107 protein-coding genes, 10 tRNA genes, 1 other RNA gene and 2 pseudogenes (2 of these 120 only partly in view) are annotated in these 112,717 nt (G+C 71.1%); 54 read left to right on the forward strand and 66 right to left on the reverse strand.

Annotation, left to right across the window (positions count from 1 at the left end; all coding sequences use genetic code 11):
* The 6 genes from ACZ69I_RS21190 to ACZ69I_RS21215 form a co-directional block, all read left to right on the forward strand.
* Positions 1-507, forward strand: the final stretch of a protein-coding gene (locus ACZ69I_RS21190) for an asparagine synthetase B family protein (RefSeq protein ID WP_470833909.1). Its footprint begins 1,233 nt before the window's first position; 507 of the gene's 1,740 nt are visible here — the last part of the coding sequence; its start codon lies off the left edge, out of view; the stop codon is at positions 505-507.
* Positions 500-1,099, forward strand: coding sequence for an alpha/beta hydrolase (locus ACZ69I_RS21195; RefSeq protein ID WP_470833911.1), 600 nt, complete (start codon positions 500-502; stop codon positions 1,097-1,099). The genes ACZ69I_RS21190 and ACZ69I_RS21195 overlap by 8 nt, the downstream gene beginning before the upstream one ends.
* 3 nt (positions 1,100-1,102) lie before the next feature.
* Entirely contained in the window at positions 1,103-1,561 is a 459-nt protein-coding gene (locus ACZ69I_RS21200; RefSeq protein ID WP_470833913.1) for an NUDIX hydrolase, read from the forward strand.
* Positions 1,562-1,680: 119 nt separating this feature from the next.
* The gene (locus tag ACZ69I_RS21205; RefSeq protein WP_470833915.1) at positions 1,681-3,573 is read left to right on the forward strand and encodes an AfsR/SARP family transcriptional regulator; all 1,893 of its coding nucleotides are present in this window, start codon (positions 1,681-1,683) and stop codon (positions 3,571-3,573) included.
* Positions 3,574-3,650: 77 nt separating this feature from the next.
* Positions 3,651-3,725 (forward strand) — tRNA-Asp (locus ACZ69I_RS21210).
* 24 nt (positions 3,726-3,749) lie between these two features.
* A tRNA-Phe gene (locus ACZ69I_RS21215) sits at positions 3,750-3,823 on the forward strand.
* A 65-nt stretch (positions 3,824-3,888) separates the two neighbouring features.
* Here the strand turns inward: ACZ69I_RS21215 and ACZ69I_RS21220 are convergent.
* The 4 genes from ACZ69I_RS21220 to ACZ69I_RS21235 all read right to left on the reverse strand — a co-directional run bounded on the left by ACZ69I_RS21220 (position 3,889) and on the right by ACZ69I_RS21235 (position 7,245).
* A complete protein-coding gene (locus tag ACZ69I_RS21220) occupies positions 3,889-5,073 on the reverse strand; it encodes an ABC transporter permease (RefSeq protein WP_470833916.1) in 1,185 nt (394 codons plus the stop codon).
* A 42-nt stretch (positions 5,074-5,115) separates the two neighbouring features.
* The gene (locus ACZ69I_RS21225; RefSeq protein ID WP_467678813.1) at positions 5,116-5,961 is read right to left on the reverse strand and encodes a cytochrome c biogenesis CcdA family protein; all 846 of its coding nucleotides are present in this window, start codon (positions 5,959-5,961) and stop codon (positions 5,116-5,118) included.
* The gene (locus tag ACZ69I_RS21230) at positions 5,958-6,782 is read right to left on the reverse strand and encodes a DsbA family protein (protein ID WP_470833918.1); all 825 of its coding nucleotides are present in this window, start codon (positions 6,780-6,782) and stop codon (positions 5,958-5,960) included. Before ACZ69I_RS21230 ends, ACZ69I_RS21225 begins: the two co-directional genes overlap by 4 nt.
* Before the next feature lie 70 nt (positions 6,783-6,852).
* Complete coding sequence (locus tag ACZ69I_RS21235; RefSeq protein WP_470833920.1) at positions 6,853-7,245, reverse strand: hypothetical protein; 393 nt, start codon at positions 7,243-7,245, stop codon at positions 6,853-6,855.
* 83 nt (positions 7,246-7,328) lie between these two features.
* Here ACZ69I_RS21235 and hrpA point away from each other — a divergent pair, with 83 nt between their 5' ends.
* The 3 genes from hrpA to ACZ69I_RS21250 all read left to right on the forward strand — a co-directional run bounded on the left by hrpA (position 7,329) and on the right by ACZ69I_RS21250 (position 11,940).
* Complete coding sequence (gene hrpA, locus ACZ69I_RS21240; protein WP_470833922.1) at positions 7,329-11,309, forward strand: ATP-dependent RNA helicase HrpA; 3,981 nt, start codon at positions 7,329-7,331, stop codon at positions 11,307-11,309.
* A 94-nt stretch (positions 11,310-11,403) separates the two neighbouring features.
* Positions 11,404-11,478, forward strand: a tRNA-Asp gene (locus ACZ69I_RS21245).
* Positions 11,479-11,673: 195 nt separating this feature from the next.
* Positions 11,674-11,940 carry a DUF6274 family protein gene (locus ACZ69I_RS21250; RefSeq protein WP_470833924.1) on the forward strand — a complete coding sequence of 89 codons (267 nt, stop codon included), beginning with the start codon at positions 11,674-11,676 and terminating at the stop codon, positions 11,938-11,940.
* A 523-nt stretch (positions 11,941-12,463) separates the two neighbouring features.
* Here ACZ69I_RS21250 and bldC read toward each other — a convergent pair.
* Together bldC and ACZ69I_RS21260 are read right to left on the reverse strand one after the other, a co-directional pair.
* Positions 12,464-12,670, reverse strand: a complete 207-nt coding sequence (gene bldC, locus ACZ69I_RS21255; protein ID WP_003949541.1) for a developmental transcriptional regulator BldC — start codon at positions 12,668-12,670, stop codon at positions 12,464-12,466.
* A 521-nt stretch (positions 12,671-13,191) separates the two neighbouring features.
* On the reverse strand, positions 13,192-14,043 hold the full coding sequence (locus ACZ69I_RS21260; RefSeq protein WP_470833925.1) for a DUF8083 family protein: 852 nt from the start codon (positions 14,041-14,043) through the stop codon (positions 13,192-13,194).
* Positions 14,044-14,264: 221 nt separating this feature from the next.
* On the opposite strand from ACZ69I_RS21260, the gene ACZ69I_RS21265 reads away from it, so the two are divergent.
* Together ACZ69I_RS21265 and ACZ69I_RS21270 are read left to right on the forward strand one after the other, a co-directional pair.
* Positions 14,265-15,341 (forward strand): Leu/Phe/Val dehydrogenase, encoded by a 1,077-nt coding sequence (locus tag ACZ69I_RS21265; RefSeq protein ID WP_467678827.1) that lies wholly within the window; start codon positions 14,265-14,267, stop codon positions 15,339-15,341.
* Between the two features lie 316 nt (positions 15,342-15,657).
* Positions 15,658-15,909, forward strand: coding sequence for a DUF3073 domain-containing protein (locus tag ACZ69I_RS21270; protein WP_055613827.1), 252 nt, complete (start codon positions 15,658-15,660; stop codon positions 15,907-15,909).
* 168 nt (positions 15,910-16,077) lie between these two features.
* On the opposite strand, the gene purM is transcribed toward ACZ69I_RS21270, so the two are convergent.
* The gene (gene purM, locus ACZ69I_RS21275; protein ID WP_470833926.1) at positions 16,078-17,151 is read right to left on the reverse strand and encodes a phosphoribosylformylglycinamidine cyclo-ligase; all 1,074 of its coding nucleotides are present in this window, start codon (positions 17,149-17,151) and stop codon (positions 16,078-16,080) included.
* A gap of 37 nt (positions 17,152-17,188) precedes the next feature.
* Entirely contained in the window at positions 17,189-18,715 is a 1,527-nt protein-coding gene (gene purF / locus ACZ69I_RS21280; protein ID WP_467678836.1) for an amidophosphoribosyltransferase, read from the reverse strand.
* A 173-nt stretch (positions 18,716-18,888) separates the two neighbouring features.
* Here purF and ACZ69I_RS21285 point away from each other — a divergent pair, with 173 nt between their 5' ends.
* Both ACZ69I_RS21285 and ACZ69I_RS21290 read left to right on the forward strand, forming a co-directional pair.
* Entirely contained in the window at positions 18,889-18,990 is a 102-nt protein-coding gene (locus tag ACZ69I_RS21285) for a putative leader peptide (RefSeq protein ID WP_467678839.1), read from the forward strand.
* Between the two features lie 40 nt (positions 18,991-19,030).
* On the forward strand, positions 19,031-20,449 hold the full coding sequence (locus tag ACZ69I_RS21290) for a sulfatase family protein (RefSeq protein ID WP_470833927.1): 1,419 nt from the start codon (positions 19,031-19,033) through the stop codon (positions 20,447-20,449).
* A gap of 48 nt (positions 20,450-20,497) precedes the next feature.
* Here the strand turns inward: ACZ69I_RS21290 and ACZ69I_RS21295 are convergent, their stop codons facing one another.
* From ACZ69I_RS21295 to purS, 8 genes are all read right to left on the reverse strand, one after another.
* Entirely contained in the window at positions 20,498-21,367 is an 870-nt protein-coding gene (locus ACZ69I_RS21295) for an META domain-containing protein (protein ID WP_470833928.1), read from the reverse strand.
* Positions 21,368-21,421: 54 nt separating this feature from the next.
* Positions 21,422-22,231, reverse strand: a complete 810-nt coding sequence (locus tag ACZ69I_RS21300; protein WP_470833930.1) for a maleylpyruvate isomerase family mycothiol-dependent enzyme — start codon at positions 22,229-22,231, stop codon at positions 21,422-21,424.
* Between the two features lie 10 nt (positions 22,232-22,241).
* Entirely contained in the window at positions 22,242-22,880 is a 639-nt protein-coding gene (locus ACZ69I_RS21305) for a TetR/AcrR family transcriptional regulator (RefSeq protein WP_467678850.1), read from the reverse strand.
* Positions 22,881-22,885: 5 nt separating this feature from the next.
* Entirely contained in the window at positions 22,886-23,725 is an 840-nt protein-coding gene (locus tag ACZ69I_RS21310; RefSeq protein ID WP_470833931.1) for a peptidoglycan DD-metalloendopeptidase family protein, read from the reverse strand.
* Positions 23,726-23,768: 43 nt separating this feature from the next.
* Positions 23,769-24,275, reverse strand: a complete 507-nt coding sequence (locus ACZ69I_RS21315; RefSeq protein WP_470833932.1) for an ArsR/SmtB family transcription factor — start codon at positions 24,273-24,275, stop codon at positions 23,769-23,771.
* A gap of 133 nt (positions 24,276-24,408) precedes the next feature.
* A complete protein-coding gene (gene purL, locus ACZ69I_RS21320; protein ID WP_470833934.1) occupies positions 24,409-26,658 on the reverse strand; it encodes a phosphoribosylformylglycinamidine synthase subunit PurL in 2,250 nt (749 codons plus the stop codon).
* Positions 26,655-27,335: a phosphoribosylformylglycinamidine synthase subunit PurQ gene (purQ, locus tag ACZ69I_RS21325; RefSeq protein WP_470833935.1), complete on the reverse strand. Its 681-nt coding sequence runs from the start codon at positions 27,333-27,335 to the stop codon at positions 26,655-26,657. Before purQ ends, purL begins: the two co-directional genes overlap by 4 nt.
* A complete protein-coding gene (purS, locus tag ACZ69I_RS21330) occupies positions 27,332-27,604 on the reverse strand; it encodes a phosphoribosylformylglycinamidine synthase subunit PurS (protein ID WP_389722744.1) in 273 nt (90 codons plus the stop codon). Before purS ends, purQ begins: the two co-directional genes overlap by 4 nt.
* A 352-nt stretch (positions 27,605-27,956) precedes the next feature.
* Here purS and ACZ69I_RS21335 point away from each other — a divergent pair, with 352 nt between their 5' ends.
* The 8 genes from ACZ69I_RS21335 (at position 27,957) to ACZ69I_RS21370 (ending at position 32,578) form a co-directional block, all read left to right on the forward strand.
* Positions 27,957-28,274 (forward strand): histone-like nucleoid-structuring protein Lsr2, encoded by a 318-nt coding sequence (locus ACZ69I_RS21335; RefSeq protein ID WP_467678859.1) that lies wholly within the window; start codon positions 27,957-27,959, stop codon positions 28,272-28,274.
* A gap of 123 nt (positions 28,275-28,397) precedes the next feature.
* Positions 28,398-28,469 (forward strand) — tRNA-Gly (locus ACZ69I_RS21340).
* A gap of 79 nt (positions 28,470-28,548) precedes the next feature.
* Positions 28,549-28,624: transfer RNA gene (locus tag ACZ69I_RS21345), tRNA-Gly, on the forward strand.
* A 133-nt stretch (positions 28,625-28,757) separates the two neighbouring features.
* On the forward strand, positions 28,758-29,732 hold the full coding sequence (locus tag ACZ69I_RS21350; protein WP_470833936.1) for an ABC transporter ATP-binding protein: 975 nt from the start codon (positions 28,758-28,760) through the stop codon (positions 29,730-29,732).
* Entirely contained in the window at positions 29,729-30,520 is a 792-nt protein-coding gene (locus ACZ69I_RS21355; RefSeq protein WP_470833938.1) for an ABC transporter permease, read from the forward strand. Before ACZ69I_RS21350 ends, ACZ69I_RS21355 begins: the two co-directional genes overlap by 4 nt.
* Position 30,521: 1 nt before the next feature.
* Complete coding sequence (locus tag ACZ69I_RS21360; protein WP_470833940.1) at positions 30,522-31,874, forward strand: sensor histidine kinase; 1,353 nt, start codon at positions 30,522-30,524, stop codon at positions 31,872-31,874.
* Positions 31,871-32,479, forward strand: coding sequence for a response regulator (locus tag ACZ69I_RS21365; RefSeq protein WP_467678867.1), 609 nt, complete (start codon positions 31,871-31,873; stop codon positions 32,477-32,479). The genes ACZ69I_RS21360 and ACZ69I_RS21365 overlap by 4 nt, the downstream gene beginning before the upstream one ends.
* 23 nt (positions 32,480-32,502) lie before the next feature.
* Positions 32,503-32,578, forward strand: a tRNA-Gly gene (locus ACZ69I_RS21370).
* Between the two features lie 59 nt (positions 32,579-32,637).
* Here the strand turns inward: ACZ69I_RS21370 and ACZ69I_RS21375 are convergent.
* The 6 genes from ACZ69I_RS21375 to ffs all read right to left on the reverse strand — a co-directional run bounded on the left by ACZ69I_RS21375 (position 32,638) and on the right by ffs (position 42,449).
* On the reverse strand, positions 32,638-33,534 hold the full coding sequence (locus ACZ69I_RS21375) for a phosphoribosylaminoimidazolesuccinocarboxamide synthase (RefSeq protein WP_467678869.1): 897 nt from the start codon (positions 33,532-33,534) through the stop codon (positions 32,638-32,640).
* Positions 33,535-33,640: 106 nt separating this feature from the next.
* A complete protein-coding gene (locus ACZ69I_RS21380; RefSeq protein WP_467678871.1) occupies positions 33,641-35,128 on the reverse strand; it encodes a N,N-dimethylformamidase beta subunit family domain-containing protein in 1,488 nt (495 codons plus the stop codon).
* A 747-nt stretch (positions 35,129-35,875) separates the two neighbouring features.
* Positions 35,876-38,050, reverse strand: coding sequence for a hypothetical protein (locus ACZ69I_RS21385; protein ID WP_470833943.1), 2,175 nt, complete (start codon positions 38,048-38,050; stop codon positions 35,876-35,878).
* Positions 38,051-38,374: 324 nt separating this feature from the next.
* A complete protein-coding gene (gene purD / locus ACZ69I_RS21390) occupies positions 38,375-39,628 on the reverse strand; it encodes a phosphoribosylamine--glycine ligase (protein WP_470833944.1) in 1,254 nt (417 codons plus the stop codon).
* A 266-nt stretch (positions 39,629-39,894) separates the two neighbouring features.
* Positions 39,895-42,306 (reverse strand): DNA polymerase III subunit gamma and tau, encoded by a 2,412-nt coding sequence (locus ACZ69I_RS21395; protein WP_470833946.1) that lies wholly within the window; start codon positions 42,304-42,306, stop codon positions 39,895-39,897.
* Positions 42,307-42,350: 44 nt separating this feature from the next.
* Positions 42,351-42,449, reverse strand: an RNA gene (ffs, locus tag ACZ69I_RS21400) — signal recognition particle sRNA small type.
* A 153-nt stretch (positions 42,450-42,602) separates the two neighbouring features.
* Between ffs and ACZ69I_RS21405 the strand changes: the two genes are divergently transcribed.
* The 5 genes and pseudogenes from ACZ69I_RS21405 to ACZ69I_RS21425 all read left to right on the forward strand — a co-directional run.
* A tRNA-Ser gene (locus ACZ69I_RS21405) sits at positions 42,603-42,687 on the forward strand.
* A gap of 337 nt (positions 42,688-43,024) precedes the next feature.
* The gene (locus ACZ69I_RS21410; protein WP_467678879.1) at positions 43,025-43,678 is read left to right on the forward strand and encodes a hypothetical protein; all 654 of its coding nucleotides are present in this window, start codon (positions 43,025-43,027) and stop codon (positions 43,676-43,678) included.
* The gene (locus ACZ69I_RS21415; protein ID WP_470833948.1) at positions 43,666-44,694 is read left to right on the forward strand and encodes a hypothetical protein; all 1,029 of its coding nucleotides are present in this window, start codon (positions 43,666-43,668) and stop codon (positions 44,692-44,694) included. Before ACZ69I_RS21410 ends, ACZ69I_RS21415 begins: the two co-directional genes overlap by 13 nt.
* Positions 44,695-44,758: 64 nt before the next feature.
* Positions 44,759-45,070, forward strand: a complete 312-nt coding sequence (locus ACZ69I_RS21420; protein WP_470833950.1) for a hypothetical protein — start codon at positions 44,759-44,761, stop codon at positions 45,068-45,070.
* Between the two features lie 7 nt (positions 45,071-45,077).
* Positions 45,078-49,130, forward strand: a pseudogene (locus ACZ69I_RS21425) (DUF6531 domain-containing protein); the annotation flags it as partial.
* A gap of 538 nt (positions 49,131-49,668) precedes the next feature.
* On the opposite strand, the gene ACZ69I_RS21430 reads toward ACZ69I_RS21425, so the two are convergent.
* On the reverse strand, positions 49,669-49,815 hold the full coding sequence (locus ACZ69I_RS21430; protein ID WP_467678887.1) for a hypothetical protein: 147 nt from the start codon (positions 49,813-49,815) through the stop codon (positions 49,669-49,671).
* 343 nt (positions 49,816-50,158) lie between these two features.
* Here ACZ69I_RS21430 and ACZ69I_RS21435 point away from each other — a divergent pair, with 343 nt between their 5' ends.
* Both ACZ69I_RS21435 and ACZ69I_RS21440 read left to right on the forward strand, forming a co-directional pair.
* Complete coding sequence (locus ACZ69I_RS21435; protein WP_470833952.1) at positions 50,159-51,997, forward strand: GmrSD restriction endonuclease domain-containing protein; 1,839 nt, start codon at positions 50,159-50,161, stop codon at positions 51,995-51,997.
* Positions 51,998-52,552: 555 nt separating this feature from the next.
* Positions 52,553-53,434, forward strand: coding sequence for a hypothetical protein (locus ACZ69I_RS21440; protein ID WP_470833954.1), 882 nt, complete (start codon positions 52,553-52,555; stop codon positions 53,432-53,434).
* 92 nt (positions 53,435-53,526) lie between these two features.
* Here ACZ69I_RS21440 and ACZ69I_RS21445 read toward each other — a convergent pair whose 3' ends face one another.
* From ACZ69I_RS21445 to ACZ69I_RS21520, 16 genes are all read right to left on the reverse strand, one after another.
* Positions 53,527-53,781, reverse strand: a complete 255-nt coding sequence (locus ACZ69I_RS21445; RefSeq protein WP_467678893.1) for a hypothetical protein — start codon at positions 53,779-53,781, stop codon at positions 53,527-53,529.
* On the reverse strand, positions 53,768-53,995 hold the full coding sequence (locus ACZ69I_RS21450) for a hypothetical protein (RefSeq protein ID WP_467678895.1): 228 nt from the start codon (positions 53,993-53,995) through the stop codon (positions 53,768-53,770). Before ACZ69I_RS21450 ends, ACZ69I_RS21445 begins: the two co-directional genes overlap by 14 nt.
* 77 nt (positions 53,996-54,072) lie before the next feature.
* Positions 54,073-54,927: a peptidoglycan-binding protein gene (locus ACZ69I_RS21455; RefSeq protein ID WP_470833956.1), complete on the reverse strand. Its 855-nt coding sequence runs from the start codon at positions 54,925-54,927 to the stop codon at positions 54,073-54,075.
* A 20-nt stretch (positions 54,928-54,947) separates the two neighbouring features.
* Positions 54,948-55,583 (reverse strand): hypothetical protein, encoded by a 636-nt coding sequence (locus ACZ69I_RS21460; RefSeq protein WP_467678899.1) that lies wholly within the window; start codon positions 55,581-55,583, stop codon positions 54,948-54,950.
* A gap of 66 nt (positions 55,584-55,649) precedes the next feature.
* Positions 55,650-55,793, reverse strand: coding sequence for a hypothetical protein (locus ACZ69I_RS21465; RefSeq protein WP_470833958.1), 144 nt, complete (start codon positions 55,791-55,793; stop codon positions 55,650-55,652).
* On the reverse strand, positions 55,790-58,174 hold the full coding sequence (locus ACZ69I_RS21470; protein WP_470833960.1) for a hypothetical protein: 2,385 nt from the start codon (positions 58,172-58,174) through the stop codon (positions 55,790-55,792). Before ACZ69I_RS21470 ends, ACZ69I_RS21465 begins: the two co-directional genes overlap by 4 nt.
* Positions 58,158-58,976, reverse strand: a complete 819-nt coding sequence (locus tag ACZ69I_RS21475; RefSeq protein ID WP_470833962.1) for a hypothetical protein — start codon at positions 58,974-58,976, stop codon at positions 58,158-58,160. Before ACZ69I_RS21475 ends, ACZ69I_RS21470 begins: the two co-directional genes overlap by 17 nt.
* Positions 58,977-59,017: 41 nt before the next feature.
* On the reverse strand, positions 59,018-60,127 hold the full coding sequence (locus tag ACZ69I_RS21480) for a hypothetical protein (protein ID WP_470833963.1): 1,110 nt from the start codon (positions 60,125-60,127) through the stop codon (positions 59,018-59,020).
* Positions 60,128-60,167: 40 nt separating this feature from the next.
* On the reverse strand, positions 60,168-60,737 hold the full coding sequence (locus tag ACZ69I_RS21485; RefSeq protein WP_470833965.1) for a hypothetical protein: 570 nt from the start codon (positions 60,735-60,737) through the stop codon (positions 60,168-60,170).
* 80 nt (positions 60,738-60,817) lie between these two features.
* The gene (locus tag ACZ69I_RS21490) at positions 60,818-61,375 is read right to left on the reverse strand and encodes a hypothetical protein (protein WP_470833967.1); all 558 of its coding nucleotides are present in this window, start codon (positions 61,373-61,375) and stop codon (positions 60,818-60,820) included.
* A gap of 67 nt (positions 61,376-61,442) precedes the next feature.
* Positions 61,443-61,835, reverse strand: a complete 393-nt coding sequence (locus tag ACZ69I_RS21495; protein WP_470833968.1) for a hypothetical protein — start codon at positions 61,833-61,835, stop codon at positions 61,443-61,445.
* Between the two features lie 8 nt (positions 61,836-61,843).
* Positions 61,844-62,134: a hypothetical protein gene (locus ACZ69I_RS21500; RefSeq protein WP_150169700.1), complete on the reverse strand. Its 291-nt coding sequence runs from the start codon at positions 62,132-62,134 to the stop codon at positions 61,844-61,846.
* 135 nt (positions 62,135-62,269) lie between these two features.
* Positions 62,270-62,878 carry a phage tail tube protein gene (locus tag ACZ69I_RS21505; RefSeq protein WP_467678917.1) on the reverse strand — a complete coding sequence of 203 codons (609 nt, stop codon included), beginning with the start codon at positions 62,876-62,878 and terminating at the stop codon, positions 62,270-62,272.
* A gap of 99 nt (positions 62,879-62,977) precedes the next feature.
* Positions 62,978-63,379: a hypothetical protein gene (locus ACZ69I_RS21510; RefSeq protein WP_467678919.1), complete on the reverse strand. Its 402-nt coding sequence runs from the start codon at positions 63,377-63,379 to the stop codon at positions 62,978-62,980.
* 243 nt (positions 63,380-63,622) lie between these two features.
* A complete protein-coding gene (locus ACZ69I_RS21515; protein WP_470833970.1) occupies positions 63,623-63,820 on the reverse strand; it encodes a helix-turn-helix domain-containing protein in 198 nt (65 codons plus the stop codon).
* Entirely contained in the window at positions 63,817-64,404 is a 588-nt protein-coding gene (locus ACZ69I_RS21520) for a hypothetical protein (protein ID WP_470833971.1), read from the reverse strand. The genes ACZ69I_RS21515 and ACZ69I_RS21520 overlap by 4 nt, the downstream gene beginning before the upstream one ends.
* A gap of 747 nt (positions 64,405-65,151) precedes the next feature.
* Between ACZ69I_RS21520 and ACZ69I_RS21525 the strand changes: the two genes are divergently transcribed.
* The 4 genes from ACZ69I_RS21525 to ACZ69I_RS21540 all read left to right on the forward strand — a co-directional run bounded on the left by ACZ69I_RS21525 (position 65,152) and on the right by ACZ69I_RS21540 (position 67,820).
* Entirely contained in the window at positions 65,152-65,508 is a 357-nt protein-coding gene (locus ACZ69I_RS21525) for a transcriptional regulator (RefSeq protein WP_389722822.1), read from the forward strand.
* A gap of 46 nt (positions 65,509-65,554) precedes the next feature.
* Entirely contained in the window at positions 65,555-66,070 is a 516-nt protein-coding gene (locus ACZ69I_RS21530) for a hypothetical protein (RefSeq protein WP_470833972.1), read from the forward strand.
* 85 nt (positions 66,071-66,155) lie between these two features.
* A complete protein-coding gene (locus ACZ69I_RS21535) occupies positions 66,156-66,938 on the forward strand; it encodes a hypothetical protein (RefSeq protein ID WP_470833974.1) in 783 nt (260 codons plus the stop codon).
* 165 nt (positions 66,939-67,103) lie between these two features.
* Positions 67,104-67,820 (forward strand): sensor domain-containing protein, encoded by a 717-nt coding sequence (locus tag ACZ69I_RS21540; protein ID WP_470833976.1) that lies wholly within the window; start codon positions 67,104-67,106, stop codon positions 67,818-67,820.
* Positions 67,821-67,832: 12 nt separating this feature from the next.
* Here the strand turns inward: ACZ69I_RS21540 and ACZ69I_RS21545 are convergent, their stop codons facing one another.
* Together ACZ69I_RS21545 and ACZ69I_RS21550 are read right to left on the reverse strand one after the other, a co-directional pair.
* Positions 67,833-68,387, reverse strand: coding sequence for a GNAT family N-acetyltransferase (locus tag ACZ69I_RS21545; protein ID WP_470833977.1), 555 nt, complete (start codon positions 68,385-68,387; stop codon positions 67,833-67,835).
* A 137-nt stretch (positions 68,388-68,524) separates the two neighbouring features.
* Entirely contained in the window at positions 68,525-70,126 is a 1,602-nt protein-coding gene (locus ACZ69I_RS21550; protein WP_470833978.1) for an ABC-F family ATP-binding cassette domain-containing protein, read from the reverse strand.
* A 195-nt stretch (positions 70,127-70,321) separates the two neighbouring features.
* On the opposite strand from ACZ69I_RS21550, the gene ACZ69I_RS21555 reads away from it, so the two are divergent.
* The 3 genes from ACZ69I_RS21555 (at position 70,322) to ACZ69I_RS21565 (ending at position 71,585) form a co-directional block, all read left to right on the forward strand.
* Entirely contained in the window at positions 70,322-70,888 is a 567-nt protein-coding gene (locus ACZ69I_RS21555) for an HhH-GPD-type base excision DNA repair protein (protein ID WP_470833980.1), read from the forward strand.
* Positions 70,889-71,004: 116 nt separating this feature from the next.
* Entirely contained in the window at positions 71,005-71,349 is a 345-nt protein-coding gene (locus ACZ69I_RS21560; protein ID WP_470833981.1) for a hypothetical protein, read from the forward strand.
* A gap of 65 nt (positions 71,350-71,414) precedes the next feature.
* Entirely contained in the window at positions 71,415-71,585 is a 171-nt protein-coding gene (locus ACZ69I_RS21565; RefSeq protein ID WP_470833983.1) for a hypothetical protein, read from the forward strand.
* Positions 71,586-71,642: 57 nt separating this feature from the next.
* Here ACZ69I_RS21565 and ACZ69I_RS21570 read toward each other — a convergent pair whose 3' ends face one another.
* Entirely contained in the window at positions 71,643-73,211 is a 1,569-nt protein-coding gene (locus ACZ69I_RS21570; protein WP_470833985.1) for a helicase HerA-like domain-containing protein, read from the reverse strand.
* Between the two features lie 240 nt (positions 73,212-73,451).
* Here ACZ69I_RS21570 and ACZ69I_RS21575 point away from each other — a divergent pair, with 240 nt between their 5' ends.
* Complete coding sequence (locus ACZ69I_RS21575; RefSeq protein ID WP_003955420.1) at positions 73,452-73,748, forward strand: type II toxin-antitoxin system VapB family antitoxin; 297 nt, start codon at positions 73,452-73,454, stop codon at positions 73,746-73,748.
* A 118-nt stretch (positions 73,749-73,866) separates the two neighbouring features.
* On the forward strand, positions 73,867-74,529 hold the full coding sequence (locus ACZ69I_RS21580; RefSeq protein ID WP_470833986.1) for a LytR C-terminal domain-containing protein: 663 nt from the start codon (positions 73,867-73,869) through the stop codon (positions 74,527-74,529).
* Positions 74,530-74,578: 49 nt separating this feature from the next.
* On the opposite strand, the gene upp is transcribed toward ACZ69I_RS21580, so the two are convergent.
* The gene (upp, locus tag ACZ69I_RS21585) at positions 74,579-75,214 is read right to left on the reverse strand and encodes a uracil phosphoribosyltransferase (protein WP_362375107.1); all 636 of its coding nucleotides are present in this window, start codon (positions 75,212-75,214) and stop codon (positions 74,579-74,581) included.
* Between upp and ACZ69I_RS21590 the strand changes: the two genes are divergently transcribed.
* From ACZ69I_RS21590 to ACZ69I_RS21630, 9 genes are all read left to right on the forward strand, one after another.
* The gene (locus ACZ69I_RS21590) at positions 75,203-75,502 is read left to right on the forward strand and encodes a hypothetical protein (RefSeq protein WP_467678949.1); all 300 of its coding nucleotides are present in this window, start codon (positions 75,203-75,205) and stop codon (positions 75,500-75,502) included. The genes upp and ACZ69I_RS21590 overlap by 12 nt on opposite strands.
* Before the next feature lie 216 nt (positions 75,503-75,718).
* Complete coding sequence (locus ACZ69I_RS21595) at positions 75,719-76,270, forward strand: tRNA adenosine deaminase-associated protein (RefSeq protein ID WP_470833989.1); 552 nt, start codon at positions 75,719-75,721, stop codon at positions 76,268-76,270.
* 135 nt (positions 76,271-76,405) lie between these two features.
* Entirely contained in the window at positions 76,406-76,837 is a 432-nt protein-coding gene (gene tadA / locus ACZ69I_RS21600; RefSeq protein ID WP_470834162.1) for a tRNA adenosine(34) deaminase TadA, read from the forward strand.
* 84 nt (positions 76,838-76,921) lie between these two features.
* Positions 76,922-77,009 (forward strand) — tRNA-Ser (locus ACZ69I_RS21605).
* Between the two features lie 448 nt (positions 77,010-77,457).
* Positions 77,458-77,637: a hypothetical protein gene (locus tag ACZ69I_RS21610; protein ID WP_365366115.1), complete on the forward strand. Its 180-nt coding sequence runs from the start codon at positions 77,458-77,460 to the stop codon at positions 77,635-77,637.
* Between the two features lie 46 nt (positions 77,638-77,683).
* Positions 77,684-77,977 (forward strand): Dabb family protein, encoded by a 294-nt coding sequence (locus ACZ69I_RS21615; protein ID WP_467678956.1) that lies wholly within the window; start codon positions 77,684-77,686, stop codon positions 77,975-77,977.
* 238 nt (positions 77,978-78,215) lie between these two features.
* Positions 78,216-79,115 carry an RNA polymerase sigma factor SigF gene (locus tag ACZ69I_RS21620; protein WP_470833991.1) on the forward strand — a complete coding sequence of 300 codons (900 nt, stop codon included), beginning with the start codon at positions 78,216-78,218 and terminating at the stop codon, positions 79,113-79,115.
* 244 nt (positions 79,116-79,359) lie between these two features.
* Complete coding sequence (locus ACZ69I_RS21625; protein WP_467678960.1) at positions 79,360-80,223, forward strand: RNA polymerase sigma factor SigF; 864 nt, start codon at positions 79,360-79,362, stop codon at positions 80,221-80,223.
* 635 nt (positions 80,224-80,858) lie between these two features.
* The gene (locus tag ACZ69I_RS21630; protein WP_470833992.1) at positions 80,859-81,101 is read left to right on the forward strand and encodes a hypothetical protein; all 243 of its coding nucleotides are present in this window, start codon (positions 80,859-80,861) and stop codon (positions 81,099-81,101) included.
* A 216-nt stretch (positions 81,102-81,317) separates the two neighbouring features.
* On the opposite strand, the gene ACZ69I_RS21635 is transcribed toward ACZ69I_RS21630, so the two are convergent.
* From ACZ69I_RS21635 to ACZ69I_RS21655, 5 genes and pseudogenes are all read right to left on the reverse strand, one after another.
* Positions 81,318-81,869 (reverse strand): hypothetical protein, encoded by a 552-nt coding sequence (locus tag ACZ69I_RS21635; protein ID WP_470833994.1) that lies wholly within the window; start codon positions 81,867-81,869, stop codon positions 81,318-81,320.
* Between the two features lie 35 nt (positions 81,870-81,904).
* A complete protein-coding gene (locus tag ACZ69I_RS21640; protein ID WP_470833995.1) occupies positions 81,905-83,125 on the reverse strand; it encodes a hypothetical protein in 1,221 nt (406 codons plus the stop codon).
* 102 nt (positions 83,126-83,227) lie between these two features.
* Positions 83,228-83,410, reverse strand: a complete 183-nt coding sequence (locus ACZ69I_RS21645; protein WP_470834170.1) for a hypothetical protein — start codon at positions 83,408-83,410, stop codon at positions 83,228-83,230.
* A 55-nt stretch (positions 83,411-83,465) separates the two neighbouring features.
* Positions 83,466-83,630 (reverse strand): annotated as a pseudogene (locus ACZ69I_RS21650) (hypothetical protein); the annotation flags it as partial.
* Between the two features lie 226 nt (positions 83,631-83,856).
* Positions 83,857-84,057: a hypothetical protein gene (locus ACZ69I_RS21655; protein ID WP_467678968.1), complete on the reverse strand. Its 201-nt coding sequence runs from the start codon at positions 84,055-84,057 to the stop codon at positions 83,857-83,859.
* 171 nt (positions 84,058-84,228) lie between these two features.
* Here ACZ69I_RS21655 and ACZ69I_RS21660 point away from each other — a divergent pair, with 171 nt between their 5' ends.
* From ACZ69I_RS21660 to ACZ69I_RS21670, 3 genes are all read left to right on the forward strand, one after another.
* A complete protein-coding gene (locus ACZ69I_RS21660; RefSeq protein ID WP_467678970.1) occupies positions 84,229-84,729 on the forward strand; it encodes a MarR family winged helix-turn-helix transcriptional regulator in 501 nt (166 codons plus the stop codon).
* A gap of 97 nt (positions 84,730-84,826) precedes the next feature.
* Positions 84,827-87,295, forward strand: a complete 2,469-nt coding sequence (locus ACZ69I_RS21665) for an MFS transporter (protein WP_470833998.1) — start codon at positions 84,827-84,829, stop codon at positions 87,293-87,295.
* A gap of 191 nt (positions 87,296-87,486) precedes the next feature.
* Positions 87,487-88,308, forward strand: coding sequence for a YceI family protein (locus ACZ69I_RS21670; protein WP_467678974.1), 822 nt, complete (start codon positions 87,487-87,489; stop codon positions 88,306-88,308).
* A 66-nt stretch (positions 88,309-88,374) separates the two neighbouring features.
* On the opposite strand, the gene ACZ69I_RS21675 is transcribed toward ACZ69I_RS21670, so the two are convergent.
* From ACZ69I_RS21675 to ACZ69I_RS21710, 8 genes are all read right to left on the reverse strand, one after another.
* On the reverse strand, positions 88,375-89,148 hold the full coding sequence (locus tag ACZ69I_RS21675) for a TetR/AcrR family transcriptional regulator (protein WP_470834000.1): 774 nt from the start codon (positions 89,146-89,148) through the stop codon (positions 88,375-88,377).
* Positions 89,149-89,256: 108 nt separating this feature from the next.
* Complete coding sequence (locus ACZ69I_RS21680; protein WP_470834001.1) at positions 89,257-90,759, reverse strand: MFS transporter; 1,503 nt, start codon at positions 90,757-90,759, stop codon at positions 89,257-89,259.
* 172 nt (positions 90,760-90,931) lie between these two features.
* A complete protein-coding gene (locus ACZ69I_RS21685) occupies positions 90,932-91,681 on the reverse strand; it encodes a response regulator transcription factor (protein WP_470834002.1) in 750 nt (249 codons plus the stop codon).
* A gap of 110 nt (positions 91,682-91,791) precedes the next feature.
* Positions 91,792-92,649 (reverse strand): amidohydrolase family protein, encoded by an 858-nt coding sequence (locus tag ACZ69I_RS21690; protein WP_467679255.1) that lies wholly within the window; start codon positions 92,647-92,649, stop codon positions 91,792-91,794.
* 79 nt (positions 92,650-92,728) lie between these two features.
* Positions 92,729-93,073: an antibiotic biosynthesis monooxygenase family protein gene (locus ACZ69I_RS21695; protein ID WP_470834004.1), complete on the reverse strand. Its 345-nt coding sequence runs from the start codon at positions 93,071-93,073 to the stop codon at positions 92,729-92,731.
* A 129-nt stretch (positions 93,074-93,202) separates the two neighbouring features.
* The gene (locus tag ACZ69I_RS21700) at positions 93,203-94,051 is read right to left on the reverse strand and encodes a DUF2797 domain-containing protein (RefSeq protein WP_470834006.1); all 849 of its coding nucleotides are present in this window, start codon (positions 94,049-94,051) and stop codon (positions 93,203-93,205) included.
* Between the two features lie 133 nt (positions 94,052-94,184).
* Positions 94,185-94,257: transfer RNA gene (locus ACZ69I_RS21705), tRNA-Arg, on the reverse strand.
* 174 nt (positions 94,258-94,431) lie between these two features.
* A tRNA-Ser gene (locus tag ACZ69I_RS21710) sits at positions 94,432-94,522 on the reverse strand.
* A gap of 211 nt (positions 94,523-94,733) precedes the next feature.
* On the opposite strand from ACZ69I_RS21710, the gene ACZ69I_RS21715 reads away from it, so the two are divergent.
* Positions 94,734-95,156 (forward strand): SSI family serine proteinase inhibitor, encoded by a 423-nt coding sequence (locus ACZ69I_RS21715; RefSeq protein WP_470834007.1) that lies wholly within the window; start codon positions 94,734-94,736, stop codon positions 95,154-95,156.
* A gap of 167 nt (positions 95,157-95,323) precedes the next feature.
* Positions 95,324-99,763, forward strand: coding sequence for a PAS domain-containing protein (locus ACZ69I_RS21720; protein WP_470834008.1), 4,440 nt, complete (start codon positions 95,324-95,326; stop codon positions 99,761-99,763).
* Positions 99,764-99,864: 101 nt separating this feature from the next.
* Here ACZ69I_RS21720 and ACZ69I_RS21725 read toward each other — a convergent pair whose 3' ends face one another.
* The 9 genes from ACZ69I_RS21725 to ACZ69I_RS21765 form a co-directional block, all read right to left on the reverse strand.
* On the reverse strand, positions 99,865-101,514 hold the full coding sequence (locus ACZ69I_RS21725) for a long-chain fatty acid--CoA ligase (protein WP_470834010.1): 1,650 nt from the start codon (positions 101,512-101,514) through the stop codon (positions 99,865-99,867).
* A 186-nt stretch (positions 101,515-101,700) separates the two neighbouring features.
* Positions 101,701-102,282 carry a SigE family RNA polymerase sigma factor gene (locus ACZ69I_RS21730; RefSeq protein WP_470834012.1) on the reverse strand — a complete coding sequence of 194 codons (582 nt, stop codon included), beginning with the start codon at positions 102,280-102,282 and terminating at the stop codon, positions 101,701-101,703.
* 196 nt (positions 102,283-102,478) lie between these two features.
* On the reverse strand, positions 102,479-103,345 hold the full coding sequence (locus tag ACZ69I_RS21735) for a DUF1906 domain-containing protein (protein WP_470834014.1): 867 nt from the start codon (positions 103,343-103,345) through the stop codon (positions 102,479-102,481).
* A 52-nt stretch (positions 103,346-103,397) separates the two neighbouring features.
* A complete protein-coding gene (locus ACZ69I_RS21740) occupies positions 103,398-104,564 on the reverse strand; it encodes a lipid-transfer protein (protein ID WP_470834015.1) in 1,167 nt (388 codons plus the stop codon).
* Positions 104,561-105,004: a MaoC family dehydratase gene (locus tag ACZ69I_RS21745; RefSeq protein ID WP_470834016.1), complete on the reverse strand. Its 444-nt coding sequence runs from the start codon at positions 105,002-105,004 to the stop codon at positions 104,561-104,563. Before ACZ69I_RS21745 ends, ACZ69I_RS21740 begins: the two co-directional genes overlap by 4 nt.
* A 44-nt stretch (positions 105,005-105,048) precedes the next feature.
* The gene (locus tag ACZ69I_RS21750) at positions 105,049-106,320 is read right to left on the reverse strand and encodes an acyl-CoA dehydrogenase family protein (RefSeq protein WP_470834017.1); all 1,272 of its coding nucleotides are present in this window, start codon (positions 106,318-106,320) and stop codon (positions 105,049-105,051) included.
* Position 106,321: 1 nt separating this feature from the next.
* Positions 106,322-107,227, reverse strand: a complete 906-nt coding sequence (locus ACZ69I_RS21755) for a bifunctional MaoC family dehydratase N-terminal/OB-fold nucleic acid binding domain-containing protein (protein WP_470834019.1) — start codon at positions 107,225-107,227, stop codon at positions 106,322-106,324.
* Entirely contained in the window at positions 107,224-108,444 is a 1,221-nt protein-coding gene (locus ACZ69I_RS21760; RefSeq protein WP_470834020.1) for an acyl-CoA dehydrogenase family protein, read from the reverse strand. Before ACZ69I_RS21760 ends, ACZ69I_RS21755 begins: the two co-directional genes overlap by 4 nt.
* Before the next feature lie 334 nt (positions 108,445-108,778).
* Positions 108,779-109,090, reverse strand: a complete 312-nt coding sequence (locus tag ACZ69I_RS21765; protein WP_467679004.1) for a hypothetical protein — start codon at positions 109,088-109,090, stop codon at positions 108,779-108,781.
* 429 nt (positions 109,091-109,519) lie between these two features.
* On the opposite strand from ACZ69I_RS21765, the gene ACZ69I_RS21770 reads away from it, so the two are divergent.
* On the forward strand, positions 109,520-110,593 hold the full coding sequence (locus ACZ69I_RS21770) for a bifunctional DNA primase/polymerase (protein WP_470834022.1): 1,074 nt from the start codon (positions 109,520-109,522) through the stop codon (positions 110,591-110,593).
* Between the two features lie 201 nt (positions 110,594-110,794).
* Positions 110,795-111,034 (forward strand): chaplin, encoded by a 240-nt coding sequence (locus tag ACZ69I_RS21775; RefSeq protein ID WP_467679009.1) that lies wholly within the window; start codon positions 110,795-110,797, stop codon positions 111,032-111,034.
* Positions 111,035-111,166: 132 nt separating this feature from the next.
* Here the strand turns inward: ACZ69I_RS21775 and ACZ69I_RS21780 are convergent, their stop codons facing one another.
* Positions 111,167-112,045, reverse strand: coding sequence for a polysaccharide deacetylase family protein (locus tag ACZ69I_RS21780; RefSeq protein ID WP_470834024.1), 879 nt, complete (start codon positions 112,043-112,045; stop codon positions 111,167-111,169).
* A 217-nt stretch (positions 112,046-112,262) separates the two neighbouring features.
* Here ACZ69I_RS21780 and ACZ69I_RS21785 point away from each other — a divergent pair, with 217 nt between their 5' ends.
* On the forward strand, positions 112,263-112,717 hold the 5' portion of the coding sequence (locus tag ACZ69I_RS21785) for a pentapeptide repeat-containing protein (RefSeq protein WP_470834025.1). The gene runs 745 nt beyond the window's last position; the window shows 455 of its 1,200 coding nt (coding positions 1-455); it begins with the start codon at positions 112,263-112,265; its stop codon lies beyond the right edge, outside the window.

The raw sequence follows: 112,717 nt of genomic DNA on the forward strand, positions 1-112,717 counted from the left end.
GAGCCCACCGTCGTCGATGTCGTACGGGAGCACGAGTACGAGCACAGCCTCGAACCGCTGCTGCGCCGCACCGACCATCTGTTGATGGCCGAGGGCATCGAGGGCAGAACGCCCTTCCTGCACGGTGGAGTCGCCGAACTCGCCAGGCGGTACCCGGCGCGTTCGCTGGTGCGTGGCAGTCAGACGAAGGCGGTGCTGCGCGAGGCGTTCGCCGACCTGCTCCCGCCGTCCTACCGGGTGCAGCCGAAGCAGCCCTTCCGCGCCCCCGTTCGCCAGTGGCTGCGGGGCGGCCTGCTGCCGCGGGTGGACCGGACGCTGGCCGACGCCACCGAGGCGCTGCACCAGCGCCTGGGTGTGCGGCCCTCCGGGATGCTGCTGCTGCGTGAGCGCCTGGCCGCCGGTGACGCGGTGGCCTGCACCCTGGCGTTCGCGCTGTTGTCCACCGTGGAGTGGCTCCACTGGCTGGACGACTCCGCGGCCAGGAGCGAGGTGCCGGTCAGTGCCTAGCCACCGCCGACTGGTCGTCGCGCTGCACGGGTACGGCGGAACGGGGGCGGAGATCGCCGGAGTCCTGGTCGCGGCCATGGGCGACGGCGAGCAGCGGGACACCCGAACGGTGATCACCGGCCCGGACGGGCCGTGCACGCCCAGGTTCGCCCGGGAGGGGCGGGCCTGGTTCGACATCTCCTCGCAGCCCTCGGTGATCGAAGAGCGGTGCCGCCTGGCCGCCCCTGCCGTGGCCGCGTACATCGCGGGGATGCAGGAGCGCCACCGGGTGCCGGCGCGGCACACCGGCGTCGTGGGGTTCTCCCAGGGAGCCTCGGTGGCCGCCATGACGGTGGCGGGCTCGTCGCTCTGCGGGCGAGCCGTGCTGGTCTGCGGCCGGATACCGGCTCCGGACACCGGGCACGCGGTGCCCGACGTCCTGGTGGTGACCGGAGGGCGCGACCGGTTCGTGCGACACGACGCGGTCCGTGCGGATCTGGACCGGGGACTCGGCCGGCTTGCCCGCCATATCGTGCTGCCGGAATTGGGACATGAGTTCACCGAAGAAGTCGCACGGATCGCCTTGTCCTACGTTACGAACACGGAGAGTTGAGCCATGGACTACATCAAGGAAATGCGCGGCCTGGTGGGAACCAGGCCTCTGCTCCTTCCCGGCGCACTTGTCATCGTGGAAAGTGACGACGGAAAGATCCTCCTCACCCGGCGCACCGACACGGGTGAGTGGAGTCTGCCCGGCGGCCACATGGAGCCTGGTGAGACCATCCAGGACACGGCACGGCGAGAGGTCCGCGAGGAGACCAACATCGAGGTCGGCGAGCTGGAACTGTTCGGCATCTTCTCCGGGAAAGATTTCTACTACAAATACCCCAACGGAGACGAAATCTTCAAAGTCACCGTCGTCTATTCGGCGCCGCTCCTGCCGAGCGAGACCCGCCTCGACAGCAGCGAGGTTCTGGAACTCTCCTATTTCGACGTCCACCGCCTGCCCGACGACCTCTTCGACCAGGAGCGCACCATTATCGAGGCCTTTGCCACGTCGCGTGCGGCAGGGTAGCGGCCTCGACGGGTCCGGCGGCGACCGTTGTATTGATTCTCGAGTCCTGATCCTGGTTCCGAGTTCAACCTCGGGCTACCTTTGCCCCAGCAACACCGCTGGGGACGGAGGTATTGCACGTGACGGGGGATCTTCGGCTTGCCGTGTTGGGGGCCGTCCGCATAGACCGACCAGACCGCAGTCTCGACCTGTCCTGCAAACTGCCGGGTTACGTGCTGCGCATCCTGGCCCTGCGGCGGGGCGAGGTCGTCCCCAAGGACCAGTTGATCGACGGGATCTACGAAGGAACTCCGCCCAGGAGCGCAGGCGCGCAGTTGCGCGCCCACGTCAGCGTGATCCGCAAGGCGCTCGAACCGGGCGCGGCGGCAGTCGACAGTGTCCACGGTGGCTACCGGCTCACGCTCTCCGCCACGGCGGCCATGGACCTCGCCGAGTTCGAGCAGAGCTGCCATGCGGGGCGCACCGAGATACGGGACGGCCGGTGGCGGGAGGGCGAACGGACGCTCAGCCGCGCCGTGGGGCTGTGGGGGGACCTCACCGTTCCCGACCCGGTGGCCGCCGGGGTCCACGGCGTCATCAACTGGCTTGAGGGGCTGCATCGCTGCGCGTTGGAGAACTGGGCCGAATCGCAGCTGCAGTTGGGGCAGGCGGCCCTGGCCATCCCCGTCATCGAGGCCGCCGTGGAGAACGATCCCCTCGCCGAGCGGCTCCGCCGCCTGCAGCTGCTCGCGCTCTACCAGGCCGGCCGAATCGACCTGGCACTCGCGGAGTTCACTCGGCTGCGTACGCTCCTGGCCGATGAGATGGGCCTGTCTCCGAGCCCCGAGCTGGAGCGACTGCACGAACAGATCCTCAACCACGATCCCGCGCTCGCCCCGGCCGCCGAGGCGCGGCCGTCCCCGGCACCCGCCCTTCGCCAGCTCCCCGCCCGGGCCTCGGGCACCGTGCGCCAGGCAGACGTCGCGGCGACGACAGCCGCACTCGCCGGAAACGGTCCGCGCGACTGTCTGCCCATCGTCGTCATGACCGGGCCGCCGAGCTTCGGGAAGTCCACCATCGCGGTGGAGGCGGCACACCGGGCAGCCGTCGACTACCCCGACGGGCAGCTCTTCGCCGCCTTCCACGCAGCCGGGGCCGGGGTGGCCACCGCGCACGAGATCCTCGGCCGGTTCCTCGGCGACCTCGGTCTCGGTGCTGCGGAGATCCCCGGCACGCCGCAGGAGCGGGCCGTCCGCTTCCGCTCGCGAACTGCCGGCAAGCGCCTGCTCATCGTCCTTGACAACGTTAGCGCCGCGAGCCAGGTCGAGTTGCTGCTTCCCTCGGAACCACGGTGCGCCGTGCTCATCACGGCCCGCACCGCCCTGTACGGGCTCCCGCAGGCGACGCGGCGGATCACCCTACGGCCACTCTCGGCCCGCGAGTCACTCTCGCTGCTCGAATCCCATGTCGGCCGCTCCCGGGTGCGGACCGAACCGGAGGAGGTGCGGCGGGTCCTGCAGGTGTGTGGAGGTTCCATGCTCGCCCTGGACACGCTCGGCGCACGGATGGCCGCCCGGCCGGACCAGCGCTTCTCCCAGGTCGCGGAGCGGCTCGCCCATGACGGCATCCGCCTCGATGAGTTCGAGGTCGGCGGACGCGGCGTGCGCGACGCCCTGGCGCTCAGGTACGTCCAACTCCCCGCCGAGGCGCGGGCCACCCTGCGCAAGCTCTGCTATCTGGGGGCCGCCGAGTTCCCGCTCCAGGCCGTCGCGGCGCTCGAGCAGCTCGGCCCGGCCGAGGCGGAAGCCCGCCTCGATCCCCTCGTCGACACGCAGTTCGTCACCATCGCTCGCGTCGCCGATGACCAAGCCTGGTTTCACGTGCACGAACTCACGCTCGCTTTCGGCCTGGAACGCGCCGCCGCCGAAGACCCCCCGTACATCCTGCAAGAGGCGGCCAGGCGCGCCTACGGCCTGGTCCCTTCGCCGAGCCGACACGCCCAGCTGCGCGGCGATGAGGAACTCGCCGGGTGAGCAGCCCCTCGCGGCCGGGCTCGCATTCCCTGGGGGCACGCATTACCGTGTGCGAGACTGGTACGCGCACTGTGCATGGTCCTGTGGAGCAGTTTGGAGTGCTCGCCACCCTGTCAAGGTGGAGGCCGCGGGTTCAAATCCCGTCAGGACCGCTTGCGATTCCACGCGGATCGCGTGGCTGGGTAGCTCAGTTGGTACGAGCGATCGCCTGAAAAGCGATAGGTCGCCGGTTCGATCCCGGCCCCAGCCACCTCTTCAGGAAGCCCCGCCCGCACCGGCGGGGCTTCCGCCGTTCTCCCCCCTCTGCCTCCCCCTCTACGCCCCCGCGTGGGCCGGCGCCGACACGCGCCCGCCCGGGTGCCGGTGGCGCCACACCCAGAACACCGCGCTGGACAGCAGTGCCCAGCCCGCGAGGACCAGGAACGGGAACGCGTGCTGGTGGCCGCCGAAGTAGACCGCCGTGTGCTGCGCGTTGACCGACGCGCCCGGGGGGAGCCACTGGCCGATGTGGCCGAGCACGGACGGGAGCAGCGGCCACGACACCGCGCCGCCGGACGACGGGTTGCCGAGGAGCACCATCAGGCCCCACGTCGGGATCATCGCCCAGCGCCCGAACAGCGTGTTGAACATCGTGAAGACCATGCCCGACGTGAACATCGTGAGCGCCAGGATCAGCCAGGACTCCACGAAGGGCAGGTCGAGCGCGCCGAGCCACCAGTCCACGACCGCCGCGATGACGAACGCGCCGAGCAGCGCGTACAGCACGGTGAACCCGATCCGTTCCGCCGGATTCAGCCCGCGCGCGTGCACGCTCAGCTGGATCGCCCCGACGAAGCCGATGATCACGGCCGCCAGGGAGATGTAGAAGATCGCGAGCCCGCGGGGGTCGCCCTTCTGGAGCGGGTTGACGTCCTTCACCGTCACGGGGACCCCGACCGCCTTGCCCACCTTCGGCGCGGTCTCCGCGAGCACCTGGGCGACGGAGGCGCCGGACGCCCCGGAGAGGTCGAGCGTCACCTTGTCCTTGCCGCCGCCGGACGGCGTCACGTCGAGGATCGCGAAGACCTTCTGTTCCTCCATGTCCTGGCGGGCCGCCGCCCGGCTGTCGTACCGGTGGACCTCCAGGGAGGCGTTCAGCGCCTTCTCCATGCCTTCGAGGAAGGCCTTGCCGCGCGCCGTGTCCGGGGCGTCGACGACCGCGGTGGGGATGCGGTGCGGGGTGGGGTTCGCCATGGAGTACGTGTACGAACCCGCGAAGAGCCCGGCCGCCGCCGCCAGGATGAACACCAGCACGAGCGCGGGCAGAAACGGCGACTGCTTGAACGCGTCCCACCGCTCGCTCCGGGTGGGCACACGCCCGTGCGCGCCGTGCGGGCCGTGCGGGCCGTGCGCCTCATGCGCCGCACCCGCCCCGTGCGGCGCATCCGCGGCGTGCGCCCCGCCCTCTCCCTGCTGGTGCTGCTCCGCTCGTGACTCCGGCTCCGGCTCATGATCAGGCATACGAATACGCTAAACCACGTAAAAGTATCCGACCCGCTCAGATCACTCCGCAGGCGACGAAACGGACCTGTCCCGCCGTCGCCACCCCCGCACCGCGAGCACCGCCCCCACCAGCACCACGACGCCGATCAGCAGCGCGGCGTCCGGCACGGCACGGCCCACGCCGCCCGCCCACTGCTCCACCGCGAACGAGTCGTCCACGTCCAGGAGGCCGGGCAGCGCCGTCGTCCCGTCGTAGACGAGGAACAGCGCCCCGAGGGCGATGAAGAAGAGGCCCGAAAGGAGCGACGTCGTGTGCAGCTCGACCCGCCCGACGCGGAACGTCCGGCCCCGCAGCCACCCGCGCCGCCCCAGGTCGAACCGCTCCCAGAGCAGCGCGAGCAGGAAGAGCGGCACGGCCATGCCCAGGGCGTAGACGGCGAGCAGCAGGCCTCCGTAGACGGGGCTGCCGCTGACCGCGGCCACCGTCAGGACGCTGCCGAGGATCGGCCCCGCGCAGAACCCGGCGAGTCCGTACACCGCCCCCAGCGCGTACACGGAGAAGGCGGTCGTCGGCCGGATCCGGCCCGAAAGCTCCGCCATCTTCCGCGAGGCGAACCCCATGCCGAGGATCTGCAGCACCCCGAGCCCGACGATCAGCCAACCGGCGACGAGGACGAGCTGGTCGCGGTGGCCGAAGAAGAACCGTCCCGCGTAGGACCCGGCGGCGCCGAGCGGCACGAGTGTCGTCGCGAGCCCGGCGTAGAAGATGCCGGTCCGCGCGACGAGGCGGGAGGCCGAGTCGATGGAGTAGGCGAAGAAGGCCGGGAGCAGCAGTGCGCTGCACGGGCTGACGAGGGCGAGCAGGCCGCCCAGGAACGCGGCGAAGTATCCGACGTCGGCGGTCACTCGGAGCCGCCCTTCGGCCCCGCGGGCTTCCCGGACTTCCCGGACTCCCCGGTCTCCCCGGACTTCCGGGGCTTCGCGTTCTCGGCCGCCGCCTCGATCGCCTGGTGGAAGACCTCGTCCGGCTGGGCGCCGGAGACGGGCCGCCCGTTGATCAGGAAGGACGGCGTCGACGCGGCCCCGAGGCCGTACGCCTCCTCCTGGTCCTTGCGCACGGCGGCCCCCGCGGCGTCGCTGTCCGCGTCCTTCGTGAACCGGCCGACGTCCTTGACCCCGGCCTCCCGTGCGATCTCCTCCAGACGGCCGTCGCCGAAGCCCTTCTCCTTGGACCCCTCGGCGTACGCGGCCTCGTGGAACTGCCAGAAGCGGCCCTGTCGCCCGGCCGCCCACGCGCCGCGCGCGGCCCGCTCGGAGTCCTTGCCGAAGATCGGGAAGTTGCGCCATTCGATGCGCAGGGTTCCCGCGTCGACGTACTTCTTCACGAGGCCCGGCTCGGTGTCGCGGGCGAACTTCCCGCAGAAGCCGCACTTGAAGTCGGCGTACTCGACCATCACGACGGGCGCGTCGGCGCGGCCCCGGGCGAGCGGGTCCCCCGCGTCGCGCCGCGCGAGCTTCTCCAGCTCGGGGTAGACGCCGTTCTGTGCGTCGGCGGAGGGCGCGGCGCCCGCGGCCTCCTCCTTCACGGTGCTGCCGGAGTCCTCCGGCTTGGTCGCCGTGTACGAGGCGACGCCGAGCAGCAGCGCGGCGACGGCGACGCCCGCGCCGATGGCGATGTTGCGGCTCTTCTTGTTGCTGTTCTGAGGCTTGCTGCCGTTCTTGGGCACGGAAGTGCTCTCTCTTGTCCTGTTGTACGTCTTGTACGTCGGTGAAGGGGCCCCTGAAGTCAGGGGCCTCCTACACGCGCAGGATCGAGAGGTCTATCGGTGAGGGCGAGGTGAGCGCGGGCGGCGCGCGGCCCGGCGCCGCCAGGAGCACGACCTGGTCGGCGCCCCACGAGCCGGACGCGGCCCGGGCGTCGTGCAGCGCGGGCAGCAGTTCGTACGCCGTTCCCGGGCGCTGCGGGGTGCCCGGCGGCTGGTCGGCGTCTCGGTCGGTGCCCTTGCCGCAGCCGGGCGAGGGCGCGTCGGCCGCCTGGGCGGCGAACGTCTCGGCGGCCGCCGTGGCCTCGGCGGCCTTGGCCATCGGCTGCTGCGCGGCGGCCGCGGGCCCGCAGAACATCCCGAGCCCGAGCACGACGAGGAAGACCACCGCGAGGGGGCTCCAGGTCGTGCGCGGGCGGGTCGGCATGCCCGGAATCGTACGTGCACGGACGGCCCGCCGGGGAAATCGGTTCGCCACCGCCGAGTCACGGGTGAGATCCTGGAACCCGTATGTCTACGCAGCCCGCCCTCACCCTCGACGCCCTCGCCCCCCGCCTCTCCGAGCTCTCGCTGCGCGACGAGCACCGGATCGGCCGGCGGCTGGAGGGTGCACGCCGGATCCGCAAGCCCGAGGCCCGCGCCGCCGTCCTCGCCGAGATCGCGGCGGACGTGGAGAAGGCCGAGGCGCGGATGGCCGAGCGCGGCTCCCGGCTGCCCGTGATCACGTATCCGGAGCAACTGCCGGTCAGCCAGAAGAAGGACGAGATCGCCGAGGCGATCCGCGACCACCAGGTCGTGATCGTCGCGGGCGAGACGGGCTCGGGCAAGACCACCCAGATCCCCAAGATCTGCATGGAGCTCGGACGCGGCGTCCGCGGCATGATCGGCCACACCCAGCCCCGCCGCATCGCGGCCCGCACGGTGGCCGAGCGCGTCGCCGAGGAGCTGAACACCCCGCTCGGCGAGGCCGTCGGCTGGAAGGTCCGCTTCACCGACCAGGTCGGCGCCGACACGTACGTGAAGCTGATGACGGACGGCATCCTGCTGGCCGAGATCCAGACGGACCGCGAGCTGCGCGCGTACGACACGATCATCATCGACGAGGCCCACGAGCGCTCGCTCAACATCGACTTCCTCCTCGGGTACCTGGCCCAGCTGCTGCCGAAGCGCCCGGACCTGAAGGTCGTGATCACCTCTGCGACCATCGACCCCGAGCGGTTCTCGCGGCACTTCGGACAGGCGCCGATCGTCGAGGTCAGCGGCCGCACGTTCCCGGTGGAGGTGCGCTACCGCCCGCTCCTGGAGGACGACTCCGAGGACTCCGACCGCGACCAGATCACCGCGATCACCGACGCCGTCGAGGAGCTGCAGGCCGAGGGCAAGGGCGACATCCTCGTCTTCCTCTCCGGAGAGCGCGAGATCCGCGACACGGCGGACGCGCTGAACAAGAAGAACTACCGGTTCACCGAGGTCCTCCCCCTTTATGCCCGGCTCTCGCACGCCGAGCAGCACCGCGTCTTCCAGCAGCACACGGGCAGACGCATCGTCCTCGCGACGAACGTCGCGGAGACCTCGCTGACCGTCCCCGGCATCAAGTACGTGATCGACCCGGGCACGGCCCGCATCTCCCGCTACAGCCACCGCACGAAGGTGCAGCGGCTGCCCATCGAGGCGATCAGCCAGGCCAGCGCCAACCAGCGCAAGGGCCGCTGCGGGCGTACGTCGGACGGCATCTGCATCCGGCTGTACAGCGAGGACGACTTCCTCTCGCGCCCCGAGTTCACGGACGCGGAGATCCTCCGTACGAACCTCGCCTCCGTCATCCTGCAGATGACCGCGGCCGGCCTCGGCGACATCGAGAAGTTCCCCTTCATCGACCCGCCGGACCACCGCAACATCCGCGACGGCGTGCAGCTCCTCCAGGAGCTGGGCGCGCTGGACCCGGGCCAGAAGGACCCCAAGAAGCGGCTCACCGAGCAGGGGCGCAAGCTCAGCCAGCTGCCCGTCGACCCGCGCCTGGCCCGCATGGTCCTGGAGGCCGACAAGAACGGCTGCGTGCGCGAGGTCATGGTGATCGCCGCGGCGCTCTCCATCCAGGACCCGCGCGAACGCCCGGCCGAGAAGCAGGCGCAGGCCGACCAGCAGCACGCCCGCTTCAAGGACGAGACGAGCGACTTCCTCGCGTACCTGAACCTCTGGCGGTACGTGCGCGAGCAGCAGAAGGAGCGCGGCTCGTCCTCCTTCCGCCGCATGTGCAAGGCGGAGTACCTGAACTTCCTGCGCATCCGTGAGTGGCAGGACATCTACACGCAGCTGCGCACGGTCGCCAAGCAGATGGGCATCCATCCGAACGAGGACGACGCCCCCGAGCAGCACGTCCACATCTCCCTCCTGGCCGGCCTCCTTTCCCACATCGGGATGAAGGACGTGAAGGAGTCGAAGGAGAGCAAGGACAAGGACCCCAAGCAGCGCGGCGGCGGGCGGAACGAGTACATCGGCGCCCGCAACGCGAAGTTCGCGGTCTTCCCCGGCTCGGCGCTCTTCAAGAAGCCCCCGCGCTTCATCATGTCGGCCGAGCTCGTCGAGACCTCCCGCCTCTGGGCCCGGGTCAACGCGCGCATCGAGCCCGAGTGGGTCGAGCCGCTCGCCCAGCACCTCCTGAAGCGCACGTACAGCGAACCACACTGGGAGAAGGACCAGGCGGCGGTCATGGCGATGGAGAAGGTGACGCTGTACGGCGTCCCGATCGTCACCGACCGCAAGGTGAACTACGGCCGCATCGACCCCGAGGTCTCCCGCGACCTGTTCATCCGCAACGCGCTCGTCGAGGGCGACTGGCGCACGCACCACAAGTTCTTCGCCGCCAACCGCAGGCTCCTCACCGAGGTCGAGGAGCTGGAGCACCGCGCGCGGCGCCGCGACATCCTCGTCGACGACGAGACGCTCTTCGACTTCTACGACCAGCGGGTGCCCGCGGACGTCGTGTCGGGTGCGCACTTCGACTCCTGGTGGAAGAAGCGGCAGCGCGAGGAGCCGGAGCTGCTCGACTTCGAGCGGTCGATGCTGATCAACGAGAAGGCGCAGGGCGTCTCCAAGGACGACTATCCCGACGCGTGGCGCCAGGGGCAGCTCAAGTTCCGGGTGACGTACCAGTTCGAGCCGGGCGCGGACGCGGACGGCGTGACGGTCCACATACCGCTCCAGGTCCTGAACCAGGTCACGGACGAGGGCTTCGACTGGCAGATCCCGGGCCTGCGCGAGGAGGTCGTGGTCGAGCTGATCCGCTCCCTGCCGAAGCCGATCCGCCGCAACTACGTCCCCGCGCCCAACTTCGCCAAGGCGTTCCTGGAGCGTGCGGTGCCGCTCCAGGAGCCGCTGCACGTCACGCTGGCGCGCGAGCTGCAGCGGATGGTGGGCGTGCCCGTCTCCCCGGACGACTTCGACCTCACCCGCGTACCGGACCACCTGAAGATCACCTTCCGGATCACCGACGAGCGGCGCAAGAAGCTCGCCGAGGACAAGGACCTGGAGGCACTGAAGGTCAGGCTGAAGCCGAAGGCCCGCAAGGCGCTCTCGCAGGCGGCCGCGGCGACGGCGGAGCGGACGGGCTCCTCGGCGGTCGAGCGGACCGGCCTGACGGACTGGACGCTCGGCACGCTCTCGCGCGTCTTCGAGACCCGCAGGGCGGGCCAGCCCGTGAAGGCGTATCCGGCGCTCGTGGACGACGGCGACACCGTCTCCGTACGCCTCTTCGACACCGAGGCGGAGCAGCAGCAGGCGATGTGGCGCGGCACCCGGCGCCTCATCCTGCGCAACATCCCCGTGAATCCCGCCAAGTTCGCCTCCGACCGGCTCAGCAACCAGCAGAAGCTCGCCCTGTCGGCCAACCCGCACGGCTCCATACAGGCGCTCTTCGACGACTGCGCGATGGCCGCGGCGGACCGGCTGATCGCGGACTTCGGCGGGCCGGTCTGGGACGAGGAGTCGTACCGCAAGCTCTTCGACAAGGTGCGCGCCGAGATCGTCGACACGACGGTGCGCGCCGTCGGCCAGGTGCAGCAGGTCCTCGCCGCCTGGCACGCCTGCGAGCGCCGCCTGAAGTCGACCAGGAGCACGGTGCTCCTCGCGAACCTCTCGGACGTGCGGGAGCAGCTGGACTCCCTCATCAAGCCGGGCTTCGTGACGGAGACGGGGCTGCGGCGGCTGCCGGACCTCATGCGGTACATGGTGGCGGCGGACCGGCGCCTGCAGCAGATGCCGACCGGCGTCCAGCGGGACACCAGCCGCATGGAGAAGGTCCACGAGATGCGCGACGAGTACCTGTGGCTGCTCGAACAGATGCCGCAGGGCAGGCCCGTCCCGCAGGAGGTCCTCGACATCCGCTGGATGATCGAGGAGCTCCGCGTCAGCTACTTCGCGCACGCGCTGGGCACGGCGTACCCCGTCTCGGACAAGCGCATCGTGAAGGCGATCGACGCGGCCGCACCGTGACGGACCGGGCGCACAGAGTGAGTTCGACCGCCGGGCCTGCACTGCTGTAGAGTCCTGTCTCGCAGCGCAACGCACCAACAAGCGCCGCGAACAAGGTCCTGTGGAGCAGTTTGGAGTGCTCGCCACCCTGTCAAGGTGGAGGCCGCGGGTTCAAATCCCGTCAGGACCGCAGCAAGGAGAACGGGCCGCATCCCTCGTGGATGCGGCCCGTTCCTGCGTTTCCGGCGCGGTCGCCCGGCGCCCACAACGGTTCACATCCCCCCGCCCGCGCGGCCCGTTGTCGCGCCCGCATCTTGACGGGGTCACATTCCCCCGGTACCCCGGACAGCAGGGAGCCGGCGGGAGGCTCCCCAGGAGGTGACGCATGTCCGCTTCTCCGGCGTCCGCGCGACACGAGACACGCGCCCTGCTGCGCGCGCACCTCGCGGCGGCCACCAGCTATCGCCACGTGACCCGGCACTGCCCGATCTGCCACCGGCTCCTGAGACTCGCCCTGGAGCCCTCTCAGCCCGCCCAGGGCGAACACCGGGCGGTCGAGGCCGCCTTCCGCGCGGAGAGCGCCGCAGAGGGCGAATCCGGGGGCACACCCGGGGACGAGGGCAGCGAGGACGAAAGTCCCCCCGACGCATGACCAAAGCTGCCTCGCGAGCCGCCCCGCCAGTGGGAGGCTGGGAGTCGAAGGCCTTCGGATGCCGCCGCGGCCCCTCTAGCGCAGGGGTGTCGCGCGCAACAAGATTCACGACGTGTGACGGGTGTCACCGAACAAGTTTCAGGAACCCCGGAACTTACACCCGCCCTACAACAGGCCAATTTAATATGTGCAATTGCACCACCTCCCGGACTGCACCCCGATCCGCCCGGCGAGACTCCCCCGAGACTCCCCAGCGCCCCTCCGGCGACTCCCCAGAGATCAACAAGGGCACTCACGGACCCGCTCACCAGCACGTCCCCGGCGCACAAAAAAGATCGCGCTGGACCCGGCGGAGTCCAGCGCGATCGAAACGACGCACCCAGGTGTCTCAGGCGTGGCTCCCGTTGGGGCGGGGGCCTTGTCGCGTGTAGCCATTTGTCGGACGTACGGCCAGGTTGGGGGACCCGGCAGCAGTGGTGCTCTTCGCCCGAGTTGTGCGAGTTACTGCTGGTAAAGCGGTACTTCAGGCCTCGCTGCGCTGCTGCGGAATACCCGCGAGCAGTGCGCGGACCTCAGCCTCGCGGTAACGGCGGTGTCCGCCGAGCGTGCGAATCGACGTGAGCTTGCCAGCCTTCGCCCAGCGCGTGACCGTCTTGGGGTCGACGCGGAACATCGTGGCGACCTCAGCCGGGGTCAGCAGCGGCTCGGCATCAGGGGTGCGAGCGGTCATGAGCGGCCTCCTCGGGAGAACCGAACCTTCTCGGTTCATTCCTCTAAATTCTGCACCTTGACCCGCGTTGCCCGAAATGGCGGACGCGAGTCGAGTCGGTTATAGGACGAACGGCTTGTCCTCGGCACTACAACTACACCATCCGTCCAGCCGCGTCGGCCAAACCGATGGAATTGCCCTCCCAGGTGTTCATCACCGACGGAAGCCGATGGACCATGCCATAGCGGACAGTCACGCCACCGTGACGATCAGTCACAGAGCGATCAGGAGTCAACAGACCCCCCATAGAGTGCAATGCCAAGCAATCCGCCCGTACTTGGGCGGAAGGAGCCCTCCCCGGACTCCTTGTCCTATTTTGGCATGAGGAGGGGTGATGGGCGCAAGGGCCCAGTAAGTGCGGTCCGTCACGCTTGAGACAAAGGCCCGGATCGGGACCTACGTCCCGGAGCAACGAGACGCGGACGTCAGACAGCGCACTTCAGACAGCGGACATCGGACAGCGGACAGCGGAGCGCAGACCTTCAGTTCGCGAACTGGAGGTCCCGGACGGCCCGCCAGCGCTCCACGAGCCTCGCATACGCCTCGCCGGCCGCCTCGCCGTCGCCGTTGCCCAGCGCCTCGATGCCCTCCGCCACGTCCGCCGCCGAGTGGTCCTCGTCGAGCTCGTCCGCGGCGACCACGTGCACGAGCCCGCCGTAGTCGAGCTCGACCAGGGAACGCGGGTGGAACTCCTCCAACCACCGGCCGACGTCCACGAGCCCGTCGATCAGCGGCCCCTCGTCCAGCGTGTCCCGCAGCGTCTTGAGCCCGCGCGCGACCCGGCGCCTGGCCTGCACCATGGGCGTGCGGTACCGAAGGCCGGGCGCACCCCCCTTCTCGCCCCTCTCGCCCTTCTCGTAGCTCCGCTCCTCGTCGGAGACGAGCACGAACCAGTGCAGCGGTACCTGCCAGGTGGACGTGCGGATCCAGGGGCGGGCGTCGGGGTTGCGGGCCAGCCACTGTTCGTAGTCCGCGGCCGTCTGGCGGCGCAGCACCGGCGGGAGCACCGCGTCCAGGACCGGCCCGGGCAGCTGTCCGGTCAGCTCCCCCATGGCCTGCCAGCCGCGCAGCCGGGTCCGCCAGGGGCAGACGCAGAGCACCCCGTCGACCTCGACGACGAACGCGTCGTCGCTCTCGTGCACCGGCACGGGCACCGGCGGCGTGGGCAGCAAGTCGGCGAGGGAGCGGCGGAGTTCGTCCTGGCAGGAGGGGAGGTCCGGGCGGCGGGCGTAGCGGGCCCAGTGGCCGCGCTCCGGCTCGGGGAAGGCGGCCAGTGGCTCGTACACACGCAGGTAGGCCGCATACGGGACCGTCACCGATGACACCTTGGGCACGGCTGCTCTCTCCCCCACGTACCGGCTGGAAAACTCCGCACAGCCTGCCATGGCCGAACTCCGCCACGCCCTCGCCCGCCCCGGCACTACTCCGGGAGAGGGGTGATCCTCGGCACCGGGCGGCCAAGCACGGTGGACAGCCTTTAGTCTCATGCCCAACGGGCCCCCGCCACCCGTACGGGACCCGCCCAACCGCCGCCACTTGACCGGGAGTCACCACAGTGACCGAAGCAGACAACGGCGTCCTGCACACCCTGTTCCACTCGGAGCAGGGGGGCCACGAGCAAGTAGTGCTCTGCCAGGACCGTGCCAGCGGCCTCAAGGCCGTCATCGCCATCCACAGCACCGCCCTGGGCCCCGCCCTCGGCGGCACCCGCTTCTACCCGTACGCGACCGAGGCGGAGGCCGTCGCCGACGTCCTGAACCTGTCGCGCGGGATGTCGTACAAGAACGCCATGGCCGGCCTCGACCACGGCGGCGGCAAGGCCGTGATCATCGGGGACCCCGAGCGGATCAAGAGCGAGGAGCTGCTGCTCGCCTTCGGCCGGTGCGTCGCCTCGCTCGGCGGCCGGTACGTGACGGCCTGCGACGTCGGCACCTATGTCGCGGACATGGACGTGGTGGCCCGCGAGTGCCGCTGGACCACCGGGCGCTCCCCCGAGAACGGCGGGGCGGGGGACTCCTCCGTGCTCACCGCCTTCGGTGTCTTCCAGGGCATGCGCGCCAGCGCCCAGCACCTGTGGGGCGACCCGACGCTGCGCGGCCGCAAGGTCGGCGTCGCGGGCGTGGGCAAGGTCGGCCACCACCTCGTGGAGCACCTGCTGCGGGACGGCGCCGAGGTCGTGATCACGGACGTCCGCGAGGAGTCGGTGAACCGGATCGTCCACAAGCACCCCTCGGTGACGGCGGTGGCGGACACCGGGGCGCTGATCCGCACGGAGGGCCTGGACATCTACGCGCCCTGCGCGCTCGGCGGCGCGCTGGACGACGACTCCGTGCCCGTGCTCACCGCGAAGGTGGTGTGCGGCGCCGCCAACAACCAGCTCGCGCACCCGGGCGTGGAGAAGGACCTGGCCGACCGGTCGATCCTGTACGCGCCGGACTACGTGGTGAACGCCGGAGGCGTGATCCAGGTCGCCGACGAGCTGCACGGCTTCGACTTCGACCGGTGCAAGGCGAAGGCGTCGAAGATCTTCGACACCACGCTCGCCATATTCGCTCGCGCAAAGGAAGACGGCATTCCGCCGGCCGCGGCGGCCGACAGGATCGCCGAGCAGCGGATGGCCGACGCGCGCTGAAACCAACTGGAACCTGACATTCCAGTCGGCCGCGACGCCCTGGCGGGCCCCCGTCGACGTGCACGAGAGAGAAGACTCACCCCCGTCGGCGGGTCGCCCGGCAAGAAGAGGTTAAAATCGCAGTTGACCAGCGAGGACGGGGCTCCTCGCGGGTTCTGCGCCGAGGCGCGTCCTGCGGGCGACGTACCGTATGGCCGCAGGAGCAGGTACCGTGGAAGCCCTACGGACCGGTCTCTCCACGGAGAGTCCGTTCCAGATCATGAACGCGTGTCAAGACTCTGGGGCCGTCGAGCCCCGTATCCGAGGGGGTCGAGCCATGGGGCGCGGCCGGGCAAAGGCCAAGCAGACGAAGGTCGCCCGCCAGCTGAAGTACAGCAGCGGCGGGACTGATCTGTCGCGTCTGGCCAATGAGCTGGGCGCTTCGACTTCGCAACAGCCGCCGAATGGCGAGCCGTTCGAGGACGACGACGAGGAAGACGACCCGTACGCCCAGTACGCGGATCTGTATAACGACGACGAGGACGAGGACGACGAGTCCGGTCCGACGTCGCAGCGCCGCGGCGCTTGACCTCGTTGCATACGCAGCATTTGTTGATTCTGTTGCCTACGCAGTATTCGCAGTTCTCATAGCAACTGCACTTCACCCGGTCCGGGGTGGTCACCACACCGGACCGGGTTTTGTGCTGCCCCGGCTCCCTGGGGAGCCGAGGCGGTGCGGGCCTACTCGGCGGCGCAGTTAGTGGGAGTACGAACCGATCAGGGCGGCGCCGCTCGCGTGGTCGCCGCGGTCCGTGATCTCACCCGCGACCCAGGCGTCGACGCCCCGGTCCGCGAGGGTGGTGAGCGCCGCGTCCGCCGACTCCTCGGGGACGATCGCGATCATGCCGACGCCCATGTTCAGCGTCTTCTCCAGCTCCAGGCGCTCGACCCGGCCGGTCCTGCCGACCACGTCGAAGACCGCGCCGGGGGTCCACGTCTCGCGGTCCACGATCGCGTGCAGGCCGTCCGGGATGACCCGGGCGAGGTTCGCCGCGAGGCCGCCGCCGGTGATGTGGCTGAAGGCGTGGACCTCCGTGGTGCGGGTGAGCGCCAGGCAGTCCAGGGAGTAGATCTTGGTGGGCTCCAGGAGCTCCTCGCCGAGCGTGCGGCCGAACTCCTCGACCTGCCGGTCCAGGGCCCAGCCCGCGCGGTCGAAGACCACATGACGGACGAGCGAGTACCCGTTCGAGTGAAGACCCGAGGACGCCATGGCGATCACCGCGTCACCCTTACGGATGCGATCGGGGCCGAGCAGCCGGTCCGCCTCGACCGCGCCCGTGCCGGCGCCCGCGACGTCGAAGTCGTCCGGGCCGAGCAGGCCCGGGTGCTCCGCGGTCTCGCCGCCGACGAGGGAGCAGCCGGCGAGGACGCAGCCCTCGGCGATGCCCTTCACGATGGCGGCGACGCGCTCCGGGTGGACCTTGCCGACGCAGATGTAGTCGGTCATGAAGAGCGGCTCGGCACCGCAGACGACGATGTCGTCCATGACCATCGCGACGAGGTCGTGGCCGATGGTGTCGTAGACGCCCATCTGGCGGGCGACGTCGACCTTCGTGCCGACGCCGTCGGTCGCGGAGGCGAGCAGGGGTCGCTCGAAACGCTTGAGGGCGGAGGCGTCGAAGAGCCCGGCGAAGCCGCCGAGGCCGCCGAGGCCCGCGACCTCGGGACGCTGGGTCTTCTTGACCCACTCCTTCATCAGCTCGACGGCGCGGTCGCCCGCCTCGATGTCGACGCCCGCGCTTGCGTAGCTGGCACCAGTGGTCTCAGACATGACGGTGAGAACTTTCGTGTCGTACTGCGTGGGGGTCTTACGGGCGACGGATCGCGTCGGCCGCTGCCGTGGACGCCGGTCCGGCGGCCAGCTCCGTCTCCAGGAGCTGCTTGCCGAGCAGTTCGGGGTCGGGCAGGTCCATCGGGTACACGCCGTCGAAGCAGGCGCGGCAGAGGTTCGGCTTGTCGATGGTCGTGGCCTCGATCATGCCGTCGATGGAGATGTACGAGAGGGAGTCGGCGCCCATGGAGGTGGCGATCTCGTCGATCGTCATTCCGTTGGCGATGAGCTCCGCGCGGGTCGCGAAGTCGATGCCGAAGAAGCAGGGCCACTTCACGGGCGGGGACGAGATCCGGATGTGGATCTCGGCCGCGCCGGCCTCGCGGAGCATCTTGACCAGGGCGCGCTGGGTGTTGCCGCGGACGATCGAGTCGTCGACGACCACCAGGCGCTTGCCCTTGATGACTTCCTTGAGGGGGTTCAGCTTGAGGCGGATGCCGAGCTGGCGGATCGTCTGCGAGGGCTGGATGAAGGTCCGGCCGACGTAGGCGTTCTTGACCAGGCCCGCGCCGAAGGGGATGCCGGAGGCTTCCGCGTACCCGATCGCGGCGGGGGTGCCGGATTCGGGCGTCGCTATGACGAGGTCGGCCTCGACGGGAGCTTCCGCCGCGAGCTTGCGGCCCATCTCGACGCGCGAGAGGTAGACGTTCCGGCCCGCGATGTCCGTGTCGGGGCGCGCCAGGTACACGTACTCGAAGACACAGCCCTTGGGCTTCGCTTCCGCGAATCGGGACGTTCGCAGTCCGTTCTCGTCGATCGCGATGAACTCGCCGGGCTCGACCTCGCGGACGAAGCTCGCACCGCAGATGTCGAGCGCCGCGGACTCCGACGCCACGACCCAGCCGCGCTCCAGGCGGCCGAGGACCAGCGGGCGGATGCCCTGCGGGTCACGGGCCGCGTACAGCGTGTGCTCGTTCATGAAGACGAGGGAGAAGGCGCCCTGCACGTCCGGGAGGACCTTGGTGGCGGCTTCCTCGATGGTCAGCGGCTTGCCGTCGTCGTCCACCTGGCCCGCGAGGAGAGCCGTCACCAGGTCGGTGTCGTTGGTCGCCGCGACCTGGGTCGCGCGGCCGTTCTCCTTGGGGAGCTCGGCGACCAGCTCGGCGAGCTGGGCCGTGTTGACGAGGTTGCCGTTGTGCCCGAGCGCGATGGAGCCGTGCGCGGTGGCACGGAACGTCGGCTGGGCGTTCTCCCACACGGAGGCTCCGGTGGTCGAGTAGCGGGCGTGACCGACCGCGATGTGACCCTGGAGCGAGCTGAGAGAGGTTTCGTCGAAGACCTGGGAAACGAGGCCCATGTCCTTGAAGACGAGGATCTGGGAGCCGTTGCTGACCGCGATTCCCGCGGATTCCTGGCCCCGATGCTGGAGGGCGTAGAGCCCGAAGTACGTGAGCTTTGCGACCTCTTCGCCCGGAGCCCAGACACCGAAGACGCCACAAGCGTCCTGGGGGCCTTTCTCGCCGGGGAGCAGATCGTGATTGAGTCGACCGTCACCACGTGGCACGTCATCGAGTGTAGGCGAGATCGACCACTGGTCCGAATTGGGGATACGGGCCCCGCACGGAGCGTAATCGCGCTCCCGGTGCGCGGCGGCGCGTACGGGGAGTACGAAGCCCGTGTGAACAGATGAGCCGGACCGTTGACGGGGGCGGCCGGACCCCGTGAAGCTCCTGGTCCATGCCCCTGCAGCCGCTCGACGACCCGACGGTCGTCCTCGTGGAGCGCCGCCACGTCGACCTGGTCCGTGTCGCGAGCGCGATCTGTCGCAGCGCTGTCTGAACCCAGCCTCCGTCTTCCGTGCCTGTTCAGGAGCGCAGCCATGCCCTCGTACGACGCATACGAAAAGTCCCCTCTGTCCCGACGTGCCTTCACCGGCGCCGTGGGTGCCGGTGCCGCCGCCGCGGTGGGGCTGCCCGCCGCCGAGGCCCGGGAGCGGCCCTTCCGCGCCGCCCCGCGCCGGAGCGGCCGACGGCCGAACATCCTCTTCATCCTGGGTGACGACCTGGGCTGGGCCGACCTGTCCTCCTACGGGTCGCCGCACATCAGGACCCCGAACCTGGACCGCCTCGCGCGCCAGGGCGTGCGGTTCACCGACGCCTACTCCGGGTCCGCGACCTGCTCGCCGACCCGCTTCAGCCTCTACACGGGGCGCTTCCCCGGGCGTACGGAGGGCGGGCTCGCGGAGCCGATCGCCGACAAGTCCGTGGGCCTGGAGCCGACGCATCCCACGCTGGCCTCACTGCTGCGGGACGCCGGGTACGCGACCGCCCTGATCGGCAAGTGGCACTGCGGCTACCTGCCGGAGTACTCGCCCACGAAGTCGGGCTGGGACGAGTTCTTCGGGAACTTCGGCGGGGCCCTGGAGTACTACTCGAAACTGGGGCTCGGCGGTGAGTACGACCTCTACGAGGGCGACGCCGAGTACAAGGACCTGCGCTACTACACGCGCATCCTGACCGAGCGCGCGAGTGAGTACGTGCGGCGGGACCACGGCGACAAGCCCTGGCTGCTCAATCTGAACTTCACCACCCCGCACTGGCCGTGGATAGCCGACGGCGACGAGGAGCAGAGCGCCGAGATCGTACGGAGGATCAAGGCGGGCGAGAAGGGTGCGCTCCGGCATCAGGACGGCGGGTCCGTCGAGAAGTACACGGAGATGGTGCAGGACCTGGACCGGTCGGTCGGCGAGGTCCTGAAGGCCCTGAAGAAGTCCGGTCAGGAGCGCGACACCCTGGTGTTCTTCGCGTCCGACAACGGCGGCGAGCGCTTCTCGTACAACTGGCCGCTGTCGGGCAACAAGGCCTCGCTCCAGGAGGGCGGCATCCGCGTGCCGACCATCGTGCGCTGGCCCGCGCGGCTGGACGGCGGGCAGGTCAGCCACGAGCCCGTCTACACGCCGGACTGGACGGCGACCCTCCTGGAGATCGGCGGGGCCCGGCCGGACCGCGCGCATCCGCTGGACGGGACCAGCCTCGCGCCCTACCTCCTGAAGGGCGAGGAGCTCGCGGAGCGTGAGCTGTTCTGGCGGGTGCGCGGGGAGCGGGCGCTGCGGCGCGGGGAGTGGAAGTACTACCGGGGCAAGGGCGGCAGGGACCAGCTCTTCCACCTCGCGGCGGATCAGCGGGAGCAGGCCGACCGGGCGCCCGGCGAGCCGGAGTTGCTCGCCGAGCTGAAGGCGGCGTGGGAGCGGACGGACAGGGAACTGCTGCCGTATCCGGGGCAGGGCGGGGCGTCTTGAGGCGGAGGTGTCCGCCGGTAGACGCTCTCGGGGCCCGACAACGCGCGGTTACTTCTTCTCCGCGCCCTCTTCGCTCTCCTCGCCCTTCCGGTCGGCGCTCGCGCTGATCACGGTGGAGTCGGCGGCGGTGAGCTTCAGCGTGTCCTTCGAGATCGCGTAACGCGCCTTGCCGTCGAAGAGCTTGAGCAGTTTGCGCTCGGTCGCCATCGCGTCGCCCGGGCACATCTTGCGGGTGGTCGCGGGCGCCCCGAACGTGATCCAGCCGTCCGCGGCCTCGGCCTTGGCCGTGACGTCGTTGCAACCGAGGTTGCCGCGGACCTTGCCGTCCGCGCCGAAGGTCAGATGGACCTTGCCGTCCAGGGCCTTCGGCAGCGGCGCGGCGGCCCGCCCGTCGCCGATGTCGTGCACCGTCCACTTGGTGCCGGTGAGCGGGGCGGCGGGCTCCGCGGGCTGCGAGGTGAAGTCCACGCGGTCTCCCTCGGCCGTGGTGAGGCTCATGCGTTCGCCGTCGACCTTCGCGGTGAACTCGCCCTCGCCGAGGGCGCGCAGGAGCTGCTTCTCGAAGTCCATGCGGCCCTCGTCCGCGCAGGCCCGCTTCGTCATCAGCGGTTCACCGAACTTCAGGGTGTCGCCCTTGACCGACACGGCGGAGCCCACGTGGTTGCAGCCGTAGCTGCCGCCGGCCCGTCCGTCCTTGCCGATCTTGAGGTACGCGCCCTCCGGGGCGGCGTGCTTCCTGCCGCCCGCGGTGAGGCTCTCGACGTGCCAGCGGACGCCGGTGATGGGCTGCCCGCCGCCCGCGGCACCGCCGGCGGAGGTGCCTTCGGAGCCGGATCCCGACTCGGTGCCGCATGCGGTGAGCAGCAGCCCGGCGGAGGCCAGCGCGGTCAGGGTGAGGGTCAGACGCTGCGTGTGCATGACGATGTGACGGGACAAGTGGGGGGACCGGTTCCCTTCGCTCCCCCCACCGGGTCAGCTCATGATCGGCAGCAGTTCCGACAGGTCGGCCCGCTCGCCGCTCGCGCTGACCTTCGCCGCGTCGAGGGCGCTCGCCCACTCCTGCCGTCCGGTCGCGAGGCGGATCCAGGTGAGCGGGTCCGTCTCGACGACGTTGGGCGGGGTGCCGCGGGTGTGCCGGGGCCCCTCCACGCACTGCACGACCGCGTACGGCGGGACGCGCACCTCGGTGGACGCGCCCGGCGCCTTCACCGCGAGGGCGTCGGCGAGCACCCGGGCGCAGGCGGCCAGGGCCTGGCGGTCGTGCGGGACGTCGAGACCCGGCACCGCGTCGTTCAAGTCGTCGGTGTGGACGGTGAGTTCGATAATCCGGGTTATCAGGAACTCGCCGAAGGGCATGGCGCCCAGGCGGGACGGCACCAGGCGCTCGTCGGACGCGGCCGCCGGGGACGCAAGCGCCTCCTCGACGTCGGTGAGCGTGCGGGTGAGCAGCTCGTCGAGGTCGGCGCCGACGCTCTTCGCGCCGGTGCGGGTGGCCTCGTCGACCATGGCGGCGGCACTGGACGTCGCGAACGGCCAGTCCACCAACGACATTTCGAGCTTCTCCGGCTCCGGGAGGCCGAGGTAGTCGTGGACGGTGGAGAGGCCCATCGCGATGTGGACCGCCAGGTCGTGCACGGTCCAGACGCCGAGCCGGGTCGGGCCTGCGAGCTGCTCGGGGGTGAGGGTGCGGACCGCCTCGCGCACATGGCCGAACTGGGCGACGACGGCGGCGCGGGTCTTGGCGGAGTCGTATGAACGCGTGCGCTTCTTGGCCGGTGGCATGGGGCTGAGCCTAAGTGCTTTCGGGGTACCCCTGAAGCCCCTTTTCAACCTGGCCGAAAACACGCTCCGCGGACGCCGCGCAGTCCTTCGCGATCTCGTCCAGCGGGTCACCGGCGAGGGTGCGCCGGTGGTTCTCCATGATGAGCGCGTTGCGGGCGCCGATCAGCTGGGCGGCGGCGACGCGCGCGAGGAGCGTGTCGCCGGTCTCCTCCGCGAGGGCGTCCGTGAGGAGCTGGACGCTGCGCATGTGGAAGATGACCATGCGGTGGGCGAGGGTCGGGGTCTCGTTGATGAGCTGGCGCACCTTGAGGGCGCGCGGGTCGCCGCTGAGGCCGATCGACGGGTCGCGCCCGGGAACCTGCTCAAGGAACTGGCGGCGCACGGCGGTGACCGCGGACTCGCCGGGCTGCCGCTCGCGGACCGCGCGGGCCGGGTCCCCGACGTGCTCCTCCATCGGGCCGACGATCACGCCTTCCTTCGTACCGAAGTAGTTGAAGACGGTCATCTTGGAGACGTCGGCCGCCTCGGCGATCTCCGCCACGGAGACGTGGTCGAAGCCCCGCTCGGAGCAGAGGTCCACGGCGACCTGCCAGATCCGCGCCGCGGTCTGCCTCTTCTTGCGCGCGCGCAGCCCCAGCTCCTCAGTCATGCAGGTCACGGTACCGGGGCGGCCTCCAGTCCCACCGTGAACGTCTCGCGGTTGCGGGGCACGCCGATGCCGCGCCAGTCGAACGGCACGCCTCGCGCGGTCTCCGGGTCGGGCCCGTCCATCAGCTGGAAGTGGACGTGCGGTTCGGTGGAGTTCCCGGAGTTGCCGCAGCCGCCGATCCGCTGCCCCGCGGTGACCTCGTCCCCCGCCCCGACCGCGAGCGAACCGCGCTGGACGTGCGCGTACAGGGCGTACGTTCCCCCGCCGAGGTCGAGCACGACGTGGTTGCCGAGGACGCGGCGGGACCCGCCGATCGTCCTGCCGACGCCCTCGACCAGCCGGAAGTACAGCACCCCGAGCAGGGAGCTGCGGCTGAGGTGATCGCGCTGGCGGTCTTCCGCGTGCACGACGGTGGCGTCGGCCACCGCGAGCAGGGGCGCCCCGAAGGCGGGGTAGGCGCGGCCGGGCCGGGCGACGGGCCAGAACCAGACGGGTGCGGGACGCGCGGGCCCCTGTGCCGGCTCGGCCGTGATGTCGATGGCGTAGGTCTGCCCGAGGTGGTGCGTGCCGTGGCTCGGGACCTTGTCGGCGGGGCTGTTGAGCGCGGACCAGCGGCCGGTGACCGGGGCCGCGATCTCCACCGGGGCCGGAGGTTCCGCCTCGATCCGCCGCCGTACGGAGCGGGACAGCCCGACGCCGATGGCGATCGCGCCGACCGCGGGCAGCCAGCTCACCCAGTAGTTGTACGGCAGGTCCACGAAGAACCCGACGACGATCTGGGCGAAGAAGACCACCCACAGCACGTGCTGGGCCGTCGCGGCGAGCTTGCGTCGTCCTTCGGACATGACTTCCCCCTGGTACGGAACGATCGGGTCGGTACGGGAACGCTCAGGTCACGGGGCGCGCGGCGGTGAGCACCACGAGCAGCGGCACCACCCGCCCGGCGGGCACCTCGTACCGGCCGCGCTCCGCGCTGTGCAGCCAGCCCGCGCCGGTCAGTTGGCGCAGGTGGTGGTAGATCTGGCCGGTCGTGCCGACGTCGTCGAGCGCGGCCAGTTCGGCGGCGGTGCGCAGGCCGCCGAGGACTTCCCGCAGCAGCCGCAGCCGTACGGGGTTGCCGAGCGCGGCGAACGACTCGGCCGCGTCGGACCAGTCGCCCTCGAGGACCGTCTCGGTCAGCAGGCCGTACTGCCAGTCGTAGCGATGCCCCGTCGGCACCCGCACCGAGCCGGTGAACAGGACCGCGCCGTCGGCGTCCGCCGTCACCGGGTGCCGCGCCTTCAGCGCGTCGAGGGCCCAGAAGTCGCCCTCTCCCACGGCGGGCGCGGCCGGGCCCGCGCTCTCCAGCTCCGCCATGCGCCGTTCGAGCTCGGCGACGCGCTCTTCCAGATCCATGAGTGCAAGATTACGTAATTACGTAATCCCGTGCAAGCCCTGGCGCCCCGGTCCGGGAACGTCGGAGAACGACGGAGAACGACGCAGCCCCCGTCCGGACCGGGTCCGAACGGGGGCTGCGCGGGAAGAACCGTCAGGCGAACAGGCCCGGGATCGTCCCCTCGTGCGCCGTGCGCAGCTCGCTCAGCGGCAGCGTGAACTCGCCCTGCACGTCGATCTCTTCACCGTCGACGACGCCGACGCGCGTGACGGGCAGACCCCGCGCCCCGCACATGTCGGTGAACCGCAGCTCCTCGCTGCGCGGCACGGAGACCACCGCGCGCCCCGCCGACTCACTGAACAGGAAGGTGAACGCGTCCAGACCGTCCGGGACGACCAGGCGCGCGCCCTTCCCGCCGCGCAGGCAGGACTCGGTGACGGCCTGCACGAGACCGCCGTCGGACAGGTCGTGCGCGGCGTCGATCATGCCGTCGCGCGAGGCGGAGATGAGGATGTCGGCGAGCAGCTTCTCGCGCGCCAGGTCGACCTTGGGCGGCAGGCCGCCGAGGTGGCCGTGGACGACCTGCGACCAGGCCGAGCCGCCGAACTCCTCGTGCGTCTCGCCGAGCAGGTAGAGGAGCTGGCCCTCTTCCCGGAAGGCCATCGGCGTGCGCCGGGCGACATCGTCGATCACGCCGAGGACGGCGACGACCGGCGTCGGGTGGATCGCCGCCTCGCCCGTCTGGTTGTACAGCGAGACGTTGCCGCCGGTGACCGGGGTGCCCAGCTCCAGGCAGCCGTCCGCGAGGCCGCGGATGGCCTCGGCGAACTGCCACATGACGTCCGGGTCCTCGGGCGAACCGAAGTTCAGGCAGTCCGAGATGGCGAGGGGCTTGGCGCCGGACGCGGCGACGTTGCGGTACGACTCGGCGAGCGCGAGCTGCGCGCCCGTGTACGGGTCGAGCTTCGCGAACCGGCCGTTGCCGTCGGTGGCGATGGCGACGCCGAGGCCCGTCTCCTCGTTGATCCGGATCATCCCGGAGTCCTCGGGCTGCGCGAGCACCGTGTTGCCCTGCACGAAACGGTCGTACTGGTCGGTGACCCAGGACTTCGCGGCCTGGTTCGGGGCGGCGACCAGCTTGAGGACCTGCTCGCGCAGCTCCTCGCCGTTCGCCGGGCGGGCCAGCTCGTTCGCGTCGTCGGCCTGGAGGGCGTCCTGCCAGGACGGGCGCGCGTACGGGCGCTCGTAGACCGGGCCGTCGTGCGCGACCGTGCGCGGGTCGACGTCGACGATCTTCTCGCCGTGCCAGAAGATCTCCAGGCGGTCGCCGTCCGTCACCTCACCGACGACGGTGGCGATGACGTCCCACTTCTCGCAGATCTCCAGGAAGCGGTCGACCTTCTCGGGCTCGACCACGGCGCACATGCGCTCCTGCGACTCACTCATGAGGATCTCCTCAGGGGTGAGCGTGGAGTCGCGAAGGGGTACGTCGTCCAGCTCGACACGCATGCCGCCGGAGCCGTTGGACGCCAGCTCGCTGGTGGCGCAGGAGAGTCCGGCGGCTCCCAGGTCCTGGATGCCGACCACGAGCTTCTCGGCGAAGGCCTCCAGGGTGCACTCGATGAGGAGCTTCTCCTGGAAGGGGTCGCCGACCTGGACGGCCGGGCGCTTGGAGGGCTTCGTGTCGTCGAAGGTCTCGCTCGCCAGGATCGAGGCGCCGCCGATGCCATCGCCGCCCGTGCGAGCGCCGTAGAGGATGACCTTGTTGCCGGGCCCCGACGCCTTCGCGAGGTGGATGTCCTCGTGCCGCATGACGCCGATCGCACCGGCGTTGACCAGCGGGTTCCCCTGGTAGCAGGCGTCGAAGACGAGCTCGCCGCCGATGTTGGGCAGGCCGAGGCAGTTGCCGTAGCCGCCGATGCCCGCGACGACTCCGGGGAGCACGCGCTTGGTGTCGGGGTGGTGGGCGTCGCCCATCCGCAGCGGGTCCACGACCGCGACCGGGCGGGCGCCCATCGCGATGATGTCGCGGACGATGCCGCCGACGCCGGTGGCCGCGCCCTGGTAGGGCTCGACGTAGGAGGGGTGGTTGTGCGACTCGACCTTGAAGGTGACCGCGTAGCCCTGGCCGACGTCGACGACACCGGCGTTCTCGCCGATGCCGACGAGCATCGCGTCGTTCTCGGGGACCTTCTCGCCGAACTGCTTCAGGTGGATCTTGCTGCTCTTGTACGAGCAGTGCTCGGACCACATGACGGAGTACATGGCGAGCTCGGCGCCGGTCGGGCGGCGGCCCAGGATCTCGCGGACGCGCTCGTACTCGTCCTCCTTCAGGCCCAGTTCGGCCCAGGGGAGCTTGACGTCGGGCGTCTCGGCCGCGTGCTTGACGGTGTCCAGAGTCATGCGTTGACCAGCTTCTTCAGGATCGAGGTGAAGAATCCGAGGCCGTCCGTGCGGCCGGTCCCGACCAGCGGCTCGACCGCGTGCTCGGGGTGCGGCATGAGGCCGACGACGTTGCCCGCCTCGTTGGTGATGCCGGCGATGTCACGGAGCGAGCCGTTGGGGTTCATGTCGAGGTAGCGGAAGGCGACGCGGCCCTCGGCCTCCAGCATGTCCAGCGTCCGCTCGTCGGCGGTGTACTGCCCGTCGATGTTCTTCAGCGGGACGGAGATCTCCTGCCCGGCCGTGTAGTCGGCGGTCCAGGCGGTCTCCGCGTTCTCGACGCGGAGCTTCTGGTCGCGGCAGATGAAGTGCAGGTGGTTGTTGCGCAGCATCGCGCCGGGCAGGAGGTGCGTCTCGGTGAGCACCTGGAAGCCGTTGCAGATGCCGAGCACCGGCATTCCGGCCTTCGCCTGCGCGATGACGGACTCCATCACCGGGGAGAAACGCGAGATGGCGCCGGCCCGCAGATAGTCGCCGTAACTGAACCCGCCGGGCAGCACCACGGCGTCGACCTGCTTGAGGTCCTTGTCCTTGTGCCACAGCGGCACGGCTTCGGCGCCGGCGACGCGGACGGCGCGCTGGGTGTCGCGGTCGTCGAGGGTTCCCGGGAAAGTGACGACTCCAATTCGAGCAGTCACTTCGCGGCCTCCTCGGCCTTCTCAGCTTCTTCGACCTTTACGACGAAGTCCTCGATCACGGTGTTGGCGAGGAAGGTTTCCGCCAACTCGTTGATACGGGCGAGGGCGGCGTCATCGACGGGCCCGTCCACCTCGAGTTCGAAGCGCTTTCCCTGACGTACGTCGGAGATGCCCTGAAAACCGAGGCGCGGCAGTGCACGCTGCACCGCCTGGCCCTGGGGGTCGAGGATCTCCGGCTTGAGCATGACGTCGACTACGACGCGTGCCACTGGCACTCCCGGTGTGTGGTGCTGGCGTGTGCTGCTTGCGAGGTGCTGAGCAGGTTCCTTCAGACTACCGGCACAAAATTTCTACTCGCGTAGATTCGTAGCAACCTACGAGATGACGGTCACGTTCCGGTACCCAAACAGGTTTCGAACCGGGAATCTTCACGATGAATCCATGAAAGATCACGCATCGTCATTGAAGCCTGACACGCGGAGGTATTAGGACAGGCTTCACAATGCATTGCCGGGCACTGTACAAAGGAAATGGCAATAGTCGATACTTTGCCCAAAACATCCGTGCAGTCGGCATCACCGCATGTCAACGCGGTAGAGCCGCGCGAAGGGACCGATATTCGTGGCGCAACGTGTCGTGGTCACTCTCTTTGACGACATCGACGGCGGGGAAGCGGCGGAAACGGTCGCGTTCGGTCTTGACGGCGCGTCGTACGAGATCGACCTCAGCCAAACCAATGCCAAGAAACTGCGGACGGCGCTGGCTCCGTACCTGGAGGCGGCCCGCAAGCACTCCAGGTCCGGTGTGGCCTTCCGGCACACCGCGGTCTCCCCCGACCCGTCGGCGGTCCGCGCCTGGGCGCGCTCCCACCGGATGAACGTGCCGCCCCGCGGCCGCATCCCCAAGAAGGTCTACGAGGCCTTCGAGGCGGCCAACTGACCTCGCGGGCCACCCGGCCCCGGGCCCCTCGCGGCAACCGACTTGCGCTGCACCCCTCCCGGTCGGCTAAAGTCTGGAGCACGCCGAGGGGCGAGGCCGAAAGGCCGGGCCTCACGGAGTCTTGCGGGTGTAGTTCAGTAGTAGAACATCCCCCTTCCAGGGGGAAGGCGCAGTGTGCAATTCCTGTCACCCGCTCTGCATCGCTCACGGACCGGTCCTCCGGTTCCGGTAAGCTGATGCACGCGCCGATCAGTGAGAGCTGGTCGGAGGCAATGCGAACGTAGCTCAGTTGGTAGAGCGCAACCTTGCCAAGGTTGAGGTCGCGAGTTCGAACCTCGTCGTTCGCTCCAGATGAGAGGCCCCGGTCGATTCGACCGGGGCCTTCTTCCTGTACCGGTACGGCCGGCCACCGCTGACATTTGTCATGCGGGCCGATGACAGCGCGCACTGCCGACGGCGCACCGGCCGGGAGACGCTCGAAGCATGACTGACCAAGCGATCGACGTGACCGGTCTCCGGCGCGTGTACGGGGGCGGTTTCGAGGCGGTACGGGGAATCTCCTTCTCCGTGGGGCAGGGCGAGCTGTTCGCGCTGCTCGGCACCAACGGGGCAGGGAAGACGTCCACCGTCGAAGTCCTCGAAGGGCTCGCGGCACCGGCCGGCGGGCGGGTGCGGGTGCTCGGGCACGACCCGTACACCGAACGGGCCGCGGTGCGGCCGCGCATCGGCGTGATGCTCCAGGAAGGCGGATTCCCCGCCGAGTTGACCGTCGCGGAGACCGTACGGATGTGGGCGGGCTGCACCAGCGGCGCCCGGCCCGCGGCGGAGGCCCTGGAGATCGTCGGGCTCGGCAAGCGCTCCGGCGTCCGCGTGAAACAGCTCTCCGGCGGCGAGAAGCGACGGCTCGACCTCGCGCTCGCGCTCATCGGCCGGCCCGAGGTGCTCTTCCTCGACGAACCCACCACCGGACTCGACGCCGAAGGGCGCCGCGAGACCTGGGAGTTGGTCCAGGGGCTGCGCGACAACGGCACCACCGTCCTGCTCACCACGCACTACCTCGAAGAGGCCGAGGCTCTGGCCGACCGGCTCGCGATCCTCCACGAGGGGCGGATCGCCGCCGAGGGACGCGTCGCCGACGTGGTGGCCGCGCAGCCCTCGCACGTCTCCTTCGAACTGCCCGACGGGTACTTCCCCGGCGACCTGCCGCCGCTCGCCGCACTCGGCGTGACCGGCCACGAGGTCACCGGCCGGCGGATCCGGCTGCGGACCGGCGAACTGCAGCGGACCGCCACGGAGCTGCTGCTCTGGGCCAGGGAGTCACAGGTCGAACTGGCCGGGCTCGACGTGCGGGCCGCCTCGCTGGAAGAGGCGTTCCTGCGGATCGCCCGCGACGCGGAGACCGGAACGGAGGGGCGCTCGGCGGGGCACCCGGCACGGCAGAGGGAGACGGCAGCATGAGCACGACGACGGTGACCACCCCCGCGACGACCCCCGCGCGGCGGATGCGGGCGCTCGCACGCGCCGAGATGACGCTGCTCGGGCGGAACAAGGGGACGCTGTTCGCGGCACTGTTCGTGCCGCTGGTGATCCCGTTCTCCATGCGGCAGGCCGCCAAGGACATGGACCTCGAAGGCACCGGGCTCGACGTCGGCACCGTCGTACTGCCGAGCGCCCTCGGCTTCTCGCTGCTCTTCGCCGTGTACTCCTCACTGACCGCCGTCTACACGGCCCGGCGCGAGGAACTCGTACTCAAGCGGCTGCGCACCGGCGAGCTGCGGGACCCCGAGATCCTGACGGGCGCCGCGCTGCCCTCGGTCCTCATCGCGGCCGTGCAGTGCCTGGTCCTCGCCACGGGCTGTGTGGCGCTCCTCGACGCCGGGGCGCCGAGGAGGCCCGACCTCGTCGTGCTCGGTCTCCTCGCGGGATACGTGATGTTCGCCGCGCTCGCGGCCGTCACCGCCGGTTTCAGCAGGTCCACCGAGTCCGCGCAGGTCATGAGCATGCCGCTGATCTTCGTGTCGATGATCGGCTCCGGGCTCTTCGTCCCGCTCGAAGTGATGCCCGACAAGATCGCGTCGGCCTGCGAGCTGCTGCCCCTCTCGCCCGTCGTCGAGCTGATCCGCGGCGGCTGGGCGGGCAGCCTCCCGGCGGGCGACGCGCTCGGCGCCGTCGCCACCGCGGTGGCCTGGACCGTGTTCGCGGTGTTTGCTGTACGGCGGTGGTTCCGCTGGGAACCCCGGCACTGAGGTGAGCACCCCGGCAGGGCGGAACCAGGAGCAGGAGAGGGAGGCGACGGACGTGGTCGGCCGCATTCGGGCCTGGCAGCGGGGCTGGCACGGGCTCAGCAAGATCGAGAAGGTCGAGATGCAGTCCACGGTCACATGGCACGCGCTGCCCTGGATCTTCTTCCTCAGCTGGGTCTCGCTGCCGCTCGGCCTGAGCCTGCGCCACGACCTCGCCCCGCGGCTCTTCGGCTGGTCGCTGACCGCGGTGGCCGCCGCACAGTGTCTGCAGGCCAACCGCTCGCTGCGCCGCTCGCTCGACCACTACCTGCGGCGGAGGCCGCTGCCGCGCCACGACCTCGCCGTGGCGGGCGTCCTCATGGGCGTCACCATGGGGTTCGCGGTGGGCCTCCAGGCGGTGGACGGCGTACCCGACGGGATGCTGGGCCTCACCGCCATGTTCACGCCGATGCCGTTCGCCCAGGCGCTCTCCTTCTCCCTCCCCGTCCGGGACTACCTGGCCCGCATGGCGCTGGTCGTCGCGGTGTCCGTCTCCGCCTTCGCCCTCGCCGGGGCGCGCGGCGGCCAGCTCGTCGCGATCGGTGTCGTCATGGCCTTCGCGACCGTCCTGGCGCTGATCTCCTCGCGCTGCGGCGCCTGGACGCTCTCCGTGATGTGGGAGGCCGACCGGGCCCGCGAGGTCGAGGCGCGCCTCGCGGTCGCCGAGGAGCGGCTGCGGTTCGGGCGTGACCTGCACGACGTGATGGGGCGCAACCTCGCCGTCATCGCGCTCAAGAGCGAACTCGCGGTGCAGCTCGCCCGCAGGGAACGCCCGGAGGCGGTGGACCAGATGGTCGAGGTGCAGCGGATCGCGCAGGAGTCGCAGCGGGAGGTCCGTGAGGTCGTACGGGGTTACCGCGAGGTCGACCTCACCGTGGAACTCGCGGGCGCACAGGGCGTGTTGGAGGCGGCCGGGATCGTGTGCCGGGTCACCGGGTCCGCGGCTTCGCTGCCGTCGTCGGTGCAGTCGGCGCTCGGGTGGGTCGTGCGGGAGGCGGCGACGAACGTGCTGCGGCACGGGGACGCGGGGCGGTGCGACATCGATCTCGTGGTGAGTGAGGGGCGGGCGACGTTGACGGTGGAGAACGACGGGGTGCCGGAGGTGGCGCCTGCTGGGCGCGGCTCCGGGCTCGCCGGGCTGCGGGAGCGGCTCGCGGCGGTGGGCGGGACGCTGGACTTCGCGTCCGGCGACGGGGTCTTCCGGCTCGCCGCGCAGGTGCCGCTGCCGCCTGCGCGGGGCCGGGATTCGTCCGGGCGGCAGGAGGAACGAGCGGGTCAGTGGAGAGATCCGGAGTGGGAGCGGGAGGCGGCGGCGTGAGCCTTCGTGTGCTGCTCGCCGACGACGAGCACCTCATCCGGGGTGCGCTCGCCGCGCTGCTCGCCCTGGAGGACGACCTGGTCGTCGTCGCCGAGGCCGCGACGGGCCCCGAGGCGCTCGCCATGGCACGGGCCCACGAACCCGACGTCGCCGTGCTCGATCTGCAGATGCCGGGCGCCGACGGTGTGAGCGTGGCCACAACCCTGCGCGACGAACTCCCGCACTGCCGGACCATGATCGTGACGAGTCACGGCAGGCCGGGACATCTGAAAAGGGCGCTCGCTGTGGGGGTGCGCGGCTTCGTGCCGAAGACCGTGAGCGCCCAGCGGCTCGCCGAGATCATCCGGACCGTACACGCCGGAAACCGTTACGTGGACCCGGAGTTGGCCGCCGACGCGATCTCCGCAGGGGACTCGCCGCTGACCGCGCGGGAGGCCGAGGTGCTCGAACTCGCCGCCGACGGCGCACCCGTCTCGGAGATCGCCGAGCGCGCCGCGCTGTCCCAGGGGACCGTGCGCAACTACCTCTCCTCCGCGGTCACCAAGATCGGTGCGGAGAACCGGCACGCGGCGGTGCGTCTCGCACGCGAGCGAGGTTGGGTATAGTTGTCCTCGCGCTTCGGCGCAACGCGGACGTAGCTCAGTTGGTAGAGCGCAACCTTGCCAAGGTTGAGGTCGCCAGTTCGAACCTGGTCGTCCGCTCCACAGAGAAGGCCCCGGTCGATGCGACCGGGGCCTTCTTCGTGCGTCGACCGCACGCCGACCTACCAGGGCGTGCCCGTCAGCCGCTCGTACGCCTCGATGTACTTGGCGCGGGTGGCGTCCACCACGTCCTGCGGCAGCGCCGGCGGCGGCTGCTCGCTCCCGCGGTCCCAGCCCGAGGCCGGCGAGGTCAGCCAGTCCCGCACGAACTGCTTGTCGTACGAGGGCTGGGCGTGGCCGGGCTCCCACTGGTCCGCGGGCCAGAAGCGGGAGGAGTCCGGGGTGAGCACCTCGTCGGCGAGGATCAGCCGCTCGCCCTCGAAGCCGAACTCGAACTTGGTGTCCGCGAGGATCAGGCCGCGCTCGCGCGCGATGTCCAGCGCCCTGCCGTAGACGGCGAGGGTCGTCTGGCGCAGCTGGGCGGCGGTCTCGGCGCCCACCTGGCGGGCGACCTCCTCGTACGACACGTTCTCGTCGTGCTCGCCGACGGCGGCCTTCGCGGCGGGCGTGAAGATCGGTGCGGGCAGCTCCGAGCCGTCGACCAGGCCCTCGGGCAGGGCGAGGCCGCAGACGGTGCGGGAGTCGTTGTACTCCAGGAGGCCGGAGCCCGTCAGATAGCCGCGGGCGACGCATTCGACCGGGACCATCTCCAGCGACTTGCACACCAGCGTGCGGCCCGCCCAGTCGGCCGGGGCGCCCGCGGGCAGGTCCGTGGAGAGCACGTGGTTCGGGACGAGGTCCGCGAGCTGGTCGAACCACCACAGGGAGAGCTGGGTGAGGACGCGGCCCTTGTCGGGGATCTCCGAGGGCAGCACCCAGTCATAGGCGGACATGCGGTCGCTGGCGACCATGACGAGCTCGCCCGCCTCGTTCCGGTACAGCTCGCGCACCTTGCCGGTGTGGAGGTGGACCAGGCCCGGAACCTCTGGGGGCTCGGGCTTTTCTACGAATCCGGACACGGTTCCCTCCCGTGGTTCTGGCCAAGTGAGGTCGATTCTCCCGCATGGGACGTGTGGTTTTGGCCAGGGGTTGAGCGGGGCGGTGCGGCGGAGCGGTACGGCGGGGTCAGTCGCGCTTGCAGATGCGGTCCAGGAGGTTGGCCGTGGCACGCTGGACGCGGGGGTCCACGTGGCCGGGCCGGTCGAGCGCCGGTGACCAGGCGAACGTGCCGGACGCGAAGACCAGGGCGCCGGACGGGGCCCGGTAGAGCGAGGACTCCTGGTGGCGCGTGACGCCCTCGGCGTCCTCGTACGGGGAGTGGGCGAGCAGGATGCGGCCCTGGTGCTCGGGGAGCGCCGTCCGCGGGAAGTACCGGTCGGCCTCGCCCGCGACCAGGCCCTCGATCTCGTCGCCGTCGTGCGCCCCGGTGGCGTCCCACAGCCAGTGGTCGGCGTTGCGGACGACGAGGGGGCGCGGCTCGGGGACGCGGCCCGCGTACTGGATGCCGAGCAGCTGCTGCTCGGCCCCCTTGCCGCCGTCCCGCTCGCGCCAGAGGGCGGGACGGCCGGGACCCCGGCGCTTGCGGCAGGTCAGGAGCCGGTCCTCGACTCCGGAGGGGGACGGACCCAGCTCCACCTGCCAGTACATGGTGTTGGCGGAGAGGAAGACCAGCGAGGTGCCGTGCTCGCGGGCGCGCTCAGTGGTGCGGCGCATGCTCGTCGACCAGTACTCGTCGTGGCCGGGGAAGACCAGGCCGCGGTACCGGGTGGGGTCGACGCGGCCGGCGTGCAGGTCGCGGGCGTCCGCGTACGCCAGGTCGTAGCCGTACCGCTCGGCCCAGCGGATGAAGTCGTAGGCGTGGCCCACGTGCAGGGGGAGGCCCGCGCCCGCGTACGGCCGGTCGAAGGAGACCGTGACCGCCGCGTCGCTCTCGCCGAGCAGGCGGCCCTGCTCGTCCCACGCGTGATAGAGGCTGGCGCCGGTGCGGCCGTCCTCCGGATAGAGGTTGTACGCCTGCCAGGTGACGTCGGGCAGGAGCAGCAGGAGGTCGGCGGGGTGGTCGTCGCGGACCGTGAAGGGGACGTGCGAGCGGTACCCGTCGACGGTGGTGAGGACCGCCACGTACGCCCCGATGCTCCAGTAGCTGGGGATCTGCAGGCGCCAGGAGAGCCACCAGTGGTGACAGGAGACCGTGCGGTCGGCGGTGAGCGGGGCGGGCTGGACGATGCCGGAGAGGCGGGGGCTCGTGGTGATCTTCGATGCCCCGTCGCCTCCGTAGTGCCCGATGCGGTAGATGTCGACGCTGAACTGCTGGGGCGGGTCGACCGTGACATGGAAGTCGATGGCCTCGCCCGGGGCGGCGGCGCCGGTGGAGGTGAACCCCTTGATCTGGCGGCGCACGTCGTCGGCGGTAAGGGGGCCGCCGGTGCGGGGCGCGGGGATGTTCGCGCCGGGGGCCGGGGCGTGGTCGACGTACCAGGGCACGACGTGGCCCGTGTCGTCGAAGTAGTGCTCGGCACCGCGCAGCCAGGGCAGCGGGCCCTGGCCGAAAGGGTCCGACACGGCATGCGCGAGTGCACCTGATTCCCAGCGGCGAATCGGCTCCGACTTCATCCCTGCCCCTCCCTAGCTCCCCCGAGCCTGCGGCGCCTGGTGGTGCGTTCGGTCCGGCGGCCGCTCCCAGCACATCACATTTCGCAGGCACACCGTCACCGTTCGTCGCGAATTGAATGGAACGGAATACGACATTCCGGGCGTCCTGGCGGGTGGGGTGGCGGTGGGGTGGCGTGGGGGGTAGCGGGGGGGGCGACGGGGGGACGGGTTCGGGGGGCGGGTCGGGGGCGGTCGGGGAAGGGGGCGGTGCGGCCAGCCAGGGGGTTTGGTGCGGCTGGGCAGGTGGTTCGGTGTGGCTGGGCAGGTGGTTCGGTGTGGGTGGGCAGGTGGTTCGGTGTGGGTGGGCAGCTGGTTCGGTGTGGGTGGGGCGTGGTGCGGCCAGCCAGGGGGTTCGGTGCGGCTGGGCAGCTGGTTGGTGTGGGCGGGCAGCTGGTTCGGTGTGGGGTGGGGCGTGGTGCGGTGTGGAAGGGGCGCGTTGTGGTGCGCGCGGGCCGGGCGGCTATTCCCGGCGGCCGCGAGATCAGCGGGGCCGGGTTTCCCCGGCGGCCGCGAGATCAGCCGGGCCGGTTTTCCCGGCCCTCGCCAGACCGGCCGGACCGGCTTCCCGACCGTCGTCGAATTAGCCGGACCGGCCTTTCCGCCCCGTCCTCAGAACAGATGGACCGGCTTTCCGGGCTGCCATCAAGCCAGCCGAACCGGCTCCTCCGGTCAGCCGTCAGACCAGCCCGACCAGCTTTCCGGGCACCGTCAGACCAGCCGAACCGGCTTTTCCGGCCGGATGCCCAGGCGGGTGAGCCAGTCCCGCAGCGGGAGCGGGTCGCCGTCCTCGACAAGGCGCAGCACGCGCGGCGTGAGATCCGCCGCGCGCTCGCCGTCGACCAGCAGGGCGGGGCCGTCGAGCCAGTCGAGTCCGGGGGCGGCCCCCGCGGTGTCCACGGCGGCGCAGCACACCATCGCCGTGACGTGGTCGGCGAGGAGCTCACGGCCCGTGCGGGGCGGCTGCAGCGGGAAGAGCGGCAGCGCGCCGTCGTCCCAGAGGGCCTCGTCCGGCCCCTGCCCGGTGGGCGCCGGGCGGGGCGGGGCGGCGGCCTCCTCGCGGGCGAGCTCGGCGGTGAGGCCCGCGGCGAGCACCCCGCTCCGGCTCCCGTCGTCGGCGTCTTCGGCCCCCTCGTCCATCGCGGGGAAGAGGGAGGCGGCGGGGTCGGGGGCGAGCGTCCGGTGCACGCCGTCCTCGCGCTCGCCGTGCGTCAGGGGGACGCCGTCCGACGCCTCACCCTCGCCGCGTATCGGGTAGGCACCGCCCGAAGCCTCGCGCTCGCCGTGCGTCAGGGGGACCCCATCCGACGCCTCCCCCTCACCGTGCGTCGGACGGACGCCATCCGACGCCTCACCCTCGTCCTGTGTCAGGGGAACGCCATCCGGCGCCTCACCCTCACCGTGCGTCGAACGGACGCCATCCGACGCCTCACCCTCGTCCTGTGTCGGGCGGACGCCATCCGACGCCTCACCCTCGCTCTGTGTCAGGCGGACGCCATCCGGCGCCTCACGCCCGCCGTGCGTCGGCCCCGTGAGGTGGTCCAGGACGCGGCCGAGGGTCGGTCCCTCCGGGTCGGGGGCCGTCGGGTCGGGGGAGCGGCTGACGCCCAGGGAGTCCAGGACGCGGTGCAGCCGGGCGGCGTCCATGCGCCATTTCCGGTCGACGACCTCGTCCGGATACTCCTGCCAGGCCACCGGCGCCCAGTCGGGCCCCGACTCCGCGGGCCCGCCGTGGAAGAGGCGGGCGGCGAGCAGCGACGCCGCCTCGTCCACCGAACCCGGCTCCTCGAGCAGGTCACAGGCGGGCCGCTCGCCCAGACGCGAGGCGAAGCCCTCCGCGAGGCGGTCCCTGCGGGACAGCTCGGTGAGCGCGGAGACCACGCCCGCGTCGAGCCGCGAGGGCCAGCGGCCCATGCGCCAGGCGGGCAGGGCGACGCGGGTGAGGAGGCGGTCCCAGCCCGCGTACGCGAGGCCGACCTGCTCCTGGGCGACGATCCGCACGCCGTAGTCCACGGTCTGGGCGCGCTCCGCGGCAGCCGCGGCGACGCCCCGCTCCATCTCGGCGGCGTGCACCCGGCAGTGCCGCAGCAGGAGCCGGGCGACCCGGCCGACACCGCCGAGTGCCACACGCGGGAGGGCGCCGCGGCCCGGGGCCGAGGCGACCGCGACGGCGGCGTCGAGCCCGCGGACGAAGCGGCGGGCCGCCGCTATGTCGGGGTGTGCGGAGGGGCCCGTCCCCGCGACGACCGGGGCGAGCACGGCGCGCAGCTCACCGACCCGCATCCACCACAGGAACGGGGAGCCGATGACGAGCACGGGAGCGACGGAGGCCGGACTCTGCGCGGTCCGTGCGCCGCGTACGCCGTCGGCCGCCGCGGCACCCTTCACCGCGTCACCCTTCACCGCGCCGCCCTTCACCGCGGCGGCGTCCGCCCGGTCGCGCCGCGCCCGGCGGTCCCGTGCGGGCGGGCCGTGCGCGGGGTGGGTGCGGTCCTCCAGCCAGCTGTCGCAGTCCGGGGTGAGCGCTATGGCCGAGGGCGCGGGCACGTCCAGGCGGTCGGCGAGGTCCCGCACCAGGCGGTACAGATCGGGGGCGGACTCCTCGGCGATCGGGACCGTGGGGCTCAGGGCAGGCCTGGCTCTCGCGACGACCAGGGCGACACCGGCCGCGCCGAGCAGGACGAGCAGGGCCGCGCCGGACACCACCCAGCGGACGACGTCCCAACTCCCGCCGCCCGCATGGCCCGTGACCCCCGCCGCGATCAGCACGACGGCGACGGCCGCGGGCAGCAGGGAGACGGCCAGCGCCCTGCTGCGCAGGCGCAGCACAGCGAGGGCCCGGGAGCGCGCGGCCTGCGCGCCCACCTCCACACCCGTACCTGACACGACCGATGGCACCCCCTGCTGCCTACTGCTCGGCCGCCGGCCCGGGCCGGCGACACACATCAACGGCGTTGGTGTTGCTCACTCCCCCACTGTGGCACCCGCCACCGACATCGCAATGCCGGTGGTCTGTTTGGCTCTGGGCGCCTTGAACGCTTTCGCCGCACCCTAGTTGGGGTGTCCCGCCCCGTCAGCCGGATGGCCCACCGGTCACTCGATGGAATGGCTTTGGCTAAAGGTGGATGCTGAGAAGGCCCCGGATCCAGTGTCGGATCCGGGGCCCGCAGTCGACGGAGAGCCGGGCGGGGGGCCGCCCGAGCCGGTGGTTCACGCCTCGGCGGCCGCCTTCGCCGCGATGTCCGTGCGGTACTGGGAGCCGTCGAGGCGGATGCGGGACAGCGCGGCGTACGCGCGCTCGCGGGCCTCGGTGAGACCGGCGCCGGTCGCCGTCACGGACAGCACCCGGCCGCCCGCGCTGACGACGGCGTCGCCGTCCCGCGCCGTCCCGGCGTGCAGGACGTACGCGTTCGGGGCATCCTGCGCCGCCACCTCGTCGAGCCCCTCGACGGGGTCGCCGGTGCGCGGTGTGCCGGGGTAGTTGTGCGAGGCGACGACCACGGTCACCGCGGCCTCGTCGCTCCAGCGCAGCGGCGGCAGGTCGGCGAGGTTGCCGGTCGCCGCGGCCAGCAGGAGCCCGGCGAGCGGGGTCCGCAGGCGGGCGAGGACGACCTGGGTCTCGGGGTCGCCGAAACGGGCGTTGAACTCGATGACCCGTACGCCGCGGCTCGTGATCGCGAGACCCGCGTACAGCAGCCCCGCGAACGGGGTGCCGCGGCGGCGCAGCTCGTCCACGGTCGGCTGGAGCACGGAGCCCATGACCTCGTCGACCAGGGCGGGATCGGCCCACGGGAGCGGCGAGTAGGCGCCCATGCCGCCCGTGTTCGGGCCCTCGTCGCCGTCGAGCGCGCGCTTGAAGTCCTGGGCGGGCTGCAGCGGGACGACGCTCTCGCCGTCGGTGATCGCGAAGAGGGAGACCTCGGGGCCGTCCAGGAACTCCTCGATGACGACGCGGCCGCAGGCCAGGGCGTGTGCGCGGGCCACGTCGACGTCGTCGGTGACGACGACGCCCTTGCCCGCCGCGAGGCCGTCGTCCTTGACGACGTACGGCGCCCCGAAGGCGTCGAGGGCCACGTCGATCTCGGCGGGGGTCGTGCAGACGTACGACCGGGCGGTCGGCACGTTCGCGCCCGCCATCACGTCCTTGGCGAACGCCTTGGAGCCCTCAAGGCGCGCGGCCTCCCCGGAGGGGCCGAAGCAGGGGATGCCCGCCGCGCGCACGGCGTCGGCGACGCCCGCGACGAGGGGGGCCTCCGGGCCCACGACGACGAGACCGGCGCCCAGCTCCTTGGCGAGGCCGGTCACGGCGGCGCCGTCGAGGGCGTCGACCCGGTGCAGCTCGGCCACCTCTGCGATGCCGGCGTTGCCGGGGGCGCAGTGCAGCTCGGAGACGTCGGGGTCGAGGGACAGAGAGCGGCACAGGGCGTGTTCGCGGGCACCACTGCCGATGACGAGGACCTTCACGGTGGTCAGCCTAGCCCGCGGCTCGGCATGCCTTCGTACGGGCTGCCAGATCTGGCTTTCCAGCCTGTTGTACGTTCCTCCAGCTCGGGTGTACCCCTCCGGGGCCCGGTCGGCCTTCCGGCTGCGGCTCCCCGTGCCTTTCGGACCCGGAAAAACCCACACCGCCGCTCCGCGGCGACCACCCCCACCCACTCACCCGTTCGCCCGGCGACGCAAGGCACGGGTAGGAGCGATCCTCCTGCTCGCTGTATCTACATCTACTTGCTCTACTCGTTCGGATACTCGTCGACCACCGTCGCGCCCAGCTCGCGCATGATCAGGTCGTGGCCGGAGAGGGCCGACTCCACCAGGTCCGGGTCGTCGTCCTCGGGGATGTCGTCCTCGGGGGACACGTGCTCCGGGGCGGGGGCCGACCGGGCCGGGGCGGGGTCCGGGGCCGGCGGGGGCGGGGTCTGGGGTGCCGGGGCCGACGAGGACGCCGAGGGTGTCGGGGGCGGCGTCGGCCGGCGCGGGGGCGCGGCCGGGCGCGGGGCCGCCGGGGCGCCGCCGCCGAAGTTGCCGGCGGCCGGCGGGGGCGCGGAGCCGCCGGACGGGTCGACGATCGCCTCGACCTTCCACTGCACGCCGAACTGCTCGGACAGCGCGGCCCGCAGCACGTCCTCGCTGCCGCTGCTGGCGAAGTTGTCCCGCGCGCCCGCGTTGACGAAGCCGATCTGGAGGGTCGTCCCGTCGAACCCGGCCACCTGGGCGTTCTGGCTCAGCAGGATCCAGGTGAAGCGGCGACGGTTCTTCACCGCCTCCAGGATGTTCGGCCACAGGGTGCGGGGGTCGGGGCCGCCCGCGGGGGCCTGGGCGGCCATCGGGGCGGGGGCTTGCGGGGCTTGGGCCTGGACCGGGGCGGGCTGCGGGGCGGCCGGAGAGTTGCTCCCCGGGCTTCCCGCGCTCGCGGCGGTGGGCCAGCCGCCCGGGCGGGGGGCCGGCTCCGGGGCGGCGGGAGGCGCGGCTGCGGGGGGCGCGGCTGCGGGTGCGGAAGCGGAGGCTGCCGGGCCGCTGCCCGGGGCGGAGGCCGTGGGCCAGCCGCCGGGCCGCCGCTCACCGGCCGGCGCGGGAGGAGGGGAGGTGGGGGCTGCGGGGGCTTCCACCGGGGGTGCCTGCGGCACGGGAGGGGCTTCGGGAGCCTGCGGGGCGGACTGCGGCGCAGACCCGCTCACGCCCGACCCGGAACCCGAGCCCGGCCCCTGACCCTGACCCGGCCCCTGACCCGGCCCCTGCGGCCCACCAGCCCCCCGCACGGCGGCACGCGCGGCGGCCGGACCACCCCCGGGCGCCACCCCCTGCCCCATATCGGCGGAACCACCAGAAAGGCCTCCCGAGGGGCCTCCCGACAGGCCACCCGGCAACCCTCCCGAGGGGGCCCCCGTAGGCATCCCGCCCCCGGCCTGCTGTACGCCCGCGTGGGCCTCGGGCCCCGGGACGTACCCCATCGTGGGGCCGGGGCCCTGGCCGCCCGGGACGAAGTTGCCGCCGCGCTCCAGGCGGTCGAGGCGGGCCATGACGGACCGCTCGTCGTCGTAGGCCGCGGGAAGCAGCACGCGCGCGCAGATCAGCTCCAGCTGGAGCCGCGGCGAGGTGGCGCCGCGCATTTCGGTGAGGCCCTCGTTGACGATGTCGGCGGCGCGGCTCAGCTCGGCGCCTCCGAAGACACCGGCCTGGGCCTGCATCCGCTCGACGACGTCGGCGGGGGCGTCGATGAGCCCCTTCTCGGCGGCGTCCGGTACGGCCGCGAGGATCACCAGGTCACGCAGCCGCTCCAGCAGGTCGGCGACGAAGCGTCGGGGGTCGTTGCCGCCCTCGATGACGTGGTCCACGACCTCGAAGGCCGCAGCGCCGTCCCCGGAGGCGAAGGCCTCGACCACGGAGTCGAGCAGCGAGCCGTCCGTGTACCCGAGGAGGGACGTGGCCATGGCGTACGTCACACCGTCGTCGCCCGCGCCGGCGAGGAGCTGGTCCATGACCGACATGGAGTCACGCACGGAACCGGCACCGGCCCGCACGACCAGCGGGTAGACGCCGTCCTCGACGGCCATGGACTCCTGTCCACAGACCTCGGCGAGGTAGTCCCTGAGGGTGCCGGGGGGCACCAGGCGGAACGGGTAGTGATGGGTGCGCGAACGGATCGTGCCGATGACCTTCTCGGGCTCGGTCGTCGCGAAGATGAACTTGAGGTGCTCCGGAGGCTCCTCGACCACCTTCAGGAGGGCGTTGAAACCCGCCGAGGTGACCATGTGGGCCTCGTCGATGATGTAGATCTTGTACCGGCTGGACGCGGGGCCGAAGAAGGCCTTCTCGCGCAGGTCGCGGGCGTCGTCGACACCACCGTGCGACGCGGCGTCGATCTCGATGACGTCGATGGAACCCGGCCCGTTCCGCGCCAGGTCGCGGCAGGACTGGCACGCGCCGCAGGGCGTGGGGGTGGGACCTTGCTCACAGTTGAGACAGCGGGCCAGAATGCGCGCGCTCGTCGTCTTGCCGCAGCCGCGCGGGCCACTGAACAGGTAGGCATGATTGACCCGGTTGTTCCGCAGCGCCTGCTGCAGCGGGTCGGTCACATGCTCCTGCCCGATGACCTCGGCGAACGACTCCGGGCGATAGCGGCGGTACAAGGCGAGAGACGACACGCCTACGAGGTTATAGGCGACCGCTGACAACCCGGACCGCCCCAACGCAAAGCGCCCCCCACGCACCCGCCAGAGCCGACCTACCCTTGCTGCCTTCCGGCCCTGGGGGAGTTCAGTCAGATAGCGCCACGTGAGGGGCTGGCCCCCACAGTAGCGGATGCCCGCCCCCGGAAGCGACGCCGCCCCCGGCCCGGACCGCCCCCGCGACCGACCCCGGGACGACATGACGACGATCACGTCGACGACCTCGGGATCGTGTTCGCGAGCACTCCCCAACGTCTTGTATTGTTTGCGGCGGAGGATTCGCCTAGTGGCCTAGGGCGCACGCTTGGAAAGCGTGTTGGGGGCAACCCCTCACGAGTTCGAATCTCGTATCCTCCGCACCCGCCCGAGAGGGCAGACGAAGGTCCCGACCGGTTCGCCGGCCGGGACCTTCGCCGTTGGGGAACAAGCTTCTCGCCGCGCCAGGGCAACGTAGACGTCCGGCCCCGTGGCGCGAGCACCTGAAGTCCGACCCGTCAGACTCGTCGCCCCCAGCGGTGGTGGCAACGGGGATGGTCTCGACCCAGTGGGTCAGCCGGACTCGACGGCCTGCGTGACGCATGAGGGAGTACGTCCCGGTACGTCTCAGCCAAAGTCCGACCACTCTCATAGTCACCAGGCAGTCACGGATAGCGTTGCTTCGCACGGGTTAACCCTCACCTCACCGGAGACAACAGTGACTCGCTCGACCCGGCTCGTGGCGGCAGCGCTCACGGCCTCCGCCGCCCTGCTGCTGAGCGCCTGCGGTGGCTCGGAAAGTGACAAGGACAACGACAAGATCGCCGGTGCGGACACCGGTGGGACGAAGCCGACGTCACCGTCGTCGTCCGCGACGACGGACGGGGTCGACCGGCCCGAGATCAAGCTGCCGTCCGACATGAAGATGGACTTCGAGGGCCGGCAGACCGGGGACGCGATGAAGAACGCGATCCTGGCGGACAACGAGCGGACCGTCAGCACGGTGTGGCAGGCGATGGCGACCGGTGACGTGAAGCACTCCGGACTCGCCTTCTACTACACGGATAACGCACTGACCGGTGCCTACAAGTACGCCACCGCCAACATCGCCAAGAACGTCAGCTGGACCGGAACCTTGCGCTACTACAACAGGCAGGTGACGACGTTCAGTAAGAAGGCCGCAGCGGTGACGTACTGCGTGGACGAAAGCCGAGCGGACCTCACGGACCGAAAGACGGGCAAACGGAAGAGCACGAAGACCACGTCGGACAGCTACGTCTACTACAACGCCGGGGTGAAGAAGAACAAGGATGGCGTGTGGCAGATCTGGGACCTCAGCGAGAACCGGGGGTCTGAGAAGTGCCAGCCGTGACACGCCGCCCCGCCGTGGCGGCCCTTGCCGCCGCGCTGTGTCTGCTCACCGCGTACCCGGCCGCGGCCGGAGGGTTCGGCGACACGGGCGAGCTGGAATCCGACACGAGCGGCGACTCCACGGGCCCGCTCCTGATGTCCAAGGTGACGTTCAAAGCGGAGGGTGGCGGGACCTCCGCAAAGCGGTCCGGAAGCCTGACTCCCACCGCATTGAACTGGAAGGCCCCTGCCTGTTGGTACGAACCGTACTGGAAGGCCAAGGACTTCAAGACGTTCATGGAAGCGAAGTGGTCGATCCACAAGTCCGCGGGCGGTAACCCCGAAGACCTGTCGGACGCCAAGGCTCGCTACAAGGGCGGACACCCCTACAAGAACTTCAACGCCGACAAGAACAGCAAGGGCATGTGGTGGGTGGCCGTCAAGAACAAAAACATGGAGGACGACCCGGCCGCTCGCGCATGTACTCGTCCACCGTTCTGGGCGGACAAGGGCAAGGCTCCGGACGTCCCCCGGGCGATCGATCCCAAGACCCTCGCTGCCCTCGCCTACCAGCAGACCAAAGTGCCGGACACCAAGGTCGAGTTGAAGCCCAAGGCTACGTCCACGGTGAACCTGCCCACGTGGGTGTGGCTGGACAAGGGCACGTTCAAGGAGGTCAGGGTCCGGGCCGAGTTGCCCGGCACCGGCCTGTTCGCGGAAACCACCGCCAAGCCGGTCAGCCTCCACCTGGAACCGGGCACCGAGGACGCGCAGACATACCCGGCATCCGGCGAGTGCACCTTCAACAAGGACGGTTCCATCGGCACCCCGTACACCAAGGGCAGCTCGAAGCAGGAACCGCCGTGCGGCATCACTTATCTGCGCGCGTCGAACGGTCAGCCGCATCAGTTGAAGGCGTCGGTCACGTGGGATACCTCGTGGCACGGCACGGGCAGTGCGAAGGGGGATCTGCCTGACGGCACCTTCGAGACGACCCAGGACGTAGACGTCCAGGAGATCCAGTCGATCAACCGCTGACCGAGGCCGTCGGCCGGTCGGTGCACCACACGCGGAACCATCTCGACCCACGGGGGCGGGCAGCATGTCGGACCTGAAGAAGGATGCGGAATCCCTGCACAAGGCGGCTTCCGCACTGGGCAAAGTGGATCATCACACCACCAAGCCCTTGCATGACTTCAAGGCCGCCTCACACGACATGTCTGCCTTCGGCGTGCTGGGTTCGCTGATGAGCGCCAAGGACGACATCCAGGACGGCATGGACACCATCGCCAAGCTCGCCAAGAACCTCCACAAGGAGTGGGAGGACGAGGCGAAGTTCCTGGGCGATGTCTCCGATGCCTTCGACCTGCTGGACATCCTGCTGAGCGCAGCGGCCCGCGCCAAGAAGGGCTGAGCCGTCCATGGGCTTCGACATCCCCGGCATCGACGCCGACGACCTCAACCCGCTGAAATGGATCAACAAGGCCAACCACGCATTCGGCGACACCCTCGCCAGCAATCTGGAGTTCCTCGGCATCACCGACCCGGCTGTCGACCCCGACGGCATCCGGGAGATAGCCAAGCAGTGGCGGGCCCTGGCCAAGGGGCTTGACGCCGCAGCTCACGCCGCCGAGACGGCACTCACGGACCTGGAGTGGGAGGGCGAAGCCGCCAAGGCCCTCCACAAGCGGGCCAAGACCGCCCGCACGCAGGCCACCGATATGGCCGAGTCGCTGCGCGACGGGGCCAAGGCGCTGGACGACTTCGCCGACGAGGCGCACGAGTTGCTGACCGAGATCGGTGTGATCCTGGCGGAGATCGCCGAGTTCGAGATCGCGAGTCTGGCGCTCTCGGTGCTGACCGGCGGCCTCTCCGTGATCGCCGGGAACCTTGCGGCCGGGGCGCGGGCCGCGAAGGTCGTGGCGCTGATCGCCCGGATCGAGAAGTCCGGTACCCGCATGGCCTCGGTCATCCGCACCGTCATGGAGGCGATCCGTGGCCTGGAGCGGGCGCTGAAGGCCCTCGGCGAGATCAAGACGATCGCGAAGGCCGGAAAGCTCGCGGGCGAGGGTATGTCGTTCGCCGCCTTCGACGCTGCCCTGCAGGATCCGGGGACCTTCAAGGACCCGGGCAAACTGGCGGAGACCCTGGCGACGGGGGCAGCGCTCGGTGTTGGTGTCGGCGGTCTGGGCAAGCTTCTCGGCAAGGGCCTGGGCAAGCTCAAGCCCAGCGAACTCGCCAAGCTCAGCAAGGCGTTGGGAGCCGATGGCTCGGGTCTGTCCCGGCTCAAGCTGCGGCCCGCGGAGTGGGAGAAGCTACCCGCCTCCATCCGGGCCGCGCTCAAGAAGTGCGACCTGGACCCGATCGATGTCGCCACCGGCGACATGCTGCTGCCGCAGACCGACGTCGCACTGCCCGGCGTGCTCTCCCTCGTGCTGGAGCGCACGCACCTGTCGTCGTACCGCTGGGGTGGCTGGTTCGGCCCCAGCTGGGCCTCGACCCTCGACCAGCGCCTCCAGATCGACGAGGGCGGGATCATCTATGCCGCGCCCGACGGCGCCCGTCTGATCTACCCCCTCCCCACTGCCGACTCCGAAGCCCCGGTCCACCCCGAAGCGGGTCCATGCCTTCCCCTGACCTGGGATACCGAGGCGGACGGGGCCCTGCGGATCACCGATCCGGACACCGGGTACGCGTGCATCTTCCACAGCCCCCGGCCCACCGACGACATCGACGCGGTCGACCTGCCCCTGCAGGCCATCGTGGACCGCAACGGTCAGCGGATCACCATTCATTACGGCGACGACGGCACCCCTACCGGGGTGACCCATTCCGGTGGCTACCGCATCGCCATCGAGCGCCACGCTGGCCTGCCCCGCATTGCGGCCCTCCGGCTCGTCTGCCCGGATCAGCCAGGAACGACCGGGACGCTCCTCGCCTCTTACGACTACAACGACGCCGGGCATCTCTCCGAGATCACCAATTCGTCGGGGCTGCCGCTGAGGTTCACCTATGACGAGGTGGGGCGCATCACCTCGTGGACCGACCGCAACGGGACCGTTTACCAGTACACCTACGACGACCTGGGCCGGGTCGTTCGCACCGAGGGCAGCGACGGTTTCCTGTCCGGCACTCTCTCCTATGACGATGAGACGCGCACGACACTCGTCACCAACGGCCTCGGCGACACGACCCGCTATGAGCACAACGAGGCATGCCGCCTCATCCGGCAAACCGACCCACTCGGACACGTCACCCGTCAGGAATGGGATGCCGACCACCGCCTCGTCGCGGTGACGGACCCACTCGACCGCACGACGCGCTACATCCACGACGAACACGGCCGGGTGGCGACCGTGATACGGCCGGATGGCCAGGAGGCCAGAGCTGAATACAACGCACTCGGCCTGCCCATAACGATCACCGAGCCAGACGGCAGTGTGTGGCGGCAGGGGTATGACGAGCGGGGCAACCGGATCACTGTCACTGATCCCGCCGGAGCCACATCGCGTTACCGCTACAACAGAGCGGGCCACCTCGTGGCGGTCACCGACGCGTTGGACCACACCATCCAGGTCAGCTGCGATGCGGCGGGGCTGCCCGCCAAGATCACCGATCCGCTCGGCGCCGTCACCTCATACGAGCGCGACGGTTTCGGCAACCCCGTTCGCATCACCGATCCGCTGGAGCATGTGACCCACCTGGAATGGACGGTGGAAGGCAAGCTGGCCCGACGCACGTACGCGGACGGGTCGAGCGAGTCCTGGGACTACGACGGTGAGGGCAACTGCACCCGTCACACCGACCCGATGGGGGCAGTCAGCCGCTTCGAGTACACACACTTCGACCAGCTCGCCGCACGTACCGGACCTGACGGTGTCCGGTACGAGTTCACGCACGACGCAGAGCTGCGCCTCACCGGTGTCACCAACTCGCAGGGAGCGACGTGGACGTACACCTTCGACCCGGCGGGCCGCCTGGTCTCCGAGACGGACTTCGACGGCCGAACCCTCACCTACGCCCACGACGCTGCCGATCAGCTCGTCGCTCGCACCACTGCCTCTGGGCAGCAGATCCGCTTCAAACGTGATGCCCTCGGCCACACCGTGGCCAAGGACGTCGAGGGCCGCGTCACCACGTATGCCTACGATGCCGCGGGCCGCCTGACCCGGGCCGTAAACGACGACACCATTCTGAGCCTGCGGCACGACGCTGCCGGACGCCTGCTTTCCGAAACGGTCGACGAGCGCTCCACCGCCTACTCCTATGACCTGCTGGGGCGCCGCACTGGTCGCACCACGCCTACCGGTGCGACCACCACGTATGCCTACGATGCCGCCGGGCACCGGACCCAGCTGACCGCTTCCGGACGCGTGCTGACCTTCGACCACGACCGGGCGGGTCGTGAGTTGTCCCGCCGCGTAGGTGGGGCCCTCACCCTCACCAGTCGCTTCGACCCTCTCGGTCGCCTTACGAGCCGGACAGCGACGGGGCCGGCTCCACGCGGAGTGATCCAGCAGCGGGACTACAGCTACCGCGCCGACGGCAACCTCGTCGCCGTCGATGACCACCTCAACGGTCTCCGTAACTTCGATCTGGACGCCGCGGGGAGGGTCACCGCAGTCCGCGCCGACCAGTGGTCCGAGAGCTACGCCTACGACGACGCCGGCAACCAGACCGACGCTGCCTGGCCTTCCGGTCACTCCGGTCAGGAAGCGACCGGCACCCGCTCGTACTCCGGTACCCGCATCATCAGGGCCGGTCAGGTCCGCTACGAACACGACGAGGCCGGACGCATCACTCTGCGCCAGAAGCCCCGTCTGTCCCGCAAGCCGGACAACTGGCACTACACGTGGGACGCCGAGGACCGTCTCACCTAGGTCGTCACTCCCGACGGCACGATCTGGCGCTACCGCTACGACCCCCTCGGCCGACGCATTACCAAGTCACGGATGGCCCACGACGGCACGACCGTGGCCGAACACACGGACTTCACCTGGGATGGCTCCACCCTGTGTGAACAGACCACCACCAGCGGGGAGTTGCCCAACGCGCTGACCCTTACCTGGGACCACCAAGGACTCCACCCCCTCACCCAGACCGAACGCGTCACAGCGGCTACCGCCCCACAAGACGAGATCGACTCCCGCTTCTACGCGATAGTCACGGACCTTACCGGCACTCCGACCGAACTCGTCGACGAGCAAGGCGACATCGCCTGGAGCGCCCGGCACAGTCTTTGGGGCACCACAGTCTGGCCGGCGGACAGCACCACCTACACACCCCTCCGCTTCCCCGGTCAGTACGACGACCCAGAAACCGGCCTTCACTACAACTACTACCGTCACTACGACCCCGAGACCGCCCGGTATACCGCCCCCGACCCCCTCGGACTCACACCGGCACCCAACCCAAACACCTACGTACACAACCCACACACCTGGACCGACCCGCTCGGTCTGTCACCGTGCCCGAACAACGTCGCGCTGGGGATCCGGAAAGAAGGATTGAGGGAATTCGCGGACAAGAATGGTTTCACTCACTATCTCGATGACTGGACGGGCTTCGAAGCGCAAGTCAGAGCCGCAGCCCATAATCCCAGTGTCCGCCTGCACATATCCATGGACGGGTTTGCAGGGGGAACCTCGGCAGAACGTTTCATGAACGCCTATAGGAGCGGGATGGGAAATAACTGGTTCGCGACCGAGCGCGAGATGTACCACGTAGGGAAGGCGGTAAGGGTGGGCGACAGGGACTGGAGTAGCATTTCCTTCTATGAGGGGGGCCAGAAAGTCACCGTCCCCAAACCGGAATCATGGCCAATGCCTGGGAGTTAACTTGCATAACATCGCATCGTGGGACCGAGAGTTCCAAGTCTGGCAGTACTCCGTCAGTCATTCCGTGCTGCTCCTACGGAGCGTCCAGCCGCGGATCCACAACACGCGCATCGATGTCGTGTTCCCGGCAGTTGAACTCATGCACGTCGGCCCAGATTTCTCAAGCCTGACGATCTCAAGGCTCGACGAAGCCGAAGGTGCCGAATTCTTGCGTGACCGCCATGCGGAACCTGGGCGTGGCACCCTGTTCCTCTTGAATGGTGGAGAGGGATACGTACGCGCCGCCGACTGCCAGTGGCATGAGGACGACGGCGATCACCACGCGCCCTCACGGTTCGGTCCGATGCGAGGCACTGAATAGGGCGGTGCCCGGGGGGCGTGTATCGAGAGTTCGCCGTCCCGGGTGGTCGTGGGCCCGAACTTGGACATCTACGGCCATGGGCCGTCGAAATCGGCCACTCCTCTCCTCGCCGCACTGGCCCGACGAGGTCCCGACCGGTTCGCCGGTCGGGACCTTCGTCGTTTCGGAGGGATGGGTGGCCGGGCCCTCCCCCTGTTCTTCCGTTCCGGCACCCGGCGACGTGACACCCAGTAGTTTTTGTGTGGCCCGAGACAGCTGAGCTCGGGCGGCCGCCTCTGGTGGTCGGTGGCCTCAAGGAGCCGATATGGCCGACGAAGCGTTCAGTATCGACAAGCGACCGCTGCGGGACCTGCTGCAGCAGGTCGAGGTCGGCAAGGCTCAACTGCCCGAGTTCCAGCGGGGCTGGGTGTGGCCGTACCCGAACATCGCCGGGCTCCTCGCGTCGATCTCGCTGAGCTATCCGGTCGGCACCGTCATGTTGCTCAAGGCGGGTGGCGACGTCCGGTTCAAGTACCGGCCGATCGAAGGGGCCACCCCGGCCGGTGAGCCTGAACCCGACACGCTCGTGCTCGACGGGCAGCAGCGGCTGACCTCCCTGTTCCAGTCCCTGAAGCTGAAGGGCCCTGTGGTCACCCAGGACTCGCGCAAGCAGCAGGTGTCCGGCTGGTTCTACGTCGACATGCTCCAGGCCCTCGATGAGAACGTCGACCGCGAGGACGCCATCCGGTTTCTTCCCGAAACGCGCAAAGTGCTCAACTTCCGGGGGCAGGTCGTCGAGGACTACTCCACTCCCGAGCGCGAATACGCGGCGCATCTCTTTCCGCTTCACGCCGTCTTCGACGGCGGCGACTGGGGTTACGAGTTCACCGACCACTGGGAAGGTGACAAGGACAAGCGCAAACTGTGGCGCGACTTCAATGAGGCCTTCGTCCGCCCCTTCGACCGCTACCACGTGCCCGTCATCGAGCTCGGCCGGGCGACCCCGCGCCCAGCCGTGTGCCAGGTGTTCGAGAAGGTCAACACCGGTGGTGTCACCCTGACCGTCTTCGAACTCCTCACCGCCACCTACGCGGCGGACGAGTTCGATCTGCGCGACCACTGGGAGCAGACGTGCCGGGCGGCCTGGAAGGCGCCCGAATACCGCGTCCTCCGTGAGGTCTCCAACACCGACTTCCTCCAGGCGGTCACTCTCCTGGCCACGGCCGAGCGGCGCCGGTACGAGGCCCGACGCGGTACGGAGGAGGAGCGGCTGCCGCGCATCGGATGCAAGCGCAAGGACATGCTCGCGCTCTCCCTGGAGGACTACGTACGCTTCGCGCCGTCCGTCATCGACGGGTTCAAGGCGGCGGCGAAGTTCCTGCACCAGCAGTTCCTCTTCGACACGAAGTTCCTGCCCTACGGAACCCAGCTGATACCGCTTGCCGCGATCCTGGCAGTGGCCGGGCAGGCCGCGCAGAGCGCCGGAGCCCAGTACAAGCTCGCCCGCTGGTACTGGTGCGGGGTCTTCGGGGAGCTCTACGGCGGCTCGACCGAAACCCGTTTCAGTCAGGATCTGCCGGACGTCGTCGACTGGATCCGCGGGGGTGCCGCGGAGCCCCGGACCGTCACCGCCGCGCAGTTCGCCCCCGGCCGCCTGCTGACCCTCCGTACCCGTAACAGCGCTGCCTACAAGGGGATTTACGCGCTCTTGCTCAAGGCGGGAGCCGCGGACTGGCGTACAGGGGAGAAGGCCGAGGTCACCGGGTACTTCGACGAGTCCATCGACATCCACCACATCTTCCCCAAGACGTGGTGCGAAAAGGCCGGGCTCGCCCCCGCCATCTACAACTCGATCATCAACAAGACCCCGTTGACCGCCCGCACCAACCGGATCATCGGAGGGGCAGCCCCTTCCGACTACCTGGGCCGCCTGGCCAGGACCGCGGAAACTCCTCACGAAGGCGTCGCCGAACGCATCCGCTCCCACCTGGCCGCACCGGAGCTCATGGCCACCGACGACTTCGACGGGTTCTTCACCGCTCGCAGAGCGGCGCTGCTCCGCAGCATCTCGGGCGCGATGGGCAAGGCGATCCCGGAAGACGATTCGAGTGCCGAGGGTGCGGGGATCAGCCTCGACGCGGCGGATGACACGGACGATCTGTAATCGCCGAAGACGCTGATTTCGGACGGTGCCCGGAGGCACCATGGCTCCATGGACAGTGGCGCCGGAGCCTCGTCGTCTCCGCCCCCGGCTCTGCCGAAGCGACGCAACGCGGTGCTCCGGCTTTTTGACGACCCCGTGTACCGGGACTGGGCGTTCTGGATGACCGTCGGTTGGGGGCTTTTCGCCATCGTCTCGATTCCGACCAGTGACGAACCGAGCTCTCTACCGAAGTGGTTGGACACTCTCCTCGCCACTGTCATGTTCGTCGCGCTGTTCGGCATCATCCCGACGTGGCTCCGGCTACTCGTCCGCCGGTGGTGGTGGCGCAGGCGGTTACAGACGGCGAGACCCGCCGTGGCGCCGCACGTGCAGGCCCGCACCGCCGGGCCGGCCACCGCACGGCCACCTCGTACCGGTGGACCGGCACCGCCCTCGGGGCACGCCGGTCGAAGTGCGCACCGGGGAGTCGACCGTCAGCCTCCGCTTTCCTCCCAGGCTCCGCTCTCTGCCCAAGCTCCGTTCGCCGCCCAAGCGCTGTCGCCCAGCCGGGAATCGTTGCCGCACCCCCTCGCCCGCGCCGTACGAGCGCTCCAACGGGCGCCCTCCCCGAAGGACCGGTACGAGGCGATGCTCGAGGCCGCCGAGATCCTTGCCATCACCCTCGCGGTCACCGGGGCCGCAGTGCTTCGAGCGCAGCTCGAGGGACGTGTCGCGGGCGACAGCGAGCAGCGGGGTCGAGCGCGGCAGGGGCTGACCGCACTGCGAAACGCGTTGCTCAAGCGCACGACGTTCGGAACGTGGACCAACTGGCTCGACCAGCACCTCGGGCCGATCGCCGACACCCAGCCCGACCTGATCCCCGGCCTCCGGAACGCTCTCCGGGACAACGGCGAGACCCCGGGAATCCTCACGGATCTCCGGGCCCTGCAGAACGAACGCAACCGCACTTCGCACGGCGACAAGCCCCGGAGCCCACAGGAATCGTCCCTGCGCGCGGCCGAGTTCGGGCCCCGGCTCGACCGGGCCCTGGTGAACGCCGCCTTCCTCGGCAGCACTCCGTGGCTCCTCACGCTCTCGTGCAGTTACCGGCCGAGACCGAGAGCCTTCGACGTAGTCATGCAGCGCGTGACGGGTGACCACCCCGATTTCGACTGTCAGTCGTTCACTTGGGCCGAGCCGGTCGCCAACGACACGTTCTACCTGCTGAGTTCAGAGGGCCCGCTCACCCTCACGCCTCTCGTGGCCGGTCTCCTGTGCGATCAGTGCAAACAAGTCGAGATCTGCTACGTCTCCTCGGTCGATCGACACAGCGGTGATCGACACGGCGGGGCCGCGATGTTCAAGAGTTTCGCCCGGGGGCATGAGATCGCCGCTCCCGAGCTGGGGGACGAGGTCCGTACGCTGCCCGACTGCCCGTACGAGGACGGCTCACCGTAGGACGTGGGCCCCGGCCGTCTCCACGGCCGGGGCCCACGTCGTCGGCGGTCCGGTTCCCCGCGGATCGGGCCGGGCGCTGCTACGGGTTCACGTCACTTTCCGCCCGCCTGCCAGAGCGTGACCGCCAGGGCCGTGCAGGACGTGATCGCTGCCAGGGAGGGCAGGGGCCAGCGGCTGCGTTCCAGGGTGTCGAGGCGGTCCTCGTGTTCCGAGAGGGTTTTGTCCGTCTGGTCGGCGCGCTGCAGCAGGAGCGCCAGGTCGCCCCGGGTGGTGGCGAATCCGACGTCCACGGAGCGGCGCAGTCGCTCCAACTCCAGGGGGACGCTCCCGGCCTCAGCTCCCGCCATCGTCCACCCCCTTCCTCCGCAGCCACGAGGGCAGCAGCGCCTCGACGGCCGGCACGGCCATCAGGCGGCTCAGTGCCGTGGCGAAGGCCACGAGGCCCGCCAGCGCCGGGACGTCGGAGAGCCGCGGGTCGGCCGCGAGGAGCGGCAGCGCGGCGATGAGGGTGAAGAGTGCTTGTACAGCGGTGCGCAGGCTTCTGCGCGTGGCATCGTTCATGGTCGTCCTCCCCAGGACTCGGTGTCAGGACGGTGGTCGGGACGCGGTCACGGTTACAGCCGCAGCCAGGGCCGCGGTCACGGCCTCGGCACGCGCAGGCGGACCCAGCTGGCCCGGCCCGGGATGCCGTCCGCGTCCGCGCCCCGGTAGCCGAGCTTGTGCTGCCAGGCGGCGTACGAGGCGCGGTCGGCCTCGCTCCAGACCGGGCCGGGGCCGACCGCGTACCGGCCGCAGCCCTCCTTGACCAGGCGGCGGCCGACGGCCGTGCACAGGTCGTCGCGCCGCCCGATCGTGAAGAACCCCGCGCCGGGGAACGGCGCGTACTCGGGGGTTTCGCCGCCCGGCTCCTTCGAGCCGAGGCGCGTCGACACGCGGCCGCGCATCACCGGCATCGAGAACGTCGGGTCGATCTTGCGGCGGGTCCACTCCCGGTGCCCGATGACGCTCGCTCCCGTCCAGCCGTGGGCCCGGCACAGGGCCGCCGACAGCCGCTCCACCGTGTCGAGCTGGGCGGCAGGGAAGGGGTCGCGGCCGTTGCCGAGGTTCTCGATCTCGAAGCCGTAGAAGCGGGCGTTGCCGTCCACGGCGTCGGGGCCGGGCCGGGACGGCAGCGGCCTCGACGTGCGGACCGCGTCGAGCACCGCGGCCGAGCCGTTGCCCGCGTGGTTGGTGCGGCCGTATCCGACGAGGTGGAGCGTGCCGTCCTTGGTGATCAGGCCGATGCAGAGCGGGCCGGGCAGGGCGGGCATGCCCCGGCGGCAGAGCGCGAGGCTGTCGGTGCCCGCGGTGTGGTGCAGCATGACGCCGTGCACCGGGCCCCACGGGCCTTTGTGGTTGCGGTTGTGCGTCCTCCAGTTGCCGTGCTCTCTCATGCGGACGCCCTCGCCGCGCAGGGCGCGGACGAGGGCGTCGGGCGTCAGAGGTGTGGCCATGGGGGCCTCCTCGGGGTGCGTCAGATCATGGGTGTGATGGTGAGGTAGCGGTTGGTGAAGGTGGCGGTGCCCGCGGTGGTGCGGAAGGCGCCGGTCACGGTGTAGGCGGCGCCCGCGGTGAGGCCGGTGAGCGGGAACTGGATGCTCGCCGTGACCTGGTTCGTGCCGCCGACGACGGCCGCGCGGGAGTCGGCCGCGGCGGTGACGACCCTGGTGCCCTGCTTCACGGAGGCCGAGAAGTACGCGAGGCCGGCCGCGCTGTTGTTGAAGCGGGCGCCGATCGTGAGGACCGCGGCGCCGTACGGCGGGGCGATGAACGTGATGGCGAAGGGGTCGGTGGCGCCGGTGAGCGTCTCGACGTACGCCGTCGACGTCGTCGTACCGCTGAGGGTGCTGAACCAGTGCGCCGGGCCGAGGGAGAGCGGGGCCCACTGCTTGGCGGCGGTGAAGTAGTAGTGCCGGCCCGGGTTGTTGAGCCAGGCGATCATGCCCGGGATCGGGTCGGTCACCTTCGCGTCGCGGGACGCGGCGTCGGGGAACCGCAGCACGGTGCGGCCGTCGACGGCCTCGGCGAGGGACTGCAGGTGGACGGGGATGTCGGCGTTGTCGGCGGGCTGCGGGTAGGGCAGGTTGCCGAGCGGGGTGAGAGCGACCATGGGTTCGGTTCCTCCAGATGCGCGGGGGTGTTCGGGTCAGCCGCCAGATGCGCGGGGGTGTTCGGGTCAGCCGCCGAGGGGCGGCGGCAGCGTCTGGCTCGGGTCCGCTCCCTCGTCCTCCGCCGCCACGAGCGGGTCGTCGATCTGGACGGGGCCGGGCGGCGGCTCGTACGGCACGTGCCCGTCGGCGGGCGTCTCGTCCTCGTTCATGACGACGCTCCCATCGTGGTGAGAAGCACCCGATAGCTGATCGCGGCCGTGGTGAGCTCGCCGAGGGACGCGTACTGGGCGGTGAGGCGCTCGTACTTGCGCTGCTTGCCGTAGGCCGGGTCGACCGGGCCGTCCGGGGTGAGCCCGGCGTCGGCGGGCGCGCCGTTGTAGGCGGTGCCGCGCAGGGTCAGGGTCTGCTGCGGGGCGCTCCCGGCGGCGTGCGTGGTGCGGATGCCCACCACCCAGGCCAGGGTGTCCAGTTCGGCGCCCGCTGAGTCGACCACGCGCACCACGTCGCCGAGTTGGACGCGCGGGTCGTGCAGGACCTCGACGTCGCCGAGGAGCGGCACGGGGTAGCGGCCGGCGGTGAGCATGGCGTTCGAAAGGGCGGAGGCGCTCGCGGACGTCTGCACCCAGTCGGTGGCCTGGGCCGTGTACTGCTGCTTGCCGTAGTGCTTCTGGCTGGTGCTGTTCCACCGGGCGTAGGTGCGCTGCTTCGGGTCGGCGGAGCGCTTGATCGGGACGATGCGCACGGAAGGCTTGCCGTCCTTGGTCACCGTCCACACGCTGGCCGTACCGCGGTTGGCGAACCGTGCGAAGTAGGTCGGCCCCTCGCGCCAGCAGCTCACCGACACCTTGCCCTTGACCGCGGTCCCCCCGGTCTTCGCCGTGCCGAAGCGGACCCGATGGCCCTCGGACGTGACGGAGTCGTCCAGGACGACGAGCGGGCCGATGTCGTTCTCGTCCTCGGCCATGGCGTACTGCACGACGACGGCGGTGCCCGGTTTGATTTCCCGTACCGCCGTGTCGTCCACCACGTCCCCGCGCGCGGCCTTGATGCCGTTCCAGTCCTGGTACGGCTGCTCGCAGTGGTTGCGGCAGGCGTCGATCTCCTCGGTGACGGTGATCGAGGCGATGTCCCGGCTCGTGGTGACGGTGTGGTCGGGGACCGCCGGCACCTTGGCGAACCGCGAGGGGCCCCGCCAGCGGAAGATGCCCTGTTCGTCGAATTCGGCGGTGGACATGCTGGCCCGGGCAATCTCGGTGATCACGTCCCACTGGGAGCCGGTCACCTTCGGGATGTCGTAGAGCGGCAGTTCCGGGGTGTCGAGGACGGCGCCCTTGGTCCACTGGCCGCGCTGCGCCCACTCCTCCTGCGGATAGGTCTCGGTGTCCGTCCAGACCCGGTCGGTGACCTGGAGGCACTCGACGGCCATGTCCGTGGTCAGGTCGATGCGGTTCAGCTCCGAGATCGGCTGGAGTGCCGAGTCCTGGGTGAACGTGTACTTGCCGCCCACCCGGTGCGAGCCGTCGGGAGCGGTGAGGCGTGGCTGAACGGTGGGGCCGACGACCGTACCGGTGGAGGTGGTGTCGACGATGAAGCCGACGTGCCAGTTGCCGCGCAGTGAGGACAGCTTGTCGATGCCCCAGGTGACGGTGGGGGCCGCGGCACCGGTGGTGCCCGACGTGATGCCCACGACGCCCGTGGAGATGTTGAAGGACGCCTTGATGAACCCGGTCTTGGTGCCGCTCTGGTCGAAGACCGCCGACATCTCGATGACGTTGCCGTGCGCGAGAGCCGTGTTGACCCAGCATTCGACCAGGAAGACCTTCCCCGGCAGGACGAAGCGGGAGCGCGGCATCCAGGACGCCGTGAGCCCGGCGGCCTTAGGCATCAGCGCCATCTCGAAGGGCGCGCCCTCCTGGATCCAGTCGTACTCCGCCGGGTTCGGCAGCGTCTCGGGCTGGCCGTACGTGGAGTTGAAACCGCCGTGGAGCGAGGCGTAGAGGACGGTGAACGGCTCCTCGTCCTTCGTGTCCTCCTTGATGACGAGCGGGGCGCGCGGCGGCGGACAGGTGTGGATGCCGCCCTGGCGCAGGAGTTCGTCCACGCACCAGGTGGCGGTGGCCACCGGGAGCCCGTAGTAGTACCCGTGGTACGGCCTGGGCAGCGAGGCGGGACCACGCAGCCGCTCGGCGCCGTCCAGCGCCTCCACGGTCACCGTGTCGCTGCCGGAGGCCGCGGTCCGCGAACGGACCGTGCCGCGGAAGGTCGGCACGGTGCGGCCCGCCGCTCCCGCCGTGTGCACGACGGACTGACCGGGCCGCACGAGATCGCCCGTGGCGCGGTCGGCCCAGGCCGAGTAGAGGCGCGGCGCGGGGATGCCGCCCGTACCGCCGAGGAGCAGCTCCAGCTGGGCGGACGCGCTGCCCGAGAAGGCACGCATCGCCTCCGGGAGGTCCGTCGCGTACGCGCGCTCCACCTTCCACGACTGGACCTGGTCGCCCAGCTCCTGGCCGCCCAGGCGGGTGGTGTGCGAGGGGACGCGCTCGGGGGCGGACAGGGCCTGGTCGAGGGCGTCGTCAGAGGGCTGCACCACGCACCTCCACGAGGTCGATGCCGATGTTCCGGAACGGCAGGCGGGCCGAAGGGACGTCGGTGTACGCGGTGACGGACATGGCCGGGCAGCCCTCGCCCAGGGCGTGGGCGACCGGCTCCTCGTCGACGGTGAGGCAGGCGCCCGCGAGGCCGACCAGGCCGACGGCGCCGGGCCGCCCGACCGGGGTGGCGAAGGCAGCTCCCGCGGGGGCGGTGGCGGTGAGGGAAGCGCCGGTTGCCCGGCTGCCGCTGATGTACGTCCCGTCGGCCGCCTTCCAGTCCAGCTGGGCGGTCGCGGTGGCCGGATCCCAGCCTCCCGGCAGCAGCCAGGAGACCCGCATGCCCGGCGCCACCGGCCACCCCGTCCACGTGCCGTGCACCCATCCGATGGCGGCCGCCGCGTCCTGGCAGTCGACGGTGGTGATGCCCTCGGCGTTACGGGCGAGCGCGATGTCGCCGTTCATGGTGAACCAGTGGTCCCAGCCGCCGGGCACGTCCGACTGCCCGGACGCCTGGTACGGGTCGAGGAGGTTGACGGAGGCGGGGTCGAGGACGGCGAGGGGGCCGCGGCCGGTGCCGACGCGGCGGGCGAGCCGGGCGAGGTGCTGGGCGTCCTCGGGCTCCAGCCACTCGAAGGAGAGCTTGAGGCGACGGACGGTACGGGTGGGCGCAAAGGTGGTGACGCGGCCTTCGAGCGCCTTGAACTCGGTGACGTTGAGCTCGGCGGTGCGGTCCCAGCTCTTCGCCGCCTGACGGATTTCGCGGAGCCGGCCGGGGGCTCCGATCCACAGGTTCCTGGCCATGAACTCCTCCTGTTCTGTGCTGACGTGAGGGCCGGCCGCGGCTAGCGGCGGGCCAGGGCGCGCTGCCCGGCGAACACGGCGCGGGCGATCGTCTGCGAGTCGACGTCGACGTGTACGGGGCGGTCGGCGAGGCGCTCCATGGCCTCGGCGAGGCGGCGCAGGGCGGCGGGGTTGCCGCCGTTGTTGAGCATCCGCTCCAGGCGGGAGAGCGGAATGACGGCCTCGGACTCGCCGGCCTCGCCGACGAGGGCGAGGGTGCCGCCGTTGCGGGCCTGCACGACGCCGCCCCGGGCGAGGTGCGGGACCGGCACGTGCAGGCGCGGGAACCCGAAGGACTTGCCGCCCCACTTGGGCACCCAGCTGGGGATCGAGATCTTGATCCCGGCGAGGACGCCGAACACGCCGTTCAGCGCGGACGCGAGTCCCTTGATCGGGGTGAGGATGAGGTTGCCGAGCCCCTTGACCAGCGGCTTGATGAAGTCGACGGCCGAGCGGGTGCCGGACTTGATGCCCTTCCACGCGGCGTTCATGCCGCGCTTGAGGGCGGCGGTGACCTTGTCCATCTTCACGAACTGGGCGATCAGCGGGGCCGCGAGCGTCATGATCAGCCCGAACGGGCTGCCCGCCATGGCGAGGTTGAGCCCCTTCTGCGCGGCGCTCGCGCCCTTGAGCCCCTTGCCCATCCTGCCCATCGACTTGCCGCTCTTGTCGGCGTTCTTGCCGGCCTTGCCGACGGACTTGTCCACGGCGTCGGCCTGGCGCTTCACGTCGCGCAGCGCGGTCCTGGCCTTGTCCGCGGAGCCGCGGAGCTTGTCGAGGGAACTCTTGAACCTGTCGGATCCCTTACGGGCCTTGCCGAGGGATCCGTCGGCGGTGCGGAGGCCGGAGTGCAGCTTCTTGACCGCGCCGCTGCTGTTGTTGGCGGACGTACGCAGCTTGCCCACCGCGGTGGCGGCGGAGCCGCTGGACTTGCCGAGCTTTCCGGCGGCGGTGGCGGCGGAACCGGTGGGCTGGTTCAGCTTGCCGACGGCGGAGGCGGCGGTGCCGGTGGACTTGCCGAGTTTGCCTACCTGGGTGGCGGCCTGGCTCGCGGCGCTGCGCATGCGGCCGAGTTGGGTGGCCGCGGTACTTATGGACTTGTTCAGTGCCATGGGCTTCTACTCCTGACTTCTTCCACTCCTCGATCCCGCGTCAGAAGCGGGAATTGAGCCGGTCGATCTGGTTCTGCAGCTGCTGAACACTGAGGTTGGCCTGGTCGGCCTCGCGGCGCAGCGCGGCGACCTGTGTGCTCCGCAGGGCGGAGAGCTGGCTGTTCTGCCGGTTGTTGGCCACGGAGACGGCGGACTTGTCGGCCTTGCGTCGCAGCTTCTGGTTGATGTCGCGGGACAGGGCGTTGATACGACGGTTGGCTCCGTTGGCCTTGGTGATGGCCTTGTCGGCGGTTGTCTGTGCCTTGTCCGCTGCTGTCTGGGCCGCTTCGGCCTTGGCCTTGATCTGGCTCGGGAGTTCCCCCCGGAGCTCGTCCCGTTTCTCCTGAAGTTTCTGTATGGGGTCCCAGATGGTGTGCTCGAGCTTGATTCCGGTCAGCTCACCGTTGATGGCATTGGCGGCGAAGGCTCCGCCGTTCATCTCGCTCTTCAGCGCGGTGAGCTCGCCCTTCTTCACGAGCTCTCGTTCGGTGTAGTCCTTGAACCACTTAACGACGGTGGGGTCGGGCGGGGCGGCTCCCTTACCCGGTGCGGGGGTGGTCGGTTCGGTCATGATCAGCTCCCGGAAACAGGTGACGGCCCTGAGCGCCGCCGGTCGGAGCGCACAAGGCCGTCAGTGGGTGATCCGTTGGGTCATTCGATATCGAGCGACCATCGAGGGGCATCGAGCAGGAGATATCCGGGCCCGGTGACACGGACGGTCTCCTGGGTGTGCTGCGGAGCAGAGATTTCCTCACCGGTGCCGGAGACGGCTCCAAAGAATGTCAGGCGCCCGGGCGCCTTGCCCTGGTTCCATACGATGTGCAAGGTTTTGGCAGAGCCGTCCGTGAGCCGCAGCACCCACGGGCCCCGGCCGGACATCTGGCCGATGGCGAGGTCGATGTCCGCGGCAGCGAGCCTCGTCACTTTCCAGGGGCCGACACCGGATGACCCGGTGGAACCAACCGAACGACGCGCCATGTCCAGCGAGTTGAATCCTGCAGGAAGTACGATGCGGCGCTTCCCTGCGTCCCATACGCGGTACGAGATGCCCTGTGCGACGGTTGAATCCGTGCGTTGGACCGCAGAGGCCTCCAGCGAGGCCCCGAACACTCCGCGGATCAGGAGCGGGATGGGTCCGGGCTCTCCGACCTCACGTATGAGAATTTCCTTGCTCCGCCACGAGGACCAGCTCGTCGTCTGCACCTTCACGCACATCCCTCCACACGTTCGCCTGCCGTCCGGCAGATCATCGCCCGTGCGGCGGCACGGAAGAAGCTCACATGAAGAACGCGGCCAGTTCTTCCGGTGTCGGTCGAAGGAGAGCCGGCGGCGGAGGTTCGGACTGTTCGGCCGGGGCGTCAGCTCCCGGGCGCGGGATGGGCTGAGGCGGGTCCAGGGGATCCGCGTCCTCGTCCTGGTTGACCGTGGCGAACATCCAGTTGGACTGCGCCAGTTGGTCCACCACATGGGCCAGGAGGTAGTCCCCCACCGACCACTCCGCCACCTCGCCCTCCGTCTCCCGCGCCACCGCCCCCTCCCGCGGCAGATGCCGGATCAGGACCGCGAGGCGGCGGGAGGAGAGGCGGCCGCGGTGCCAGTCCAGGAGGTCGAGGCCGTAGAAGCGGAGCAGGTCGGCCTCAAGAGCCTCGGCGTGTTCGTCGACGAACACGCCGAGGCTCAGCCTTCCCCCAGGCCGAGCCCGGTCTCCTTGCCGTACGCCTCCAGGATCGCCGCGATGTCCTGCATCGTGACCTCGTGCCGCTCGAAGCGGGCGAACTGCTGCTCTCCCAGGAGGAGTTCGAGCAGCCCGTCCACGTCGTTGTCGTCGAGGTCACGGAGCTTGCGCGCGGTCGCGCGGGTCAGTTCGGTCGGCAGCTCGAAGCTGTCGGAGTCGAGCTCGAAGGTCCACGCCCGGCCGAGCGCTTCGAGGCGCTGGGCGCGGGCGGCGTTGACGTTGAAGCCGGACACGGGTCTCTCCTTCGGCAAGGCGACGCCCGGCCGGTGCTGGGGGCACGGGCCGGGCGTCGCTGGGATCCTATGCGGTCGCGCGCAAGCGCAACCGGCGATTTCGCGCAATCAATCAAGCGTCAACGAGCGGTCGGCTCACGAGTACGACGACGCCAGTTCCTTGATGCGGAAGCTCGCCAGCGGGGCGTTGTCGTCCTTGGCCAGCGCCGTGAACGTCACGCCCAGCTTCACCGCGCCGGTCCGGGTCAGACCGATCTCCTCGGTCTCGGTGACCTGACCGCGCGGCACGAAGAAGCGGTACTTCGCCGCGCCGTCGGTGAACTCGATGCCGAGCGCACGCTCGTCCGGCGCCGGGCTGTTGGCGAGGTCGTACGTGAACTCCTTCAGGTCGGCGTCGGCCTGCGCGTCGATCGTCGCCGGCGTGGTGACCGCCGCCTTCACCTCGCCACCGCCCATGAAGAAGGCCAGGTTCGCCTTGTTCAGCTGCAGCAGCTGGAACTTCACGGTGAGGTCGCGGTCGGAGTAGATGAACCGCGCCGGGCTCACCGACTGCCAGGTGTCGACCGGGTCGATCTTGTCCTTCTTGTTGAACTTGATCCCGTCGGTCGTGGTGTAACCGAGGTCCGTCCACTTCGCCTTGTCCCAGTCGGCGGCGATGGTGGTCGGCGGCTCGGTCCCGATCGGCGCGATCAGCACGCGTCCGGTACCGGCGACGCGGATTTCCTTGCCGTTGTTGCCTGCCATGCGAACTCCTCAGATCTCAGTCGGTTTCTCGGTGGGTACGACGAAGGCCCCGCCGGGACGGCAGGGCCTGGGGGGTACAGCGTGCGAGGTGGTGCGGTGCTACTCGGGGCGGATCGAGATCCGTACCGTCGACAGGTACCGGTTGCCCGCCGGGCGGTTGTAGTCGGGCAGCCAGCGCGGCCCGTCCGCCTCGGCGACGTCGGTGACGACGGCCCCGCCGTACGAGGTGCCGGTCAGTTCGAGCACACAGGCACGGGCGGCGAGGGAGATGCCGTGCGCGGTGGACTTGTCCGGGCCGTAGACCTCGAGGTCGAGCAGCGGCTGATCGAGATGCCGGTCGTCGACCCACGCGCCGCCGACGCGGGAGACGAGGACGGCCCTCTGGGTGCCGTCGAACACGGCGGGCGGCTTGTTGTCGACGACCGAACCGGCGAGTTCCGCCCGGTTCTTGAGGAAGTCGACGACGAGCCGTTCCGCGTCGGGGAAGGTCAGGATGGACACATGGACACTCCCTGTCATGAGAAGGGAAACGAGTGGGGGCAACACGAAGCGGCAGGTCCGCCGCCCCGGCGTGGGGCGCAGCTCTGCCGCTGCTCCAAGTGTGATCCAGGGGCCCTGATCCCGCAACCGAGCTTCGCAGCAGGGGTGTTGGGGCCGTTCCGGAACGCAGGAAGGGCCCCGCACCCCCCGGGGCGGGACCCTCTTCACGTACGTCTGCGTCTGTGTCTGCGTCTGCGCCTGCCGCTACGCCTTCGCCCTCGCCCTCGCCGCCCGTCGCACACACCGCTCCGCGGCGAACACGTCCTCCAGGCGGTACATCGAGCGCCGCCCCTGCCGCCCGGCCGCCTTGAGGTGGCCGAGCTGGACCCACTTGCGGATGGTGGCGGGCGACACGTCGGCCTCGGTGGCGGCGAGGTCCCCCGTGATCAGCTGCGCGTTCACGTCGTCTCCTCCTCGTCCTCGAGCACGTGCCGGCAGGGGGGATTCACGCACATCGCGACGCCCCGCTCGGGGAAGGCCCGCAGCGACACGGAGTCACAGGCCGGGCAGCGCCCCGGGAGCCGCACCAGCTGTTCCGGGTCGCCCAGGGCGCGGGCGCAGCGCCGGGACATCCGGCGGGCCTCCGCCTCGACGTGGGCGGCCAGATCGGGCGATCCGGCGACGGCGTCGAGCAGTTCGGCGAGGCGGCGCAGGCGGACCGGCACCGGGGCCGCGGTGATGCGGCGCAGGCCGAGCCGGTCGCGTACGGCCTCCTCCAGTTCGACCACGCCGTCACCGATGTCGCGGAGGGCGTCGGATACGTACAGGCGGACGGGGGCGCCGGTGGCCGGGCCGGAGCCGCCGCCCCGCACCTCGCGCAGGGTGCGTCCGGTGCTGGGCGCGAGCTCGGCCAGGAGCAGGGGGTACCGGCGCCGCAGCGAATCGATCCAGAGCGCCGCGCGTGCGGTTCCGCTCATGTTCTTCCGTGCCTCCCGCTCTCCCACCGGGGCCTCCCGCTCTCCCATCGAGACCTCCTGGGTGTTCATCACGGCCTCCCGGTCGTCTTGCGTGGCTTGACCTCGCGGCCGTTGCGCCACAGGCGTCCCCCGCTGACCCCGTCGAACCAGGTGTGCGAGGGGTCGACGATGGCTTCGCATTCGCGTCGAATCGGACACTGATTGCAGGCGCGCAATACCGGTGCCGCCTCGGCGGGGCTGCGGGTGAACACGTACTGCTGGGGCAGATCCCCGCAGGCGGCGTCCCTGCGCCAGTCGGGGGCCTCGTCCGAGCGACCTCGCGTAGGAGGGAAAGCGCTGTTCAGAGTAGGTGCGGCGACAAGAGTCCGATTGGGCATGCGCATCCCCTCCGCAGGTGTGCGAACATATGTTCGAAGACGTCGATGCGTGATCAGAGTTCCACGCTGCGTGCGCATGCGCAACTAAAAACGGAGAGGCGTGGGACCGGAGAGGAGTGCGGGGTGGCTGGAAATCTTCGTCGCGGAGGCCCCAGGAGCCCCACGGGTCCGCCTTCGGACATCGACCGGGCACCGGCCCCCACCCCCGCCTGTGCCGGATCTTCACATCAACGTGCGAGCGCGCACGTATTTCGGTGCGCGCACGATCGGTACGCTCCCTCTGCGACGAGGGGAGAGCGACGACATGGTGTCCAGCCAGCGGGCCAGTGCCCGCATCGACCAGGCGTACCGGACCGGGATCAGCCACGACCAGAGTCGGGAGAGTGGCCGGAATCGAGCGGACGAACTGGAGGAATTCGCCGAGTGGATCGAGGGCGTGATGCGTGAGCGCGGTTACGACATCGACAGTCCGCGCGGCGGCGGCAAGTCCAAGCTCGCCGACGACGCGGGCGTGCACCGGGCCGCGGTCAGCCGGCTCATCCAGCGGCAGAGCATGCCCGACCTGGAGACGATGCGACGGCTCGCGGCCGTCCTCGGCGTCCCGCTGCGGGACATGCTGATCCGGTCGGGGCGGCTCTCCGAGAGCGATCTGCCGATCGTGGCCGCCCGGGGCGGCGAGAGCGACGCCCCCCGACTGCTGAGCCCCGAGGAAGCGGCCCGGAGAATGGGGGTGCCTCCAGAACTGCAGGCGGTCTTCGTGAGAGTCACGAAGGCGTTCCTGCCGCAGGTCGAATAGCAGGGGCCGACTTACGCAGCCCCGGGGGCACAGAGGGAGTGCGAACATGCCGACTGACGAAGCGGAGGGGCCGTCCGGAGGCGCGCGACGCGGTACGGGACGGCATGACGTCGAGGGGGAGACGACCACGTCGGAGGAGCTCGCCCTCCTCGTCGGCGGATTACTGATCGAACTCGGTACGAAGATCCAGGAGGCCGGCGTCGACGGCGTCCGGATACTCACCGAGGAAGAGGCACAGCAGAGTCAGCTGCGCTGGTTCCGCGAGGGCTGGGCGGAGCACGCCCGCGCGACGGAGACCACGGGCGCGGCCGACCACACCCGCGCGACCGACCACCGGTCCGCCGCGACGGGACCGGCGGGGCATGCGGACGTGGAGCCGCCGTCCGCGTCGCCCGGCTCGTCCGCGAGGCTGTTCCAGTTCCCCTCGGGGGCGCCGCGAGGGGTGCACCCGCTGCCGATCGTGGGCCGGGACGAGGCCCGCGGCACCCGGGACCTGATGTCGCACCGCCCGCGCAGGCGCCGGGAGGACCCGCCGAGGGGCCACCCGGGGACGGACGACTGACCCGTCGAACGCTCCGTCCGCGGCTGTCACGTATCCTCCGCAATCGCCCGTCCGGGCGACGGAGCGCGAAGAGGATGGACTGCCGGTGTCACAGGTGTGGCTGGTCTCGCTGGTGTCGCGCGTGGCCGTACGCGGTGGGCGGGTCCTGGCGCACGAGTGGCGCGAGGTGGTCGTCGGACCGGTGCGCCGACTGCGGGCGCGCGGACCCGCGGGCGTCTCGCTCGCTCTCTTCGCCACCGTCGCGGTGGTCGCGCTGCACGAGTTCCAGCAGACGCCCACCGGTGCCGACGTGCTGCGGGTGGTCAGTGAGGTCCGGGCCGACCAGCCCGTCTGGCTGTCCCTGCTGCGCACGCCCGTCTCGCTGTTCGTGCCCGCGGTGGACCTGCCGGCCTGGGGCGGGCTGCCCCGGCTGTTCCTGGCGTTCGCGCTGGCCGAGCTCGTCTTCGGGCGCATACGCACCCTGGCGGTGGCCTACGCCGCCACGCTCGCCGGGACGCTCGGAGCACGCGTCATGATCGCTCTCGGGCCCGACGCGCTCGGCCTGCCCGCCGACGCCGCCCACGCGGTCGACACCGGCGCCTCCGCGGCGATCGTCGGGCTCTACGCCTACACCGCCGTGGCGCTGCGGGCGCCCGTCCTCCTTCTCGTCGCGGTCGTGCCGACGGTGGCCGGTTCGGTGGCCGACCTCGACCTCGCGGGCCGCGAGCACCTCGTCGCCGTGGCCGTCGCGGTGACAGCGGCCGCGGTCCTGCACCGGGGCGGACGGAGTGGACGCTGCCGACGCGGCGAACAGAACGACAAGAACGAACAGGCCGGGCGTTCCGGTCCCGCCCCGGGCGCGGACCTGCCCGCTGTCGGTGGCCGCTGACGGAACCGGTTGGGACGGCGGTTCTCGACGCGGGGGTCCCCCGGGAGACAGCCCCTCCCGCAGGGGGCCTAGCACCACCCCCAGGACACCGGATCACCGTATGTCGCCGGGCCCCGCCCGCGGGCGATCATCGAGGCATCCCACCGCGACGATTCGAGGCCCGCCATGAGCACCAGCACCCTTCCGCACGCCACTTCGGCCTCGGCGGCCGTTCCCGTCCACGCGCTCCCCCGCACGGAACGGCCCGGCTTCTGGCGGGCGCCGTTCTCCGCCGTCACCTTCCGCGAGATCGGCTACGTGCTGACCTCGCTGCCCGTCGCGATCGCCGGGTTCACTTGCGCCGTGACCATGTTCTCGCTCGGTGCGGGCCTGCTCGTCACCGTGCTCGGGCTGCCCGTCCTCGCCGCGGCGCTCGCGGCGGCGCGGGGGCTCGGGAGCGCCGAGCGGCGGCGGGCCCGTACGGGACTCGGGCTCGCCGTGGAGGGGCCCAAAGCGCTCGACGGACCGCGGGAAGCGGGCCGTTGGGCCGGTGTCAGGGCCCGGCTCGTGGACGGGGCGGGCTGGCGGGCACTGCTGTTCCAGGTGGTCATGTTCCCCTGGCGCGTCCTGAGTTTCGTCCTGACGGTGACGTTCTTCGTCGTCGGCTGGGTGGTCGCGCTCTTCCCCACGTACTCCTGGGTCTTCCACCGCTACGTCGGCTGGCCCGGCTACCGCCTGTACGACTTCACCTCCGGCGGCGAGCGGCACGCGTACTACGTCACCTCGCCCGCGCAGATCGCGGCGGTCTCCCTGATCGGCCTCGTGCTCCTCTTCCTGACCCCGAAGCTGGTCCGCGCCCTGACGAACGTCGACCGCGCCGCGGTCCGCTCGATGCTCGGCTGAGAGGCCGTGCACTCAGCCGGGGGCGTCGGGGGCCGCGTAGCAGTGCAGGGTGACGCGGCGGCCCGGCTCCCACTCCTGTTCGACGATGCCCAACAGCCGCCATTCCAGGCGCTCGTAGAGCGCGGCCGCCGCGGTGTCGGAGGACACGACGTCCAGGACCGGGTGCAGGCCGCGCGCCCGCGCCTCCCGTACGGCCCGGCCCATCAGCAGGGCGCCGATGCCGTGGCCGCGGGCGTCCGGCCCGACGAAGAGCCTGCTGACGACGGCGGCCCCGCCCGCGCCCGCCCCGCCGCCCCACAGGCCGGGCGCCTCGTCCCCCGCCCCGGGCCGGGAGAGCCCCACGTGCCCGACGATCCGGCCGTCGAGCTCGGCGACCCAGGCGCCCAGGCCGCCGCTGCCCTCCAGCCACTCGCCGGGCCGCGGAGGCCAGTCCACCGGGTATCCGTCGGCCTTGTGGACGCTCGCGAGCACCCCGACGCAGGCCTCCACGTCACGCTGACCGGAGCGTTCCCGCAGCCGGAGGACAGGGTGGCCGTCGGCCGCGTCGGCGGCACGGTCTCGTCTCATCGCAGCATCGAATCACAGCGGCGGGGCGGGCGCGGGCGCTCACCGCGAATCGCGGCGCGCGGGCTTGACGGGGCGCCAACTCGCCTGTACGGAGACCGCCTTGGTCCCACCGCCGCCGTCCGGCCGACGCGGAGGCCTCACGCGAGCGTGACCAGGTCCCGGTAGTCCGGACTCCACAGGTCCTCCGACCCGTCCGGGAGCAGCAGCACCCGGTCCGGCCGCAGCGCGTCGATCGCGCCCTCGTCGTGCGTGACCATCACGATCGCCCCGGGATACGTGCCGACGGCGCCGAGCACCTCGTCCCTGGACGCCGGGTCGAGGTTGTTGGTGGGCTCGTCGAGCAGCAGGACGTTCGCGCCCGAGTGGACCAGTCCCGCGAGGGCGAGCCGCGTCTTCTCGCCGCCGGAGAGGACCGCGGCGGGCTTGTCCGCGTCGTCCCCACCGAACAGGAACGAGCCGAGCACCCGCCGCACCTCGCCGTCCGTCAGGTGCGGGGCCGCGTCCGCGAGGTTCTCGCGGACGGTCCTGTCACCCTCCAGGGTGTCGTGCTCCTGCGCGAAGTACCCGAGCCGGAGGCCTGGGCCCTCGACCACCCTTCCCTCGTCCGGGAGTTCGCGCCCGGCCAGGAGACGGAGCAGCGTCGTCTTGCCCGCTCCGTTGAACCCGAGGACGACCAGGCGGCTGCCCCGGTCGACGGCCAGGTCGACGCCCGTGAGGACGCGATGGGACCCGTACGCCTTGGTGAGGCTGATCGCGCCGAGCGGCATCCGGCCGCACGGCGCGGGCTCGGGCAGCCGGATCCGCGCGACCTTCTCGCCGCGCCGCACCGGCTCCGTCCCCGCGAGCATGCGCTCCGCGCGCCGGTCCATGTTCTTCGCGGCGGTGGCGGTGGAGACGTGCGAGCGCATCTTGTCGGCCTGGGCACGCAGCGACGCGGCCTTCCGCTCGGCGTTGGCGCGCTCACGGGTGCGCCGCCGCTCGTCCGCCGCGCGCTGGGCGAGGTACGTGTGCCAGCCCGTGTTGTGCACGTCGATGGCCGCGCGGCGCGGGTCGAGGTGGAAGACGCGGTTGACCACGTCGGCGAGGAGGCCCGTGTCGTGGCTGATGAGCACGAGGCCGCCCGGGTAACCCGCCAGGTAGCCGCGCAGCCAGCCCACCGAGTCGGCGTCGAGATGGTTGGTCGGCTCGTCGAGGAGCAGCGTGTCGTGCCGCGAGAACAGGATCCTGGCCAGCTCCACGCGGCGCCGCTGCCCGCCGGACAGGTCGCCCACGGGCTGGTGCAGCGCGCGTTCGGGCAGCCCGAGCCCGGCGGCCACGCGGGCGGCCTCGGCCTCGGCGGCGTACCCGCCGCGCGCCTGGAAGCGGTCGTCCGCGCGGGCGTAGGCGGCCATGGCCCGCTCCTGCGCGGCAGGCGTCACCGCCTCCGCCATGGCGGCCTCCGCGGTACGCAGCGCCGCCACCGCCTCGTCCAGGCCGCGGGCGGACAGGATGCGGTCGGTGACGGTGACGGCGGGGTCGGCGGCGCCCGGGTCCTGGGCGAGGTGGCCGACGGAACCGGTACGGGTGACGGTGCCGTCGGCGGGGACGGACCGGCCCGCGAGGATCTTCATGAGGGTGGTCTTGCCGGCGCCGTTGCGCCCGACCAGGCCGACGCGGTCGCCGGGGGCGATGTGGAAGGAGACGTCGGAGAGCAGGAGGCGGGCACCGACGCGCACGTCGGCACCTCGTACGGTGATCATGAGGTAACGCTCCGCGATAGCGAATGGACACACGGGTGACGTGGAGGTGTGTGTCCTGGCTAGGAGATGCGGGGCGTAGACATGTTCCCGAGGCTAACGCGCCGCCCCAGGGGCGCGCACCCGCGTTTCCCGGTGCGCGCCCGCCGCCGCCCGTCGCGACGGGCGAAGGAGCCGTCCCCGGGGGATCATCGGCGCATGGACGTGACCCTTCACCTCGCACAGGACGAGTCGGCCGACGAGCTCCTCGGCCGCAGTCCGCTGGCAGCGCTGGTCGGCATGCTCCTCGACCAGCAGGTCCCCATGGAGTGGGCGTTCGCGGGCCCGTACACGATCGCCACGCGGCTGGGGTCGGACGATCTCGACGCGCGCGAGATCGCGGCGTACGACCCCGAGGACTTCGCCGCGCTCCTCTCCACGAAGCCCGCGGTGCACCGCTATCCGGGCTCCATGGCCAAGCGCGTCCAGCAGCTCTGCCAGTACCTGGTGGATCACTACGACGGTGACCCCACGGCGCTCTGGCAGGACGCCGCCACCGGCGACGAGCTCCTCGAACGCCTCAACGCCCTGCCCGGCTTCGGCAAGCAGAAGTCCCAGATCTTCCTGGCCCTCCTCGGCAAGCAGCTGGGGGTCCGCCCCGAGGGGTGGCGCGAGGCCGCGGGGGAGTACGGCGCCCCCGAGGCGTACCGGTCAGTCGCGGACATCACGGGTCCGGAGTCCCTCCTGAAGGTGCGGGCGCACAAACAGCAGCTGAAGAACCGCTAGGGCGGGGTGGGACCAGCCCGCGAGCCCGGCCGGATCCAAACGAAAGGCCCTAGCCCATGAGGGCGGATCTCGGCCCACCGCGGTCGACGGCCGTGCCGGACGGGGACATGCCCTCCATGAGCGCCCCGCCCGCACGCCACCGCCACCCCCTCCCGTGGCCCCGCGTGCTGCTCACCCTCCTCGCGCTCCTCCTCGGCGCCCTCGCCGCCGCCCCCGTCGCGCGGGCGTGCCCGCCCCCGCCCGCCGCCCTCTCCACGGAGTCCGGCAGCCCGGGGAGCGAGATCCAGCAGGACGCCACCGACACGGCCCTGCGCCTCCCCACCGGCCACGCCACCCGCGTCCCCACCCCGCGTACGCCCGACCCGGTGCCGCCGCGGCGCCCCTCGGTCACCCCGGCCCCGCGCCCCGCCCTTCTCCACCCCCACGTCCCGACCCCCCGCTCGGTCGTCCTGCGCTGCTGACAGGGAGCAGACACGCACAAGCCGCCCCCACCAGTCACCCCAGCGCGCAGATCAAGGACACCCCCATGCCCATCGACCCCTACGCGGCCCTGCAAGCGCTCCTGCGCGCGGAAGCCGTCCGCACGACGCCCGCCCGGTCGGCGCCCCCGCGACCGGCCCCCGCCCCCGAACGGACCGCCCCCGGAACCGACCCCACCGAACCCCGGCAGCGACCCGAGGACGCCGGAGACGCCTGACACCACGGCTCGGCGCAGCCCCGCTCAAGGCTCCCGTCGCGGGCGCCCACGCCGGACTCAGCGTCGTCTGCGCCGAGCCGTCCCGAACACCGACCGCGAGATCTCCCGCCCGATCTGCGTCCCCACGGACCGCAGCAGCGACTTGAACATCCCGCTCCCCACCACCTGCTCCACCACGGACCCCTCCCCCCGGGGCTTCGCCCGAGCCCGCGTACCCGCCGCCCTCTCCGGCTCGGCTGCCGCCCGGGCCGTCAGCTTCTCGTACGCCGACTCGCGGTCGACCGCGTCCGCGTACCGCGCGTACAGCGGCGACGAACGCACCGCCCGTTCCAGCGCCCCGGCCGCCACGGGGCCCATCAGCGACTCGGGCGCCCGCAGCCGGGTCGCCGCGACCGGCGTCGGCGCGCCCTTCTCGCTCAGGACCGTGATCACGGCCTCGCCGGTGCCGAGCCCGGTGAGCACCTCCGCCAGGTCGTACGCCGAGTCCGGAAACGTCCGTACGGTCGCCTTCAGCGCCTTCTGGTCGTCGGGGGTGAACGCCCGCAGCGCGTGCTGCACGCGGTTGCCGAGCTGTCCGAGGACGTCCGCGGGCACGTCCTTCGGCGTCTGCGTCACGAAGAAGACGCCGACGCCCTTGGAGCGGATCAGCCGCACGGTCTGCGTGATCGCTTCGAGGAACGCCTTCGACGCCCCGCTGAAGAGCAGGTGGGCCTCGTCGAAGAAGAACACGAGCTTGGGCCTGTCGAGGTCGCCCACTTCCGGCAGGTCGTTGTAGAGGTCGGCGAGGAGCCACATCAGGAAGGTCGAGAAGAGCTGCGGCTTGTCCTTGACGGCGGCCAGCTCCAGGACGGACACGAGCCCCCGGCCGTCCGGCGCGAGCCGCAGGAACTCGCTCGTGTCGAACTCCGGCTCACCGAAGAAGTCCGCCATGCCCTGCGCCTCGAAGGCGGTGAGCGCCCGCAGGATGACGCCCGCCGTCGCGGTCGGGAGGCCGCCGATGCCCTTGAGCTCCGGCTTGCCCTCGTCCGAGGTCAGGAAGGCGACGACGGCCCGCAGATCCTTGAGGTCGACCAGTTCGAGCCCTTTCCGGTCGGCGTAGTGGAAGATCAGCGCGAGCGACTGCTCCTGGGTCTGGTTGAGCCGCAGCACCTTGGAGAGCAGGACGGGCCCGAAGCTGGTGATCGTGGCGCGGACCGGGATTCCGGTCCCGATGCCCCCGAGCGCGTAGAACTCGCTCGGGAACCCGGTCGCCGCCCACTCCTGGCCGACGTCCCTGGCGCGCTCGGCGACCTTGTCGCCCGCCTCGCCGGGGGCCGAGATTCCCGACACGTCGCCCTTGATGTCCGCGAGGAAGACGGGGACGCCCTGCGCGGCGAGCTGTTCGGCGATGAGTTGCAGCGTCTTGGTCTTGCCCGTGCCGGTGGCGCCCGCGACGAGGCCGTGCCGGTTGAGCATGGGCAGCGGGATGCGGATCCGCGCGTCGGCCAGGCACTCCCCGCCCCAGAGGAGCGCGCCCAGATCGAGGGCGGGCCCGGCGAAGGCGTATCCGGCGGCGATCGCCGCCGCTTCCGGGGGCAGCGGACGCCCCGTACCGCCGCCTCCGGCGCTCTCTCCCGCACCGCCCACGGAGCCGCCCCCAGCGCCTCCGGAACCCTCGCCTCCACCCGTCACTGCGACGACCGTCGCAGACTCGTTCGGGCGGTTCGCACGGCCCGAGGTGGACGGCTTCGGCTGGCTTTCGCTCACTTCGGCCCCTGTTCCCGGCTGGTGCGTTTCCGGTTTGCCCCGCTTTACAGCGTCATTTCCCAGGGTCGCACTCCGTCGCCATGGCTGCGCCCGGAGAGCCTTGACCGGTAGGCTTTCCGTGTGATCTTCAAGCGCATCGGAAACGGCCGGCCGTACCCCGACCACGGCCGGGAAAGCACCCGGCAGTGGGCGGATGTCGCGCCGCGCCCGGTCCGCCTCGATCAGCTCGTGACGACCAAGGGGCAGCTCGACCTCGAGACCCTGCTCGCCGAGGACTCGACGTTCTACGGCGACCTCTTCGCGCACGTCGTGAAGTGGCAGGGCGACCTCTACCTGGAGGACGGGCTGCACCGCGCGGTCCGCGCCGCGCTCCAGCAGCGCCAGGTGCTCCACGCCCGCGTACTCGAACTGGGCTGACGCGCCCGTTCCCCCGCCCGGACCGGTCCGGGGCCCCATTGGCCCTTTCGGGTTGGACTGGGCCGGGGGCAATGATCATTTAGTAGGCATCGCCGCCCCGCCGCACTACGCTGCGCCCATGAGCATGCTCACTCCCCCCGGCATGGGCGGCGAATACCGCATCACGGGGGACAAGTATCCGCGGATGCGCCGCCCCGACGGGCGCCGCAGGATCGTGCTCGCGGTCATCGCGTCCGCCGCCGTCGTCGGCCTGATCGGCTGGGGCACCCTGCAGCTCATCGACGTCTTCACCGGCGGCCACAAGGCGTCCGCCGCCGGCGCCGCGACCGGAGACTGCGACCGCGGGACCGCCGCGTCCTCCGCCCGCCTCCCGAACCCCGGCACGCAGCCGAAACCGCTGCCGAAGCCGGGCCAGATCACCGTCAACGTCTTCAACGCCACGCCCCGCGGCGGCCTCGCCAAGAACACCGCGGACGAGCTCAAGAAGCGCGGCTTCGCCATCGGCAAGGTGGGCAACGCGGCGAAGGAGTTCGACAAGAAGGTCAAGGGCACCGGGATACTGCTCGGCGCCAAGGCGGCCGCCGACACCGCGCTCCCCGTCCTCGGCACGCAGCTCGCGGACGCCGAGCGCAAGTCCGACGGCCGCAAGGGCGGCGAGGTCGACCTCGTCATCGGGACGCGGTTCAAGAACCTGGCCAAGAAAGAGGACGCCGACAAGGCCCTGGCCGCACTGGCCAAGCCCAAGTCGACGTCCACGCCGTCAGGCAAGAAGAACTGCTAGGGCCTTTCCGAAAGGTCCTGGGACCCCGGCACCCCGGGGTCCGGGACCGCTACTCCGCCGCCCCGTACATCCGGTCGCCCGCGTCCCCGAGGCCGGGCACGATGTACCCCTGCTCGTTGAGCCGCTCGTCGACCGAGGCCGTCACGACCGTCACCGGCGTCCCCGCCAGCTCGCGCTCCATGATCTCGACGCCCTCGGGGGCGGCGAGCAGCACCACGGCGGTCACGTCGTCGGCGCCACGCTTGATGAGCTCCTGGATCGCCGCGACCAGCGTGCCGCCGGTGGCGAGCATCGGGTCGAGGACGTAGACCTGGCGGCCGGAGAGGTCGTCCGGCATGCGCGTCGCGTACGTCGAGGCCTGGAGGGTCTCCTCGTTGCGCACCATGCCGAGGAAGCCCACCTCGGCGGTCGGCAGCAGGCGCACCATGCCGTCGAGCATGCCGAGACCGGCCCGCAGGATCGGCACGACCAGCGGCCGCGGGTGGGAGAGCTTGACGCCCGTGGTCCGCGAGACCGGGGTGTCGATGTCGACCTGCTCGGTGCGCACGTCCCTGGTGGCCTCGTACGCGAGCAGGGTGACCAGCTCGTCGGCGAGGCGCCGGAAGGTCGGGGAGTCGGTGCGCTTGTCGCGCAGCGTGGTGAGTTTGTGCGCCACCAGCGGGTGGTCGACGACGTGGATCCGCATGACATCAACAGTAACCGGGCCCGGGCCCGGCGCCGCTCCCCGGCCGCATCCTCTCGCTGGCATCAACACCGCCGTCCGAGGGAAGGTGGGGTCGTACGGACTGAGGTGGTGTGGGCCATGGCGGAGCGCAAACCGGAAGACGAGACGGACACCGAGCGGCGCAGGCGGCGCGCCCAGTTCCTGCGCGAACGCACCGAGGCCATCGAGCTCCGCGACCGTGTGAAGCCGCGCCGCGCCCGGGCGGCACGCATGCGCCAGCAGATGCGGATGCGTACGTTCCGCTGGTAGCGGGGCCCGGCGCGACGGCCCCGGGAACGGCCCGGCGGAGGCCGCCCGGAAACGCGACGCGGAACACAGCGCGCGGAAGACCTCTCCTGACGGCGCCGTTTCTGCCACGATTCCGAATGGGCGGGGCTTGGCAGAAGCATTCCCCGCCCCCCGACCTCGCCGGGGGGACCCCAAAACCGCCAACCGGCACTGCCTATGAACAGTGGGAGAGTCACGGTGTACTTCGCCGCACTGCTCGCGCGCACCGAAGACGGGTGGGAAGCGAGCGACACGGAGCTCGACGATGTGGAGACCCTGTCGGATCTGGCCGACCTGGCCCGTGAAGCCACAGCCGAATACGACGACGACACAGTGCTCGTCTTCATCGAACAGGAAGGCGCCTGGTTCGGCGTCGTCCGGGTGGACGGTGAGGAGGACCCTCGTATCTACGTCTCGGACGCCGCCGCGGCCGCCCGCAGCTCGTACGGGGAGATCCTGCTCACCGACGAGATGCTCGGCCGCGATCCGGACGACGACGGGGTGGTCGATCTGGACGCCCTGGACCTCGACGGCACGGAGGACGGCGAACCCGAGGCGTCCGAAGCCGAACCGGAGACGGACGGTGACCCCAGCGCTTCGGGGGTGCCGTCCGGACCGGTGGGCGACCTGCGGATCCTCGCCGACCTGGGCGTGCCCGAGAAGGATCTGCTCGGTCTGGAGAGCGGTGACGCGCTCAACGAGATCGCCGAGATCCTCGGGGCGGCGGAGGTACTGGAGACCGTCCGCTAGGTTCCCCGTGTGACCGACCCGAACGACCCCGACGACCCCTACGACGGCCCGACCACCCCCACCGACCCCCGCACCGAGACCGGGACCGCCGCCGGCCTCGGACCCGATCCCGTACGCGACCGCTGGCGGGCGCCCATGCGGCTCGCTCTGGCCGAGGCCGAGCTCGCCGCGGCGGGCGGCGACGTCCCCGTCGGCGCCGTCGTGCTGTCCCCGGACGGCACGACGGTGCTCGCATCGGGGCACAACGAACGCGAGGCGACCGGCGACCCCACCGCGCACGCCGAGGTGCTCGCCCTCCGCAGGGCCGCCGCCGCGGTCGGCGAGTGGCGTCTGACCGGCTGCACGCTCGTCGTGACGCTGGAGCCCTGCACGATGTGCGCCGGCGCGATCGTGCAGTCCCGCGTGGACCGCATCGTCTACGGCGCCCTCGACGAGAAGGCCGGAGCGGCGGGCTCGCTCTGGGACGTCGTACGCGACCGACGGCTCAATCACCGCCCCGAGGTGATCCACGGAGTGCTCGCGGACGAGTGCGCCACGCAGCTGACGGAGTTCTTCCGGAAACGGTGATACGAGCGCCGCTCCGGGCGGTCGTCCCGGGGACCCGCACAACGGATTTCAGAACACGGGCCACTTTGGGCTAGAGTTCCTCTCGGTAGCGTGTCCGAGCGGCCGAAGGAGCTCGCCTCGAAAGCGAGTGAAGGGTAACCCCCTTCCGTGGGTTCAAATCCCACCGCTACCGCTCTTGACACGAAGGGCCCGTCCAGCTGGACGGGCCCTTCGTCGTGCGTAGGCGTGTCATGGGTACGGGGGCGTGCGGGGGCGTAGGGGGACGCGGAGAGCCCCGGCGCCTCCTGGGCGCCGGGGCTCTCTCCCGCCGGGACGGGGGAAGCGACATCGGGGGGACAAGTCGCTCCCCCCGACGAGGACCGGGCCCTCAAGTCAGCGCCGCCGTCAGGGGGGAAGCAGACGGCGCGGACCCCGCAGTAGGGCCGGTCCCTCGCCCGTGGATTCCTGCCAGATCCGCCGGGCTCACCACCCATCCTGCGCCGCGCGCCCACCGCCCGGCGCAGGCAAAGGGCCTCTGCTGCCGGGCCGTTGGTCCCTAAAAGCCCCGTCAGTACGGTCCGGGTTAGACTCACCGCCGTCACAGGGGTCACACGGGGCGCGGGTAAGGGGAGGCCAGGATCGTGGCAGTGCAGTGGAAGAAGCTCGGCCTCTTCGCGGTGGTCGTCTTCGTGCTCTATGTGATCATCACCGACCCGGCCAAGGCCGCGGACTACGTCCAGATAGGGTTCGAAGGCGTCTCGAGCGCCGCTCGGAGCATCGGCGACTTCATGACGTGGGTCGCCAACGGAGGCAAGGACTGAGCGGCCGCCAAGGCCGTCAAGCCCCATCCCTCTCCAAGGAGTGCCCGTGATCCGCCATCTGGTCCTCTTCAAGCTCAACGACGGTGTGCAGCGCGACGAGCCGCGCGTGGCCGAGGGCGTCAAGGCCTTCCGCGCCCTCGGCGAGCAGATCCCGGAGCTCACGTTCTGGGAGTGCGCCTGGAACATCACCGACCGCCCCATCGCGTACGACTTCGCCATCAACTCGGCGGTCGAGGACACCGATGCGCTGAAGAAGTACCTGGAGCACCCGGCCCACCAGGCGGGCGTCGCCCTGTGGCGCGAGTTCGCCACGTGGGTGATCGCGGACTACGAGTTCTGATCCCCTCCCTTACGGCCCCGCACCGGAACGATCGGTGCGGGGCCGTTCCGCGTCGTGCGCGGGCCTGTCACCCGATGGCGCCGACCGATTTGACAAGCGACTTGACACTCAACACGTAGTTATCAGGTGCTTGCACACAGTGCACATGTCTTGTGATGCTATGACCGCTTTTGACGGATGAGTTGACCGAGGTCGACCGAGCTTGACTGTGCCTGTCTGAGAAGGGGTGGCGTTGCCCGTGCCGGCCAGTACTGCGCCCGAAGCTCCACCCGCGAAGGCCCCACCCGTGAAGGCGGCACCTGCTACGGCGGCACCTGCTACGGCGGCACCCGAGGGGACGCTGCCCGCGAAGGCCGCCCCCGCCTCCGGAAGCACCCGAGGCGCCGACACCCGCGCCCTCACACAGGTGCTCTTCGGCCAGCTGAAGGAGCTGGAGCCGGGCAGCCCCGAGCACGGCCGGGTGCGCGGCGCCCTCATCGAGGCCAACCTCCCCCTGGTCCGGTACGCCGCCGCGCGCTTTCGCAGCCGCAACGAGCCGATGGAGGACGTCGTCCAGGTCGGCACCATCGGGCTGATCAACGCCATCGACCGGTTCGATCCGGAGCGCGGGGTGCAGTTCCCGACCTTCGCGATGCCGACCGTGGTGGGCGAGATCAAGCGGTACTTCCGCGACAACGTCCGCACCGTCCACGTACCGCGGCGCCTGCACGAGCTGTGGGTGCAGGTCACCGGCGCGACCGAGGACCTCACCACCGCCTTCGGGCGCTCGCCGACGACCTCGGAGATCGCCGAGCGGCTGCGCATCACCGAGGACGAGGTGCTCGCCTGCATCGAGGCCGGGCGCTCGTACCACGCGACGTCGCTGGAAGCGGCCCAGGAGGGCGACGGGCTGCCCGGGCTGCTCGACCGGCTCGGCTACGAGGACCCCGCGCTCGACGGCGTCGAGCACCGCGATCTCGTCCGCCACCTCCTGGTCCAACTGCCCGAGCGCGAGCAGCGGATCCTGCTCCTGCGCTATTACAGCAATCTGACGCAATCACAGATCAGCGCCGAATTGGGCGTTTCCCAGATGCATGTGTCGAGGCTCCTGGCCAGGAGCTTCGCACGACTTCGGTCCGCAAATCGGATCGAGGCGTAACCGTATCGAGTGGAGTGCCGTCGGGGCTGTTCCCGACGGCACCCACCGCCGAAAAGCCCCAGACCCCCTCTTTCCTGCACGGATGCCACCCTCGTTTGTCGACAAGTAACTACAGCGTGTTGCCGACATGTGACATTCTGCTGGAACCGCGTTTGCCGTAGCCCCACCTCCGGTATTCAGGTGGAGGCTGCGTTCCTCCGACGGGAGCGCCCGCCGCGACCGTCCGCGACCTCAAGGGGGTGGCATGTCCGTAGACCAGGGCAGCTCGAAGGTGCTCACGCTCACGCTCGTCAAGAGCCCGAGCGGATCCGCGCCCGACGCGCTTCACAGCTCACCGAGCTCGGAAGCCATCGACACCCGGACCCTGTCCCGCTCCCTCTTCCTGCGGCTCGCCACGCTCGCCCAGGACAGCCCGGAGCGCGTCTATGTACGCGACACGCTCATCGAGCTCAACCTCCCGCTCGTGCGGTACGCGGCGGCCCGCTTCCGCAGCCGCAACGAGCCGATGGAGGACATCGTCCAGGTCGGCACGATCGGCCTGATCAAGGCGATCGACCGTTTCGACTGCGAACGCGGCGTGGAGTTCCCGACGTTCGCGATGCCGACGGTCGTGGGTGAGATCAAGCGCTTCTTCCGGGACACCAGTTGGTCGGTGCGGGTCCCGCGCCGCCTCCAGGAGCTGCGGCTCGCGCTGACCAAGACCAGCGACGAGCTCGCCCAGCGGCTCGACCGCTCGCCGACCGTGCCCGAACTCGCCGCGGCCCTCGGGGTGTCCGAGGAGGACGTGGTCGACGGCCTCGCGGTGGGCAACGCCTACACCGCCTCCTCGCTCGACTCCCCGACCCCCGAGGACGACGGCGGCGAGGGCTCCCTCGCGGACCGCCTCGGGTACGAGGACACGGCCCTGGAGGGCGTGGAGTACCGCGAGTCCCTCAAGCCGCTGCTCGCCAAGCTGCCGCCGCGCGAGCGCCGCATCATCATGCTGCGCTTCTTCGCCAACATGACGCAGTCGCAGATCGGCGAGGAGGTCGGCATTTCGCAGATGCACGTCTCCCGACTGCTCACGCGGACGCTGGCGCAGCTGCGGGACGGCCTCATCGCGGACTGATCACTGAACCGCCCGCCTCAACGGCGGTGTGCGGGGCCGGTGTTGCTGACGGGGTTCCTAATTGACGGGCCGTCAGCCACACTGGCGCGATGCGACGTGGTGTGCGGAACGTGCTCGGCGCGGGTGCCGTCGTGCTGTGCCTCGGTGGCCTGCTGTCCGCGTGTGGCGGTGCCGACGGCGACGGATACGTGGCGACCGGCGCGGTCCCGGAGCGGGCTCCGGGGAAGGGCGTGGAGCCGACCGGCGGGGTGAGGCTGGTGCCGCTCGACGGTGCCGGTGGTGCGGGGTCGGGTGGGCGTGCGGATGCGGATGCCGGTGCGGATGCGGATGCGGGTGTGCGTACTGAGGGTCGGCGTGGGGGTGGGGAGGGCGGCTCGGAGGGGACGTCGCCTTCTGCTGAGGGGAGTTCGAGCGGTAGGGGCGAGCCGTCGGGCGGGGACGTGGGTACGGGTTCCAGTGCGGGTACGGGTACGGGGTCGGGGTCGGGGTCGGGGCCTGGGGGTCGTCCGGGTGGCCCCTCCTCACCGAGTACGCCCGAGCCTCCCGGGAACAGCTCGCCCTCGCCCAGCGGGCCCGCCGTACTCCGCGTCGGCGACCCGGAACGGGCCCCTGCGGACCAGCGCTGGTGCGAGAAGGTGACCGTCGCCTTCCGCAACACCGGGGGGTCTCCGGTGCGCTCCGGGACGGTGACCTTCGGGACACACGTCATCGGGGCGCTCGGGGTCGACTGGGCCACGATCGAGTCGACCGTGAAGCTGCCGGTTCCGATCGCGGCCGGTCGGAAGAGGGTGAAGACGTGGCCGGTGTGTGTGGAGGCGTGGCGGGTGCCGCTGGGTATGCATGTCGAGACGCGGGATGTTTCGGTGAAGTGGGCGTAGGGGTGGGGTGGGTGGGGTGGCCCGTGCGTGCGTGCGTGCTGGCGGGGCCTGGGCGGGTTGCTTCGCTGCGGGCCGGTGGTGGGTGCTCGCGCAGTTCCCCGCGCCCCTGAAGGGGGCCTGAGGCCGTCGCTTCGCTGCGGGACGGTGGTGACACGGCGCGCTCACGACTCCGGCCGCACCACGGCGGGATGCAGCGGGATGCAGGGGCGGTTCTGGTCAGTGGGTTGTCCACGCCTCAGGGGGCAGGAAGCTCACCGGTGCGTCCATGGCGTCCGCGGGGAGGAATACCGGTCGGGTGAGCAGGTGGTCCCCCGACCGCTGGACGCCGATCACCACGCCCAGGCTCCGTGATCCCGGTTCACCGAGGTTCGCGTAGAACAGCTCGGAGAAGGGCTCGCGGATCCCGGCGCGGTCGACGATCCACTGTTCGAGCTCCGAGGGCGTCCGGCCGACCAGCGCGACGCCGTCCGCATAGACCTGGGGACCCTTCAGGGCGTCGACCGATATCCCCCGCAGCCGCTCCTCCCGGCCGTAGTAGAACGTCAGCCCCAGCCCCCAGCACTCTCCCTTGACCGTGCCGCACCGATCCAGCGACAGAGCCGCACGCGTGTGGCGCTGGGGGTTTCGTACGAGGACGCCCAGCGCCGCGGTGACCTCCTCGGGACGCATCCCGAAACGCAACGGACCCACACTCCGGAACGGTTCCAGCGACCAGCGCCGCCGCCCGCTGTCGGGCACCGCATCCCACACACCCCACCGGTCGAACATGCACTCAATCCTTCATCCAAGATTCCTGCTGCCGCTCAGAAGGTGTGACGGCGACGCCTGCGGGCGGCGGCGGCCAGCACCGCGCCCAGGGCGATCGAGGCACCGCCGGCCCCGAGCAGCCGGCCGGAGTCGGCGGTGCTGCCGGTCGCGGCCAACGTGGCGCCCGAGTCGGTCCGGCCGGGGGAACCGTCGTCTGCGTCGGGCTGTTCGGTGGCCGGGCCGTCAGCGCGGCTCTCCGTGGCGGTGGCAGCGGGGGCGCCGGTGACCGAAAGCTCCGTCACCTCGCCCTGCGGAGCAGGCCTGCTGCCCGTGGCCGACGGCTCGCTGCCGGGTTCGCCCGTGACCGGCGGCTCGCTCTCCTCGGCCACGATGTCGAAGTCGTAGGACGTCACCGAGAGGCCGCAGGTGTGGTCCTCGTCGAGGTATTCGCCGAGCGCCCAGGCGGAGCCGACGCCCACCGGCATGCTGGCGTCGACCTTCATCCGCAGCTTGATGTCGGTGTGCTCCCCGGGCGCCAGCCCGGCGAGCGTGGTGAGGTAGCCGAGGTCGGGGTCGACCGTCTTCCAGACACCTGCGTCCTCGTCGTACCACTGCAGGGTCAGCAGGTGCCACCTGTCGCGATCGCGACCAGGCTGTGCGAAGGCTGCCAGCATGCTGTGGACGTCGACCGACTTGAACGCCTTGGCAGAGGAATTGGTGGCGCGGAAGGTGAAGTTCTTCCAGCCGGAGCCGGGCACGACCTTGCTGGGCAGGCCGTGCAGCGTAGTGCTCAGTGCCGCCTCACCCAACTCCCCTGCACTGGCCGGGACTTCTTCGGATTCCCGGGCCGCTCCGGTGACAGGCCGGGCCGAGGTGACGGACTCGGCGGTCCCGGTCGGCTCGGTGGTGCCCTTCGGGGCGGTGGCGGGGGCGGACGGCCGGGTTCCGCTGCCGCTGCCCGTCTCCTCTTCTGCGGCCGTGTCCGCGGTGCCGGGGGTGCCGGGCTGCGGGGCGGGGGTGCCGGGCTGCGCCGACCCTGTGGCGCCCGGCGTCGGCTCGGCAGGAGCTCCGGCCGGGGGCGGCGCCGCCGGGCTGGTTCCTGCCTCGGGTGTCTCGGGTGCCGCAGACGTCTGGGGCGATGCCGTGGCACCGGGGCCGACAGGCTCCGGAGCGGGCTCCGGTATGGAGAGGGCCGGTGGGACGGCCTCTGCCGCGGCCGCGGGTGCAGCGGCCAAGAACGTCGGGGTGGCCATCGAGACGGCAGCCAGGACTGCCATGCGTATGTGCTTCAAGGGAGAGCCAAATCTGTTGCTCTGACGTGGAGTCACCCATCCTTCGCACTTGCCCGTATTTCCACTACCTTGTTTGCACTTATGGGCTCATAAGCTGCGTTTGGGGGCAGACGGCTTTGATGTGCTGGTGTCGAGGAGTGCCAGGCCGCGTTGGACGACCGCGAGGTCAGTGCCGAGAGTGGCGGCGTGTTCGATGAAGTGCTCGCGGTAGCCGCCGTCGACCCAGGCTTCGCGCAGGCTGGGGTGGTCGGCGGCCGCCTGCTTGAACATCGTGCGGCAGGCAGGCCCACTGGCAACCGGTGCGGTCCGCGTACGGGATCGCGTTCTTGATCTCGCGCAGGTCACGCCGGGGCGGGCGGCCGATGTGCAGGGCCCGGCCGCGTCGCTCGCAGCATCGGCCGGACCGTCCGGACAGCACCCGCTCGATCAACTTCCAGCGGTCATCGGACACATACCGCCGGGCGGGGGCGCGTGCCCAGGCGCGTGACATACCGAGCCGGAGCGCGGAACAGACGACAGGTGTCCTGGGATGGGACCGGTAGAGGAGAGCGACCTCTGAGGGGCGCGGGGAACTGCGCGAGCAACCACCACCGGACCGCAGATCATCACGACCCGAGCCGAGCCAGGCCAGCTCACCGCCCGCACCCGCCTACCCCCAAGGCGCCCCCGCCAAGCAAGGCGCCCCCGCCAGGCAAGGCGCCCCCGTCAAGCAAAAATCACGCCAGGGCCAGCCACGCGACCCCTGCCACCACCAAGATCGCCAACACCACTCCGACGATCAGCCCCACCCGCGGCCCGGAAGAAGCCGCTGCCTGCTGCTGACGGCCCTGTGGAGCCTCGTCCACGAACGCGCGGAACATCTGCGTGTTGCCGGCGGGATCGGGGTTGCCCTGGTTGCCCTGCGGGTTGTGTGCCATGGAGCAGGACCCTAGCGAATCCTGCGCTCCGGGCCCAACCCCCTCTGGCCAGGGACTTTACGAGGGGGTCCCCAGAGCTTTGCCGACTCTTTAGCCCGATGGTTCCGTTTTAGTTTGCCTGCGGCAACCAACTGCTTCTATCGTTGCCCTAAGCAACAAAAAGGAGGTGCCGTGGCCGCGCAGCGTCAGTACGAGGAGCTGGCCCGTCAGCTCAGCGCCATCGGTGCCGTGAAGCGCGGCCTCGGCCGGGGCCTGCCGCACGACTGCCCCGCCGGATCCGCCGCCGTACTCATCCTGCTCGACCGCCACGGCGCGATGCGGATGAGCAGGCTCGCGGAGCTGCTCGCCGTCGACATGTCGGTGACCAGCCGGCACGTCGCCCATGTCGCGGAGAGGGAGTGGATCGTCCGCGATCCCGACCCCGCGGACAAGCGCTCCCGGATCCTGCGGCTCACGCCCGAGGGCAAGGCCAAGGTCGACGAGCTCTCCGAGCTCTCCATCCGGACGCTCACCCACTACTTGCATGACTGGAGCGACGAAGAGGTCGTCCAGCTCAGCACGCTGCTCGCGCGCCTGCGCGACAGCTTCGGGGACTGCCGCGCGGCTTCGGCCCGGCTCCCCTCCCCCCACGACGTGCAGACCACGTCAGAGACCACCCGTACACCCGCGTAAGAAAAGGAAGCCCATGGCAACAACCACACCAGCCGGTGTGCGGGGCAGCCATGCCAAGCACGGAGCGCCTCACGGTCACCCCGCCGAGAACGCTCCGATGACGCACCGGCAGATCATGGAAGCGCTGTCCGGGCTGCTGCTCGGCATGTTCGTGGCGATCCTGTCGTCGACGATCGTCTCCAACGCCCTGCCCGAAATCATCGGCGACCTCGGCGGCGGCCAGTCCGCCTACACCTGGGTCGTCACCGCTTCGCTGCTCGCCATGACGGCGACGACGCCCCTGTGGGGCAAGCTGTCCGACCTCTTCAGCAAGAAGGCGCTCGTACAGATAGCCCTGATCATCTACGTCGGCGGATCCGTCGTCGCCGGTCTCTCGCAGAGCGCCGGGATGCTGATCGCCTGCCGCGTTGTGCAGGGCATCGGCGTGGGCGGTCTCTCCGCCCTCGCGCAGATCGTCATGGCCGCGATGATCTCCCCGCGCGAGCGCGGGCGTTACTCCGGCTACCTCGGCGCCACCTTCGCCGTCGCCACCGTCGGCGGCCCGCTGCTCGGCGGTGTCATCACCGACACCTCGTGGCTCGGCTGGCGCTGGTGCTTCTACGTCGGCGTGCCCTTCGCGATCATCGCGCTGATCGTCCTGCAGAAGACCCTGAAGCTGCCCGTCGTCAAGCGCGACGTGAAGGTCGACTGGGGCGGCGCGTTCTTCATCAGCGCCGCGGTCTGCCTGCTGCTCGTCTGGGTCACCTTCGCCGGTGACAAGTACGACTGGATGTCGTGGCAGACGGCCGCCATGGTCGGCGGCTCGATCGTCCTCGCCCTGCTCTTCGTGCTCGTCGAGACGAAGGCCAAGGAGCCGATCATCCCGCTGCGGCTCTTCCGCAACCGCACCATCACCCTCGCCTCGCTCGCCTCGCTCTTCGTGGGTGTCGCGATGTTCGCGGGCACGGTCTTCTTCAGCCAGTACTTCCAGCTGGCCCGGGGCGAGTCCCCGACGATGTCCGGTGTCATGACGATCCCGATGATCGGCGGCCTGTTCATCTCGTCGACCGTCTCCGGCCAGGTCATCACCAAGACGGGCAAGTGGAAGGCGTGGCTGGTCAGCGGTGGCGCGCTGGTGACGGCGGGCCTCGGCCTGCTCGGCACCATCCGGTACGACACCGAGTACTGGCACATCGCGATCTTCATGGCCCTGATGGGTCTCGGCATCGGCATGATGATGCAGAACCTGGTCCTCTGCACGCAGAACCAGGTCGCCCCCGAGGACCTCGGCTCCGCCAGCTCCACGGTCACCTTCTTCCGCTCCCTCGGCGGTGCGATGGGTGTCTCGGCGCTCGGCGCGATCATGGCCACGCGGATCACCGACTACGTCAAGGACGGCATCACCGACCTCGGTCCGAAGGCGGCCGCGCAGTTCGGCCACGGCGGCACCGGTGGCGGCGGCATCCCGGACCTGGACAAGATCCCGGAGCCGTTCCGCACGGTGATGGAGAGCGCGTACGGGCACGGCATCGCCGATGTCTTCCTGATCGCCGCGCCGCTGGCGCTGATCGCCTTCCTGATCACGATCTTCATCAAGGAGGTTCCGCTGCGTACCTCGGGCGCGCTCGCCCAGGCCGCGTCGGAGTCCACGGACGCGACGGCTCCGGCCGCCGCCCCGGCCACCACGGCCCCCTCGGACACCGCCGAGCAGCCCGTCCTCGCCACCGTCGCCTCGCACACCGAGGCCGGTCCCGAGGGCACGCAGCGGCTCGCCGCCGTGGCCTCCGCCGCGGAGGCCGGAGCGGGCGCCCTTCCCCCGGTCACCGGTGGCATCCCGGTCCGCGGCCACGTCCGCGGCGCCGAGGGCGTGCCCGTTCCGCAGGCCGCCGTCACGCTGATCTCCCTCGGGGGACGGCAGCTGGGCCGTGCGGTCGCGCAGGGCGACGGTGCCTACACCGTCGACGCGCCCGGCGCGGGCTCGTACGTGCTCATCGCCTCCGCCGACGGGTTCCAGCCGCAGGCCTCGACGGTCGTCGTGGGCGAGGACGCCCTCGCGTACGACATCCTGCTCAGCGGCACCAGCGGGCTCAGCGGCCTCGTGCGGGACGCGGACAGCAAGCTGCCCGTCAGCGGCGCCATGGTCATCGTGACCGATGTGCGCGGCGACGTCCTCGCCACCGGACTCTCCGGTGAACAGGGCGAGTTCACCTTCGCCGAGCTGGTCCCCGGCACCGTCACCATCGCGGTGAACGCCGCCGGTCACCGGCCGATGGCCCTGCCCGTCGAGGTGGGCGGCGCCGGGGTCACCCGGGTCGAGGTCGAGCTCAACTCCGGCGCGCAGGTGCTCGGCACCGTGCGGGCGGGGCGCGCGCCGCTGAACGACGCGCGGGTCACGCTCGTCGACGCGGCCGGCAACGTCGTCGCCACCGCGACCACCGGGGCGGACGGGGCGTACGCCTTCACCGACCTGGACAGCGGGGAGTACACGGTCATCGCGACCGGGTACCCGCCGGTGGCCACGGGGCTGACGGTGGCCGGCAGCGGCGTCGACGGCCACGACATCGAGCTCGCCCACCCGGGCGAGTGACCGACCCCGGCCCGGGGCCGCGCTCCGAGCGGAAGCGCGGCCCCGGGCCGGTTGCGGAAAGGGCCCCCGGGCCGGCGGTGGCGTTCATGGCAGGGGACGGCCAGTCACCGCCGCCGGGGGTCGTCCGCCGTGTACTTGAGCTTGAACTTTGGGGCTTCCGGCTCGCCGAAGCCCGGCAAGGAGAAAACGGGATGGCACTCAACGCTCGGATCCGCACGCGTGACGGCTGGGCCGTGCCCCACGCCGTCGTCACGGTGACCGACATGACCGGAACGCAGGTACTGCGGGCCGCCGCGGACGAGGAAGGCGTCGTACGGGACGGGACCGGCCTGGCCGCCGGGCCCTACACCGTCATCGTCACCGCGGTCGGGTACGCGCCCGTCGCCTCCACCGCGCTCGTCACCGCCAGCGGACGGGCCGAGGTCGGCAACGTCGTCCTCGCCCGGCAGGGCGGCACGGAGCTGCCGCCGCCCGGACCGTGGACCGTCGACCCGGCGCACTCGACCGTGGGCGCGGTCGCCCAGCACCTCGGGATCACCAGCGTGCACGGCCGGTTCACGGAGTTCGGCGGACGGATCGAGATCGCCGAGGACGTGGAGAAGTCCCGCGTCGAGGCCGTCATCCGGTCCGCCTCGATCGACACGGGCAACGGAATGCGGGACGGCCACCTGAAGTCGGCGGACTTCCTGGACGTCGAGCAGTACCCGGAGATCACGTACCGGTCGAACGGCCTGACGCCGTCGGGCACGGACCGGTGGACGGTCCACGGCGAGCTGGGCATGCACGGGGTCGTGCGGCCGGTGGACCTGGACCTGAGCTACCTGGGCACCGGGGCGGACCCGTGGGGCGGGACGCGCGCGGCCTTCCGCGCCACCGCGGAGCTGCGCCGCGAGGACTTCGCCATGAACTACAACCAGGTGGTCCAGGCGGGCATCTCGGCGATCGGCACGACGCTCAAGGTCGCCCTGGACATCCAGGCCGTCCAAGGGGAGAGCCTGCCGCAGGCGGGCTAGTCGGGTGCCGGGGGCGGGGCTCGGCCGCGGCCTCCGCCCCGGTCCCGGCCTCCGTCTCGGCCTCGGTCAAGAAGGCGGGAGGAGGGACTCGATGCCCGCGATCATCAGATCGAGGGCGACGGTGAAGTCCCTTTCCCACATCTCCTCGACCGTGTCGCCGCCCCGCGCCTCCATGAGTTCGTCCGCGCTCTCCAGCAGCGCGTGCCCCTCCAGCTCGTCACGGACGGCACCGAGCGCCTCGCGGTAGTAGTCCTCCTGCGACATCCCCGCCTCCGCGCACCGCGCGATGTAGTGGCCCTCGATCGTCCCGAAGCCGTAGACGAACTGGAAGACCGCCGAGATCGCGCCGTTGCGCGTGTACGCGGGGAGTCCGGTGTTGCGCACCGCGTTCTGGATGGCCAGGGCGAACGCCAGCCAGTTCGGCCCGAGATTGAGGTACCTGCCGACCATGGGCGAGACCCACGGGTGGCGGATCAGCATCCCGCGGTACTCCTCCGCGAGCGCGCGGAGCTCCTCGCGCCAGGCCTCCGGCGCCGCCTCCGTCCGCGGCAGGCGCATCTCGCCGCAGACCGCGTCGAGGGCGAGCTCCAGGAGGTCGTCCTTGGTGTCCACGTACCAGTAGACCGACATCGCCGTGACGTTCAGCTCCCCGGCGAGCCTGCGCATGGAGAACTTGTCGAGGCCCTCCGCGTCCAGGAGGCGGACCGTGGCCTCGGTGATGCGGTCCCGGTCGAGGCCGCTCGGCTGGTCGCCCTTGCGGCCGCCGCCGCGCGGGGCCTTGGCCTGCAGCCAGACGCTCGTCCGCGCCGTGTTCTTCGTGCGGCCGGCTGCCTTCGCCATGGCGCACCTTCCTCGTCGGTCCTGGGGCCAGGAGCGGTTGTCCGCGGGTGGGGCGGCGTGGCGGGCGGACGGTCCGTGACGGAACCGGTTGGTCCGCCCTCCCCGATGCTATGCCGCTGTCTTACCCACGGAGTCTGCCCTCTCCGCCCTGCGCAGCAACGCGGCCGCCAGGACGCCTCCGGCGAACACCGCGGCCGCGCCCACCAGCTGGCTCGTCTCCAGGCCCGAGGAGAACGCGTCGGCGATCCGTTCCCGCTCGCCCGCCGACTTCGCCGCCGCCATGGCCGCGGGGAACGACGCGGCGGAGACCGCGACGAGCGAGGCGAAACGGGAGTTGAGGACCGCGCCGAGCACGGCGACGCCCAGGCCGTTGCCGAACTCCGCGAGCGTGCCGTTGATGCCCGCGCCGACGCCCGCCTTCTCCGGCGGTATGGCGCTCATGATGGCGTTGGCCATCGCGGGCATGGCGAGCGCGATGCCCGCGCCCATCACGATCAGGCCGAACAGCAGCCCCTCGTAGTTGTCGCCGCCGAGCAGGGCGATGGCCGCGAGGCCCGCGGCGAGCAGGCTCATGCCGGAGACGATCGTGACGGGCGTGCCCATCCTGGCGTGCAGCCGCGCGCCGACGCCCGCGAGGTTCAGGGCGACGATGGTCACCGCGAGCGGCGCCGTGCGCAGCCCCGCCTCCAACGGCTCGTACCCGAGCACGAACTGGAGGTGCTGGGTGAGGAGGAAGAGGGAGCCGCTGAGGCCGAAGGCGACCAGGATGGCGCCCGCGACGGCGCCCACGAAGCGCTGGTTGCGGAAGAAGTGCATGTCCAGCATCGGATACGGGACGCGCAGCTCCCAGAGCGCGAACGCGGCGAGGACCAGGGCTCCGACGGCGGCGGACACGAGGACCCGTCCCGACGTCCAGCCGTGTCCGGGGCCGGAGATGATCGCGTAGACCACCGCGGCCATGCCGATGGTCGAGAGCAGCGCGCCGAGCAGGTCGGGGCGGTCGCCCTGGGGGTTCTTGGACTCGGGCACCAGCTTCAGGACCGCGGCGAGGCCGAGCGCCGCCACGGGGATGTTGATCAGGAAGATCGAGCCCCACCAGAAGTGGTCGAGCATGAAGCCGCCGATCAGCGGCCCCGCCGCGAATCCGAGGGAGTTGATGGTGGCCCAGAGGCCGATCGCCTTCACGCGCTCCGCGTCGTCGAAGATCTGCACGACGACCGCGAGCGTGGTGGTCATGAGCAGCGCACCGCCGATGCCCATGCCCGCGCGGGCGGCGATGAGCTGCCCGGAGCTCTGCGCGAGGCCCGCCGCGAGCGAGCCGATGCCGAACAGGGCGAGGCCCGCGGCGAGCATCCTCTTGCGGCCGTAGCGGTCGGCGGCGCTGCCCGCGGTGAGCAGCAGGCCCGACTGGACGAGCGAGTACGCGTTGATCATCCACTGGATGTCGGACGTGGAAGCGTCCAACTCCCGGGTGAGGGAGGGGATCGCGACGCTCAGGACGGTGTTGTCGAGCAGCACGGTGAGCTGCGCCAGGCAGATGACGCCGAGGATCAGCCAGCGCTGCGGGTGCCTCTGCGAGGCGGTGGAGTTCTCGGCGGCCGTTGCCGTCATACAGCCCTCCCTCTCCGGTTTCTTCGGTTGTACGGTGTACGGGGCGCGTGCGGCGTACACCGTAGAACATCTCTCGTACGGCGTACAAGAGATTTACCGGAGAGGGCCCGGGGGTCTCCTCACTCCTCGGTCCGTCGTCACGAACCCCCGGTCCGAGCGGAGCGCACGGAGCTCACACGGATACGGGCACGGCGGCCTTGATCAGGTACCCCGCACCGCGCCGCGTGTGGATCATCGGCTCGCGGCCCGCGTCGATCTTTCTGCGCAGGTACGAGATGTAGAGCTCGACGACGTTGGCCTGGCCCCCGAAGTCGTAGTTCCACACCCGGTCGAGTATCTGCGCCTTGCTGAGCACGCGCCGCGGATTGCGCATGAGGTAGCGAAGGAGCTCGAACTCGGTCGCGGTGAGGTGGATGGAGTCCCCGCCGCGCGTCACCTCGTGACTGTCCTCGTCGAGGGTCAGGTCCCCCACCACCAGGGTGGCCTCGCTGCGCTTGTCGGCGGCGCCCGCGCGCCGGATGAGCCCGCGCAGCCGCGCCACCACCTCCTCCAGGCTGAACGGCTTGGTGACGTAGTCGTCACCGCCGGCCGTGAGCCCGGCGATCCGGCCCTCCACCGCGTCCTTCGCGGTCAGGAAGAGCACCGGCACGTCCGGCATCTCGCGGCGCAGCCTGCCGAGCAGGGCGAGGCCGTCCATGTCGGGCAGCATCATGTCGAGCACCACGGCGTCGGGCCGGAACGCGCGGGCGGCCCGCACCGCCTCCGCGCCGTCGCCCGCGCTGCGGATCTCCCAGCCCTCGTAGCGCAGGGCCATGGACAACAGGTCGGTGAGCGACACCTCGTCGTCCACGACGAGCACGCGGACGGGGCTCCCGTCCGGCCTGAGCAGTTCGGTACGTGCCTGGGGCGAGGTCGTGGTCATACGCGACACCCTGCGCCGCGCCTCTGAGAGCACTCTTGCGTGAACCTGTGAATTCCCTGAGAAACCCCGCCCTGCCCCCACCCTGCCCCCGTCCCCCGCGATCCGGCTCCTCAGCCGATGCCGAAGAGCCGGGCACCGTTCCCGTACACGACCCCCCGCAGCCACGCGTCGCCGAGCTCCAGCCGTTCGAGGGACCGCAGTTGGTGCAGGTAGGAGTAGGGGATGTTGGGGAAGTCGCTGCCGAGGAGCACCTTCTCGCCCAGGTCCGCCAGCCTCCCCGCCTCCTCCTTCGGGAACGGCATCAGCGCCTCGCTGAAGTCGGTGAACGCCATCGTCGTGTCGAGGCGCACCTCCGCGTACCGCTCCGCGAGGCCGAAGAACCCGGCGTACTCGGGCATGCCCATGTGCGCCACGACGAGCGGCAGCCGCGGATGGCGCGCGAGGAGCCGGGCGATCGGCTCGGGCCCGGTGTGCTTGCCGGGCTCGGGCCCGGACCCGCAGTGCGTCACCACCGGCACACCGGCCTCGGCGAGCAGGCCCCACACCGGTTCGAGCAGCGGGTCGTTGGGGTCGTAACCCCCCACCTGCACATGCGACTTGAAGACCCGGGCGCCCGCCTCGACGGCCTCCCGCACATACCGGTCCACGCCCGGCTCGGGGAAGAACGTCGCGGTGTGCAGGCACCCGGGCGTGCGGCGCGCGAAGTCGCGGGCCCACCCGTTGAGCCACTCCGCCATCCCCGCCTTGTGCGGATAGACCATCGAGGTGAAGGCCCGCACCCCGAACCCGCCGAGCAGCGCGACCCGCCGCTCCTCCTCGTGCCGGTAGGTGATGGGCCACTCCACCTCGCCCGTCGTGGCGTAGGAGTCGAAGTACGCCCAGACCTTCTTGAGCACCCGCTCCGGCATGAAGTGCGTGTGTACGTCGATGAGTCCGGGCACCCCGACCCGCTCCCGGAACCGCCGCACCTCGGCGGCCTCGGCATCGGCTGCGGCCCCGGCTTCGGCTGCGGCTCCGGCCCCGGCCCCGGCATCACCCGTCCCGCCGCTACTCCCGCTCAAAGCCGTAGCTCCTCTCGACCTTGGCGACGTGCAGGACGTACGTCTCGTACCAGTCCTCGCGCCCGCGCCGCTGCGCCGCACGGTGCTCCAGATCGCTCCGCCAGGCCTTGATGGCCTCCTCGTCGCGGAAGTACGAGACGGTGACGCCGAGGCCTCCCGGCGTCCGGGCCGAGTCGGTGCCGAGAAACCCCGGCACCTCCGCGACCAGCTCGTCCATCCGGTCGGCGGTCTCTCCGTAGCCGTGGTCCCCCTCGGTGCGCACGGAGGAGAACACGACGGCGTAGTAAGGCGGTTCGAAGGGCCCGGCAGGTCTTGTCACGTGATCACTCATGCCGCCACACTCGGCCCGCCACCGCGTCCGCGTCCACCCCTGACCGCCGTCTCTTGCCCAACGGTCGCGCAGACTTGACCATTCGGTCAGCGAACGGCCCCCTCGGCGGGGCGGGGCGCCGCGAGCCCGTCAGAAGAGCCCGTCCTGCTCGACACCCCCACCCCTCCCACCGCTCCCGCCCCTCCCCGCCGTCACGGCCCGGACCGGCACCGTCACGCCCGCCCCCGCCTCGGCCGCCACCAGCTCCCACCCCACGAGCAACCGCGTGTCGACCACCAGCACGCCCCCGTCCGCGAGCGCCAGATGCAGATCGGGCCCGGCCGCCGCGACGAGCCGCCCCGCGACCACCCCGCCGTCGACCAGCTCCCGCACCACCGCGTCCGACGCCCCGCCGCCCGAGCCGAGCCCGAACGCCCCGGAGTGGTCCACGGCCTCGAACGCCACCCGCTCCAACGCCTCGGCCCACCCGTCGAGACCCACGGCCCGCCCGTACAGCTCCGCCAGCTCCCGCACCCGCTCCGCCCACCCGGGCAGCGTCCCGCGCACCTCCCGCTTGCGCGCGTACGGCACCCGGTCCGGCACCCCGAGCGCCGCGCGCAGCAGCTCCTCCGTGCGCCGCGCCGCCATCAGCGGCCCCCGCCCCAGCCAGCAGAAAGCCACCGCACCCTGCTCCAGGAGCCGCGCCCCGCCCCGCTGCTCCGCCGTGATCCCGACCTTGACCAGCCCGGGCCCGAACCACGCCAGGTACACCCGGTACGGACGCGGATCGTCGGGCACGCCGTCCGCCGCCACCGAGAACGCCCGGTCGAGCCGCGCACACTCCGGACAGCGCGCCTGCGTGGCCCGCCCCGGCACGACGGCCCGCAGGGGACACGGATTCCCCCGGGCCCCCACGCACCGCCGCTCACCGACGGCCCGGAACCCTATGTCCGCCCCGTACGCGAGGGCACTGTCCCGGCCCCCGGCCCACCGCAGCACGGGCTTCCCACCCGGCCACCCGAGCCCCGCGCAACGCCACTCCACTCCGCGACTCCGATCTTCCCGCCGAGTTCCCTCGTCCCCGGACAACGCAAAAGGCCCCCGGATCATCTCCGGGGGCCTCTCGGCTGTGTGCACTCGGCAGGATTCGAACCTGCAACCTTCTGATCCGTAGTCAGATGCTCTATCCGTTAAGCTACGAGTGCTTGTCTTTTCTTTTGTTCTCGTCTCCGCTTCCTGGCCCTTCGGCCCGTTCGCGGCGACAGGAAGAACATTACATGACTGCCGCCGCCATGTGAAATCCGTTCGGTGGACCCCTTGTGAGCTGCGAAAACGCACTGGAGCCCCGGTCCAGTGGACCGGGGCTCCAGGTCGAGCTGCGGAGGCGGAGGGATTTGAACCCTCGATGGGATTTAAGTCCCAAACCGCATTAGCAGTGCGGCGCCATAGACCGGACTAGGCGACGCCTCCAGCTTGCACACCTGCGCGAGCGCGGGTGGTTGCGTGCAGATGATGACACAGCCGGGCGGCTCGTCACCAATCGCGGCCCCTACGGTACTAGCCCCGCGGTCCGCGGGGCAAAGCGATACGCGCCACCGCAACGTCGGGGGGGCGTACGGCGTTAGAGCGGTAGAGCCACCCGTCCCAGGGCGGCCCCGTCGCCTTCTCCGTGGAGCCCGAAATGCTGCGTCGCCTCGCCCTCACCGCCGCCGCCTCCGCCGCCGCGCTGTCCGCCGTCCCCGCCGCCGCCCACGCCGGCCCGCCCCTCACGCCCCCCACCGACCGGCTCACCGTGACGGTCTCCGACTCCGGGGGGCCGAGCGACGGGACGTACGTACTGAAGTGCCACCCGACGGGCGGCACCCACCCGGACGCGGCCGACGCCTGCGCGCGGCTCGACGACGTCACGGTCTACGGCAGGGACCCGTTCGCGCCCGTGCCGCGCGACGCGATGTGCACGATGCAGTACGGCGGGCCCGCCACCGCGCACATCAAGGGGACCTGGCAGGGGCGGCCCGTCGACGCCACGTACGACCGGAGCAACGGCTGCGAGATCGGGCGGTGGAACGGACTCGTGCCGGTGCTGCCCGCGACCTCGCCGTGACCAGGCGGTACGGAAAACTCACACGTTCTGCGTGCGACCTCCCTCTCATCCGGCGTCGCGCGCACAACCTCTCCCCGTAGACTCCCTCCCGTGACACGCCACGGGCCGACGGGCAAGATGGCCTGAGCGAGTCGGCAAGAAGCGGTAATCAGGGAGGAAGCGTCGTCGTGAGCAGCAGGCCATCCCGAGGCGCTGCTCGCCTCGCAGCCATACTCGACGCGCTCCCGGACGCGCTCGTGCTCGTCAACGCCAACGGCACGGTCGTGAACGCCAACGCCATCGCCCTCGAGGCGTTCGAGGCACCCGGCACCGCGCTCGTCGGGCGCGGTCTGCTCGATCTGCTGCCGGGGTTCGACTCCCGGCTCATCCCCGGATCCATGCGGCGCCCGGACACCATCGACGAGCGCGGGCGCACCAAGCCCACCCGGATGACCGCCCGGCGCACGGACGGCATCGAGTTCCCCGTCGAGGTCACCAGCTCCCCGCTGGAGGACAGCAGGGCCGCGTACGACGCCCATGGGTACACCGGCGACGAACTCCTGATGCTCGTCGTGCGGGACCTCTCGGGCACGGTGGACACCGAGGCCGAACTCGCCCGCTCGCAGCGGCAGACCGAGATGATCCTGCGCGCCGCGGCCGAGGGCGTCGTCGGCACGGACACCGACGGACGGGTCGTCCTGGTCAACCCGGCGGCCGCCCAGATACTCGGTTTCCGCGCCAGCGACCTCGGCGGGCAGGAACTGCACCCGCTGGTCCTGCACTCGCGCGCCGACGGCGAGCCCTTCCCGTACGACGAGTCCCCGCTCGCCGACACCCTGCGCTCGGGGCGCAAGCACCGGGTGCGCGGGCAGGTCCTGTGGTCCAAGAGCGGCGCCAAGGTGCCCGTCGACCTGACGACCTCGCCGGTGCGCGACGGGGACCAGTTGGTCGGCGCCGTGATGACCTTCACCGACCGCAGGCCGTACGACGAGCTGGCCGAGAAGTACGAGGCCGCGCTCGCGCGGCACGCGGAGGAGCTCAAGGCCGCCGCCGACGAGCGCGCCGCGGAGATCAAGGCCGCCGAGGAGCAGCGGGCCGAGGAGCTCGCCGCCGAGCAGGAGCGGTACGCGGCGCTCGCCGAGCGCGAGAAGGACCGCTTCGAAGAGCTGGCCGAGCGCGAGAAGGGGCGGTACGAGGCCCTGGCCGCGCGCCACGAGCAGCTGCTCGCCGTCCTCGGCTCGTCCCTGCGCGGCCCCCTCGACGAGCTGCGCCGCGAACTGGCCGCCCTGGCCTCCGACGACGCGGGCCAGCTGTGGCCCGAGGCCAACCAGGTCCTGCACCACCTGTCCGCCGGATACGCCCGGATGACCACGCTCGTCGACAACGTCCTCGGCTTCCAGCGCCTCGACGCGGGCGACGCGCAGCTGTCCCGTACGACGGTCCTGCTCGACGCGGTCGTCGCCGCCGGTGTGGAGGGCGCGGTCGAGCTGATCGGCCCCGGGCGCGCGCAGTTCGCGGTGCACGCGCCGCCGATAGAGCTCACGGTCGACGCGGAACAGCTCGCCACGGCGCTCGCGCATCTCGTCGCGGACGTGGCGGGGATCGACGCGACCGGCAACGCGCGCGCGGGAGTCGGCGCCGACGCCGCGGCCGGCTACGTCGACTCGACCATCGTGGTGGCCGCGGCCCAGCGCGGCGAGGTCGTCCGCATCGAGGTGCGCGGGCCGTACGCCGGGGGAGACCCGGTGCACGAGCCGATCGTGCGGGGCATCGTGCGGGCCCACGGAGGCGTGCTGCAGACGCATGAGGTGCCGGGCATGGGCGGCAGTGCGTACGTGCTCGAAGTGCCGGTGGGGTCGCGGTCGGCGGCCGACGCGGTCTCTACGGAGAGGGCGGTCTCTACGGAGACGGCGGTTCCGTCCGCTCCCGGGGCGGGGGCTGTTCCTGCCTCCGTTCCCGGTAGTTCGGTCGTGGTGCCCGAGCAGGCTTCGGGCACGCAGGGTGGCGGGCGTCGGCGGGCTCGGCGTTCGTCGGTGGAGTCGTTCCTGGAGACCGGTGTTCCGGAGGCCGGGGTTCCGGGGACCGGTGTTCCGGGGGCGTCGGATTCTTCGGCCGCTGGTTCTTCTGCCGGTGATACGGAGGGTGGCGCCGCCGTCTCGCCGACCGGTACGGGGCGGCGCAGGGGACGGCGCGCGCCGGAGGCCTCTCCTGAGACGTTCGGCGGGCCGGTGCCTACTGATGCGGTGGCCGGGCCTCCGGCTGCCGGTCCCGCGGGTGGCCCCGGTGCGGGGACGCGGACTCCGGATACGCCCGGTGGGGCGTCCGGCGGTACGGGACGGCGACGCGGGCGGCCGAGTGCCGCCGAGGGTACGGAAGGCGCCGTGATGACGGCGGCCGAACACGCGGCCGGATCCGCCGCGTTGGGCGAGACGGTGCCGCCGCAGGGTGTGCCCGTCGCGGAGGGATCGACCGGGCGTCGCGCCCGGCGGGCCGGTGAGCAGCACGCGCTGCCCGCGCTGGCTTCGGGGCCGTCCGGCACGTCCGGCGTTGGCCCGGGTGGCGGTACGGGTGTCGGTACAGGTGTCGGTACGGGTATGGAGCTCGCCTCGGTCGAGGCCGGGGGCGGACAGGGCGACGCGCGGCCCACGGGGCGGCGGGCACGACGAGCCCTTGCCGCCGCCAAGGAGCGTGCCGCCGCGGAGGAGGCGAACAGCGGGCGCGTCTTCGCGCTGCCGCCCGCCGCGGCCGACCGCACGCCGGGCCAGGACGTCGCGGGGTACGCCCCCGCGGGGCACGCGGCGGGCCAGGAGTACGCGGCCGCGCAGGAGATCACCGGCCAGCACGCGGCGGCCGCGCGACGCGAGGACGACGACCACACGCCGCCGCAGCCTCATCCGGCGCAGGCCCCGACGGGCCGCCGCTCCCGCCAGACCCAGACGGGTGTCCCGCAGGCGCCCGGGGCCGCTGGGGTGCCTGGGGTTCCTGGGGTTCCTGGTCAGGGGGTTCCTGCCGAGGGTGGGCAGGCGCAGGAGAAGGCGCAGCCCCAGCAGGGCGTTCGGGGCGCCGGTCCCGGGCCGCTGCCCGCGCCGCAGCCGTGGCCCGACGGCACCACGCCGCCCGGCGGCGTGCCCGCCCAGGGCACCCCGCGCTCCGCGGGCACTCCGGCGCACGGCGTCCCGTCCCCGAACCGGGCGGCCCAGCCGCTGCCCGCCGAGGCCCCGGCCGGGGACCCCAACTCGACGCAGGGGCGCTCGATCAGCGTGCGGACCCTCGGGCAGGGCGTGCCGTTCGGCCAGCGGATCGGCGAGCAGCGCGGCGGTCCGCAGGCAACCGGCGCGCAGACAGGGGGCCCGCAGGCAGCCGGTCCGCAGAGTGGCCCACAGGCCGGTGCGGCCGTACCCGGCCAGGGTCACGGCCAGGGTCAGGGCCAGGGCCAGCAGCCGCCGCGCAACGCCAGGATCACCCCGTCGCCTCAGCCCCCGCAGCCCCCGCTGCCGCCCCAGGCACCGCAGCCCGGGCAGCCGCCCGCCGCGGCGGGACCGATGCCGGTACCGGATGCGCCCGCCGACCCGCAGGCGCCGCAGGCAGGTCCTGGCCAGCCGCAGGCGGGCGCCGCGCAGTCGCACACGCTCGGTGGCTCCGGGCGTCGGCGCCGGCTCGGCACGCCCCCCGACCCGGCGGCCGACGAGCGTCCGGAGACCTCCGCGCGCCCGCACCCGCAGCCCCAGCCGCACGCCCCGGCGCACCCCCAGTCCCGTATCGCGTCCACCACCGAGGGCGCCGGACGTTCGTACGCGATCGGCGCGCCGGACCAGGACGCCGACGAGGGTCCCGAACCGCTGGACGGTCCCGGCGGCGCCGTCGAGGTCGCGAACCGGCCCCAGCCCCAGCCGATGGACGACGAGCTGCCACCCGAGCCGCTCGACAACCCGCGCCGTCTCCTGGTGTGGCCCGCGCCCGACGTCACCACGCAGCAGGCGCTGAGCGACCGCGGCTACCGCCCGGTGATCGTGCACTCGCGCGAGGAGGTCGACGCGCAGATCGCGGCGTTCCCCGCGGCACTCTTCGTCGACCCGCTGACCGGGCCGATCACGCGTACGGCGCTGCAGTCGCTGCGCCAGGCGGCCGTGGCCGCCGAGGTGCCCGTGCTCGTGACGGCGGGCCTCGGCCAGGCGACGCGCGAGGCGGCGTACGGCGCCGACCCCGCCGTACTCCTGAAGGCCCTCGCGCCGCGCGACAGCGAGCAGCACCCGCCGCGGGTCCTCCTCATCGAGGAGCACGAGGAGATCGCGCTCGCCCTGACCGCCACGCTGGAGCGGCGCGGCATGCAGGTGGCGCGGGCCGAGAGCGACGCGGACGCGGTGACGCTCGCGGCGCAGATGCGGCCGAACCTCGTGGTGATGGACCTGCTCCAGGTGCGCCGCCGCAGGGCCGGAATCGTCGACTGGCTGCGGGCGAACGGCCAGTTGAACCGCACACCGCTGGTCGTCTACACCGCCGCCGTCGACGAGACGGAACTGCCGAAGCTCGCGGCGGGCGAGACCGTGCTGTTCCTGGCGGAGCGCTCCACCAGCACCGAGGTGCAGGGCCGGATCGTGGACCTGCTGGCGAAGATCGGCACGAACTAGCGGCGCGGGGTAGCCGTTCGGCTCAGCAGCGCGGGGGAGCGGCACGGAGACGGCACCCTGTGGGCCCTGCGCGCGGTCGCCGCCCTCCGGCTCGCGCTCGGTCAGAGCTTCGTGACGTCCAGCTCGCCGTCCGCGTACTGCCTGCGCAGCACCTTCTTGTCGAACTTGCCGACGCTGGTCTTCGGGACCGCGGGAATGATCGCCCAGCGCTCGGGGAGCTGCCACTTGGCGACGGTGCCTGCGAGGAAGTCGCGGAGGGTGGTGTAGTCGGCGGTCGCGTTCTCCTTCAACACCACCGTGGCGAGCGGGCGTTCGCCCCACTTCTCGTCGGGGACGGCCACGACGGCGGCCTCGGCGACGTCCGGGTGTGACATCAGGGCGTTCTCCAGGTCGACCGACGAGATCCACTCGCCGCCCGACTTGATGACGTCCTTGGCCCGGTCGGTGAGGGTCAGGAAGCCGTCCGCGGTGATCACGCCGACGTCGCCCGTCTTCAGCCAGCCGTCCTCGCTGAACTTGTCCTCGGGCCTGAGGACCTCACCGCCCGCGCCGCCGAAGTACGCGCCCGCGATCCAGGGGCCGCGCACCTCCAGCTCACCGGCCGCCTCGCCGTCCCACGGCAGGTGTTCGCCGCCGGGGCCGACCAGCCTGGCCTCGACCGAGGCGGGGAAGCGGCCCTGGGTGAGCCGGTAGCCGAACTCCTCGTCGGTGCCGATGGCGTGGGCCGGGGGGCGGGCGATGGTGCCGAGCGGGGAGGTCTCCGTCATGCCCCAGGCGTGGCAGACCCGCATGCCGAGCCGGTCGAAGGCCTCCATCAGGGACGGCGGGCAGGCCGAGCCGCCGATGGTGACCTGGCCGAGCGAACTGACGTCGCGCGGCTTCGCGGTGAGCTCGGCGAGCAGGCCCTGCCAGATGGTGGGGACGGCGGCCGCGTGGGTGGGCCGCTCCGCCTCGATCATCTCGGCGAGCGGGGCGGGCTGCAGGAAGCGGTCCGGCATCAGCATGTTCACGCCGGTCATGAAGGTGGCGTGCGGCAGGCCCCAGGCGTTGACGTGGAACTGCGGGACGACGACCAGTGAGGTGTCCGCGTCCGTCAGCCCCATCGACTGCGCCATGTTGACCTGCATGGAGTGCAGGTAGATGGAGCGGTGGGAGTAGACGACGCCCTTGGGTTCGCCGGTGGTGCCGGAGGTGTAGCACATGGCGGCCGCGGCACGCTCGTCCAGCTCGGGCCAGTCGTAGGCGGTGGGCCTGCCCGCGATCAGCTCCTCGTACTCGTGCACCTGGGCGTGGGCGCCCGCGAGGAGGGAGCGGTCGCCGGGGCCCGAGACCACCAGGTGTTCGACGGTCGTCAGCTGCGGAAGGAGCGGCGCGAGGAGACCGAGGAGGGAACCGTTGACGATGATGACGCGGTCGGCGGCGTGGTTCACGATCCACGTCAGCTGGTCCGCGGGCAGCCGCAGATTGAGGGTGTGCAGGATGGCGCCCATACAGGGCACCGCGAAGTAGGCCTCGACGTGCTCGCCGTTGTTCCACATGAAGGTGGCCACGCGCTCGTCGTCCGTGACGCCGAGCTCCTCGCGCAGGGCGTGGGCGAGCTGTGCCGTGCGCTCGCCGACCTCGCGGTAGCTGCGCCGCTGCGGTGCGCCCTCGCCGGTCCAGGTCGTGACCCGCGATGTCCCGTGCACGGTCATGCCGTGCCGGAGGATGCGGGTGACGGTCAGCGGTACGTCCTGCATCGTGCTCAGCACGGCGTCCTCCTGGGGCGACATCGCCTACGCGGCAGTAAAGGATGCGCTGATTCTGCGCGCATACCGCTTGGTATGTCACTACTCCAGGGGATGATCGATCATCGGCCGTGGCCCCGGCGGCGCCTCGTCCGCCCCCTGCGTGCCGTGCGTCCGTACCGCTCGCCTCGCCCACTCACTACGGCAGGTTCAGCGGACGGGGGTGAGCTCCGGGTCCTCACGGAGCTTGCCGAGCGCACGCGACACCGCGCTCTTGACGGTGCCGATGGACACCCCGAGCACCTCGGCGGTCTGCGCCTCGCTGAGGTCCTCGTAGTACCTGAGGACGACCATCGCCCGCTGCCGCGCCGGCAGCTTCATGATCGCGCGCCACATCGCGTCGCGGAGCACCTGCTGCTCCGCCGGGTCCCCGGCCGGTGCGACCTCGGGCTCCGGCAGCTCGTCGCACGCGAACTCGTCGACCTTGCGCTTGCGCCACTGCGACGTACGCGTGTTCAGCAGGGCCCGGCGCACATAGCCGTCGAGCGCGCGGTGGTCCTCGATCCGGTCCCACGCGACGTACGTCTTGGTGAGCGCGGTCTGCAGCAGGTCCTCGGCATCGCTCGGATTCGCGGTCAGCGAGCGGGCGGTGCGCAGCAGTACGGACTGGCGTGCCCGTACGTAGGACGCGAACGACGGGTACGAGGCGGGCCCGTTGGTCCGTGTCGGACCCGGGCGCCGCGTCGCGGCCTGCGATGCGCTGGTGCACACGGACACCATGGATGCGGTCATGGCTCCACGCTAGAAGCGCCCCCTACTTCTGCGGATCGGCCGCAGGTCCCGAAGCGGTGTCCGCCTCAGGTTGTACGAGTGGGGTTGCCTCCACCTCCTACAGGTGGAGGCGACGGAGCGCCCCTCTGAGGGTTCACCCCCGAGAGCCGCCCCGGCGCATCCTGCCCCCGGGGCGGCGGGTGGACCGGCGGCCCGGCTAGCCGATGCGCGCCACGGGGGCGTGCATGTAATTGCGGTCGATCATCAGTGTGCGCCCGCCGTGGCGCTCCTTCACGTTCCCCGCGTACTGGTGGATACGCCGGGCCGGACGCCATGCCTGGCTGCTCAGCATGGGCTCCCGGTACAGGGCAGGCTTGGTGTGCCAGCGCGCGAACCACATCACCGCCGGCAGGTCCCGCGCGCCCGCCCGCCGTGCCAGCTCCATGTGCCGCACTCCGGCGGCGGCGCTGCTGTAGAACCCGGGGACGTACCCCTGCCTGCGCACTTCGCGGTCCCAGGACCTGATGAAGGAGAGCGTGGTGTTGGCGCAGCTCTTCTTGCGGTAGCTGTAGGCCTCCATGTCCAGGTAGAGGGGGCTCTGCCGCTGGATGCCGATGGCCTTCGCCGCGCGTACCGCGTCGCGTGCCTCGTTCGTCCCCTGACCCCAGGGGTTCCGTCCGATGCTCACGTGCTTCTTGTTCCTGGCGACGACGCACGGCGACTGCGAGCCGACGTAGACCGGCAGGACCCGCCAGCCCATCCGCTTCATCGCGCGCATCCAGCCGTGGTTCAGCTGCGACTGGTTCTTGCAGGCCCGGCCGCGGCCCGCGTAGTAGATGCCGACGGCGCCGTAGCTGGACCGCTTCCAGCGCCGCATGGTGTCGGTGGACGGGGTGATGCAGGTGTCGAAGGCCCGGCCGCGGAAGGTCGACATCTTGGCGGCCGCCTGCGCGCCCGGCCGGACCGCACCACTCGCGGTTCCCGTGGTGTGGTCGGCCGCGATGCCCGGCGGTGACGCCGACAGGTCCGCGGTCAGGGCGGTCAGGACCAGGGCCAGTCCAATGATCAGCTTTCTCAGACGCATAAGGCGAGGGAACGTTCCGATCCGCGCGACGGACCGGGGACACGCGCTGCGTTCAGCCGTCTGACCCCAGAATCAGCCCCGATGTGGGGACACCCGTGCCTGCCGTCACCAGAATGCGCGTGGCGTCGGGTATCTGGTTCGCGGATGTGCCGCGGACCTGCCGCACGGCCTCCGCTATGCCGTTCATGCCGTGCAGATAGGCCTCGCCCAGCTGGCCGCCGTGCGTGTTCAGGGGGAGCCGCTCCTCGGCGACGAAGCCCGTCGCCTCACCGGGCGGGCAGAACCCGAACTCCTCCAGCTGCATCAGGACGAACGGGGTGAAGTGGTCGTAGAGGATCCCGACGTCGATGTCGGCCGGGGCAAGACCCGAGGTCCGCCACAGCTGCCGGGCCACCACCCCCATCTCGGGCAGCCCGCTCAGGTCGTCGCGGTAGAAGCTGGTCATCTGCTCCTGCGCCCGGCCCGCGCCCTGGGCCGCCGCCGTGACGACGGCGGGCGGGCGGGGCAGGTCGCGGGCCCGCTCCACGCTCGTCACCACGATCGCCTGCCCGCCGTCCGTCTCCTGGCAGCAGTCCAGCAGGCGCAGGGGCTCGACGATCCAGCGCGAGGCGGCGTGGTCCTCCAGCGTGATCGGCTTGCCGTGGAAGTACGCCGCGGGGTTGGTGGCCGCGTACTTCCTGTCCATGACGGCCACGTGGCCGAAGGCGTCCGGCGTCAGGCCGTACGTGTGGAGGTAGCGCTGGGCCGCCATCGCCACCCAGGAGGCGGGGGTGAGCAGACCGAAGGGCAGGGACCAGCCGAGCGCGGCGCCTTCGGCGGAGGGCTCGCGCCGCTGCACGCCGGAGCCGAATCTGCGGCCCGAGCGTTCGTTGAACGCGCGGTAGCAGACGACGACTTCGGCGACCCCCGTCGCCACCGCGAGCGCCGCCTGCTGGACGGTGGCGCAGGCCGCACCGCCGCCGTAGTGGATGCGGGAGAAGAAGGACAACTCCCCGATGCCGGACGCCTGGGCGACGGTGATCTCGGGGCTGGTGTCCATGGTGAACGTGACCATGCCGTCGACGTCGGCCGGTGTCAGTCCCGCGTCGTCGAGCGCGGCGCCCACCGCCTCGACGGCCAGCTTGAGCTCACTGCGCCCGGAGTCCTTGGAGAACTCCGTCGCCCCGATGCCGACGATCGCGGCCTTGCCGCCGAGACCGTCGCGCCGCCGGACGCTCATGCGGCACCTCCCGCGGGGACGGTCACCGTGACCGTGCCGGTGACGTGGTTGCCGATGCCGTTGGCCCCGACGACCCTGACGGTGGCCGTCTCGCCCTCGGGTGCGGGTGCGACCCGCTCGACAGTTCCCTTCAGCACCATCGTGTCTCCGGGGTAGTTGGGCGCCCCGAGCCGGATCGCCACCTTGCGCAGGACGGCGGCGGGGCCGAAGTGGTCGGTGATGTACCGGCCGACCAGGCCGTTCGTGGTGAGGATGTTCATGAAGATGTCGGGGGAGCCCTTGGCCCGCGCGAGCTCCGCGTCGTGGTGCACGTCCTGGTAGTCGCGGGACGCGATGGCACCGGCGACGATCAGTGTGCGGGTGATCGGGATCTCCAGCGGCGGCAGCTCTTCGCCCTGCTGCGGGTTCTCCCTCATGCCCTGCCCTGGGTTCTCCCTCATGCCCTGCCCTGGGTTCTCCGTTCCGCCCTGTCTCGTGTTCCGCGTCATGACGACTCCCCTTCCGACGCAGCCTCGGCAATCAACTCGCCCAATTCCTCCAGGACTTCGCTGCCGCAGCCCAGGTACGCGTCCAACTGCCGCCCCCACAGGAAGTGCCGGTGGACGGGATGGTCGAGGTCGGCCCCCATGCCGCCGTGCAGATGCTGGCCCGCGTGCACGACGCGGGTGCCCGCCTCCGACGCCCACCAGGCCGCGGTGAGCGCCTGTGTGGCGTACGGGAGGCCGGTGTCGCGGCGCCAGGCCGCCTCGTATGCGGTGACTCTGATCGCCTCCGTGTCCATGTACGCGTCGGCGGCGCGCAGTTGGACGGCCTGCTTGGCGGCGAGGGGGCGGCCGAACTGCTCCCGTTCGTTCGTGTGGGCCACCGCGCGGGCCAGCGCCCCCGCGCAGACTCCGGCCTGCAGCCCGGCGAAGGCGGTACGCGCACCGGCCCGCACGTCCTCGTACGCCGCGGGCCCGCCGAGACGCTCCCCCGGTGTCCGGTCGAGAACGAGCCGCCCCGCCGCCCAGGGCGCGGTCAGCTCGACCGGCTCCACCCGCGCGTCGGCCGCCCGCACCAGCCACAGGCTCCGGTCACCCGCCGCCACCAGGACGTGCGTCGCGTCCCGCAACCAGGGCACCCACGGCACGACACCGCTCAACGCCCCGTACGCGCCCCCTCCGGCCGCGCCTACGACCGCCTCGACCCCAACCGCGACCGCCTCGGCCCCGCCCGTGTCCGCCTCAGCCCAGTCCGTGCCCGCCTCAGCCCTGTCCGGGGGCGCCTCGACCCCACCCGCGACCGCCTCGACCTCACCCGCGACCGCCTCGGCCCCGCCCGTGTCCGCCTCAGCCCCGCCCGTGTCCGCCTCAGCCCTGTCCGGGGGCGCCTCGACCCCGCCCGCGACCACCTCGACCCCGCCCCGGGCCGGCAGCGCCCCCGTAGCGACCGCGCTTCCCTGCCGCAGCGCGGGCAGCAGGCGGGTCCGCTGCTCGGGCGTGCCGTGCGCGGCCACCGCGAGCACGCCGTAGACACAGCTCGCCGCGAACGGCACCTGGGCCGTGACCCGCCCCTGTTCCTCGAGCAGCAGCACGAGGCCGAGAAGCCCGAGGTCCTCCACCGCGCCCGGCAGCCCCGCCGCGCACAGCGCCTTCCACAGCTCGGCGTCCGAACCGGTCCCCGCCGCCGCGAGCCGCTCCGGGGTGGCCAGGTCGGCGAAGACCTCCCCGGCGAGATCACGCGCGGCCGCCTGCTCCTCCGTAGGCGTGAAGTCCATGTCAGCCCACGCTCCCCGCCACGTCCACGGCCCGGAACACCGGCAGCTCCAACTCCGCGTCCACCCGCCGGAATTCGAGCCGCACCGGCAGCCCGATGCGCACCTTGTCGTACGGCACTCCGACGATGTTGCTGACGATCCGCACGCCCTCCGCCAGCTCGACGAGCCCCACGGCGTAGGGCGGATCGAAGGCCGGGAAGGGTGGATGGTGCATCACGACGTACGAATAGACCGTGCCGTCGCCGCTCGCCCCGACCGTGTCCCACGCGGGCGACCCGCAGGCGTTGCACCCCGGAAGCCAGGGGAAGCGGAGCTCGCCGCAGCCGGTGCAGCGCTGGATCAGCAGGCGGTGAGCGGCGACGCCCGCCCAGAATCCGGCGTTGTCGCGATTGACGACCGGCCGGGGCCGCTCACCCTTCGGCCGCTGTTCCACCGGCGCGTACTTGAGGATGCGGAAGCGGTGCGTCCCGGCGAGGTCGTCGCCGACGCGGACGTCCATCCGCGTCGTGACGAAGTGGCCCGTGCCCAGCTTGGTCGTCTTGCGCTCCGAGACCGACTCGATCACCGCGTCGAAGGTGATCTCGTCGCCGGGCCGCAGCGCCCGCAGGTACTCCTGCTCGCAGTCGGTGGCGACCACCGAGGTGTACCCCGCGTCGTCGAGCAGCGCGAACAGCTCGTCGTGGGCGCGGAAGCGGCCGCCGTTCACGGAGAGGCCGCCCATCGTCCAAGCCTGCAGCATCGTGGCGGGCGCCACCGGATCCGCGCCCCCGTACGCGGAGTTGGTGTCGCCCATCGCCTCGCACCAGTGCCTGATCATCGGCCGGTTGACCGGGTCCTTGCCGCGCCCCGCCTCCTCCGCCGCTCTGCCCTCGAACGCCTTCAGCTCCTCGTACGCGATGTCCTTCACCGCCGCCCCCTCCGCATGCCGAGCCGCATCGTCGCGACGATCTCGCGCTGCACCTCGCTCACCCCGCCCCCGAACGTGTTGATCTGCGCGGCCCTGTTCATCCGCTCCAGCTCCCCGTCCCCGAACCCGCCCGGCGAACCGGCCCGGACCAGCCCCGCCTCTCCCGTGATCTCCTGACACATTCGGTACACCGCCACCGCCGATTCGGTGCCCATGAACTTCACGCCGCTCGCGTCGCCCGGCGCCAGCGCGCCCGCGCCCACATCGCCCACCAGACGCCAGCTGAGCAGGCGCGTTGCCGCGAGCCGGGCATGCACCTCGGCCAGCCTCGACCGCACCCACGGCGCGTCGATCCGGCGCTCGCCCGTCACCGGGTCGGGGGTCCGCGCAGCGTCCAGGGCCGCCGCGCAGAAGTCCTCCGCCTGCATGCCGATCGCGGCGAGGGCGACTCGCTCGTGGTTGAGCTGGTTGGTGATGAGGCCCCAGCCGCCGTTCTCCTCGCCCACGAGGTTGGCGGTGGGCACGCGGACCCCGTCGTAGTAGGTCGCCGTCGTCGTCAGGCCGCCCACCGTCTCGATCGGCGTCCAGGAGAAGCCGGGGTCGTCGGTCGGCACGAGCAGGATCGAGATGCCCTGGTGCTTGGGTGCGTCGGGGTCGGTGCGGCAGGCCAGCCAGATCCAGTCGGCGTGCTGCGCGTTCGAGGTGAAGATCTTCTGGCCGTCGATGACCCAGGAGCCTTCGCGGCCGTCGCCACCACGGGCAGTACCGGTGTCACGGGAACTACCGGTGTCACGGGCATCACGCACCGCCCTGGTCCGCAGGGACGCCAGGTCCGTCCCGGCGGAGGGCTCGCTGTAGCCGATCGCGAAGACGAGGTCGCCGCTGAGGATGCGCGGCAGGAAGGCGGCCTTCTGCTCCTGCGTGCCGTACTTCATGAGCGTCGGCCCGACGGTGTTCAGGGTGACCATCGACACCGGTGCGCCCGCGCGGTAGGCCTCGTCGAAGAAGATGAACTGCTCGTCGGCGCCGCGCCCTTGGCCGCCGTACTCGACGGGCCAGCCGAGGCCGAGCATTCCGTCGGCCCCGATGCGCCGCAGCAGGCGGCGCTGGGCCGGTCCGTCGGCCGCGTCGGGCGGCCCCTCGGGCATCACGTCCCGGAAATACGCGCGCAGTTCGGCGCGGAGTCGGCGCTGGCTTTCGGTGGGGGCGAGGTGCACGGTGGCGGCCTCTCCGTCTCGGGTCCATCTCGTACCGACAAGGGTTTCTGACTGTCCGTCAGATACCGGCCCGGTGTCAAGAGATCACCCACCGCCGACCACGCACGGGGGCGGCTCCCCGAAGCGGGGCGCGACCGCGCACGGAGAAGGTGGTTCCCGAAGCGGGACGCCGCCGCGCACGACGGCGGCTCGCCGAAGCGGGGCCCGGACACCTCCTGAAGATGCCGCCCCGAACACGCCTGTGCGGCGGCGCCGAAGCACCGCCGCACAGGACGTCACACCCCACTGCGCACGCCCCTTGGAGTCGTCCCGAGCGACTCCAGGGGCCGCCGGCTCACCAGAGTTCGGTGAAGTTGACCGCGATGTTCTCGTTCGACTGGTCGATCGCCGTGAACGCGGAGCCGTTCACCTGGGCGGTGTTGCTCTGGTTGGAGGCGCCGTTGCCGACGGCCTGCTGCTGCGTCGTGGACGAGTTGCCGTTGTTGTTGTGGCCGACGCCGCTGCCGTTCACGGTCGCCACGCCCGCATTGGATCCGTTGTTCGCGAAGGCTCCGTTGTCGGCCAGCGCGACGCCCGAGAAGAGCGCTGCGGCCAGCGGCACGGCGGCAGCGGCGGCGATGATGCGGGCGGTACGGATGCTTGCCATGTCAATTCCTCCAGAGCAGGAGGTACACACCGGCTCCTGGCCGGGCGTACCCGAAGTGCGGCTTTTTCCAAGGCAGTTGGCCGACCGTCTTGGAGATCTGTGCGGCGTCGCGACTCCAGAGTTGCCCACCGAATCCCCGGCGAACCACCCTGGAAGCCGTGATTCCCCCGCAAGCGTGATGACATGTCGATAAACGTGCCGCACGCCCCCTGAGTCCCGCCCGTGTCACGGGCCGACCCCGCGCCACCCTCCCCGATCCGCGGCCGCACGCCAGGCGCCGCACGGGATGAAGCGTTACGGCAGCGGCCTCGCGGACCCCCGCGAGGAGGCCCGCGCGAGGGGGCGCCGCCCCTCCGAAAGCGCACCACCCCCGCCATCTCCCGACCGCCCCCTCTTCCCTTCTTCGAACGTGTGTACGAACATGAAGTCATGGCCCCCATCGACCGCCATGCCGCCGAACACCCCTCCACCGAGCCCCGAACCACCGGCCGCCCCACCACCGGCCGCCCCACCGCCGACAGCTCCCCTGCCGACAGCTCCCCTGCCGAGAGCTCTGCTCCCGAGCACCCCACCCCCGACAGCTCCGCCCCCGAACGCCCCGCACCCGAACACCGAAGCGGCGACCGCCGAGCCAGCACCCTCGCGCTCGCCCACGCCCTGTCCGCCGCCGAGCGCGGCCTCGCGGTCATCCCGCTGTCCCGCACCAAGCTCCCCGCCCTGCGCTCCCCTCACCACGACGAGCCCCACCCGGCCCTCTGCCACGGTGAATGCGGACGCATCGGGCACGGCGTGCACGACGCGTCGACCGACCCGCGGCGCATCCGGGAACTCTTCGCCGCCGCCCCCTGGGCCACCGGCTACGGCATCGCCTGCGGACTGCCGCCGCACCACCTGATCGGCATCGATCTGGACACCAAGTCCGGTACGGACGCTCCGGCGGCCCTGCGCGAACTGGCCCTGCGTCACCTCTTCACGATCCCCGACACCGTCGTCGTGACGACGCCGAGCGGCGGCCGCCACCTCTGGCTGGCGGGTCCCGAAGGCACCGTGGTCCCCAACTCGGCGGGCCGGCTCGCCCCCGGCATCGACATCCGGGGTGCGGGCGGCTACCTCGTCGGCCCCGGCTCCCGTACCGAACACGGCGTCTACGGCACCGTCCCCGGCACGTCCCACCTGCCACCGGCGCCCTGCCCGCCCGCGCTGCTGCGCCTGCTCGTGCCCCCGCCGCGCGCCGCTCACCCATCACCCCACCAGCCGCCCCACCCGGCCGGGCACGCCTCGGCGGAGAGCCAACGCGGCCAAGGCCTGGTGCAGTTCGTGCTCGCGGCGCACGAGGGCCAGCGCAACACCCGTCTCTTCTGGGCCGCCTGCCGTGCCTACGAGAACGGCATCGGCGAGGCTCTGGCCCCTCAGCTCACCGACGCTGCCCTCCGCGTCGGCCTCACCGAGCGCGAGGCCCACTCGACGATCGCCTCGGCGGCACGCCTGACGGGGCACGCCTGACGGGTACGCCCGATGAGCCCGTCCGACGAGCCCGCCTGACTCCGGCGTGCCCCGAATGGAGGGCAAGAACGTGTCCGAGAGCGCGGCGAAGCGTTGGTCACGCGGGCGCCCGACAGGTGTGCTGCTCCTCTGCCGGAGCGACGTCGTGTAGTGGCCCGGCGGGGCGCCTTTCGACTGGCACGTACTCAAGGAGAAACAAGCATGTCCGCAATGAAGAAGACCACCGCTGTCGTTCTGGGCACCGGCGCCCTCATCATGGGCGGCGCGGGCCTCGCCAGCGCCGACGCCGGAGCCCAGGGTGCTGCCGTGAACTCGCCGGGCGTCATCTCGGGCAACGCCATCCAGGTCCCGGTCCACGTCCCGATCAACCTCTGCGGCAACACCGTTGACATCATCGGCCTGCTCAACCCGGCCTTCGGCAACACCTGCGTCAACGACTGACCCGTCACACCACGCCGTAAGGGGCCCCAGCCCGCCCCGCACGGCCCCGGCCGAGCGCGCCACCGCCCTTCCTTCTCGGTGGCGCGCTCGCGCGTTCCACGGGACGCGGAGGGCAGTCCTAAACAAGCCACCCTAAGAACGTGCCCGTCCCGATGCCGGTGCCGGTGCCAGTGCCCGTGCCGGTGCCGGTCGAGTGAGGAGCGTACGGAGATCGATGACGCGGTAGCCGCGGGCTCCGGCCGCGTCGAGAATCCGTGGCAGAGCCCTCGCGTCGATCACGACGCCCTTCTTCGTAGACGTGCCGACGTGCAACTGCAGGATGAGTCCCGGACGCAGTGCGTCAAGTGCTCTGCCCACCGCGAGATCCACGGTCATGCCGCCCTCGGCGCCCTTCCAGCCGTTGGTGTCCGCGCTGAATTCGACGTCGGCGAATCCGAGCGCGTTGAGCTCTCTGATGTGCGCGGGGCTGGTGGCGCTGTAGGGGAACCGGAAGAACGGGGTCAGATTGCTCCCCGCCCCGGCCGTACGCAGGCTCTTGTCCGCTGCCAGGACCTCCCGGGCTCTCCCCGCGGCGGTCAGGTCCTTGAAGTAGGGGTGGCTGTAGGAGTGGTTGCCGAGGCCATGTCCTTCGAGCGCGACGCGCCGCACCGCTTCGGGGTGCCGGTCGGCGAAGTCGCCGGTCAGGAAGAACGTGGCGGGCAGGTGCCGGCGGGCCAGTTCACCGAGGACGGTGTCGAGGCCGTCGACGTTCCAGGCCGCGTTGAACGTCACGGCCATGACGCGTTCGCGCGTACGCATGACACGGTTCTCGGACCCGAACAGCGACGCCAGCCCGGACTTGTCGGAGCCGGTCCCCGGCCCGCCCGAGGCGGCCTGGGCAGGCCTGCAGGGCATCGCCGACAACACGGCCCCCGCGAAACCGAAGAGCCCTGCGACCAGCGCGCGTCGCCGAGAGGGCACGGCACGGTACGGGCTCACGCGCACGGTGGCCACGTCGAGTTCATCGTCCACCCCCCAGACCCTGCCCGACACCACCGCACCGCCCCGGCCACCACGCCGGACGTGGGGAGGCCGGACACACCAAAGCCGGGCACGCGAAAAAGGGCGCTCCCTGACCGGGAGCACCAGGAGCCAACCCGCCCGATAGGTTCGCGGAACTGGCCCGCATCTGGACACAGAGCAGGCAAACACCTCTCGCGGGCATGTCGTGCGCGTCACCATCGGCTGCGTGACCATAGACAAGCGCCGTCCCAAGCAGCCGGGCCGTCACACGCCGGACCTGTGGCCGGTGTGGCTCGTCGCCCCCATCGCTCTGGTTCTCGTCGCGGCGCTCGCGTACGGCCTCTACCAGGGAGCGGACGCGCTCCTCACCGCGGAGAAGGTCGGCAAGGCTCCGGTCGAGGTTCAGGACGTCCTCAAGACGACGGTCACCGTTCTGACCCTGGCTGGTGCCGTCCTCGCCGGCCTGTACGCGTACCGCAAGCAGCTCCTCGACGAAGGAGCCTCCTATCGCGCGGACGCCACCCAGCTCGCCGACCGGTACACCACGGCGGCCGAGCAACTCGGCCACGACCAGGCCGCGGTGCGCCTCGCCGGGGCGTACGCGATGGCGCGCTTGGCCGATGACTGGCCCGAGCAGCGTCAGGTGTGCATCGACGTGCTGTGCGCCTACCTTCGGATGCC

The organism is Streptomyces sp. NPDC036815 (assembly GCF_055609205.1).

Bases quoted from the DNA above. Each gene is read 5' to 3' on its own strand.
- ACZ69I_RS21285 (WP_467678839.1), top strand. From the start codon at position 18,889: ATGCCCCTGCAGCCGCTCGACGACCCGACGGTCGTCCTCGTGGAGCGC.
- ACZ69I_RS21310 (WP_470833931.1), bottom strand. From the start codon at position 23,725: ATGTCCGAAGGACGACGCAAGCTCGCCGCGACGGCCCAGCACGTGCTG.
- ACZ69I_RS21350 (WP_470833936.1), top strand. From the start codon at position 28,758: ATGACTGACCAAGCGATCGACGTGACCGGTCTCCGGCGCGTGTACGGG.
- ACZ69I_RS21455 (WP_470833956.1), bottom strand. From the start codon at position 54,927: ATGGCCACACCTCTGACGCCCGACGCCCTCGTCCGCGCCCTGCGCGGC.
- ACZ69I_RS21300 (WP_470833930.1), bottom strand. From the start codon at position 22,231: ATGCCACCGGCCAAGAAGCGCACGCGTTCATACGACTCCGCCAAGACC.
- ACZ69I_RS21770 (WP_470834022.1), top strand. From the start codon at position 109,520: ATGGCCCCCATCGACCGCCATGCCGCCGAACACCCCTCCACCGAGCCC.
- ACZ69I_RS21580 (WP_470833986.1), top strand. From the start codon at position 73,867: ATGAGCATGCTCACTCCCCCCGGCATGGGCGGCGAATACCGCATCACG.
- ACZ69I_RS21765 (WP_467679004.1), bottom strand. From the start codon at position 109,090: ATGGCAAGCATCCGTACCGCCCGCATCATCGCCGCCGCTGCCGCCGTG.
- ACZ69I_RS21305 (WP_467678850.1), bottom strand. From the start codon at position 22,880: ATGACTGAGGAGCTGGGGCTGCGCGCGCGCAAGAAGAGGCAGACCGCG.
- ACZ69I_RS21420 (WP_470833950.1), top strand. From the start codon at position 44,759: ATGTCGGACCTGAAGAAGGATGCGGAATCCCTGCACAAGGCGGCTTCC.
- ACZ69I_RS21540 (WP_470833976.1), top strand. From the start codon at position 67,104: ATGAGCACCAGCACCCTTCCGCACGCCACTTCGGCCTCGGCGGCCGTT.
- ACZ69I_RS21670 (WP_467678974.1), top strand. From the start codon at position 87,487: ATGGCACTCAACGCTCGGATCCGCACGCGTGACGGCTGGGCCGTGCCC.
- ACZ69I_RS21565 (WP_470833983.1), top strand. From the start codon at position 71,415: ATGCCCATCGACCCCTACGCGGCCCTGCAAGCGCTCCTGCGCGCGGAA.
- ACZ69I_RS21200 (WP_470833913.1), top strand. From the start codon at position 1,103: ATGGACTACATCAAGGAAATGCGCGGCCTGGTGGGAACCAGGCCTCTG.
- ACZ69I_RS21520 (WP_470833971.1), bottom strand. From the start codon at position 64,404: ATGAACACCCAGGAGGTCTCGATGGGAGAGCGGGAGGCCCCGGTGGGA.
- purL (WP_470833934.1), bottom strand. From the start codon at position 26,658: ATGACTCTGGACACCGTCAAGCACGCGGCCGAGACGCCCGACGTCAAG.
- purM (WP_470833926.1), bottom strand. From the start codon at position 17,151: ATGTCTGAGACCACTGGTGCCAGCTACGCAAGCGCGGGCGTCGACATC.
- ACZ69I_RS21475 (WP_470833962.1), bottom strand. From the start codon at position 58,976: ATGGCCAGGAACCTGTGGATCGGAGCCCCCGGCCGGCTCCGCGAAATC.
- ACZ69I_RS21235 (WP_470833920.1), bottom strand. From the start codon at position 7,245: ATGCCGACCCGCCCGCGCACGACCTGGAGCCCCCTCGCGGTGGTCTTC.
- ACZ69I_RS21450 (WP_467678895.1), bottom strand. From the start codon at position 53,995: ATGAACGATGCCACGCGCAGAAGCCTGCGCACCGCTGTACAAGCACTC.
- ACZ69I_RS21695 (WP_470834004.1), bottom strand. From the start codon at position 93,073: ATGAGTGATCACGTGACAAGACCTGCCGGGCCCTTCGAACCGCCTTAC.
- ACZ69I_RS21525 (WP_389722822.1), top strand. From the start codon at position 65,152: ATGCGTGAGCGCGGTTACGACATCGACAGTCCGCGCGGCGGCGGCAAG.
- ACZ69I_RS21745 (WP_470834016.1), bottom strand. From the start codon at position 105,004: ATGAGGGAGAACCCAGGGCAGGGCATGAGGGAGAACCCGCAGCAGGGC.
- ACZ69I_RS21625 (WP_467678960.1), top strand. From the start codon at position 79,360: ATGTCCGTAGACCAGGGCAGCTCGAAGGTGCTCACGCTCACGCTCGTC.
- ACZ69I_RS21550 (WP_470833978.1), bottom strand. From the start codon at position 70,126: ATGATCACCGTACGAGGTGCCGACGTGCGCGTCGGTGCCCGCCTCCTG.
- ACZ69I_RS21295 (WP_470833928.1), bottom strand. From the start codon at position 21,367: ATGCACACGCAGCGTCTGACCCTCACCCTGACCGCGCTGGCCTCCGCC.
- ACZ69I_RS21645 (WP_470834170.1), bottom strand. From the start codon at position 83,410: ATGTTCAAGCAGGCGGCCGCCGACCACCCCAGCCTGCGCGAAGCCTGG.
- ACZ69I_RS21220 (WP_470833916.1), bottom strand. From the start codon at position 5,073: ATGCCTGATCATGAGCCGGAGCCGGAGTCACGAGCGGAGCAGCACCAG.
- upp (WP_362375107.1), bottom strand. From the start codon at position 75,214: ATGCGGATCCACGTCGTCGACCACCCGCTGGTGGCGCACAAACTCACC.
- ACZ69I_RS21675 (WP_470834000.1), bottom strand. From the start codon at position 89,148: ATGGCGAAGGCAGCCGGCCGCACGAAGAACACGGCGCGGACGAGCGTC.
- ACZ69I_RS21380 (WP_467678871.1), bottom strand. From the start codon at position 35,128: ATGAAGTCGGAGCCGATTCGCCGCTGGGAATCAGGTGCACTCGCGCAT.
- ACZ69I_RS21250 (WP_470833924.1), top strand. From the start codon at position 11,674: ATGTCCGCTTCTCCGGCGTCCGCGCGACACGAGACACGCGCCCTGCTG.
- ACZ69I_RS21530 (WP_470833972.1), top strand. From the start codon at position 65,555: ATGCCGACTGACGAAGCGGAGGGGCCGTCCGGAGGCGCGCGACGCGGT.
- ACZ69I_RS21270 (WP_055613827.1), top strand. From the start codon at position 15,658: ATGGGGCGCGGCCGGGCAAAGGCCAAGCAGACGAAGGTCGCCCGCCAG.
- ACZ69I_RS21485 (WP_470833965.1), bottom strand. From the start codon at position 60,737: ATGACCGAACCGACCACCCCCGCACCGGGTAAGGGAGCCGCCCCGCCC.
- ACZ69I_RS21635 (WP_470833994.1), bottom strand. From the start codon at position 81,869: ATGTTCGACCGGTGGGGTGTGTGGGATGCGGTGCCCGACAGCGGGCGG.
- ACZ69I_RS21505 (WP_467678917.1), bottom strand. From the start codon at position 62,878: ATGGCAGGCAACAACGGCAAGGAAATCCGCGTCGCCGGTACCGGACGC.
- ACZ69I_RS21315 (WP_470833932.1), bottom strand. From the start codon at position 24,275: ATGGATCTGGAAGAGCGCGTCGCCGAGCTCGAACGGCGCATGGCGGAG.
- ACZ69I_RS21680 (WP_470834001.1), bottom strand. From the start codon at position 90,759: ATGACGGCAACGGCCGCCGAGAACTCCACCGCCTCGCAGAGGCACCCG.
- ACZ69I_RS21460 (WP_467678899.1), bottom strand. From the start codon at position 55,583: ATGGTCGCTCTCACCCCGCTCGGCAACCTGCCCTACCCGCAGCCCGCC.
- ACZ69I_RS21355 (WP_470833938.1), top strand. From the start codon at position 29,729: ATGAGCACGACGACGGTGACCACCCCCGCGACGACCCCCGCGCGGCGG.
- ACZ69I_RS21555 (WP_470833980.1), top strand. From the start codon at position 70,322: ATGGACGTGACCCTTCACCTCGCACAGGACGAGTCGGCCGACGAGCTC.
- ACZ69I_RS21775 (WP_467679009.1), top strand. From the start codon at position 110,795: ATGTCCGCAATGAAGAAGACCACCGCTGTCGTTCTGGGCACCGGCGCC.
- ACZ69I_RS21480 (WP_470833963.1), bottom strand. From the start codon at position 60,127: ATGGCACTGAACAAGTCCATAAGTACCGCGGCCACCCAACTCGGCCGC.
- ACZ69I_RS21560 (WP_470833981.1), top strand. From the start codon at position 71,005: ATGAGCGCCCCGCCCGCACGCCACCGCCACCCCCTCCCGTGGCCCCGC.
- ACZ69I_RS21685 (WP_470834002.1), bottom strand. From the start codon at position 91,681: ATGACCACGACCTCGCCCCAGGCACGTACCGAACTGCTCAGGCCGGAC.
- ACZ69I_RS21655 (WP_467678968.1), bottom strand. From the start codon at position 84,057: ATGGCACACAACCCGCAGGGCAACCAGGGCAACCCCGATCCCGCCGGC.
- ACZ69I_RS21730 (WP_470834012.1), bottom strand. From the start codon at position 102,282: ATGACCGCATCCATGGTGTCCGTGTGCACCAGCGCATCGCAGGCCGCG.
- ACZ69I_RS21445 (WP_467678893.1), bottom strand. From the start codon at position 53,781: ATGGCGGGAGCTGAGGCCGGGAGCGTCCCCCTGGAGTTGGAGCGACTG.
- ACZ69I_RS21735 (WP_470834014.1), bottom strand. From the start codon at position 103,345: ATGCGTCTGAGAAAGCTGATCATTGGACTGGCCCTGGTCCTGACCGCC.
- tadA (WP_470834162.1), top strand. From the start codon at position 76,406: ATGCGGCTCGCTCTGGCCGAGGCCGAGCTCGCCGCGGCGGGCGGCGAC.
- ACZ69I_RS21545 (WP_470833977.1), bottom strand. From the start codon at position 68,387: ATGAGACGAGACCGTGCCGCCGACGCGGCCGACGGCCACCCTGTCCTC.
- ACZ69I_RS21665 (WP_470833998.1), top strand. From the start codon at position 84,827: ATGACGCACCGGCAGATCATGGAAGCGCTGTCCGGGCTGCTGCTCGGC.
- ACZ69I_RS21740 (WP_470834015.1), bottom strand. From the start codon at position 104,564: ATGAGCGTCCGGCGGCGCGACGGTCTCGGCGGCAAGGCCGCGATCGTC.
- hrpA (WP_470833922.1), top strand. From the start codon at position 7,329: ATGTCTACGCAGCCCGCCCTCACCCTCGACGCCCTCGCCCCCCGCCTC.
- ACZ69I_RS21435 (WP_470833952.1), top strand. From the start codon at position 50,159: ATGGCCGACGAAGCGTTCAGTATCGACAAGCGACCGCTGCGGGACCTG.
- ACZ69I_RS21290 (WP_470833927.1), top strand. From the start codon at position 19,031: ATGCCCTCGTACGACGCATACGAAAAGTCCCCTCTGTCCCGACGTGCC.
- ACZ69I_RS21465 (WP_470833958.1), bottom strand. From the start codon at position 55,793: ATGAACGAGGACGAGACGCCCGCCGACGGGCACGTGCCGTACGAGCCG.
- bldC (WP_003949541.1), bottom strand. From the start codon at position 12,670: ATGACCGCTCGCACCCCTGATGCCGAGCCGCTGCTGACCCCGGCTGAG.
- ACZ69I_RS21750 (WP_470834017.1), bottom strand. From the start codon at position 106,320: ATGGACTTCACGCCTACGGAGGAGCAGGCGGCCGCGCGTGATCTCGCC.
- ACZ69I_RS21715 (WP_470834007.1), top strand. From the start codon at position 94,734: ATGCTGCGTCGCCTCGCCCTCACCGCCGCCGCCTCCGCCGCCGCGCTG.
- ACZ69I_RS21640 (WP_470833995.1), bottom strand. From the start codon at position 83,125: ATGGCAGTCCTGGCTGCCGTCTCGATGGCCACCCCGACGTTCTTGGCC.